This is a genomic window from Brasilonema angustatum (assembly GCF_059505445.1).
Genome location: NZ_JCACKO010000146.1, coordinates 36562 through 137057, shown reverse-complemented (window position 1 = coordinate 137057; position 100496 = coordinate 36562). Strand labels below are relative to the sequence as shown.

82 protein-coding genes and 4 pseudogenes are annotated in these 100496 nt (G+C 42.0%); 36 read left to right on the top strand and 50 right to left on the bottom strand.

What is annotated here, in order from left to right; genetic code table 11:
* Nucleotides 1-228 precede the first annotated feature (228 nt).
* A complete protein-coding gene (locus AC5JM2_RS30565) occupies nucleotides 229-1521 on the bottom strand; it encodes a CheR family methyltransferase (protein WP_495839065.1) in 1293 nt (430 codons plus the stop codon).
* A gap of 363 nt (nucleotides 1522-1884) precedes the next feature.
* Here AC5JM2_RS30565 and AC5JM2_RS30560 point away from each other — a divergent pair.
* Both AC5JM2_RS30560 and AC5JM2_RS30555 read left to right on the top strand, forming a co-directional pair.
* Nucleotides 1885-2640: pseudogene (locus tag AC5JM2_RS30560) on the top strand (IS1 family transposase).
* Nucleotides 2641-2655: 15 nt separating this feature from the next.
* Nucleotides 2656-2877: pseudogene (locus tag AC5JM2_RS30555) on the top strand (nitric oxide synthase oxygenase); the annotation flags it as partial.
* Between the two features lie 149 nt (nucleotides 2878-3026).
* Here the strand turns inward: AC5JM2_RS30555 and AC5JM2_RS30550 are convergent.
* Nucleotides 3027-4736: a glycosyltransferase family 39 protein gene (locus AC5JM2_RS30550; protein ID WP_495839063.1), complete on the bottom strand. Its 1710-nt coding sequence runs from the start codon at nucleotides 4734-4736 to the stop codon at nucleotides 3027-3029.
* Between the two features lie 265 nt (nucleotides 4737-5001).
* Here AC5JM2_RS30550 and AC5JM2_RS30545 point away from each other — a divergent pair, with 265 nt between their 5' ends.
* Together AC5JM2_RS30545 and AC5JM2_RS30540 are read left to right on the top strand one after the other, a co-directional pair.
* Nucleotides 5002-7386 carry an ATP-dependent helicase gene (locus tag AC5JM2_RS30545; protein ID WP_495839061.1) on the top strand — a complete coding sequence of 795 codons (2385 nt, stop codon included), beginning with the start codon at nucleotides 5002-5004 and terminating at the stop codon, nucleotides 7384-7386.
* Between the two features lie 14 nt (nucleotides 7387-7400).
* Nucleotides 7401-7862, top strand: coding sequence for a GNAT family N-acetyltransferase (locus AC5JM2_RS30540; protein ID WP_495839059.1), 462 nt, complete (start codon nucleotides 7401-7403; stop codon nucleotides 7860-7862).
* Here the strand turns inward: AC5JM2_RS30540 and AC5JM2_RS30535 are convergent.
* The 3 genes from AC5JM2_RS30535 to AC5JM2_RS30525 all read right to left on the bottom strand — a co-directional run bounded on the left by AC5JM2_RS30535 (nucleotide 7816) and on the right by AC5JM2_RS30525 (nucleotide 10284).
* Nucleotides 7816-8793 carry a ferredoxin family protein gene (locus AC5JM2_RS30535; RefSeq protein ID WP_495839057.1) on the bottom strand — a complete coding sequence of 326 codons (978 nt, stop codon included), beginning with the start codon at nucleotides 8791-8793 and terminating at the stop codon, nucleotides 7816-7818. The two genes, AC5JM2_RS30540 and AC5JM2_RS30535, sit on opposite strands and share 47 nt — an antisense overlap.
* 40 nt (nucleotides 8794-8833) lie before the next feature.
* Nucleotides 8834-9985: a cupin domain-containing protein gene (locus tag AC5JM2_RS30530; protein ID WP_495839055.1), complete on the bottom strand. Its 1152-nt coding sequence runs from the start codon at nucleotides 9983-9985 to the stop codon at nucleotides 8834-8836.
* Nucleotides 9986-10110: 125 nt separating this feature from the next.
* Nucleotides 10111-10284 carry a hypothetical protein gene (locus tag AC5JM2_RS30525; protein WP_210611966.1) on the bottom strand — a complete coding sequence of 58 codons (174 nt, stop codon included), beginning with the start codon at nucleotides 10282-10284 and terminating at the stop codon, nucleotides 10111-10113.
* A gap of 618 nt (nucleotides 10285-10902) precedes the next feature.
* On the opposite strand from AC5JM2_RS30525, the gene AC5JM2_RS30520 reads away from it, so the two are divergent.
* A complete protein-coding gene (locus AC5JM2_RS30520; RefSeq protein WP_495839053.1) occupies nucleotides 10903-11706 on the top strand; it encodes a DUF8738 domain-containing protein in 804 nt (267 codons plus the stop codon).
* A gap of 313 nt (nucleotides 11707-12019) precedes the next feature.
* On the opposite strand, the gene AC5JM2_RS30515 is transcribed toward AC5JM2_RS30520, so the two are convergent.
* The 3 genes from AC5JM2_RS30515 to AC5JM2_RS30505 form a co-directional block, all read right to left on the bottom strand.
* Nucleotides 12020-13849 carry a PRC-barrel domain-containing protein gene (locus AC5JM2_RS30515; protein WP_495839051.1) on the bottom strand — a complete coding sequence of 610 codons (1830 nt, stop codon included), beginning with the start codon at nucleotides 13847-13849 and terminating at the stop codon, nucleotides 12020-12022.
* Entirely contained in the window at nucleotides 13842-14069 is a 228-nt protein-coding gene (locus AC5JM2_RS30510; RefSeq protein WP_495839049.1) for a hypothetical protein, read from the bottom strand. Before AC5JM2_RS30510 ends, AC5JM2_RS30515 begins: the two co-directional genes overlap by 8 nt.
* 238 nt (nucleotides 14070-14307) lie before the next feature.
* Nucleotides 14308-14511, bottom strand: a complete 204-nt coding sequence (locus AC5JM2_RS30505) for a CsbD family protein (RefSeq protein ID WP_495839047.1) — start codon at nucleotides 14509-14511, stop codon at nucleotides 14308-14310.
* Nucleotides 14512-15607: 1096 nt separating this feature from the next.
* Here AC5JM2_RS30505 and AC5JM2_RS30500 point away from each other — a divergent pair.
* The 5 genes from AC5JM2_RS30500 to AC5JM2_RS30480 all read left to right on the top strand — a co-directional run bounded on the left by AC5JM2_RS30500 (nucleotide 15608) and on the right by AC5JM2_RS30480 (nucleotide 20211).
* Nucleotides 15608-17173: a beta-barrel domain-containing protein gene (locus AC5JM2_RS30500; protein ID WP_495839045.1), complete on the top strand. Its 1566-nt coding sequence runs from the start codon at nucleotides 15608-15610 to the stop codon at nucleotides 17171-17173.
* A gap of 283 nt (nucleotides 17174-17456) precedes the next feature.
* The gene (locus AC5JM2_RS30495; RefSeq protein ID WP_495839043.1) at nucleotides 17457-18239 is read left to right on the top strand and encodes a peptidylprolyl isomerase; all 783 of its coding nucleotides are present in this window, start codon (nucleotides 17457-17459) and stop codon (nucleotides 18237-18239) included.
* Between the two features lie 527 nt (nucleotides 18240-18766).
* Nucleotides 18767-19009: a hypothetical protein gene (locus AC5JM2_RS30490; RefSeq protein WP_495839041.1), complete on the top strand. Its 243-nt coding sequence runs from the start codon at nucleotides 18767-18769 to the stop codon at nucleotides 19007-19009.
* A 192-nt stretch (nucleotides 19010-19201) separates the two neighbouring features.
* Nucleotides 19202-19432: a hypothetical protein gene (locus AC5JM2_RS30485; RefSeq protein ID WP_495839039.1), complete on the top strand. Its 231-nt coding sequence runs from the start codon at nucleotides 19202-19204 to the stop codon at nucleotides 19430-19432.
* Nucleotides 19433-19974: 542 nt separating this feature from the next.
* Nucleotides 19975-20211, top strand: a complete 237-nt coding sequence (locus tag AC5JM2_RS30480; protein ID WP_495839037.1) for a hypothetical protein — start codon at nucleotides 19975-19977, stop codon at nucleotides 20209-20211.
* Nucleotides 20212-20248: 37 nt separating this feature from the next.
* Here the strand turns inward: AC5JM2_RS30480 and AC5JM2_RS30475 are convergent, their stop codons facing one another.
* On the bottom strand, nucleotides 20249-20533 hold the full coding sequence (locus AC5JM2_RS30475; protein WP_495839035.1) for a hypothetical protein: 285 nt from the start codon (nucleotides 20531-20533) through the stop codon (nucleotides 20249-20251).
* Nucleotides 20534-20759: 226 nt separating this feature from the next.
* On the opposite strand from AC5JM2_RS30475, the gene AC5JM2_RS30470 reads away from it, so the two are divergent.
* Together AC5JM2_RS30470 and AC5JM2_RS30465 are read left to right on the top strand one after the other, a co-directional pair.
* Complete coding sequence (locus tag AC5JM2_RS30470; protein ID WP_495839033.1) at nucleotides 20760-21065, top strand: hypothetical protein; 306 nt, start codon at nucleotides 20760-20762, stop codon at nucleotides 21063-21065.
* 138 nt (nucleotides 21066-21203) lie between these two features.
* Entirely contained in the window at nucleotides 21204-21401 is a 198-nt protein-coding gene (locus AC5JM2_RS30465; RefSeq protein WP_495839031.1) for a hypothetical protein, read from the top strand.
* A gap of 140 nt (nucleotides 21402-21541) precedes the next feature.
* On the opposite strand, the gene AC5JM2_RS30460 is transcribed toward AC5JM2_RS30465, so the two are convergent.
* The 3 genes from AC5JM2_RS30460 to AC5JM2_RS30450 all read right to left on the bottom strand — a co-directional run bounded on the left by AC5JM2_RS30460 (nucleotide 21542) and on the right by AC5JM2_RS30450 (nucleotide 24728).
* Nucleotides 21542-21967, bottom strand: coding sequence for a hypothetical protein (locus AC5JM2_RS30460; RefSeq protein ID WP_495839029.1), 426 nt, complete (start codon nucleotides 21965-21967; stop codon nucleotides 21542-21544).
* Between the two features lie 386 nt (nucleotides 21968-22353).
* Nucleotides 22354-23466, bottom strand: a complete 1113-nt coding sequence (locus AC5JM2_RS30455) for an aldo/keto reductase (protein WP_495839027.1) — start codon at nucleotides 23464-23466, stop codon at nucleotides 22354-22356.
* 413 nt (nucleotides 23467-23879) lie between these two features.
* Nucleotides 23880-24728 (bottom strand): helix-turn-helix domain-containing protein, encoded by an 849-nt coding sequence (locus AC5JM2_RS30450; RefSeq protein ID WP_495839025.1) that lies wholly within the window; start codon nucleotides 24726-24728, stop codon nucleotides 23880-23882.
* A gap of 553 nt (nucleotides 24729-25281) precedes the next feature.
* Here AC5JM2_RS30450 and AC5JM2_RS30445 point away from each other — a divergent pair.
* The 8 genes and pseudogenes from AC5JM2_RS30445 to AC5JM2_RS30410 all read left to right on the top strand — a co-directional run.
* Nucleotides 25282-25533: a hypothetical protein gene (locus tag AC5JM2_RS30445; RefSeq protein ID WP_495839023.1), complete on the top strand. Its 252-nt coding sequence runs from the start codon at nucleotides 25282-25284 to the stop codon at nucleotides 25531-25533.
* Nucleotides 25534-25590: 57 nt separating this feature from the next.
* On the top strand, nucleotides 25591-26961 hold the full coding sequence (locus AC5JM2_RS30440; RefSeq protein WP_495839021.1) for an NAD(P)/FAD-dependent oxidoreductase: 1371 nt from the start codon (nucleotides 25591-25593) through the stop codon (nucleotides 26959-26961).
* Nucleotides 26962-27207: 246 nt separating this feature from the next.
* Nucleotides 27208-27444: a hypothetical protein gene (locus AC5JM2_RS30435; RefSeq protein ID WP_495839019.1), complete on the top strand. Its 237-nt coding sequence runs from the start codon at nucleotides 27208-27210 to the stop codon at nucleotides 27442-27444.
* Nucleotides 27445-27675: 231 nt separating this feature from the next.
* Entirely contained in the window at nucleotides 27676-27873 is a 198-nt protein-coding gene (rpmI, locus tag AC5JM2_RS30430; RefSeq protein ID WP_495839073.1) for a 50S ribosomal protein L35, read from the top strand.
* Between the two features lie 22 nt (nucleotides 27874-27895).
* The gene (gene rplT / locus AC5JM2_RS30425; RefSeq protein ID WP_495839018.1) at nucleotides 27896-28252 is read left to right on the top strand and encodes a 50S ribosomal protein L20; all 357 of its coding nucleotides are present in this window, start codon (nucleotides 27896-27898) and stop codon (nucleotides 28250-28252) included.
* 12 nt (nucleotides 28253-28264) lie between these two features.
* Complete coding sequence (locus AC5JM2_RS30420) at nucleotides 28265-29089, top strand: transporter substrate-binding domain-containing protein (protein ID WP_495839016.1); 825 nt, start codon at nucleotides 28265-28267, stop codon at nucleotides 29087-29089.
* Between the two features lie 116 nt (nucleotides 29090-29205).
* Nucleotides 29206-29748 (top strand): tetratricopeptide repeat protein, encoded by a 543-nt coding sequence (locus AC5JM2_RS30415; protein WP_495839014.1) that lies wholly within the window; start codon nucleotides 29206-29208, stop codon nucleotides 29746-29748.
* A gap of 83 nt (nucleotides 29749-29831) precedes the next feature.
* A pseudogene (locus AC5JM2_RS30410) lies at nucleotides 29832-30386 on the top strand (RNA-guided endonuclease InsQ/TnpB family protein); the annotation flags it as partial.
* A gap of 502 nt (nucleotides 30387-30888) precedes the next feature.
* On the opposite strand, the gene AC5JM2_RS30405 reads toward AC5JM2_RS30410, so the two are convergent.
* The gene (locus AC5JM2_RS30405) at nucleotides 30889-31755 is read right to left on the bottom strand and encodes a branched-chain amino acid ABC transporter permease (RefSeq protein WP_495839012.1); all 867 of its coding nucleotides are present in this window, start codon (nucleotides 31753-31755) and stop codon (nucleotides 30889-30891) included.
* 207 nt (nucleotides 31756-31962) lie between these two features.
* On the opposite strand from AC5JM2_RS30405, the gene larE reads away from it, so the two are divergent.
* A complete protein-coding gene (gene larE / locus AC5JM2_RS30400) occupies nucleotides 31963-32790 on the top strand; it encodes an ATP-dependent sacrificial sulfur transferase LarE (protein WP_495839010.1) in 828 nt (275 codons plus the stop codon).
* A 726-nt stretch (nucleotides 32791-33516) separates the two neighbouring features.
* A complete protein-coding gene (locus AC5JM2_RS30395) occupies nucleotides 33517-34545 on the top strand; it encodes a hypothetical protein (RefSeq protein WP_495839008.1) in 1029 nt (342 codons plus the stop codon).
* Nucleotides 34546-34566: 21 nt separating this feature from the next.
* Here the strand turns inward: AC5JM2_RS30395 and AC5JM2_RS30390 are convergent, their stop codons facing one another.
* Nucleotides 34567-35715 (bottom strand): CapA family protein, encoded by a 1149-nt coding sequence (locus AC5JM2_RS30390; RefSeq protein ID WP_495839006.1) that lies wholly within the window; start codon nucleotides 35713-35715, stop codon nucleotides 34567-34569.
* Between the two features lie 293 nt (nucleotides 35716-36008).
* Between AC5JM2_RS30390 and AC5JM2_RS30385 the strand changes: the two genes are divergently transcribed.
* From AC5JM2_RS30385 to AC5JM2_RS30375, 3 genes are all read left to right on the top strand, one after another.
* A complete protein-coding gene (locus AC5JM2_RS30385; protein ID WP_495839005.1) occupies nucleotides 36009-36833 on the top strand; it encodes a CheR family methyltransferase in 825 nt (274 codons plus the stop codon).
* A gap of 54 nt (nucleotides 36834-36887) precedes the next feature.
* The gene (locus tag AC5JM2_RS30380) at nucleotides 36888-37472 is read left to right on the top strand and encodes a chemotaxis protein CheB (RefSeq protein WP_495839003.1); all 585 of its coding nucleotides are present in this window, start codon (nucleotides 36888-36890) and stop codon (nucleotides 37470-37472) included.
* A gap of 165 nt (nucleotides 37473-37637) precedes the next feature.
* Nucleotides 37638-39455: a hybrid sensor histidine kinase/response regulator gene (locus AC5JM2_RS30375; protein WP_495839001.1), complete on the top strand. Its 1818-nt coding sequence runs from the start codon at nucleotides 37638-37640 to the stop codon at nucleotides 39453-39455.
* On the opposite strand, the gene ald is transcribed toward AC5JM2_RS30375, so the two are convergent.
* The gene (ald, locus tag AC5JM2_RS30370) at nucleotides 39413-40504 is read right to left on the bottom strand and encodes an alanine dehydrogenase (protein ID WP_495838999.1); all 1092 of its coding nucleotides are present in this window, start codon (nucleotides 40502-40504) and stop codon (nucleotides 39413-39415) included. The two genes, AC5JM2_RS30375 and ald, sit on opposite strands and share 43 nt — an antisense overlap.
* A gap of 426 nt (nucleotides 40505-40930) precedes the next feature.
* Here ald and AC5JM2_RS30365 point away from each other — a divergent pair, with 426 nt between their 5' ends.
* The 3 genes from AC5JM2_RS30365 (at nucleotide 40931) to AC5JM2_RS30355 (ending at nucleotide 43010) form a co-directional block, all read left to right on the top strand.
* On the top strand, nucleotides 40931-41095 hold the full coding sequence (locus AC5JM2_RS30365; protein ID WP_171978102.1) for a CAB/ELIP/HLIP family chlorophyll-binding protein: 165 nt from the start codon (nucleotides 40931-40933) through the stop codon (nucleotides 41093-41095).
* 346 nt (nucleotides 41096-41441) lie between these two features.
* The gene (locus tag AC5JM2_RS30360) at nucleotides 41442-41738 is read left to right on the top strand and encodes a hypothetical protein (RefSeq protein WP_495839071.1); all 297 of its coding nucleotides are present in this window, start codon (nucleotides 41442-41444) and stop codon (nucleotides 41736-41738) included.
* Nucleotides 41739-42008: 270 nt separating this feature from the next.
* Nucleotides 42009-43010 carry a WD40 repeat domain-containing protein gene (locus AC5JM2_RS30355; protein WP_495839069.1) on the top strand — a complete coding sequence of 334 codons (1002 nt, stop codon included), beginning with the start codon at nucleotides 42009-42011 and terminating at the stop codon, nucleotides 43008-43010.
* Between the two features lie 131 nt (nucleotides 43011-43141).
* Here the strand turns inward: AC5JM2_RS30355 and AC5JM2_RS30350 are convergent, their stop codons facing one another.
* The 10 genes from AC5JM2_RS30350 to eboE form a co-directional block, all read right to left on the bottom strand.
* Nucleotides 43142-45145 carry a hypothetical protein gene (locus AC5JM2_RS30350; protein ID WP_495838997.1) on the bottom strand — a complete coding sequence of 668 codons (2004 nt, stop codon included), beginning with the start codon at nucleotides 45143-45145 and terminating at the stop codon, nucleotides 43142-43144.
* A gap of 193 nt (nucleotides 45146-45338) precedes the next feature.
* On the bottom strand, nucleotides 45339-45869 hold the full coding sequence (locus AC5JM2_RS30345; protein ID WP_495838995.1) for a hypothetical protein: 531 nt from the start codon (nucleotides 45867-45869) through the stop codon (nucleotides 45339-45341).
* A gap of 193 nt (nucleotides 45870-46062) precedes the next feature.
* Entirely contained in the window at nucleotides 46063-46689 is a 627-nt protein-coding gene (locus tag AC5JM2_RS30340; RefSeq protein ID WP_495838993.1) for a hypothetical protein, read from the bottom strand.
* 944 nt (nucleotides 46690-47633) lie between these two features.
* Nucleotides 47634-48875 (bottom strand): tryptophan synthase subunit beta, encoded by a 1242-nt coding sequence (gene trpB, locus AC5JM2_RS30335; protein WP_495838991.1) that lies wholly within the window; start codon nucleotides 48873-48875, stop codon nucleotides 47634-47636.
* 92 nt (nucleotides 48876-48967) lie between these two features.
* Complete coding sequence (gene trpA / locus AC5JM2_RS30330) at nucleotides 48968-49795, bottom strand: tryptophan synthase subunit alpha (protein ID WP_495838989.1); 828 nt, start codon at nucleotides 49793-49795, stop codon at nucleotides 48968-48970.
* 58 nt (nucleotides 49796-49853) lie between these two features.
* Nucleotides 49854-50813, bottom strand: a complete 960-nt coding sequence (locus tag AC5JM2_RS30325) for a zinc-dependent alcohol dehydrogenase family protein (RefSeq protein WP_495838987.1) — start codon at nucleotides 50811-50813, stop codon at nucleotides 49854-49856.
* A gap of 32 nt (nucleotides 50814-50845) precedes the next feature.
* Nucleotides 50846-51682 carry an indole-3-glycerol phosphate synthase TrpC gene (gene trpC / locus AC5JM2_RS30320; protein WP_495838985.1) on the bottom strand — a complete coding sequence of 279 codons (837 nt, stop codon included), beginning with the start codon at nucleotides 51680-51682 and terminating at the stop codon, nucleotides 50846-50848.
* Between the two features lie 28 nt (nucleotides 51683-51710).
* Nucleotides 51711-53909, bottom strand: a complete 2199-nt coding sequence (locus AC5JM2_RS30315; protein ID WP_495838984.1) for an anthranilate synthase — start codon at nucleotides 53907-53909, stop codon at nucleotides 51711-51713.
* A gap of 547 nt (nucleotides 53910-54456) precedes the next feature.
* Nucleotides 54457-55827: an alkaline phosphatase family protein gene (locus tag AC5JM2_RS30310; protein ID WP_495838982.1), complete on the bottom strand. Its 1371-nt coding sequence runs from the start codon at nucleotides 55825-55827 to the stop codon at nucleotides 54457-54459.
* Between the two features lie 37 nt (nucleotides 55828-55864).
* Nucleotides 55865-57118, bottom strand: coding sequence for a metabolite traffic protein EboE (gene eboE / locus AC5JM2_RS30305; protein WP_495838980.1), 1254 nt, complete (start codon nucleotides 57116-57118; stop codon nucleotides 55865-55867).
* A gap of 39 nt (nucleotides 57119-57157) precedes the next feature.
* On the opposite strand from eboE, the gene AC5JM2_RS30300 reads away from it, so the two are divergent.
* A complete protein-coding gene (locus AC5JM2_RS30300; RefSeq protein ID WP_495838978.1) occupies nucleotides 57158-57502 on the top strand; it encodes a hypothetical protein in 345 nt (114 codons plus the stop codon).
* On the opposite strand, the gene AC5JM2_RS30295 is transcribed toward AC5JM2_RS30300, so the two are convergent.
* The 13 genes from AC5JM2_RS30295 to scyA form a co-directional block, all read right to left on the bottom strand.
* A complete protein-coding gene (locus tag AC5JM2_RS30295; protein WP_495838976.1) occupies nucleotides 57463-58701 on the bottom strand; it encodes a 3-dehydroquinate synthase in 1239 nt (412 codons plus the stop codon). The genes AC5JM2_RS30300 and AC5JM2_RS30295 overlap by 40 nt on opposite strands.
* Nucleotides 58695-58910: a hypothetical protein gene (locus AC5JM2_RS30290; RefSeq protein ID WP_495838975.1), complete on the bottom strand. Its 216-nt coding sequence runs from the start codon at nucleotides 58908-58910 to the stop codon at nucleotides 58695-58697. Before AC5JM2_RS30290 ends, AC5JM2_RS30295 begins: the two co-directional genes overlap by 7 nt.
* Nucleotides 58897-60033, bottom strand: coding sequence for a bifunctional chorismate mutase/prephenate dehydrogenase (gene tyrA / locus AC5JM2_RS30285; protein ID WP_495838974.1), 1137 nt, complete (start codon nucleotides 60031-60033; stop codon nucleotides 58897-58899). The genes AC5JM2_RS30290 and tyrA overlap by 14 nt, the downstream gene beginning before the upstream one ends.
* A gap of 218 nt (nucleotides 60034-60251) precedes the next feature.
* A complete protein-coding gene (locus tag AC5JM2_RS30280) occupies nucleotides 60252-61547 on the bottom strand; it encodes a glycosyltransferase family 4 protein (protein WP_495838973.1) in 1296 nt (431 codons plus the stop codon).
* A gap of 169 nt (nucleotides 61548-61716) precedes the next feature.
* Nucleotides 61717-62631, bottom strand: coding sequence for a UbiA-like protein EboC (gene eboC / locus AC5JM2_RS30275; protein WP_495838971.1), 915 nt, complete (start codon nucleotides 62629-62631; stop codon nucleotides 61717-61719).
* A 144-nt stretch (nucleotides 62632-62775) separates the two neighbouring features.
* The gene (locus tag AC5JM2_RS30270) at nucleotides 62776-63702 is read right to left on the bottom strand and encodes a TatD family hydrolase (protein ID WP_495838969.1); all 927 of its coding nucleotides are present in this window, start codon (nucleotides 63700-63702) and stop codon (nucleotides 62776-62778) included.
* 46 nt (nucleotides 63703-63748) lie between these two features.
* Complete coding sequence (locus tag AC5JM2_RS30265; protein WP_495838967.1) at nucleotides 63749-64642, bottom strand: EboA family metabolite traffic protein; 894 nt, start codon at nucleotides 64640-64642, stop codon at nucleotides 63749-63751.
* Nucleotides 64643-64762: 120 nt separating this feature from the next.
* Nucleotides 64763-65965, bottom strand: a complete 1203-nt coding sequence (gene scyF, locus AC5JM2_RS30260; RefSeq protein WP_495838965.1) for a scytonemin biosynthesis PEP-CTERM protein ScyF — start codon at nucleotides 65963-65965, stop codon at nucleotides 64763-64765.
* Between the two features lie 177 nt (nucleotides 65966-66142).
* Nucleotides 66143-67498 carry a ScyD/ScyE family protein gene (locus tag AC5JM2_RS30255; RefSeq protein ID WP_495838963.1) on the bottom strand — a complete coding sequence of 452 codons (1356 nt, stop codon included), beginning with the start codon at nucleotides 67496-67498 and terminating at the stop codon, nucleotides 66143-66145.
* Between the two features lie 260 nt (nucleotides 67499-67758).
* Nucleotides 67759-68871, bottom strand: a complete 1113-nt coding sequence (locus AC5JM2_RS30250; RefSeq protein WP_495838961.1) for a ScyD/ScyE family protein — start codon at nucleotides 68869-68871, stop codon at nucleotides 67759-67761.
* Nucleotides 68872-69034: 163 nt separating this feature from the next.
* Nucleotides 69035-69991, bottom strand: a complete 957-nt coding sequence (gene scyC, locus AC5JM2_RS30245; RefSeq protein ID WP_495838959.1) for a scytonemin biosynthesis cyclase/decarboxylase ScyC — start codon at nucleotides 69989-69991, stop codon at nucleotides 69035-69037.
* A gap of 11 nt (nucleotides 69992-70002) precedes the next feature.
* Nucleotides 70003-71061 carry a tryptophan dehydrogenase ScyB gene (scyB, locus tag AC5JM2_RS30240; protein ID WP_495838957.1) on the bottom strand — a complete coding sequence of 353 codons (1059 nt, stop codon included), beginning with the start codon at nucleotides 71059-71061 and terminating at the stop codon, nucleotides 70003-70005.
* Nucleotides 71062-71135: 74 nt separating this feature from the next.
* Nucleotides 71136-73010 (bottom strand): scytonemin biosynthesis protein ScyA, encoded by a 1875-nt coding sequence (gene scyA, locus AC5JM2_RS30235; RefSeq protein WP_495838955.1) that lies wholly within the window; start codon nucleotides 73008-73010, stop codon nucleotides 71136-71138.
* Nucleotides 73011-74338: 1328 nt separating this feature from the next.
* Here scyA and AC5JM2_RS30230 point away from each other — a divergent pair.
* From AC5JM2_RS30230 to AC5JM2_RS30215, 4 genes are all read left to right on the top strand, one after another.
* Nucleotides 74339-76297: a scytonemin biosynthesis sensor histidine kinase gene (locus tag AC5JM2_RS30230; RefSeq protein WP_495838953.1), complete on the top strand. Its 1959-nt coding sequence runs from the start codon at nucleotides 74339-74341 to the stop codon at nucleotides 76295-76297.
* A gap of 37 nt (nucleotides 76298-76334) precedes the next feature.
* The gene (locus AC5JM2_RS30225; protein ID WP_495838952.1) at nucleotides 76335-77195 is read left to right on the top strand and encodes a response regulator transcription factor; all 861 of its coding nucleotides are present in this window, start codon (nucleotides 76335-76337) and stop codon (nucleotides 77193-77195) included.
* A 332-nt stretch (nucleotides 77196-77527) separates the two neighbouring features.
* A complete protein-coding gene (locus tag AC5JM2_RS30220) occupies nucleotides 77528-80089 on the top strand; it encodes a phytase (protein ID WP_495838950.1) in 2562 nt (853 codons plus the stop codon).
* A 208-nt stretch (nucleotides 80090-80297) separates the two neighbouring features.
* The gene (locus tag AC5JM2_RS30215) at nucleotides 80298-80585 is read left to right on the top strand and encodes a hypothetical protein (protein WP_495838949.1); all 288 of its coding nucleotides are present in this window, start codon (nucleotides 80298-80300) and stop codon (nucleotides 80583-80585) included.
* Between the two features lie 37 nt (nucleotides 80586-80622).
* Here the strand turns inward: AC5JM2_RS30215 and crtR are convergent, their stop codons facing one another.
* Entirely contained in the window at nucleotides 80623-81525 is a 903-nt protein-coding gene (crtR, locus tag AC5JM2_RS30210) for a beta-carotene hydroxylase (protein ID WP_495838948.1), read from the bottom strand.
* A gap of 284 nt (nucleotides 81526-81809) precedes the next feature.
* On the opposite strand from crtR, the gene pyk reads away from it, so the two are divergent.
* Nucleotides 81810-83576 (top strand): pyruvate kinase, encoded by a 1767-nt coding sequence (gene pyk, locus AC5JM2_RS30205; RefSeq protein WP_495838946.1) that lies wholly within the window; start codon nucleotides 81810-81812, stop codon nucleotides 83574-83576.
* Nucleotides 83577-83589: 13 nt separating this feature from the next.
* On the opposite strand, the gene AC5JM2_RS30200 is transcribed toward pyk, so the two are convergent.
* On the bottom strand, nucleotides 83590-87129 hold the full coding sequence (locus AC5JM2_RS30200) for an AAA-like domain-containing protein (protein ID WP_495838944.1): 3540 nt from the start codon (nucleotides 87127-87129) through the stop codon (nucleotides 83590-83592).
* A gap of 358 nt (nucleotides 87130-87487) precedes the next feature.
* On the opposite strand from AC5JM2_RS30200, the gene AC5JM2_RS30195 reads away from it, so the two are divergent.
* Nucleotides 87488-87592 carry a hypothetical protein gene (locus tag AC5JM2_RS30195; RefSeq protein ID WP_495839067.1) on the top strand — a complete coding sequence of 35 codons (105 nt, stop codon included), beginning with the start codon at nucleotides 87488-87490 and terminating at the stop codon, nucleotides 87590-87592.
* 51 nt (nucleotides 87593-87643) lie between these two features.
* Here the strand turns inward: AC5JM2_RS30195 and AC5JM2_RS30190 are convergent, their stop codons facing one another.
* From AC5JM2_RS30190 to AC5JM2_RS30160, 7 genes are all read right to left on the bottom strand, one after another.
* Nucleotides 87644-89071 (bottom strand): AAA-like domain-containing protein, encoded by a 1428-nt coding sequence (locus AC5JM2_RS30190; protein WP_495838942.1) that lies wholly within the window; start codon nucleotides 89069-89071, stop codon nucleotides 87644-87646.
* Between the two features lie 496 nt (nucleotides 89072-89567).
* The gene (locus AC5JM2_RS30185; protein WP_495838940.1) at nucleotides 89568-90662 is read right to left on the bottom strand and encodes a glycosyltransferase family 4 protein; all 1095 of its coding nucleotides are present in this window, start codon (nucleotides 90660-90662) and stop codon (nucleotides 89568-89570) included.
* Nucleotides 90655-91245 (bottom strand): Uma2 family endonuclease, encoded by a 591-nt coding sequence (locus tag AC5JM2_RS30180; RefSeq protein WP_495838938.1) that lies wholly within the window; start codon nucleotides 91243-91245, stop codon nucleotides 90655-90657. The genes AC5JM2_RS30185 and AC5JM2_RS30180 overlap by 8 nt, the downstream gene beginning before the upstream one ends.
* Nucleotides 91246-91391: 146 nt before the next feature.
* Complete coding sequence (locus tag AC5JM2_RS30175; protein WP_495838937.1) at nucleotides 91392-92231, bottom strand: glycosyltransferase; 840 nt, start codon at nucleotides 92229-92231, stop codon at nucleotides 91392-91394.
* 161 nt (nucleotides 92232-92392) lie between these two features.
* Nucleotides 92393-93124 (bottom strand): RadC family protein, encoded by a 732-nt coding sequence (radC, locus tag AC5JM2_RS30170; protein ID WP_495838935.1) that lies wholly within the window; start codon nucleotides 93122-93124, stop codon nucleotides 92393-92395.
* 129 nt (nucleotides 93125-93253) lie between these two features.
* Complete coding sequence (locus AC5JM2_RS30165; protein ID WP_495838932.1) at nucleotides 93254-94192, bottom strand: phosphoribulokinase; 939 nt, start codon at nucleotides 94190-94192, stop codon at nucleotides 93254-93256.
* A 506-nt stretch (nucleotides 94193-94698) separates the two neighbouring features.
* Nucleotides 94699-96414 (bottom strand): alpha-amylase family glycosyl hydrolase, encoded by a 1716-nt coding sequence (locus AC5JM2_RS30160; RefSeq protein ID WP_495838930.1) that lies wholly within the window; start codon nucleotides 96412-96414, stop codon nucleotides 94699-94701.
* A 134-nt stretch (nucleotides 96415-96548) separates the two neighbouring features.
* On the opposite strand from AC5JM2_RS30160, the gene AC5JM2_RS30155 reads away from it, so the two are divergent.
* Nucleotides 96549-97214 carry a class I SAM-dependent methyltransferase gene (locus tag AC5JM2_RS30155; RefSeq protein WP_495838929.1) on the top strand — a complete coding sequence of 222 codons (666 nt, stop codon included), beginning with the start codon at nucleotides 96549-96551 and terminating at the stop codon, nucleotides 97212-97214.
* A gap of 713 nt (nucleotides 97215-97927) precedes the next feature.
* On the opposite strand, the gene AC5JM2_RS30150 is transcribed toward AC5JM2_RS30155, so the two are convergent.
* The 3 genes and pseudogenes from AC5JM2_RS30150 to AC5JM2_RS30140 form a co-directional block, all read right to left on the bottom strand.
* Nucleotides 97928-98338 carry a hypothetical protein gene (locus AC5JM2_RS30150; protein ID WP_495838927.1) on the bottom strand — a complete coding sequence of 137 codons (411 nt, stop codon included), beginning with the start codon at nucleotides 98336-98338 and terminating at the stop codon, nucleotides 97928-97930.
* A 56-nt stretch (nucleotides 98339-98394) separates the two neighbouring features.
* Nucleotides 98395-100074 carry a GUN4 domain-containing protein gene (locus tag AC5JM2_RS30145; protein WP_495838925.1) on the bottom strand — a complete coding sequence of 560 codons (1680 nt, stop codon included), beginning with the start codon at nucleotides 100072-100074 and terminating at the stop codon, nucleotides 98395-98397.
* A gap of 121 nt (nucleotides 100075-100195) precedes the next feature.
* Nucleotides 100196-100496 (bottom strand): annotated as a pseudogene (locus tag AC5JM2_RS30140) (ABC transporter ATP-binding protein/permease); the annotation flags it as partial.

The window sequence follows — 100496 nt, the reverse complement described above, 5'->3', positions numbered from 1 at the left end:
CGTGGAGTTAGCGCTTGCACTTGCTCAATAATTTCGCCGATTTGTATGCTGATATATAGAATAGTTCAGAATTCTGCGGTCTCTAAGTTTCAATTTTTTAAACATTTTCTATTTATACCTAATAACAAAAAAACGACAATCTATAGACAATAACGTGACAATAACCCTCGATTCAACTTCTACCAAAAAATTATTAATAGATTTTTCAGTTGCTAATTGCTCGGGTTTTTATTGATTATGAAACTTTTGCAGTCGTTGGATTCGCTGTCGGATAACTGCTGCACTGGCAAGATCGCCACTACGTTCTTTAAGTAGGGCTAGATTGAGAAGTGCTTCATAATGATTTGGCTCTAGGTAAATCGCTTTTTGGTAGGACGCAAGAGCCTGTTCCTGATTACTTTGTATCTGATACAGTTGTCCCAACAAAAGGTAAGCTTCAGCACTGGTGGGGTTTTGACTTAGGTAAGTTTCGCATAAGCGAAGAGCTTCATCCAACTGTCCTTGTTCAGCCAAGCTTTGTGCAGTTTTGAGCATCGGGGTTGGGGTAGTGGTAGAATCACCCTTGGCTTTGTTCAAAGGTATGGTTTTAACTTCTTTAGACTTATCTAAAAAAGAATGAGAAGTTATTTTTACGTCTGATTTGGAGTTTAATTTTTGTAAAGGTTTTTTTCTTTCTGTAGGCTGACTACTATTGTTTGATTTTTCCTCATGCCTTAACTGCTGGTTTTTATTCTCCTGCTTTTGGTAAGCAAATGCTAGGGGGTGTCGCACACTCACAAACTGAGGACTTAATAACTGTGTTTCAGAGTGTCCCACAAATAGCAGCCCTTTATCTATTAATAAACGTGACAAAACCTGGACAGTTTTCTCTGTGGCTGAGCTATCAAAGTAAATTAATACATTGCGACAAAAAATCACATCATAAGGAACTTTGTTCATTAAAAAAGAAGGATCTAGGAGATTGCCGTGGATGAAATGAACGGTACTCTTAAGAGAGTCGCACAACTGGTATTCTTCCCCAACTTGGGTAAAATAGCGTTTCCGCATAGAGTCGTTGTTACCACGAAAGGAATTTCTGCTGTAGACAGCCCTTTGTGCTTTGAGGAGTGACTTTTTGCTGATATCAACTGCGTCAATAGAAAAATTTTTGGTAGGTAACCCAGCTTCAGTAAGTGCGATCGCGATCGAGTATGGTTCTTCACCGGTTGAACAAGGTATGCTTAATATACGCAGCACCCTACCACGATGGTTTGGAAACCATTCAGACATCACATAGCGGCTTAAAAATACAAAAGGTTCTTTGTCCCGAAAGAACCAAGTCTCTGGTACGACAACCATTTCAATCAATTGTTCTAATTCCTGAGTTGATGTTTGCAATCGTGCCAGGTAATCTGTTATGTTATTCAAACCGCAAATTGCCATGCATTGAGAAATTGCTCTGTTGATGGTGGCAGAACCAAGGGTACTGGCGTCTAAGCCTATCTTTTGTTTCAGTAAATTCTCAATTGATAACTGACTCATTGTTCAACTTGCCTAGAATAGAAATAATAGCGCCACGTTTAGTCAGCTTCTGATTACATTCAAATCAAAGTTTGAATTTACCCTATCTTGGTAAATTACTATTTATAGAGTGACAAATATTAACTGTACATTTCTCACTCTGATCACACCCCTGTTTACTTGCTGATATTTATCATCTACCTTTAGATAGAAATTTTACCAGAAATCTTGATTAAACAAAAGCTTATCTTGAGTACCATCAAAAATCAGTGACTACTAATCAGTGACTACTATAGAATAGATGTAAAAGTTTTACTAAATCTACGTTTTAAACTATTTTTATCTGGCGTTGCATAATGAGAATATAAATTAGGGTGAATCTTCATGCAGTGTCCGCGTTGTGATTCAAACCATATCCGTAAAAATGGGAAACAAAGAGGTAAACAGAATTACATATATGCAGATTGTGGTCGTCAATTCATTGAATATCATAATCCGAAAGGATATAGCGATGAAATGAAACGTGAGTGTTTAGAAATGTACGTTAATGGTTCTGGTTTCCGTGCAATTGAAAGAGTGAAAAAAGTGCATCATACAACAATAATTTTTTGGGTAAAACAAATTGGTCGTCAATTACCTGAGAATCCAGAGACAACAGAAATACCGGAAATAACGGAAATTGATGAATTAGAAACTTTCGTCGGCTCAAAAAAAACAAGATTTGGGTGTGGAGCGTAGTTAATCACAAGATTCCAGGAATTTTGGGATGTGTGTTAGGAGATAGAAGTTCGGACACTTTTAGACATTTGTGGCAGAGAATTAAGGCGTGGAAATCGTATTTTTATGTTACGGATGGTTATCCAGTTTATCCACGTTTTATTAATCAGGAAGACCATATTATTAGTAAAATATAATTGACTTGGGTGGAAGGTGAAAATAGTAGATTAAGACACTACTTGGCGCGATTACACCGTAAAACTTTTTGTTATTCGCGCATCAGTAGAAATGCTTGAACTTTCGGTTAGATTGTTAATTTATTATCTTAAACATCGTGAGATTCCGATGCGGGGGCGAAGCCCCCGCTTTGGCATGGCGATTGCCTACGGCAGAGCTACGCTTAACGCACAATTCATATCGTGATTCAGCAACGCCGATTACTTTATAAAGTTCGTAGATGAAGAGAAGCGTTGCGGTCGTTCCTTGTACGCTGACTGGACTTGGATCATCCCGCCCATTTCTGGCTCAACCTCCAAAGCGTGGGCAATGGGAATGGAAAACCGGATACTCAAACCGAACTATTTCTATGCACCTGAGCCTTGGAAGACGCTAGATCAAACTCAGGGTTGTCCATTCCATCAGGGAACCGCACATAGTTAAAACAATACTCTAATATCTTTTTTAAGAAGTAACCCGAGAAATTAGAAGCCCAGTTTCTTAAAAAAACCGGGCTTCGTTCCCTCCTTTTTAAGGAGGGCTAGGGAGGATCAATCCTTAACAGCAAGCGTATTGATTTTTATCCGAGTTTTTTACAAAGTCTTATCAGGAATTGAAACTGCACAACGATACAACTGATAAGGAACACCAATGCGATAGTGCTGCAAAGAATCTATAGTGCAAGTCATTTGCTGGGAAAGTGTTATCTGCTGCGGATAGTCTTTGCGTTTTCTACCTGGACCAACAAGCCATAAACTAAGATCAGTTGCAGTTGGTGGAGGAAGTTGGGAAAGTTTTTGCAAAACAGGAGCAAAGTCTGGTGATTGCTTGAAGAAAGCAACATTAGAGGAGGAATATTCTTGCGCTTCCCTAAGTGGTTCCAATGCTAAAGCGAAACTTAACCCTAATGCCACATCTTGGTAATCTCTGTATCCCACTACCATCACAAGAGGAATGGAAGGATTTTGATTCATATTTCGCGCCACTTGTTCCGGTTCAAATGGTTTTTGAAAAACTAAGTTGAAAACAAGAAAAACACAACTAAAAAATCCGACGAATAAAATGATCAAACATGAAGACTTCTGATTGAAAATGAAATGTCTTCTTTTTTCTTTCTTGTTGATTTGAGCGAAACTTGCAGCAATTAGGGCACAAAAGCTGGGATAATAAACAAAGTGATAGCGGGGAACAGCAGTAATATCTTTTCCCAAGAAATAGGCGATCGCAAAGAATTCCAATAACACGCACACAGAGAAACTAAGCAGCGTGAGTGTCGCTAAATGCGTTGATTGTTTACACCATAGCTGCCTTAAACCTTTGTAAACTTGCCAACCCACCCAAATACCAAATAAAAGCATTAACAACCCAGATAAAACTGCAATTGCAAGTGGCTGCTTTTCCACAGGAAGAGAAATCACCATCAGCAGCCAGGTAATCAGAGTTTGATAAACTGGGGAAATATTTTGCGGAGGATCAAGCCAACTGGTTTCAGAACGGTTATAGTTATTCAAAACAACTGGTAACCAGGGCAGAAAGCTAACTGCAACAAAACTCACACATACAATGAGTGCTAGCCAAATTGGGCGCTTGTTGAGAATACTTCCTCTTCGCCAACACATCAGTACTAGTAGCGTTGCAATTTGAGCAATAAAAGCAAGAATACAAAAGTAATGAACATAAAAACCAATACTGTTAATGATTGCCCATCCCAGCAAAACCCACAATCTCACTTTTTGCCGCTTTTCAATATCTTTGACAATTTGCACCAGCCCAAGTATTGCTAAAGTGATCACGAACATCGGCAATGTGTAATGTCTTGCTTCTTGGGAAAGGTAAACAGCCAGAGGGGAAACAGCCATAAAAACTGCTGCGATTATCCCGGCAGACGGAAAGAAAGCAATACGATTGAGATAGTAAATTGTGACAATTTCAGCGACACCAAAAAATGCTGCAGGCGATCGCAACTTCGCAACCCACTCACTTGCCAAAGGACTCAACCACTGCAACCAACTGTACATCCCACAAAAAAACAGCGGCGGATGAGTAGACTGGCTAGCAATATTCTTAGCAATTTCAGAACAACTCACCCCTGATTGAAGAGTAAAAATCTCGCTGACGCGTTTTAGAGGTAACACCACTTCCATTGGCAAATCGTTGTAGCTTTTGCCCAAGCTGAAAATTGCAGTAATCACCTCATCCATCCACAGAGGTTTAACATCCAAATTCCAAAAACGTAAAATTGCACCGAGGGCGATCGCCCCAACCAAAGCGAGATAATGTAGAGAAAATTTACGATTTGCCATTCCTTCTATAGCAGGGAACAGGGAAACTGATAACTGATAACTGGTAACTGATAACTGCTGATGGTTTGATGGATGCAGATAAAAATCTAAACATTATCTGCGTCCGTCTGCGTCCATCTGCGGTTCAAAATCTAAAATCTTATTAGTAGGACTTACGCACGAGTTACGAAAGAACAAGACTGTAGTTACGACTTACGTCGCAATGACACAACTACGTTTCCCTTGCGTAAGTCCTGATTAGATAAGACGCTTATACTAAAAATCAGTGCCTAAAGAATCTCAATCTATAGAATCTACATTATCTGTCTCTTCCCTGCGAGAGACAACCATAGCGAATATCCGTAATACTCTGCGTCAAGGACAGCAGCGTATGGCTGACTGGAACTCCGGTTCACTAGCTGTGTCAGCAGTTCCCGGTGCAGGCAAATCTACTGGAATGGCTGCAGCAGCTGCAATTGCGATCGCCCGTCAGTATGAACAATCTGCCCAATCACGTCGAAACATCCGTCGTCAACTGATTGTTGTTACTTTTACTCGCTCAGCTGCTGCTAATATTAAAATCAAAATCCGCGAATACTTAAAAAAATTATCATTACCCCAAACTGGCTTTAGTGTCAATACATTACATGGTCTGGCGTTGAACATAGCCAGCCGTTATCCCGATTTATCAGGTTTAGAATTAGATAACGTCACTTTAATTACACCAAATCAAAGTCATAGATTTATTCGGACTGCTGTAGAGCAATGGATTGCCACCGCTCCGGGGCGGTATTATCGGTTATTAGAAGGTATTCAATTTGACGGCGAAGAAACAGAAAGACTGCGGCGACAGTCGGTGTTGCGGACAGAAGTCTTACCAGAACTAGCAACTATAGTTATTCATGAAGCAAAGAGTTCTGGTTTATTACCAGAAGATTTGCGTGAATTTGGCAAACAAACCACTGGCAAACAAACCACAGACGAATATAACATCTTAAGTATCGCGGCTGGGTTGTACGAGCAATATCAAAAGTTAATGCGATCGCGTGACTTCATCGACTACGACGACATGATTTTAGCCGCCCTGCGTGTTTTGGAAAACGAAAACGCTCGCAGAATTGAGCAAAATCAAGTTTTCGCTGTTTTTGAAGACGAAGCCCAAGATTCGAGTCCCTTGCAAACAAAGCTATTAACAATTCTCGCCACTAACCCCAACAATCTTGACGAACCACCAAATATGATTCGCGTTGGTGATCCAAACCAAGCGATTAACTCAACCTTCACCCCAGCCGATCCGATTTATTTTCGGCAATTTTGCAAAGATTGCGACGCCCAGCAACGATTAGTAACAATGGATCAAGCTGGTCGTAGCACGAAAATTATCATCGACGCCGCCAACTTTGTCTTAGAGTGGGTAAATAGTCTTTATGTGAAAACCACACAACAAGAGGATAATAACAGGGAAACACAGATCAACAAAGAATTTTCCCTGACTCCTCCCACTCCTTTTCGTTTCCAAAGAATTCGCCCCGTTGAACCTAATCACCGTGAAGCTGATGTCAATCCCCAAGCTGTGGGACTAGGATTGGAACTGTACACACCACGCGACATTCATCACACAGTCGAGTTGCTGTCTCAGAGGATTGTAGAGTTATTTTCTCAAGAACCCAACAATATTAGTGCAGCGATTTTAGTACGGGAACATCGTCAGGGACGGTGGTTGGCACAAGCGCTGAGTTCTGTGTGTAAAGAGCATAACATTCCTGTGTATGATGTGGGGGAGCGCGATCGCCATTCTCATGTACCAGAAGAAGTTTTGGCAATTTTACAATTTTGCGATCGCCCCCACTCTCCTGACTACCTCAAAAGAACATTAGAAGTTTTTGTACAACGACGTTTGATAGAAACCCAGGATCTTAACGCCCTTGCAACTTTACCGGAAGAATTTTTGTATCCTACTCCTATAGCTTCGCCTCAGTCACAACCAGTCCAAAAAGCTGCTCACCTATGTCGCAGTTTACTTCGTGCGCGTTTAGAACTACCCCTCTACCATTTAATTTCATTCATAGCCCTAACACTCAAATATGAGCAAGCAGAACTCGCAACAGCCGACAAACTAGCAGAAAGAGTCATCCAGCAAATAGCTGGCAATACTTCAATGGGTTCAATGCTGAATGCATTGAGTGAAATCGTCAGTTCCGAACGCTTTGAACCAGTGGAAACAGAAGACTTAGAAAAACGATACACCCGTAACGGTCAACTGACAATCATCACCATGCATAAAGCAAAAGGGCTAGATTGGGACTACGTTTTCATGCCCTTTCTACATGAGAATTTGATTCCCGGTAGATTTTGGGTTCCTCCCCAAAGCCAGTTTTTGGGTAACTTTACTTTATCAGAAGTTGCCCGCGCCCAAATTCGGGCTGCTCTCCACAATCAATCTACCTTACCCAGCATCACCGTAGCTTGGGAACAAGCAAAACACCTCAAAACAGCTGAAGAATACCGCTTACTTTATGTTGCTATGACACGAGCAAAGCGTTTGTTATGGATGTCTGCTGCAAAAAAAGCCCCATTTACCTGGAGTAAACCAGAAAATTTACAAGAGCAAACACCTTGTCCTGTTTTTCCAGCACTCAAACGCCAGTTTCCTAAAAGTGTACGAAACTAACCCCTTTTATTTCAATGCAAAACATCGAGATACGTCCCGTCAAAGATAAACAAGAACTAGATGATATGTTCCACCAAAGGTGGCTTGTTTTGAGAGCACCTTTAGGAATGGACAAAGGAACAGAAAAAGACAAGCATGAAGATAGCGCTTTTCATCTAGTTGCTGTTTGTGATCACAAAGTCATTGGTTCAGCGAGACTGCGCTTACTGTCAAAAGAATTGGGAAGTATTGCTTATCTCGCTGTGTTACCTGAGTTTCGCCGTCAAGGCATTGGTACAAAACTCATGGAAAAATTGATAGAAATAGCTCATGACAAAAATCTCAAGACTTTGAGATTAATGTCACGAATTGATGCTATCAACTTTTACAAGCGACTATGCTTCTACGAAGCAGGGGAGCCATTTGATTATCTGGACATGAGTCATATTTTTATGCAATACAAGCTGCAACAGTCTCAGAGAAAACCGAGAGATTAGCTACAGAATATTTAACGAACAATGACTCTTTCTTGGCATTGCAAGAACCCCGCAGCACAACACTCTCACTCTCATTTTTCACAAGCTTAGCTTGGTAAGTGTCAAGAGAACAATCAGGTTTTTCAACAGTTAGTTCAGCTAGAATTGTAGTGTTATCTGAACTTTGCTCAATGATTCTGCCAGCAACTTTGTAATCAAACCAATCCCATCCATGCTGGAGAATGAGTTCTCTTTCCAAAACCTGAATAGAAGTTGGCAGAATTCCCCAACCTCGATAAACTTTATTCAAGCAGTTGATATCACCAGTTCGCGTTAAAATCGAGCGAAATGAATCTTGATCGAGGGCACCATAGAATCTTCCTTCTGGCAAGTCTATTATTGTTGGTGCAAATCGATGTCCACCAAAGTGACTTGATTTCCAAATCCGAACATTGTCCAAGCACAAGTTATCACACATCGCTACAGCTTGGCAATAAAAGGGATTACCATACCTAGCACAGCAAAGATCATGACTACCGTGGGTACACACTAAAATATCTCTGGTTGCACTGCTTTTCACTTCATAATTACTAGAGTGACCAGATAACCATTTTCTCACAACTCCTGCTGCTTGCTCAATATGTGCTAGATGAAACTCTTGTTTGTGGTATCCGTTACTAAGTCCTTCTTCTTTCTGATAAATTAATACAGTTGTACTGTCTACTTTATGTGATAAGTTATTAGCAATCAAAAGGAATCTTACCGGAATTTTAGCCGACTTACACTTTTCAATTAAAAGCTTCAAATTCTCTGGAACCCATTTAGAATTGAAGGCTTCTGATGTCCAGGGAGTCGGGCACTCAACCAATATGTAAGTTTGGTTATTGGTGCCGCTGCCAATAATATCTTCTCCTATTCGGCGTGAATTATCAGAACAAAACAAAGTATTCATTTATGTCGTAGTAAGTGTTGTTTTAAGATTAATGAGGATATTACGTAGAGGGAGCAACAAAAATGATGCCTTCAGTTACCAGGCGAGATAAAAGAGGAACAATATCAATTTCCCAATCATAATCTGGTAACCAATTGAGCACATCATTCCCTGTAAATATTTCTCCAGTGAATAAATTATCCACAAGAGAGAGAGGTACCCCTTTTAGAGATACTTCTTTTCCAGCTACAACAATTTTGTAGCCACTGCCATCTGGCAGTTCGGTAATTCTAAATCGCTGAAACTTGGCGCTTTTGAACTTAGTTTGTGTCCCTTGTTCAAAGATATTAAATCCAGCTTGATAAGGTAAAGAGTAGCGAGCGATCGCTTTGTCGAAGCTCTCGATATAACTGATATAATCATCAGAAAGATTGCTATGAGCAATATGTTTACTTAATTTTTCAATTAAGCTATCTACATACCTCTGTGCAGCCGCTGTCTCTACACGTAATGCCAGACTTTTGCGCCACTCTTCCTGCTGACGCAGTTCGTTCACTAACCATTCCAGAAAATCAATACCTGTTTTGCAATGCACCCCTAAAGTCAAATGCAGTGATGGTTGATCAACAGCAACTGCATAGTGCCAATGACCGCGAGGAATATAAAGAACATCTCCCGGTTTGAGAGTGCAAATTAAATAAGCTTCTTCTTCTGGAGGCGAGAAAGAAGATGATTTCTGTTCCGCTAAAGGATACTTTATAGTGTCACGAAATACATACCATTGCTTTGTACCATCTATTTGTAAAATAAAGACTTCATGGGTGTCATAGTGAGAAGAAAAACCCTGTCTTTTGGGCCAGGAACAATAGGCATTTACTTGTACGCCACACCCCAAATCATATTTGATTTGCGAGGCGAAAGTAGCCAGTTCTGGAATTAGCTTATGTACTCCGTTGAGGATTAGAGTTGCACCTTCTTGGCATCGCTGGATGATATTAGCATTTGCACTTTCATCCAAGACTTTTTCATCTAATGCTAAACGGAGATCAGGGTATTTGAACTGATGAAAGTTCAAAAGATATGTGAGTTTTTCCCAAGAAAACAAGTTAGCAAATTTCGTTTGGTCTCCACTAGAGATAAACACTGCTTCGCTTGTCCAATTCTTTTTGAAAAACTCTTCAACTGTATATGGCTTTAGTATATCTCTAAACATGATTAATTTATAATCTTTCTCAATAAATTTACAAAAAAATAATGAAAACCAATTATAAATTGGAGTAGGAGGTATCATAGCACCTACTCCTTAGCGTTTAAATGTAATGGGATAATTAGCAACTATTAGCTGCTCAAATCACTTCCATCAGCATCAGTATTTAAGTCACTGCCATCAGCATCAGTATTTAACTGAGCAGTAGTATTTTTACTGAGTGGCTGAGCCAATTCTTTGATTTCAACTTGAATTTTGCTGGAACGGAAATGCTTTTGAGCATTTTTTTCAAATTGATTTAACATGTTTCCTCTCCGAATGTCTTACTCAGGTATTCACCAAGTTTCAGTTCTTGATCGTTTCATTAAGAACTGAAACTTGGTGTTCATCTTGAATGTAACTGAACTTAACAGCAAATGCAAGTTATTACCAAGTAATATAGATAATACTAATACTTTCAAGCCCATACACCAGTAATTTTAAGCTTAACTGGTAGCTTAACTGGTATTTTACTAGGAAAATGTCGTCATAGCGACGATTCGCTTATATCTAGTTGTACAACTTAGGATAATAGATAATTTTCTCATTTGTTTTACAAAATACTAAAATTGTCAAGGGCTTGCTTTGTTATAAATTATACAATAAAAAATAGAATACGACAGAGACTTCGGTTGGGTACAGCACAATTGCTTCCTAGACAAACCTGCTTTTGTGGCTACTGTCTTAATACGGTTCGGATAAGAATTTAGCCCAAGTTGATAGGGAATTTGATGACAACCAGTTGCTAATCCGGCACATAAGCCGAAACTTTGAAACTTGAGTTTGTAGTCTGTGATTATAGAGCGAAAGCAAAACAGACAAAAACCGCGCTTGGGGCATTAGCCTCAGTCGCGATTTGATTGATTCAATCTTCAAGGTGTTCTATGAAATATATAAACAAACTATATCCTGCACTTAGCAAAACTCTCAAGTCCCCCAAAGGAATTTTGTTGACTCTAACCTTAACGAGTCTGTTCTCAAGTGGACTCGGAGTAGTTGGAAACTATCCTGCTGCTGCTTCTGGGGAAAACGAGCAGATACAGAGCAGTTATAGCAGCGTTCAAATATCCCAAACTACAAACCAGAACTCAAGCTACAGTACCATTCAAATATCCCAAACCACAAACCAGAACTCAAACGATCTGCCAAAACGGATAGAAAATCGAATTCTGCAGGATGCTTCCAAACGTTCCGGCGTACCAATTCGTGAATTACAAATTACCGAAGCTACAGCAAAAACCTTCAGCAATCCTTGCATCTTCAAATTTGGAGAAGTTTGTACCAGGGAATTCAACCCTATTAAAGGTTGGGAAGTGGTTGTTCGCGTGGGAGAGAATTCTTGGACTTACCACGTTAACGAATCCGGCTCACAACTGGTATTAGATCCAAAAGTGAGTACATCACAATCAAGCGCACTCTCAAAAGAAATCGAAGATAGAATTTTACGGGATGCCTACAAGCGTTCGAGAATACCAACTTCTAACCTAAAAGTTAGCAAAGCCACACCGAAAACCTTTGGTAATCCCTGCGAATTCAAATTTGGCGAAATTTGCACCAAAGAATATAACCCCATTAAAGGCTGGGAAGTTGTTATCCAAGTTGGCAGACAATCTTGGACATACCATGTCAACGAATCAGGTTCACAACTGGTATTAGATCCCAAAATCAATGGAAGGCTTAAAAATTAAATAAAAGTGTAGGGTGGGCATAATGCCCACCCTACTCAATCAGGACTTAGGCAACGAGACCCTGAGTTGTGGGAGGGTGTAAGGGAAGCCAGTGCCGGGGTGAGGCAGTGCGGTCTTGGGGGTTTCCCCCATGAGCGACTGCCGAAAGGGTTTCCCTCCTTCAGTACTGGCTCCCCTATACCCCTATACCCCTTGCCCAAACCCTTGATTTCTCGTTTCCATGCGTAAGTCCTATCAATATTTCAAGCCCCCAAATGGATGGGGATTCTTAATTTTGAACTTTGAGAGAAGTTTGAGCGGAGGTTTCCTCCGATCAAATCTTCGGTGATTTGGAATTTTGAATTGTTTTGACCTCAGCCTTTGGCGATGAGTTCAATAGTACGGTAGCTGGAAGTTCCGGAGTCTTCCATACAGAACTAAATAAGATATCAAGTACATCAGCTTGACGAGCAAGTTCAATCGCACGATGAGTGATGACATCACCAGGACTGAGAATGATGTTATCCTTGTAATCAAGGATAATTCGATTCACTGGACGTCCCAAGGCTTGCTTCATCCGTTGTTCTTCTAGGACTTGAAGTGCATGTTTACGTAAATATTCAAACCTTTCTTTGAGCACTACTAACAGAGTACTTGCATTGTCCCGTATTTGAATGACACCATCCACGACGAGATCACTCGCCTCTGCAAATGTTTTGTTGGCATTGGCATAAGCTGCTTCAGTTGAGGTTAAACCAACAGCATTGAGTAAAGCCTGCTCAAGTTGATAAGTCTGCGCCCGTTTTATCACTTCCGGCGTGACAATTTGTCCCGGTGCAGCCACGACTAATGCTTCATTACTCTGAACGATATGATGTACACGCCGACCTAACGCTTGTTCAACCGCATGACCAGCAAGGAAGTTATTTGCTAAGTTGCTCAACTCGGTTGATAAACTACCTCCTGCTGCCCGAAACAGTTGATCCAGCACACCTAGACGCTCAGCTTCATCGGCAATCTCTAATGTGACTAACTGACTTTGAGGAATGAGCAATGTTCCATCTGGTGCAATAACATCGCACTCAACTACTCTGTCAATGATCAGTGCCTTCTGCTCTTCTGGATCAACCACTGCATTTGTTAACTTAGCAGCGGCGGTACGAGTCATTTCTCGTAGTTTTTCATTCGCAACGCCAGCACCCTGTTGCAACTTTTCACTGGTAGTGTCTACAATTTCTTGGAATTGTGCGCTGGTTGTGTTGGCTGTCTGTTGTATCTTGCGGTTTAGCTCCCCGACAACAGGACCTCCTGTTGCCCGGTAGAGTTGATCAAGCATACCAAGGCGCTCAGCCTCATATGCAATTAACAAAGTAACTGCCTGTCCCTGCATAACTAATAGTGTTCCATCCGCAGCGACCACATTCTGCTCTGCAACTTTACCAATCACGAAGGCTTTCTGTGCAGCCGGATCAATGATCGCATTCGTAATAGAGGTAACAGTTGCCTGATTAACATCTTGTAGTCGCTTTCCAACAGCCTCTGTTGTTTCTTGCAATTTTTCTGTTGCAGTCTGAGTCACTTCCTGAAGCTTCTGACCAGCCATAGCAGTCGTGACTTGCAAGCTATCACCAGCAGCCTGAACAGCCCCCTTAATACCGCCAACTTGCTCCTGCATCGATTCGGCTGTTTCTACTGGTACGAATGCCACATCTTCACCGATTTTCAGGGTTTGAGGAGCAGGAACAAACGAGCGACCAGAGTAGGCATCGGCAAACAAACCGCCAGATACTTCGTAGCCTTCAACAGAGCCTGTCTGCTCGTCAAAGTAAAGGTCAACCATAGTACCTAGGTCGCGCCCATTGACTGTGAAAATCCGGGTTGCCTTAAGCACGTTATTGCGCTTCATTATCGCCCTGATTTCAGGCACAGCCCTGAGTTTCACAATCGCCTTTTTGGATGGTACAACGACTGCATTCGGACCAATTGCCTGTATACTGGAAAATGGAATAACGCGGGTAGCACGAAAGAACCCTCCCTCATCCACAACTAGTCCCAGAAGCGAATGGCTGTCTTGATCGAAAATTAGATCTTGAACCCGCTCAATTTGTTCTCCGGTGTCGTATGTAATGACGACCTTACCGATTAAATCGCTTCCTTTACGCATCTTCAAACCTCTTGGCACTTATTTGTTTATCATGTAAATTAGCAATACCAAACGCATTCGGCAGGCTACTCTTGTGAAACCTGACTTTCGTCTGCTCAACTAAGTTCTGAATATTAATGACACCAGAGTACTGAAGTACTCCTACTATTGCGATCGCAACAATAAAAATAGATAGGACGTATAAACTACCGTTAGAACGCCGACCGACTAGTCTTGGCATGACATCGCTCCTTTGCTCCAAAATTCAAATGACAAGATAACTATCCACATAAGAAAAACTCAGTGAGTTATGAGAACTCAAATTTAACCGACTCAAAGCATCGAATGGTCTGTATAAAAAATCAACCATAATATTTCTCACCAACAGATGCATCCGTTGATGAGAGTGTATTTTATAACAGCAATTGATTATGGCTGGAACACTCTTAAGCTCTACTCTTTTAGCCCGAGTATTTTAATTATTCAAACCCTTTCTTGAATTGATTTTTCATCTGTTCAAGTTTATCTTTTGCGTTTTCAACCACGTGACGAGCACGCGCCTCAGCTTGCTTTGCTTTCCCCTCCACTTGGTCTTGTGTATTGCCAGTGATGTCACCTACAACTTCTTGAATTTTGCCCTCAATGTTCTTAGCTGTTGCTTTGATTCGGTTTTCTAAACCCATAACATTATTCCTTGCTCAAATACCAGACTCAAAACAGTTTGTTGTTCCGTCTGTTACTTAATCAAATCCTTAAGTGTTAGAATTTTACTGAGATTTCATTCGTAACAGTAACGACACTATATGATAGTAATAGTAACTACAACTCCCTCCCAGGAAGGAGGTTTTGTTACATGCAGCCTATCTAGAGTCAAAGCCTGATTACAGCCATTTTCAGGTAAATAGACCACAGTCGTAGGAGCGCAAAGCATTGCGCCCTTACAAACCCTGTGGTTCATTTAGGTGAAAACTGCTGTAAACTAAAGAAGTTGTGGTTTTTTAATGAAGTATTATATTTTTTTATTAAGATAAAAGTTCTTCTGAGAATTTCCTGGAATTTTCTCTTTAAAATAATTTTTACTAAAGTAAAATTGAAAACAACCATGTGCGGCCAGAAAATGCTATTTTACACCGGACAATTCAACGGCAAGCTTTAGCAAGCTTACATAACAGATTTATAGCGCGCATATATTGGGATGAGCAACCAGTTCTTTAATCAGACTGTACTTTAGGCTCAACCGAATCTAGTACTCGACCAACCTAAAATTACCAGATTAAGGCAAGCAAGGCAAGCGTAGGAAGCTGAGTCATGAGCTCTATGCCCAGACGGCACGGCGAAGCCGAACCGACACGCTGGTTTGAACCAAAGCAGAGAATTAAGATTTTTTCTGCAAGCAACACGCCAAAGTTCGTGGTTGTGAACCACTAGTTCACACCAAAGACTAATTTTTGTGGTGGAGGAAAGGAAATGTCATCAGAATTTTCGCACCGACTCAGCTAGTGTCAACAAATAGCCCCAGCTTTCGGCTAAAATATTTCATAATAAAACTAAAATTCGGGTGCTTTGCATAGGCATAAATCCTGAAACCAGCATTCACAAAGTGTTTTTGCTAAACAACAGACACTATTGCAGCATATCAATATATATAGTTCTTCGTGGCAAACTCAGACTATGTAGATAGCGCCAAGAACTTAACCACAACCCTACATACAGGCTTCTGCAAACCAGAAGCCAACTTGTTTGCACAACATTGATTTGACGAACTTAAAGCCGAAAACTATGGCAAATACACCTCGTCATTGTCCATCTCCATTTACCAAACTGGAGTCGGATAAGCATAAAAGCTACATTCCTTCGGAAGAAGTATCCGAATCTATTGAGTCAACAGATCAAACAGAATCAATAGATGAGGCACAAGAAAATTGGTATTTCGGAACAGAAGAACTGTTAGATGCTTTACCTAGAGCCTGGACACGTTCTTCGCTGTACTTGTTATTAGTCTTTGCAATTACTGTTTTACCTTGGGCGATGTTCTCAAAGGTGGATGAGACAGAAAGTGCTAGAGGACGTCTTGAACCCAAAGGTGCAACCCAAAAATTAGATAGTCCAGTTGGTGGAAGTGTGACTGCTGTCAACGTCAAAGAAGGCGACACCGTAAAATCAGGTCAGGTTCTACTGGAACTGGACTCACAGGTTCTCAAAACTGAATTCAAGCAGGTTCAAACAAAGTTGGACGGACTAAAAAATAGCCGAGAAAGCTTACAGCTAGTCAAAAATCAATTGACGCTTTCAGTGCAAACTCAGCAACAACAAAACCAAGCTCAACTCTTAGCAAAGCAGTCCCAAGTGGATCAGGCGCGACAAAATGTAGATGCTCTCAAAGCCGTCTATAACTTACAGAATGAGGAAAAACTGGCGAAAGTAGACCAGGTGCAACAAGCTCTCGATTCTAGTAAGGTAGCTTATAAATTAGCAGAAGTTCGTTTTCAAGCCTCTCAAGAAAAAGTCCCACGCTATAAAAAAGCCTATCAAGATGGTGTTATGCCACAAGAGCGTTTTGAGGAAATCCAACAGTCTGCCAAGGAAAACTACGAACACCTTGTACAAGCTCAGTCTGATATTGCTCAAGCTCAGTCCAGTTTAAAAGAGCAACAAAGCAGTTATCAAAAGACTATTCAGCAAGGGAAATCACAAATCCAGCAAGCTGAACTCCGTTTCCATGAAGAACAACGCAATTATCAAAGCCAGGTTCATACAGGTGAACTTGCACAACTCAAAACTGAAGAAGAACTTAAACAACTGCAATCACAAATCAACTCCCTACACTCTGAAATTGCCCAAACAGGAAGCCAGATGATATCTTACAAGATTCAACTGCAGCAACGAGTGGTGCGATCGCCCGTTGATGGTGTGATTTTTGAATTCCCGACTACCAAGCCTGGGGCAGTACTACAACCAGGTCAGAAAGTTGCTCAAATTGCACAATTAAATCGTGGTTTAGTACTCAAGGCTCAGATGCCTAATCAGCATAGTGGCTTCTTAAAATTAGGTATGCCTGTGAAAGCCAAGTTTGATGCTTATCCTTTTCAGGAGTATGGCATCGTGTCAGGAAAAGTCAATTGGATTTCTCCAGACTCCAAAGTTAACCAAACACCTCAAGGGAGTGTAGAAAACTTTGAGTTAGAAATAACTTTGGATAAGCAGTATATCCAGAATGGCAACAAACGTATTCAACTCACTCCTGGACAGAGTGCAACCGCTGAGGTGGTTATCCGCCGCCGACGTGTCATCGACTTTATCTTAGATCCATTTCAGAAATTGCACAAAGGTGGTTTAGACGTTTAGTCAAAAGTCAACCTTAACAGTGAACAGTGAACAAGGGGTGGACCAGTCCGTTTCCTACCTGATAACTGGTAACTGGTAACTGATAACTGTTTTAACGTTACCAGTCTCAAATTTTGGCATTGCTGAGTTGGGGGATGATGTAAAGAAACGTATATTTCTTTGACAAGCTGCGTAAATCCTCAGCTAACCTCTGATAAATCAACAAGGCGTCAAATCAGAACTACCCTATTTCATACTTCCATTCTCCAATGCCAAAATTTAAAATTTTTAGGAGAATCGTGTCGTGTCAAAACGTTTGATCATTTGCGGTGCAGACTTAGTTCGCAATTTAAAACTTTCTTGCCAAATCCCTGATGTTGTCTGTGCTATAGCAAGCCAAAAAATTATTGCATCGGCGGCCCAAGAAGCAGGTATTCAAGTCTCGGAAGAAGAACTTCAACAGGAAGGAGATAAATTACGCTTTGCAAAAAAACTTGTCAAAGCTCAAGACACTTGGGACTGGCTAAAAAAACATCATCTGTGTCTGGCTGAGTTTGAAGAATTGATTCATAACAACGTACTTGCTACTAAGTTAGCTAATCACCTGTTTGCTACGCAGGTGGAACGATTCTTTTATGAAAACCAACTCAATTACGTTGCTGCTGTCACCTATGAAGTCATCTTGGATGACAGAGATTTAGCTCTAGAACTGTTTTATTCTCTGCAGTCAGGCGAAATTACTTTCCAAGAAATTACTCGTGAATATATTCAACAGCCTGAACTTCGACGTGCTGGAGGATATCAAGGAATGCGACGTCGTACAGATTTTCGACCAGAGATTGCAGCCGCTGTATTTGCTGCCGCTCCGCCGTCTGTTATCAAGCCGATATCAACCTCCAAGGGAGTTTATTTGATTTGGGTAGAAGAAATTGTTCAACCTATTTTGGATCAGCACTTACGTGACCAAATTCAGCAAGAATTGTTTGATCATTGGTTGAAACAACAAATTCAATCAATAGAAATCTTGACCATGTTAGATTCTGACGCTCATCTTCAAGTATCAGAGGATGTATTGATGCAGGCTTGACTCTAGCTATCAGTTCTTCACCCCAAAATTAGGAGATATTGGAGGTTATTTACCGCCAATCAAACTTTGCGAACTATTCATGCAAGGATTTTCAAAACTATAACAGAAACAAAAAGAGGTTATTTCGGATACAAAATTTATTATTTACAGCGGTTTTCATCTATTTGAACCACTATTTTTTATAGGGGTACAAGGTATTGCGTCCCGGAGAGTGTGGTCTATTTACCCGAAAACTGCTGTAATTTTGTTATTTACTAATGTTTTTTTGTTTATTTTATAGTCATTAACCTAAGTATCTGGTTTTTTTCTCAAAGAAACCAGAATTTTGTCTTGCCTATTTTTGTATAATTTATTAATAGAGAAAAGTTGATGTTTTTACTATTTTTTTTGATCAAAAATAATCGAACTTCATCGTTACTTTATTTTTTTACTATTATGGAAGTGTTAGGTTGATACATGTAATCAAAAAGAGAGTTTTGGTTACAAAAAAGTTTCCAATCAAAACTAGTAAAATCTAGGAGAATCATATGATTATCGCAGACCTTTCTCACCTCGAAATCACTACAGAAAATCATCAAATTCAAGGTGGATTTGCATCATCTAGTGCATCATCTGGTGCTAATGCTAACGGTAGCAATTTCGCTGCTACAAGTACCAACACTTATACAAGTGCGACTTCTGGCTACCCTTACTACTACTACCCTTACCCCTACTACTCCTACCCCAATAGTGCTAGCTCAAGCTCATCTTCAAGCTCCACTGCTTCATAGCTAAGCTGTTACGCATTGAACTTGCATATTGACTCGTTCGAGTTGTCCTTAGCGATTAGTCCTTTATCTGACTAATCACTAATGACGAGTGATGCGCTGACAGTGATCACGAAAAAATATGCAAGTTATATGCGCATTGGCTTAGAACTTTGCTCAGAGGCATTCTAAATAAATAGTAAATATCGCTGAAAGTTGTTTAACAACTTTCAGCGATATGTCTGCGACAAAAAGCCGACAAAAAGCATATTAAGGAATCTGACGTCGTACAAATTTCGACAAGAGATTGCAGCAGCTGTATTTGCTGCCACTCCACCATCTCTTATCAAGACGATATCAACCTCCAAGGGAGTTTATTTGATTTGGGTAGAAGAAACGATTCAACCTATCTTGGATCAGCACTTACTTGACCAAATTCAGCAATAATTGTTTGATCATTGGTTGAAGCAACAAATTGAATTAATGGAAACATTGACCATGTTAGATTCCGACACTTATCTTCAAGCATCAGAGGATGTGTTGATGCAGCCTTGACTTTAGTTATCAGTTCTTCACTCCAAAATTAGGAGATATTAGAGGTTATTTAGCGCAAATCAAACTTTGCGTTGCGAACTATTCATGCAAGGATTTTCAAAACTATCACAAAAACAAAAAAGAGGTTTTTTATGAAAAAAATCAATTATTGATTTTTTAACTTATAGTTTTTGCTTTAATTTCTAGTTTAAAACCGAAATTTCTGGTTTAAAAAATTTCAAAAAACCAGATTCATTGTCTTGCCTATTTTAGTATTATTTTAATAGAAAAAAATCTATGTAAGAACAGATCTTCTTGCTCAAAAAAAATCCATCTTCATCGTTACTTTATATTTTTTATTTTATGGAAGTGTTAGGTTTATACATGTAACCGAAAAGAGAGTTTTGGTTACAAAAAAGTTTCCCATCAAAACTAGTAAAGTCTAGGAGAATCATATGATTATCGCAGATCTTTCTCACCTCGAAATCACTGCAGAAAATCATCAAGTTCAAGGTGGATTTGCATCATCTAGTGCATCTGCTAATGCTTATGCTAACGGTAGCTATTTCGCTACTACATCTACCAGCACATATACAAGTGCGACTTCTGGCTACCCTTACTACTACCCCTACTACTACTCCTACCCCAATAGTGCTAGCTCAGGCTCATACTCTAGCTCCACTGCTTCATAGGTAAGCTGTTACGCATTGAATTTGCACACTGACTCGTTCAGGTCGTCCTTAGTGAGCCAGCGCGGACGCCATATGCCTCTGTCGGGAAACCCTCCTGCAGCAGTGGCTCCCCAAGACGAGCCACTGCGAAGGGATACGCTCTGCCGACTTGTAGCATGTGGCGTGGTTTCCAACGCCAGATACCTCTGTCGGGAAACCCTCCTATGGCACAAAGTGCCACGCTACGCGCTTCAGTACTGGCTCCCCATGTTAGCGGAGCGAGCCGTAGGCTGCGACTGGCGGAGCGCGCAGCGAGACCGGAGGTCTTCCCCGTAAGGGTCATTAGTCATTAGTCCTTTGTCTGAGTAATGAACGCCACTTGCACTCAATGAGAGAACCCGCGCAGTGGCTTCTAATGACTAGTGATGCGCTGACAGTCCGAAGAAATATGCAAGTTGTTGGCGCATTGGCTGAAAACTTTGCTCAGAGGCATTTTAAACAAATACTAAAAATCGCTGAAAGTTATTAAACAACTTTCAGCGATATGTCTGCGAAGAAAAGGAGAGATTATGAGTCGATTAAAAATAGTTGACCTAAGCTTTTGTGAAACTGAACTTACGAGTGATACTCAAGTGCATGGGGGACTTCAAGTAGTTCAACAGAGTTTCAGCACACCTACAAGCAGTGTATCAACCTATGCTGTCTCTGATTCAGGTTCAGGTTACAACGTATCTTATTCATTTAACCCTGCAACTGGTAAGTATAGCTATAGCATTGACTATGGATATAAATACGCTGTTGCTGGTGCTGCTGCTGGTGCTGCTGCTAATGGACCTACTTACACCACTTCCTATGCGAGTGCACGTACTTCATGAAGCTTGTTTTACTGAGTTTTTGTTCAAGAAGCTATTGAATAGAAGCCCCATAAAACAGGTGGTTTTCTTCAATAGCTTTTTTGTTATGTTGACACCAACTTAGACGAATGAACTAGCAATTTTCAGGAGAGCAATATCATGATTATCAAAGATCTATCTCACATAGAAATGGTTGCTCAACAAGCAAAAGAAGTTCAAGGTGGATTTCAATATTCTCCTTCCCAGGCAAACGCGGGTGCATTTGCATTTGCACAGGGTAGTAACTTTGCTTACACCATTACCACAACTTATACCAACGCAGGCTTCTACTCAAACCGTATCTCTTCCTCTAATTGAGATACCTTAGGGGGGTGAGGAAGCGTTAGCTGACGGCTACCGCTTCCTTTTTAAAAGAACCCATCAAAAGTGGTAGCGAGGTAAATGATGTTGTTGGAATTCGCCAACAACATCTGTTATTTCTGGCTTCTCCACTAAAGTCACAATTGCTGCAAGCAATGCGTTGTGAGAATAGTGACAATCGAACAAATAAACTGTTGACTCAGGGGTTTTGGAGTTTCCATTTCGGCTCGTAGCAGGTGTGCTAAATGAAGAATCGAGGGGTCAGTAATCTCCTTCACAAGGATGGGCAGCTGATTGGGAGAAAGGATTTTTTGGTCAACAATTTGCTCAAATCGCGACAGGCTGAGTATAATTTGCAGATAGTCTGGAAGTGGGGTTTTCTGGGCCTCGCTCAACCAATCGGATTCAAATTGTTCTATGCTTGCAGCAACGACTCCCTTTGGGAGTATGGCAACACGCATCATTAAAGTATTGCCTGAGCAAAGAGGTAGTTTATCTGAAACAACGTACTTGACACTAAGTCCATCCCAAGAGGCTTTGAGGATGCAAATATCAGGCTGCATAATACAATTAATCAAGCAATTAACCGGGGCAAGTACCGTCTTCCCAAGTCCAGGTCATTTTAATTAGACTTCGTGGCAGAAGTTAGGAACGCTTAACAGAACCTCGTAAAACCTCACTTTTGCAATCTTGTCTATTTTTGAACTTTAGGGCGATAGCGTTTGCGTAGCGCCCCCTTCGGGGCTAGCGCTGCTGCTTTCAGCAGATCGCACTCCGTGGGTTAGCTCATGATTGTAGAACCCACGGAGTTCCTAGTTTTTCCCGTTCCCACTGTCAAGCTTTATCTACGAAAGCTGTGCAACATGTTTTCGAGTCTCGATAGTGTTCACGGCATCAATAATTTCGGCGCGGTTCGTTAATTTTTTCGGATTTTAGTACATTAGAAAAACTAAGACATGTCTGCCCCCTTTGATTGAATCAACACATCGGGATCGTATCCAGAATGCTTATATTCAACCGTTGCGCCGCCGTGAATCATTGCCTGAATTTCTGAACCAAAAAAGCTGTAGGGAAACTGTAGTTCAGGACGGCTGATAGCTTCGAGACGATTAGCCAGTTCGGTAGGAATCTCAAAATCCAGTGTTTTGAGATTGTCCTTTAGTTGCGATAGCTTGCTCGCTCCCAGAATCACCGATGCGACGCCAGGGCGATTTAGTATCCAGTTAAGCGCAACTTGAGCCATACTGTGCCCAAGTTCTTTTGCAACAGTTTCGAGTTCTGCGACAATTTTCCAGGTGCGTTCGCTAAACTTCGGAAATGTCGGATTTTGGATCTTGCAAGTTGTATCTAGTCGTCCAACTCCTGTAAATCCATCTTTACTGGGCTTGTACTTACCAGTGAGAAGACCATTTGCTAACGGACTGCACACCATGGTCCCCATCCCCAGTTCCAGACCGAGGGGAATAAATTCCCGCTCGATGTTACGCTCAATCAGTGAGTATTGTAGCTGAAGAGTACACAGTGGTTCGTAGTTGCGCCACTCGGCTATGGTTTGCGCTCGTGCTGCATACCAACTTGGTGTATTACTCAGTCCAATGTGCCGCACCTTACCCGAACGAACTAAATCATCTAACGTTCGCATCACTTCCTCTGCTGGAGTAATCGTATCCCAAGTGTGGAGAATGTAGAGGTCGATGTAGTCAGTCCCCAGTCGCCGCAGCGAACCTTCCACCGCCCGCATAATATTTTTGCGTCCGTTTCCGCCTGCATTGGGATTTCCTGGTTCAGCATTGTAGCTAAACTTGGTTGCCACAACAACACGGTCACGTAAGTTACGCTCGGCAATAAATTTACCTAACCAAGTTTCACTGGTACTGTTTGTGTATAAATCTGCCGTGTCGATAAAGTTACCACCTGCATCAACGTAGGTATTAAACATTTGGCGTGCGATCGCTTCATTGGCTCCCCAACCCCATTCAGTGCCGAAAGTCATCGCACCGAGAGCCAGACGGCTGACGCGCAGTCCAGAACGTCCGAGAGTGTAGTAAATGTTGAGAGACATATTAGTAACTTCTGAATACGTATAAAAGTCTGAAGGCATTGGTTTGGGAGGTTGTTTGCCATAGTAGTTGCACCTGTCTCGGTTGCTTAGCGTTGATTTTCCCTTATTTTTTGTTAAATCCAATTTAGAGATTTTGCCCTTTGCATTCACGCTGGATTCTTGCGTGCTTATATCAAATTCTTGCTCAGTTCAATTTAGTTAGGACTTACGCAAAAATAACGTAGTTGTGTCATTGCGACGTAAGGAAGCAATCTCACAAGTCTTGTTCATTAGTAACTCGTGTGTAAGTCCTATTAGTGCTTAAGGACTTTCAAATAAAAAATATTCCAAACTAAATTGTTGACTGTTAACAGTTAACAGTCAACAGTCAACAACTTCTAGGGGTTGTTTTATTTCTTGGAGTTCCCTTAAATTTAAGCACTGTCGCGAAACTGCTTCGGTGTTATCCCTACAAGTTTGCTAAATTGTGCACTAAAGTGACTTGGATTGGAAAAGCCTACTTGATAGGAAATTTCTGCTGACGAAAACCGCGTTACCTTTAGCAAGACTTTTGCCCGTTCTATTCGCCGTTGCAGAACGTAGCGGTGTGGCGCTTCTCCTACCTGCATCTTGAAGGCACGCGCAAAATGAAACTGACTCATTGGCACAAGTACGGCTAGATTGGCGATCGCCAATTTTTCAGCTAAATTCTCTTCAATAAAATCTTTAATTTGCTTGAGCTTGAGCACACCAAGAACACCGACTTGGGGGGTAGAGTCACTCAATACTCCACTGTAATTTCGCAGCAGATGCACTGCTAGTAAGTTTCGCAACGACTCGACATACAAATTGCCTGCTAAACCGCCACTGATGACCTCTGATTTCAATAACTGTGCAATATGCATGATAGTTGGATCTGGAAAAAGCACGCGGTATTCCAGCTCGACGGGAGTAGAAAGTCCGTTTTCGGCTGCCAGTTGGTTGAGCAAGCGCTGATCTAGCATGATATTCACATATTTGCCCTCCTTTTCCCGGCTATGCCATACAAACTCACAAGATGAATATATAAAGACGCTTCCAGAAGGCAAGGCTGTGGTTTGTGTTTGACCCCCATCCACCGACCAAGCAACACGCTCATGGGGATAAAATGCTACACTGATAGCGTCTTTGGGCATCGCAAAGTCAAAATCTCCGACCATTTCCAAACAAGCATACTCGACAATCAAGTCATTCCACTCGGCTTTAAGAATACTAGCCGTTGGTTGAAGCTTGGATGGTTGCATAGGAGAGTCAAATATTTAAATATACTAAACAATCCCAATTTTACTTGAGATCGCAGTACGCAAGTCTCTGAATTTTGTAAAAAAACCTTACTACAGGCGTTACCCGCCGCACTTGTGTTCTGAATCTGATTGTTTAACACTTGGTAAAGAGTGTTTCAATCTATGAATTTTATATGGCAAATATGTGACTTTTCTGCGGCGATAGGAATAAATCAAAATATATTATACTGTAAGATAATCAATTTTACTTTTTCATGTATTCCAAAAATCACTCTTTAGATAGTATTTTTCTGCCCTATTTTCAATAATAAATAAACATTATATGTGGTCTTCAAAAAATATAAAAAACAAAAAAGTGAATTGTGTAGTACTAATATACGAGTGTTAAAAAAAAATTGTGTTGTCTAATCATACCTTTGTGTTCTTAAGTGTCTTGACGATTCGGTTCATATGGGGCTCTTATAGTCAGCCATCATGGAATTCACAGGATGCGGGTAAAGTAGCACTATTGAAAGAATGGCAAGTTGGTTAGTTTGTTGTAGGAAATAATTTTATGGCTTTACCAACGCAAGAGTTGCAACCCAAAAATCAGTATGAAGGCAGAATTCAAGAAACTCCGCCACCAGGTACTCAAAATGACCCTTTGATTGCTAAAGGGTTGCAAAAGGGACAATATCTAGGCATTTTCGGTTTTGTGATCGCCCTGATTGCTGTGATTGGATATTTTAGTCGCAGAGTCGAATACGCTATCTTATTCGCTGTTACCCTCAGTGTGATTTTGATTGTTTTCTTTTTAACGTTATAGCAGAGCAGTTTATCAATAAACGTATCTGCGAACAAAATAATGGAGAAAAATTGTTTTATGAATAATCCAGTTTATCAAACAGTTATTTTAGGCGGTGGCTTTACTGGGCTTTATACAGCGTTGCAGCTTGCTCACGAACACTATCCTCGCTCTGTGATCTTAATTGATAGCAACGAACGCTTTTGTTTTAAGCCATTACTTTATGAGTATTTTAGTGGTGAGATGGATGCCTTTCAGGTATTACCGCGTTTTACAGAATTGCTCAAAGGAAGCGGTGTGATTTTTGTTCAAGATACAGTGGAATCGATTGACTTGCATCAACGACAAGTTAAGTTAACTTCAGGAACCCGCTACGATTACAGCAATTTGGTATTAGCTTTAGGTAGTGTAAGCGGCTACTTTGGCGTCGAGGGAGCAAAAGAGTATGCTCTACCTTTTTGGACGGAAAAAGATGCGATCGCTATCGACCAACATTTGCATGACTGTTTGCGAAAAGCCGCGCAAACCGAAGATCCAGAACAACGTCGAAAATTACTTACATTTGCAGTCATTGGTGGTGGTGCTTCAGGTGTGGAAATGGCAGCCACTTTAGGCGATTTGTTACCGAATTGGTATGCAGCACTCAAAGGTAACCCTCAAGAAGTGCGAGTTGCACTCATTAACCACGGCAAGGAAATCCTTAAGGGCGATGTCAACAGCAAATTACGTGAAACTGCTGAAAAACAATTGCAAAAACGAACCGTACCTGTGGAGATGCTGTTGGGGGCAGAAGTCACAGGTGTTAGTGCCAACACAGTCGAGTATAAGCGCGATGGCAAGTCTGTTACGCTGCCAACATACACTACAATTTGGACAGCTGGCACTGCGACTCATCCGCTGATCAAAAACTTGCCAATCCCAGATGAACACCGAGACAAGCACGGTCGATTAAAAGTCACCAAAACCTTACAATTGTTTGATTTTCCAGAAGTTTTTGCAGGTGGAGATTGTGCTTTTGTAGAAGATACATCAATGCCCGCTACTGCACAAGTTGCATATCAGCTAGGATCTACAATTGCCCACAACCTCAAAGCCATTGCTTTAGAAAAGGAACCGAAAACTCCTAAGGTTAGCTTACGCGGTACTCTGCTAAAACTTGGATTAAATGAAGCTGCAGCTAACATTTACGACGCTTTTGAAGTAACGGGCGAAGCCGCTCACTTAATTCGTCAAGGAACTTATCTAGAGCTACTGCCGACGCCAATTCATAACTTTAAAGCCACCACAGAATGGCTAAATGAAGAGATTTTTCGCCACCACGTTGATCCCAAAACTGTGAACAAGAAAGTAGTGCAGACAGCGGAGTTAGTTGGTGGTGCAGTCGTAGGTGTTTTAGTTGCAAGAAAATTACTCAAAATGTTAGGAGATGAGGACAAAAACAAGAAATAATAATTTCATCTGTGAGACGCATTTTAGGGTTTGAGATCACAACTACACAAACCCCATAATATATAGTTTGCACGATGGTTGGGAATGTGGCTGGGTTTGTGGCTGCGGCTGTGACTTGGGCTGTTTACGATTTAAAGGTAGGGGATTGAGAGGATTGCTCGACTATCTCGAATCCAGCCCAGGCTGACGGATAATTGGCGTGAATAGGAGCGGACAGAACGCCCGTGAATTGGCTTGAGAATTCAAATGGGTCACGTCAACTTAACCCAGATGTTTAACGAGCAGTTTATCACGTTGCGTTATCAGCAGCGATCGCTCCTCGCTGCTATTTTCGCGCTCGTTCTGTTCTACAACTATAGCGCTTCTCAGTTGCGTACAATACACAGCTGTAGAGACGTAGCATTTACGTGCTCTACATTATTCGTGGTGGTGTATGTGATTCAAATGAGAACCGCTATAACTCAATATCTTCTTTTAGCTTGACAGACCACTAGTTTTAAATCACTAGAAGCATTTTACTGGTTTGGTTGCATTTTTTGAGTGGCGAATGGCTGATAAGGCTTGTGGAAAACTTTTTGATCTACTCAATGTGTAAGTCCTAGCTAGATTCAAAGTTGCTTGGATTGGACAAACTCTTATTTCCCAGCGCCTGATGCCGTTTGTTTCTAAATTCTTAGTTTATAATGATGGATTGTGTCCAATCAAAGCCAGTCCATGCCTAAACTCAAAACCCGTAAAGCAGCGGCAAAGAGATTCCGCGCCACAGGTAGCGGCAAAATTGTACGTCGCAAAGCCTTCAAAAACCACTTGCTAGAGCACAAATCTTCCGCTAAGAAACGCAGCATGTCGAAAATGGCAGTTGTCGATGAGCGCGATGCAGAAAACGTGCGGCTCATGCTCCCTTATTTGTAATTTGTTCAGGAACTAAAACAATATGACACGGGTAAAACGCGGTAACGTTGCTCGCAAACGCCGCAAAAAAATTCTCAAACTCGCTAAAGGTTTTCGCGGTTCTCACTCAACTCTGTTTAGAACGGCGAATCAAAGAGTCATGAAGGCGCTGCGGAACGCCTATAGCGATCGCAAAAAACGTAAGCGCGATTTCCGCCGCCTCTGGATCACCCGCATCAACGCTGCTGCACGCCAACATGGTTTGAGTTACAGCCAGTTTATCGGGAATCTCAAAAAAGCTGATGTCCAACTCAATCGCAAAATTTTGGCACAATTAGCAGTCCTCGATCCAGCAAGCTTCAGCAAAGTCGCTGAATTGGCAACCCAACCTAAAGGATAAAGGTGGAAACAGATGGACATCGGATGTAACAGATGGAAAGCAGGTTGTCGGTTACATCTGCTGATATCCGCTGCCATTTTTTTCCTCTTGACTTTTTCCATTGTCACAGTCGCAGATACACAACTATCAGCATCTGCCGCAGAAATGTCCGAAATTCAGCGGCGGGGCTACATCAGGATTGCCGTTAAAGATAACTTGCCTCCGTTAGGATTTAGAGATACAAACGGTAACTTACAAGGCTTAGAAATTGATTTAGCTAAGGCATTGGCAGCAGACTTACTAGGCAAAGCAGATGCAGTGAAATTACAACCAGTTACCAATAGCGATCGCCTATCCGCAGTTTTGGATCATAAAGTTGATCTGGCGATCGCCAGAGTTACAGCAACTGCCTCACGTTCTCGCTTAGTCAGCTTCAGTGTTCCTTACTACTTCGATGGCACTGTATTAGTCACAAAAAACACATTATTTCAAAGACTAAGTGATTTGGGAAAACGGAAAGTTGCCGTCCTCAACAATTCCAGCACTATTGCCGATGTGCGCTATTATATACCAAAAGCTGAGTTAGTGGGAGTAGATTCTTATCAAGCAGCCTTCGCACTGTTAGAAAATAACGCAGCCGATGCCTTTGCCGCAGATGCTAGTGTTTTAAGTAGTTGGGTGCAACAATATCCCCAATATCGCTTACTTTCAGCTAAGCTCTCAACCCAACCGTTATCTGTGGTCATGCCCAAGGGATTGCAGTACGATCCATTACGAAGACAGGTTAACCAAGCCATTGCCCGTTATATTAATTCTGGGTGGCTTAAGCAACGCGCTACATATTGGGGATTACGCTAAATTAGGAACCTCTCAGTTAGAAATTATAAATGAAATTTTTTAGTATTCATAATTCATAATTTTCATTGTTTCATATAAGCTGATATATAGATAAGAAGAAACTTTTACTAAATACAATGGATAGCAATCTAGCAACTATTTATCTGTCAGTTTTAGTCGGTCTGCTCTTAATTGCAGTTGTCAGTATTTTCCGCCAGGTCTTCAAAAGTCGTAGAGTTGAAGGTTCCATGTCAAGGTTGCGAAAAAAACTGACCAAAGAAAACGGTACCACTCAAGAATATTACGAGTTAGCCAGTATTTATTCTGAGAAAAAACTATTTTCCCAAGCGATAACTCTCTTTCAAAAAGCTCTCAAAGCTGCTGAAGAAGAAAGGGAAGAAGGCGAAAAAGAAGAAGAAAATATAGCCTATATTTACAATGGGTTAGGCTATGCTTACTTTGCTCAAGAACAGTATGACTTAGCTATTCGCCAGTATAAAGAAGCTCTGAAAATCAAACCTGATTATGTGGTAGGAATGAATAATCTTGGTCATGCATACGAGCGGAAAAAATTAAATGCTCAAGCCCTGCAAGCTTATGAAGACGCCCTGAAAATTCAGCCAAATAATGCCACAGCAAAACGCCGTTCTGAATCTTTGCGACGCTTGGTATCTGCATGATTGGTGAATATTTCTCGTTCCCACGCTTTGCCCGGGAATAGCTTGGGGAGGCTAAGCCTCTCCAAAATTACCTTTCCAATAATCCCCAGAGCGTAAAACAAGTCGATAACTGTTTGAAGTTTCCTGGGACATTGGGCATTGTAAGAGCAAAAATACATCGCTCAGTTGATGGGACTATAAAGACTGTCACTATCAGCAAATGTCCATCGGGTAAATACTATGCTTCTATGTTGATGGAATATGAGGGTGACTACCCAACATCAAATTCAGAGGGAAAGGTAGTCAGTATTGATTTAGGAATAAAGGATTTTGCAATTACCTATGATGGCGAAAAAGTTTCCAAATATCCGAATCCTAAACACTTAGCTAAATATGAGAAAAAGCTAGCCAAAAAACAACGTATTACTGCACGCAAAGTAAAAGGTAGTAATAATCGCTGTAGAAAAGCAACAAAGATTGTAGCTAGGGTATACGAACAAGTTAGCAATATCCGCCAAGATTACTTACACAAACTATCGAAAAAGATAGTTGATAATAATCAAGTCGTAGTAGTTGAAAACCTGAATGTCAAGGGCATGGTACGTAACCCTCACGGGTTCGCCACTTGCCACAACGGGGGGAACCCTCCGAAGCTTTGATGCCTGCGGCAAGCCGCAAAGCGTCTACGGAGGAAACCTCCCTCCGGGTTCGCCAGTCCCCCAATCTCCTGCACCAGACGCTACGCGCTCCGTGACGGAAACCGCCAAGACGGGGGCTGGACTCACCGCTCAAACTTCTCTCCGCAAGGCGCTGCTCTCCGCAACGCAGTGGCGAACCACAAACTAGCAAAGGCGATATCTGATACAGGATGGGGAACATTCGTCAACTTTTTGTCCTACAAGTTAGAACGCCTACATCAATGTTTCGGTTCGATACACATCTACTTCTCCATGTCAACTCCTCCAACTGGACTCTTCCTTTACAACTCTACTCCCGCCTGCTTTCGGTGAAATGTTAAGAAAGATCCGGGTAATGGATAGCCTTATTAAGGAGAGGGGAGGTTTTGGCTTACGCCAAAACCGGGGTGAGGTAACACGCGCGCTGGATTCATGGGTATTAAGTAGCCGTCATCAACTGTGTTCATGATCGCTACTTAATTTCTCAAATCGTACCTTTGAACAAACCTTTGGGACGAATGAGCAACACTAAAATCATGAGTAACAACGCTACGCCTTGTTTATACTGAGCACCCAGCAATACAGTACTCGTTTCTTGGGCAATACCAATGATAAAAGCTCCTGCGATCGCACCGTAGGGGTTGCCAATTCCTCCTAAAATAACTGAGGCAAATAAAGGTAAAATCAAATACCATCCCATATTTGGTCGCACGGCTCCAATCAAGCCGTACATACTTCCACCCAAGGATGTCAGAGTGCCAGCAATCACCCAAGTCCATAAAATAATTTTGTCTACATTAATACCAGAAACCCGAGCTAAATCTAAATCGTCGGCAACTGCTCGCATTCCCTTGCCAATTTTGGTGTTTTGTAAAATGTAGTGTAATGCAACAATTGCTGCAATAGCTAGGAACAAAACCAACAATTGATTTTGGGGTACTCTCACACCCAGAATATCCATAGCCGGAACCACGGGCAAATCGTAAGTTTTGTTACTACCGCCCCAGATAAGGATAATGCCATTACGAAGAAATAAGGCAAGCCCGATAGAGATAATAATAAGAGTGGTGGAAGTGGCACGGATAGAACGCATATGGGACCATAGCAACTTTTCCGACAACAGCATTGCTGCTACTGTGCCAATTGCAGCTATTACCATAGACAGCCAAATATTAACACCAAAGCTATTAACAAGCAGCGTCAGATAAGCTCCCAACGTTAAAAAGTCACCGTGAGCAAAGTTAGATAACCGTAAAATCCCGTAAGTGAGAGTAAGTCCAACAGATGCTAAAGCGATAATGCTACCCAAAGCAATACCGTTAACAATTAATTGAGCGAATTGTGCATTCATAGTCCTGACATCTAAAATTTATAACTTGTATAGCAGGAAATAGGGAACAGGGAACAGGGAACAGTGAACAGGGACTGATAACTGGTAACTGATAACTGATCGCTGGTAACTGGTAACTGGTAACTGCTGTATCTTTTTCCCTCAATCCTTTATTGCCCACCTAAAATGGAATTGATGGGGCGCGATACCGTTTAGACAAGATTGGAAATGATGCTAACAGAAAAACTTGAAAAATTAAAAGCATTATTTGTAGAAATGGAGCAGGCTTTGATAGCTTACTCTGGCGGAGTGGATAGCACTTTGGTAGCCAAGGTGGCTTATGATGTTTTAGGCGATCGCGCTTTGGCTGTCACAGCTATGTCTCCCTCACTGTTACCAGAAGAGTTAGAAGACGCCTCTTTGCAAGCAGCGACGATTGGGATTCGTCATCAAATTATTTCAACACACGAGATGGAAAATCCCAATTACACCTCCAACCCTGTGAACCGCTGTTACTTTTGCAAAAGTGAACTGCACGACACCCTCAAACCTTTAGCGATTGAGTTGGGTTATCCGTATGTGGTGGATGGAGTCAACGCGGATGACTTACATGATTATCGCCCAGGAATTCAAGCAGCAAAAGAAAGAGGTGCGCGATCGCCCTTAGCAGAAATCGGTATCACCAAAGCGCAAGTCCGCCAAATTTCCCAAGAACTCGGTTTACCTTGGTGGGAGAAACCTGCGCAACCATGTCTGAGTTCACGCTTTCCCTACGGTGAAGAGATTACCGTAACTAAGTTACAACGAGTCGGTAGGGCAGAAATTTATTTACGCAAGTTGGGTTATCAGAATTTGCGAGTGCGTTCTGAGGGAGATACAGCACGAATTGAATTACCGCCAGAACAAATCAAAGATTTTGTTTTAAAAACTGATTTGCAATCAATTATTTCTGCTTTTCAGGAGTTTGGTTTTATTTACGTCACATTAGATTTGGAAGGTTTTCGTAGTGGGAAGTTAAATCAAGTTTTGAATCGAGAAGTTGCGAGTGTGAAATAATAATTTGTTGAGATCTTCGAGCAATCTCATCCGCCCATAACTCAAGTTATGGGCTAATAGTATAAGTCTACTTAAGTAGACTGAAAACTAAATCACCGAAAGAATTTAGTCCTCTTGAGAGAACTTTTGCTATTAGGCTGGGGTTTCTAACCCTAGGCGATCGCACAAAACCTCCTAATCGATATTGGCAACAAAATCCTCTCAAAGCAGTCGAGGGGTGTTTTTTACCTCATCAACGCCTGAAACCCTGCTTGTACGAAATGCTGATCAAAAGTCAAAGCTTGACTTACTCCCGCTTCCTTCATGACTACGAAAGAAATGCGATCGATCAAGCCCCATCCTTTTACCCCTATGCGCCATAAGGAGTTTAACTTCTATACACATCTCTAGCGAAACCTCACCCTCGCTTTTAGCGTAGCTAAAATCTTTCCCTCTCCTTGCCAAGGAGAGGGATGCCCAATAGGGCAGGGTGAGGTTCTAAGGAAATTTTGAGTCATAGGATGACTTGTGTGTACACCGTAGTTGCTAAGCGGAGGGTGCCCGATAGGGTGGGTGGGGTTATTTGTCGCAAACATTTTTTGAATTGATATATAGCAGTTACCAGTTACCAGCGATCAGTTATCAGTTATCAGTCCCTGTTCACTGTTCCCTGATCTAAATAATATTACTGACAAACATAGTTAAAAAAAGTAAGATAAAGTATTGCTACTTAGAGAATAACTGTGTATGAAAAATTTCTTCATGGCTGCTGCTGGAGGAATGTTCCTTGCGTTTGCAGTAATAAGTCAAGCGTTGGGAGCAACAGTGACACCAAAACTGGCATCAGATTTCTCAAATTTTTATTCAATAACAGATCTCGGTTCAATCGAACAAATTCCACCTGCTTATGGTGGAATAACATTTCAGCCAGGAGAACCTAATACGCTGTTAATCAGCGGTTTAGCTGATACCCCAGATGCAGGAATTTATGCAGTTGAAGTCAGCCGTGATAGTAACAATCACATCACTGATTTTGGTATCCCATCCTTTTTGACACAAGCCCCCGGAATCAGCACAGGAGGAATTGATGCTGGTTTAGCTTATAGTCCCAAAGCTGATGTGTTGTTCTATACGTCCTATCCTGACAACAGCATTGGTCAAATAAAGCCTGGTAGCAGTAGTCCTAATAAACAAATTGATTTAAACACTCTTGGCTTTGCTGCTTCCACAGGTGCATTGAACTTTGTCCCTGAAGGATTTGCTGGAGCAGGTCGGCTTAAAATAACTTCTTATACAAGTAATATTTTTTATGACACAACTATCACTCCAGATAGCTCAGGTACATATGATATTGCAACGCCCACCAGAAGTGTTCAGCTTGATGGTGGACTGGATGGTTTTTTCTATGTAAAAGCAGGAAATCCTGGCTTTTTTGAAGACAGTCTGTTAATTGAAGAATATGATAACAGCAGCGTTTCTGCTTATACAATAGATGCAAATGGAGATGTGATCGCCAATACCCGTCGAGATTTTATCACCGGACTTGGCTTTCACTCACCAACATCTCTGACTGGAGTGATGGGAGCAACTATTGATCCGGTGACGGGAGACTTTCTGTTCTCTACATTTTTTGAAGGAGAGCCTTCAGCAAGTAAAATATATGCGGTGACAAGAGGGACGAAATCAACTTCAGTCCCTGAACCTCAAGGTGTAACTTTATTGGTGAGTATGTTCGTTTTAAGTTTAGGCTTACTCCGGAATCAAATAAAAAATTAAAATTATTGCATCCGTTGCAACCTATTTCTTATCAGCCAATACAATTTCACCCTTTTTATTAATCTTCACTAAATCATCAGGGAAATCTTTATTATTCAAATAACGCAACAGTCCCACTGTCCTGAAATGCTGGTCAATATGAGGAATTCCTTGAGCATCAAGGTGAACAGGGATAATTTTCCCGAACACCAAATCTCCTTTTGAATTTAGTTTCACTTCTAATATCATTGAATACCCAGTTTCAGCAGTTGTGGATAAAGTTCGGTATCCTAAAAAGTTTCCCAAAGAATAAGCGATGAGTTTTCCATTATAAATTTCAATAGCTCTTGGAACATGAGGACCATGTCCGATAACTAAATCTGCACCTGCATCAATCATTGTCCGGGCAAACTCAATAGAATTTCCTCGGTTTTCTCCATAAAAAAACTCAGTTTTATTGTGAACGCGCAGTGCATCAGTTCCTTCTGCTCCTGCATGCATTGATACAATCACAACACTTGCTTGTGTCTTCGCTTTTTGTACCAGTGCTTTGGCTGCTTCTAAATCGAGAATAGAATTATAAGATTCATAGGGAGCAAACCCAATCATGCCAACAACAATATTATTCACTTCTAGCAAGAGAATTTGGTTTTTGTGACCTAATGTTTCAATACCAGCAGCTTTAAGATTCTTAACTGTGTCTTTAAATCCCACTGAACCAAAATCTAAAGCATGGTTATTTGCTATATTCATCACATCAAACCCAACATCAGCTAAAAGCTGAGCATAAGTGGGTGGAGAGCGAAAAGCAAAAACTGCTCCTTGAGTGATATCCTTGGTGCTATAAGGGTAGTTTGTTAAACTGCTTTCAAAATTGCCAAACAAAATATCGCTTCTTTGTAAATATGCTCTGACTGAGTTTGGGAAAAGCAGATTGCGGTTACGTGGAAGTTTGTAGTTAGGGTAATTTGTGCCAGGAATAACATCTCCCACAGCTTGAATTGTGATCGTGTCTGGAGATGTATACTCTGGTATAGAAAACGGAATTGGTTCTGTCTCAGTAGATGTCGTAGAGGCGTTTGTTCGCTGCAATTGTCCGAAGCGGATGAATAATCCTATACCAAGACCCAAGCAAAAGCAAAAACTTATAAAACTGAACGAGACTAATTTTCTAAGGTTTTGATGTAGCATATTTTGATTCTTCATATTATGGTGCAAGTATATCCCATAAGTTTGAAAGAACGATGTATACTGGACATTATTTATAACTGAAATTTACATGTTTTTTTATACACTAATTTAATAATTGATATTTTGCGGTTTTCCTATGATCTTAACCATCCTTTTAAAGAAAACACCTTATATAAAAATCCTATTTTATTTTTGCTCAACTAGGTATAGTTTACATTAAGCGATCGGGTGTTCCCTGTTAAGCATTCCCTCTCTTCACGAGTATGTTCATAAACAAAACTGGATTCCTATATATGCTGAAAGAACAGCTTGAAGATATTGAAATTCAATTGTTATTAGAAGGCATACATCGTTATTACGGATTTGATTTTAGAAATTATGCCTTAGCTTCACTCAAACGACGAATTTGGAAAATTATTCGAGCCGAAAGTTTAACCACTATTTCTGGACTGCAAGAAAAAGTTCTCCATGATCCCGAATGTATGGAGAGATTTCTATGTAGCCTCTCGGTTAATGTAACGACTATGTTTCGTGATCCTAACTTTTTTTTGATGTTTCGGAAAAAAGTTGTACCAATATTACGAACTTATCCTTTCATTCGCATTTGGCATGCGGGATGTTCTAGCGGTGAAGAAGTTTATTCTCTGGCAATTTTACTCCAGGAAGAGAGACTTTATCATCGTTGTAGATTGTATGCTACTGATATCAATGAGATGGTTTTAAAAAAAGCAAAAGCTGGAATTTATCCATTAGATGCAATGCAAGATTATACTCAAAATTATTTGCAAGCAGGTGGAAAAAAAGCTTTTTCAGAATATTATACATCAGCTTATGAACATGCTATTTTTTCTTCCTCTCTTAAAGAAAATATAATTTTTTCACAACATAATTTAGTAATCGATAATTCTTTCAACGAATTTAACATTATTTTATGTCGTAATGTTTTAATTTACTTTAATAAAGTTTTACAAGAGCGAGTATTTAATCTTTTTCATGAAAGCCTTGTTCCGTTCGGAATTTTGGGTTTGGGACGTCAAGAAACAATGAAGTTCACTCCGCATGAACAAGACTATGAGCAATTAGAAGGTGGGGAAAAGTTTTACCGTAAAATTCGATAGTTGTTGATAATTACCATAAACTACTAAGTATTAACGACTTATCACTCACTACTCATGACAATTCAATTCATTGCTATTGGTACATCCTTGGGAGGGTTAGAAGCCCTTGAAGTTTTACTCGCTGGATTGCCAAAAAACTTCCCAGTACCTATAGCAATTGTTCAGCATCGCTACAAATCTTCAGATCAAAAATTGAAAGTCGCGTTACAGGAGTACAGTGCTTTAGTTGTCACCGAGCCGCAAGATAAAGAAGAAATTGTGCCTGGCTATATATATTTAGCTCCAGCAGATTATCATTTGATGATAGAAGTAACAAGCGATACGGTTTCTTATCCAACTTTTTCCTTATGCGTTGATGCTCCTGTAACTTATGCACGCCCGTCAATAGATGTGCTATTTGAAACCGCTGCCGATACTTATGCCGAAAGGTTGATTGCAGTCCTCTTGACAGGTGCAAATTATGATGGTACTGAAGGGATGAAAAAAATCAAAGCACGGGGCGGCAAAACTGTGGTACAGGAACCTTCAACAGCAGCTTGTCCAATAATGCCTGAAGCGGCGATCGCCGCTGGAGTCGCAGATAAAGTCCTACCTTTGGCAGATATTGCACCTTACTTAGTGAAGATTTGTAATTTATGATGTAGTTGTTCCCTAATTCTTCATACAAAAAAGCTGTTAGCTGCAGTCAGAAAGAATAACTAAATTTCTAACTTAAGATAGTGTGAATAAAATAAGCGCAAACGTCAAAGTCAATAGGAAGACGTGAAAACGTTTTTATCTATTTCCTAAAGCATACAGATAGAAATGCCATTTGAACCAAAAGTTAACGTTCTGTTGGTAGATGACCATCCAGAAAATTTATTAGCCTTAGAGGCGATTTTAGATAGTCAGCGTCAAAATGTGGTGAGGGCTACATCCGGCGCGGAAGCACTGCGATGTTTGCTCAATCAGGACTTTGCGGTGATTCTGCTGGATGTGCAAATGCCCGACATGGACGGCTTCGAGACAGCAGCCCTGATTCGACAGCGAGAGCGATCGCGCCATACACCAATTATTTTTCTCACAGCATTTAGCACGAGTGATAACATGGTGTTTAAAGGATATTCTGTTGGTGCTGTAGACTACCTCTTCAAACCCATTCATGCAGAAATTTTAAAATCCAAGGTAGCCGCATTTGTTGATCTGTTTCAAAAAACTGTCGAAGTCAAGCGACAAGCGGCACAATTAACACAGATGAATACCGAGCTGAGAAAGCGCGAAGAGATGTTTCGCTCTTTGAGTGCTTGCTCGCCTGTAGGCATTTTTCTCACAGATACATTAGGTAAATGCACTTATATTAATCCACGATATCAAGCTATCTATGGGATGACACTGGAGGAGAGTTTAGGCGACGGTTGGACACAAACAATTCATCCTGAAGATAGAGGGCGAGTGATTACTGATTGGTATGCTATATCAGCTCAAGGACAGGAATACACAGGAGAGTTTCGCATACTCACCTCGACAGGAATTGAGCGTTGGGTTCATATGTCCTCGTCGGCTATGCTTTCGGATCAAAGCGAAGTTATTGGATATATCGGCACTATAGAAGATATTACAGAGCGTAAACAAGCAGAAGAAGAACACATTAAGTTAATCCGCGAACAAGCAGCACGACAAGAAGCTGAAACAGCAAACCGCCTTAAAGATGAGTTTTTAGCCACTCTTTCCCATGAACTTCGTACACCTTTAACTTCAATACTAGGTTGGTCTAAACTGCTACGCCAGCGAAAGATGGATGAAAAAGCCATTATACGCGCTCTAGAAACGATTGAACGCAACGCTACTTTGCAGGCACAACTTATAGACGATATTCTTGATGTCTCGCGGATTATGCGTGGCAAACTAAAGCTCAATCTCTGTCAACTTAATTTAACATCTGTGATTGCAACCGTTGTAGATAGCGTACGCTTAGAAGCTGAGAAAAAAAATATTCAACTTGAGTACATTATTGAACACACTAACACGCAGAACGAGGGAACAAGGGAGACAATAGGAGGGAGGGAGAATTTTCCCTCACTCTCTTCATCCCCAGAGGGGACTTTGAACTCCTCCACCTCTTTTGTCGTTTGTGGTGATCCAAACCGCTTACAGCAAATAGTTTGGAATTTACTGAGTAATGCGCTCAAGTTCACACCCAAAGATGGAAGGGTAGAGGTACGATTGTTACTCAGTGCTGAGTCTTCCTCAGAAACACTTCAACCTCAGCAACACCAGTCATCTGCCGCTAAAAGCTCCTTAGCACTTATTCGGGTGAGCGATACAGGTAGTGGTATCCGCCCAGATTTTCTTCCCTATGTTTTTGAGCGCTTTCGTCAAGCTGATGGTAGCATCACCAGACACCAAGGTGGACTAGGACTAGGACTAGCAATTGTACGTTCTCTGGTGGAAATGCATCGGGGAAGCGTTCATGCCGAAAGTCCAGGAGTAGGACAAGGAGCTACTTTTACTGTGAAGCTGCCGCTGATGGGTACAGGGAAAACGCCAGAACAACAGGAGGAAAAAGAAGACGAAGAGCGGACTACTAAATTTATAACCAACTACACGACTAAGTCAGAAAATACCTCCTGTAGTGCAGGGTGAACTAAGCGATGATCTTGTACGTTCACACCTTTGGCTAATGCTTGGTTGTTCGTCAGTGCTTTTATCCCCGAGTTTGCTAACTGCAAGACATAGGGTAGAGTACTATTGTTCAATGCTTGGCTTGAAGTCCAAGGTACTGCCCCCGGCATATTAGGAACGCCATAATGCACCACACCCTCTTCAAGATACACAGGATGAGTATGGGATGTGGGGTGTACAGTTTCCACGCAACCGCCTTGATCAACAGCAACATCGACTATGACAGAACCAGGATGCATTTGTTTAACCAAGTTGCGGGACACAAGGATGGGTGCTCTACGTCCTGGGATTAAAACAGCACCGATGAGTAAGTCAGCATTTTTGACTCCAGCTTCAATATGGGCGGAGTTGCTGTAAAGCAGTTCGACTCTGGAACCAAACAAGGTTTCCAGATACGCGAGGCGCTCAACATTAACATCAATAATCTGGACAGCAGCGCCCATACCCACAGCAATTTTCGCCGCTTCTGTACCGACGACACCGCCGCCTAAAATCACGACTTTGCCCGGTTTAACTCCAGGTACACCCCCCAGCAAAACTCCTCTACCACCTTGCTGACGCTCTAGAAATCTTGCCCCAAATTGTACGGATAACCGACCTGCAATAATGCTCATGGGAGTCAGCAAAGGTAATTTGTTGTTCCCTGGTTGTTCTACAGTTTCATAGGCGATCGCCGTTACACCGCAATCAATCAGATGTTCGGTTAACTTCCGGTCGGCGGCTAAATGCAGATATGTAAACAAAATTTGCCCCTTCTGCAAAAACTTATACTCCGCAGACAGTGGCTCTTTGACTTTGACAACAAGTTCGCACTTCCAAGCTTCGTCAGTGGTGGTGACTATCTTCGCGCCAGCGCTTATGTAGTCATCATCTGTAAATCCTGCCCCGATACCTGCTTGAGTTTCTACGAAAACTCTATGACCATTTTCTTGTAAGACTCGCACACTAGAAGGACTTAACCCAACTCGAAACTCTTGATCTTTTGTTTCTTTAGGAATACCAATTTCCATTTATTGCCTCTTATGAATTTTTGTATAGCTATAGTTTGTCAGTCTCATCTATATTCTGTTGAATCAGAAACTACGAATTTTAGAACTCGTATTGAAGTCGAAAGTATAGAAGTGCAAAGACTACACTCAGCTTTGAGAACACAGCGCTGTTTCACCCTCGAACAGAGGATACCTTTATGGGGGATTAACCTTTGGGACTCTACACTTGACTACTCCGGACGACTGAACTTTCTTTGATACCACCACTGTAGTTCAAACTTTTACTCTTGACGATTACCAAAGTACTTCTACAATAAACTAAGATAAGAATCGTAAAGAAATGTAAACAGTGACAATCCTGCAAAATAGCTCAGGTGTGTTGTCACTTAAATATCCATTTACAAATATCCACTTAAAAGTTCATTTGCCAAAAAGAGGTTTTCAATGATGATACAGCCAAGCGTAACTCCTAAGTTGGAAGAGCCAAAGTTCGGGTTTAATGAATATGCTGAGCGTCTGAATGGTCGAGCTGCAATGATTGGCTTCCTAATCATGGTGGTAATAGAGTATGTTACCAACCAAGGAGTCTTATCATGGCTCGGTCTTAAGTAGCATTTTTACTAAGTACAAGAGTGATTGTTGTACTTAGTAAATGACCAAAAGCTCAAACCAGCTGAATATCCCAGCTGGTTTTGACCAAGACACTTGGGTGTAGGTGAGTAGGAGATATAAAAACAGAAACCGTGAACCAGATATTTATCCCTTACACCCTTACACCCTTACACCCCTAACCTAATTGTTGACTTTATCAAACCTTTGCTTGAGCGTTAATGGTAGTAGAACTGAACCGAACTATAATGAAATTGAGGCTCTATCACAAAAGCGTCAATTGCTCTTGAGGTGGTCTCAGAAAATATAAATATACATATAAAGGTGAACAGGAACAAAAAAGCTTGTGATGAATGCTGTATTTCCTCGTTTTTTGAAGTCAACCTACCGTAAAGAACCAATTATCAGTGTATTGATTACAATGGGAGTCATAGATGCATTGATTGGTGGATTAGACGATAGCTGGTCGTTGTTTGCTTTTGGCTTAGGGACAACAGGAATAGCGCTAGCTTACAAATGGTGGCGGATTCAGCAACGGCCACCCTTGCCTGAGGAACCTGTGGTGCAACATTATCTGCCTTCGCGATCGTCAAGTGCTGCTTTACCGATGCTGAGCGTTTCTAAGAAAAAGCCACCATACCAGTAGATTTTGACTCTGAAATTTGAGTCATCATATTTATTATTGATTGTTGCTAAAAAAAATCAAATATGGTATGCTTTGCTACCTATAGCGCCAGTATGATCATTGATGGGCGGAGGTTTACCGCCTGTCAATATGGTACAGGCTATCTTGAGATATTTTAAATATATGAATAATCACAATAAATTCCTCTTACTTATCCAAAATGCGAAGCTTTCTGGGCGTAGAAAGGAATTTCAGTCTCAAATAACCAGTACCAAGAATTTTGTGATACTCATGAGCGTAGCAGGTGCTGTTGCCATCACTTCGCTTATCCAAATACCATCTGCAATCCCTGTTGAGTTTCAAGTGACACCAGTGGCTCAACCCACCACGAGTGTTGCTAATCCACAACTTCTTTACACATTCATACAGCATACCGGAACTATTAAATCTCTCGCCTTCACTCCAGATAGCCGAATTCTTGTGAGTGGTGGCTATGATAATGAAGGCATCATTCGCTTATGGGATACAACAACTGGCAGAAGGATTGGAATTATTAATAGAGCACAAAAAAGCGCAGTAGAATCTATCGTGATTTCGCCAGATGGTCAAACTCTTGCCAGTTGCAGTGATGACAACACTATTAACCTTTGGAATCTCAAAAGCCGCAAATTTACTCGCTCCTTTGTGGAACATACAAGCAATGTACTATCTTTAGCCGTAACTCCAAATGGTAAAGTTCTTGTGAGTGGCGCATTAGATGGTATTCGGATGTGGGATTTGCTACAACAGCGCCCACTTGGGATTTTGACACGTTTTGATAACTCGATTAATACAGTGGCGATTAGTCCTGATGGTCAGACGCTGGCGAGTGGTGATAATATTGGCGTGATTAAGCTATGGGATTTGAGTAGTGGAAGATTAATCCGCACAATTGCAGGGGCGCATTATAATACAGTCACTAAAATAGTTTTTACCCCAGATGGAAGGACGTTTGTCAGTGCGAGTCGCGATCGCACAATTAAAGTCTGGAATGTTACCACTGGACAATCAGTTCGCACCCTGACAGGAGACAACAACTGGGTAAATGATATCGCCATCAACCCAAACGGACAAACCCTTGCCAGTGCTGCTAGAGATGGAATTAAGCTGTGGAATTTAACAACAGGCGAGTTAATAACCACACTTTATGGACATTCCGACTGGGCGAGCGTTGTAGCCTTTAGTCCTGATGGAACAAAGCTTGCTACTGGTGGATTTGATACAAGAGTTAATGTTTGGTTAGTTGGTCAGTAAATCACATAATGGTTCAACCATCAAAACTTTTTTGGGTTTTGATGGTTGAACTTCGGGGCTACTTGTTGGCGATAGATTCGCTTGCCTCACGCGCAAAGCGCTCAGCATGAGCGTGAGGCAGATCGCGTTACTTAGGTGTTATTGCCACCGGAGTAGAACAGTTGATTATATGTCTTGAGGCCAGATTCTCCAAGGTTACCTGTTAAGGGTTGGAAAGCATCAGCGAATTTGCTGAACAGGGAATTAACTAGATTATCACCAGCGTCTTTGATTCCCATCGACAAGACCAAATTATCCAACTTACCGAGAAACTCACCAGCAGCAGTGTTGGATTTGTCAATAATCACAGACCAATTGCCATCACCAATAACTACGCTGTTGCTGGTAAAGACATGGTTACCAGTACCAATGATTGTGTTATTACTACCGAAGTCCCAGTTACCATTACCAATGGTTGTGTTGTTATTTCCAAAATCCCAGTTACCATTACCGAGAGTTACGTTGTCACTGGTTGACTCCCAGTACCAGTTGCCATTACCAATGGTTCTGTTGTTTTGACTAGACTCTAAATTCCAGTTGCCATTACCAATGGTTGCGTTGTTCTTAGTGGAGTCCCAATTCCAGTTAGCATTACCTACGCTTACATTGGATTGTCCGTAGTTCCAGTTGGCATTACCAATGACAGCGTTGTTACCACCAAAGTCCTTATTGCCATAACCAATGGGTATGCCGCCTTCAGCAGTGTTAAAAATGTTGTCAGCGCCACTGAAGGGTAACAGACCACCAAGGACAGTGGACAAGATATCGGTGGGTGGTTGAACAGCCTGAGATCCACCTTGAGTCCCACTACCAGCAAATACGTTGCTGTACGGATCACCATTACTAATGTTTTGAATACCAGTATTAATACTAGTATTTGCGCTCAGTATGTCATTTTTATAGAGCGTCAACAAATCGGAAGGTGATTTCAAAGGCGTATTGTTAGCACTGAACAGTTTTTTACCTGTAGCAGAGTTGACTGTTTTGGTGAAGTTTAACAGGTCATCTTGGACAATCCTTAAGATGTCGGAGGGTGAGCTACTTCCGCCAGCGCCTTTTAAGTCCTGACCAAACAGGACTTGCACAATATCTACAGATGGTTGCTGAGGTATACTGCCAGGAGCAATACTCGTGTTATTAGTAGGTACAAGCAGGTTGCCACCACTTGCACCTTGGATACCAGTACCAGCAACCAAGGTATTAGCACCAGCAACCGAAGTACCAGCACCAGCAACCGAGGTACCAGACGCACTTGGCAAGGTTTGACTATAGACGGATGTCAGCAAACTCTCAGTTGATTTAGGTATAGCGAAATTTGTACCATATGCCTGTTTGAAGTTATTGAGATCTGACGCACTGGTAGTACCGAACGGGTTGTTTCCACCAGCAAATGGGTTTCCACCACTGGAAGAAATAGTAATGCCACTCTGAGATATTTTGTAACTCAGTTTGTCCATGACTGAGTCAACCAACTGCTCGACAGTAAAATTTATCGCTTTTGAAAATCTTTCCGGTGTATTTTCTTTACCGATGATCCATTGACTCTCACCAACAACTACGTTGCCAAGACTAGCGAAAGGTTGACCGCCACCACCAGCATACGGATTGTTTGCAGCACCAGCAAAGGTGTTGGTGCTGCCAGATCCTAAGCCGGTACTACTTAAGTCGCTAGCACCTAAGATGCTAGAAAACGTGTTGCTGCTACCACCAACAGCGCTAGTACCTGAGCTGCTAGCAAACAAGTTGCTGCTGCTGGCTAAGGTGTTAGTACCACTTGCAGATGAGTTGGTGTTACTGATTGGAGCCAGACTGCTAGCAGTAGGAGCAGAGGTGCTAGCTGTAGGCACAAAGGTGCTAGCTGTAGGCACAAAGGTGCTATCAGTAGGCAAAGAGGTGCTATCAGTAGGCAAAGAGGTGCTATCAGTAGGCACAAAGGTGCTAGCAGAATAAGTGTCAACCGGTAGGGAACTGCCACCAGTAGTTAGGGGATCTGAAACTGGTGCTACACTACCAGCCGAGTAGTTGCTAACACCAGCTAGATCAGTAGCTGGGGGAAAAACTGAATTGGTGTCAGGATTAACGGTAGAAGTTGTCATATAAAAATAATCCTCCTAATTTTTAGGACTCAAACCTCGTAAAATGTGGGAAATTAAATACATAAAGCCTGCCTTATTGCTTTAGTCTTTGGTTTTTTAAGTGCAGGCTATTTATTGGCTAGTAGATCTTGGAATGTTGTTGGGTTGATCCTTTTACCGGTCAACCCAACATTTTTGACTTCAAACTGGGACGTTAAATAATCGGAGTGCTAGTACTAGCGATCGCATTGTTCCCAGAGTGCAATGAATCAATAGCTTGACTCAAAGTTGTGATGTCATTCACGAACAGTTGCAAGACTTCAGTTGATGATTGCGGAAGCTGACTGCCGACACCAGAATTCTGATTAGCAAGGTTGTCAGAGCTTAAGATATCAGCTTTTACTTGCTTCCAAATCTCAGAACGCAAAGGAAACACACTGCTACTATCAGTCACTGGACTGCTACCACTTAACACACTGTCATTACCAACAACTGTGTCCTTACCACTAGATGCACTGGCATTGCCATTTAAGAAGGGTGAATCGCTGCCATAGACTGCATTCACCAAATCAACCACAGGTGCCAGAGGCTGATCGTCACTTGCATCGGCGTTGTCACTTCTATATTGGTTGACAATGTCAGTAAAGGTTGAAATGTCTGTCCGCATGTTCTCCAAAAAATTGGATGATAACTGCGGAAAAACACTGTCACTACTAGCAGCAGAGTTAGTGTTAGAAGTTGCCATGACTAAAAATCCTCCTATTGTTAGAACAAAAATGTTGTTGAACTAGGGAAACTAAAGAAAGCAAGCTAGATCGGTCTCTAAGTTTCTTCTTTGGTTTCCTCACAGGAGACTAGTTTGGCTAGTAGGTCTTGGAATGATGTAGGGTTGCCTTAGGTATTGGTTAACCCAACAATTTTTCTTTCAAGGTGAAACTTTAAGCAAACGGGATGCCACCACCAAACTGGTTGCCACCACCAAACTGGTTGCCACCACCAAAGCTGCCGATGCTGTTAGGATCAAAGCCGCCGCTGCTGCTGTCACCATTTACAGCTGATGTGCTACCCAGGCTGGAAACCCCGTTGACAACATTATTCGTCAGTTGCCATGACAACACATCTGTACTTTCGGCAGTAGGACCAGCAGCTAGGTATTGATCAATCAGTATTCTGTTCTGAAACGACAACGAATCGGTTGCGCTTCCAAAATCGATGCCACCTTGGCTGCCGCCACTGAACCCGCCAGCACTGCCATCAGAGGAAGCGCCAGTCAACACGTCAGTGCTACCGCCACCAGAGGGAGCACTGCCACTACTAGTGCCAATAGCAGCCCAAGGGTTGATACCACCAGTAAGCGGGCTACCAGCAGCATTCGGGTTACCAAAGTTAGTAAAGGGGCTACCGCTACCAGCACCACTGGGAGCGCCACCGATCGTACCACCACCAGTAGCATTGCTAAAGCCTTCTAATACGTTCTCAGTAGAAGTAACTTCACTCAAGCGACCCCAGGGAGATTGTTGCAGTACACTCCCGAGATCACCACTACTATTGTTGTCAGTTGCCATTAGAGAGAATCCTCCTATTTCCAGGTGAAAAGTTACGAAAGCACAGGCATATAATCTAGGCAAAAAATAAGCCTGTCTTTTTAATTTTTTCTTGCTCTGTTATTGCCAAAACTAGTAATTATTTATCTGGGCATTACAAATCAATAATGGCTTTGTTTCGGAAATTCTCCAATGAATGTAGAGAGCACTTAATGAAAACTGTAATTAACGCTACTATCTCTAAAAAATAAGCAATTTTCAGAAAATTATCAATCAAAATTCTTTTGATTTATTTGTCATTTTTTTAGATTTTTTTATGTTATTTTTCTATTAGTTAAATATAAAAAATATAAGTGTAAAAATATATCGTTGGAAAGATGTTGAACATCGACAATTATAGTTTTTTCTGCTCAATTTATAGCAGTACCTCTGGCTATACTTTTCGGATAAGCACTACTCATTTTCCTTGCTACTTGGGAAAACGTTAAAGCGAAAGAGGCAAAGGATGAATTTTTCCCTTTCCCCCTAACTCAAAAGTATTAATATAGGACTCCTATTTGATTTTTGAAAAAAACTCAGTATACCTGTATTGCTTTTTCCCTGTTCCCTGTTCCCTGTTCCCTGCCCTGACGAGCTGTTCAGAAATCAAACCGGATTCCTATATCTCTGTTAAAAACACAAAATACTACACTTTACTTCCTACACCTGTCCTGAAGCTACTAAACTACGTTGATCGGGTGTGGATCTGCGATCAACGACTTTACCCAAAACTGACAATTCCTGAACCAAACTGACTAGCTACTGAATAGATATAGCAATCCTAAATCATTTATAAACAATTCCTGTTCCCTGTTAAGCGTTCCCTGTTCCCTGTTAAGCGCCCTCATGAGACAATTTACAATCTCATTTAGGACTGCTATAACTGCGTTTCAAATAGTCAATAGTCCCTAATATTTGGACAAAGATTAAGAATTGAGGATTTTAGCAACAGTTTGCACATCCTTGTCGCCTCTGCCTGAGCAGTTTATGACAATCCGAGGACTACCATTTAACTGAGGACACAGCTTTGCTAAATAGGCGATCGCATGAGCGGTTTCCAAAGCTGGAATAATTCCTTCTAGTTGAGACAAAAGCTGCAACGCCTCCAAAGCTTCAGAATCGCTGACGCTGTAGTACTCCGCGCGACCAAGTTCCTTGAGATAGCTATGCTCAGGACCAACCCCTGGATAGTCCAAACCAGCACTAATCGAATGTGCTTCGATAACCTGACCATCATCATCTTGCAGTACATAGCTCATAGCCCCGTGCAACACGCCGATTCGTCCCAGTGTTAAAGTTGCTGCGTGCTTCTGGGTGTCAACACCTTCACCCGCTGCTTCAACTCCAATCAGGCGCACAGATGGTTCATCCACAAACTCATGGAACAGTCCAATCGCATTGGAACCACCGCCAACACAAGCCAAGAGAATATCAGGTATTCCTCCCCATTTTTCTTGAGACTGAGCGCGAGTTTCTTTACCAATCACAGCGTGGAAATCGCGTACTATCATCGGGTACGGATGGGGACCTGCAACAGAACCGAGGATGTAGTGAGTCGTTTCCACGTTTGTCACCCAGTCCCGAATCGCCTCGGAGGTTGCATCTTTGAGTGTTCCAGTACCCGCCTCTACTGGACGGACTTCTGCCCCCATCAGTTTCATCCGAAACACATTCAGGGCTTGGCGTTGCATATCCTGGATGCCCATGTAAATCACGCATTGTAGACCAAAGCGAGCGCACACGGTCGCAGTTGCGACCCCATGTTGACCGGCTCCGGTTTCAGCGATAATGCGTTGCTTACCCATGCGCTTTGCCAACAACACCTGACCTAAAGCATTATTAATTTTGTGAGCACCTGTATGATTTAAATCTTCCCGCTTGAGATAGATTTGTGGTTCTGTGCCATCACTGTGAGCGTAGTGTGTAGTGAGACGCTCGGCAAAATATAAGGGAGTGGAGCGTCCCACATAGTCTTTTAGTAAATTTTGTAACTCTGCTTGGAAGCTTGGCTCGTTGCGGTATTGCTCATATGCTGTTTCCAATTCACTTAATGCGGGCATTAAGGTTTCAGGAACATACTTACCGCCGAACTTTCCGAATCTCCCCAAGGAGTCGGGTCTTGCAGTCGCCAATTCAACTTTATTATTGATATCTGAGATGCTAACCACTAGATATAACCTCTTAGCTTCTAGTAACTTTTCAGGAGTCTTAATAATAGTTAACAGTCAACAGTTGTTTTTGACTGATAACTGATAACTGTTCACTGTATTGAACCTACCGTTTGAAGAGACGGTTGGGCAATTGCGGCTTTCAATTCTTGAGAAAGTTGTTCAACAGCTTGCAGTCCTTCTGTGGGACTACCATTTGCTAATCTTTGAACAAAGGCACTGCCAACAATAACACCATCTGCGCCCCAATCGCTTACCTGACGTGCCTGTTCTGGTCCAGAGATGCCAAAGCCAACACCAATCGGTTTATCAGTTATGCTTCGCATCTGGGTTAGTAAGGTTTTGACGCGATCTTGTAGTTGGGAGCGAACACCAGTCACACCAGTCACACTTACAAGGTAGATAAATCCTTGGGATTGCTTGGCGATCGCCTCAATTCGCTCTTTGGAACTGGTAGGAGCGACAAGTAAAATGACTTCTATTCCAAATTCTGCAGCCGTGTTAATTAGATATTCTGCTTCTTCTAACGGCAAGTCTGGTACGACTAATCCCCGTACTCCAACCTTGGCGAGTTGCGCCAGAAACGACTCAACACCCCGATTGAGAATTGGATTGTAGTAAGTAAATAAAATGATCGGCGCTTGCAAGTTTGGACTCACATCGGCAACAATCTCTAACACATGCTCTAACTTAGTTCCCTTGTGCAACGCACGAGTAGCAGCCGCTTGGATCACAGGACCATCTGCTAGTGGATCAGAGTAAGGAACACCGAGTTCAATAAAGTCAGCACCATTGCTGTCTAAGATGCGTAAAGCTTCTTTTGTGGTTTGTAAGTCAGGATCTCCAGCTGTGATGAAGGGAATTAAAGCGCGCTGATTGCGATCTCTTAAAGATTGAAAACGTTGGGAAATGGAACTCATCAGAATAATGCACCTAAGTAATGAGTATTGGTTTAGTAGTCAGTGTTGCAATCGCCTACTACGAGTCAGCAACTTGCACAACAATCTTACCGCGTACACCTTTGCCCCCTTTCTCAAGTTTTTGATGGGCTTGGGCAATTTGACTTAGAGGAAACGTCATTCCAACCACAGGTTTGATTTGACCCCGTTCAATGAGCTTTCTCAAAGCTTCGAGTTTCGGGCGGGCATTTTCTAAGTGTACAAAGTGAACTGTAATATTTTTGAAAATAGCTGGGTTAAGGTCACCCTGTACGCCTGTGACTGTCACAGCGCGACCCTCAACTTTCGTTACTGTTAGGCTTTGGGCTAAAACTTCGCCTGGTACGGTAGAAAAAGTCACATCAACTCCTTCACCACCCGTTTCTTTCAAGATAATGTCGATAAAGTTTTCGTTACGGTAGTCTATCACTCTATCTGCACCGATAGACTTCACCAAATCAAAATCATAACTGCCGCAGGTTGTGTAAACATAAGCACCTGCTGCTTTGGCAATTTGGATAGCGAAGCAGCCTACACCCCCTGCACCACCATGAATCAGTATGGTCTCGCCTACTTTAAGACTTGCTCTATCGAACAAAGCAGCCCATGCTGTACCGCCCGCCACCGGCACACTAGCCGCTTCTGTATGCGATAAATTGGCGGGTTTTTTGGTAAGAATTGACTCATTAATGACATGATATTCAGTATTTGCACCCTGACCATCCATAAGTCCTATGGCGTAATAGACTTCGTCACCGACCTGAAAATCTCTGACGTTTTCTCCAATCGCCTCAACGACTCCTGAAACGTCGTAGCCGAGAATTGCAGGTAGTTTTATCCTAGATCCAAACAGTCCTTGGCGTACTCCACAATCAGCAGGATTAACTGATGTTGCATAAACCTTGACCAAAACTTCGTTTTTACCTGGTATCGGCTTATCCACCTCGCGCTGAGCAAAAACTTCTGGACTTCCGAAGCCTGTTATCACCATAGCTTTCATGCCCGTTTTTCCTTTGTCACTACTGTGAGGTGCTAGGAGTTGAGCAGACTACGCACAGCCTGCTGTAGATCAGCTTGTTTGACTAACGACTCTCCTACCAAAACGGCACGAACACCCGCTTGGGCGACAAATGATAAATCAGCAGGAGTATATAAACCAGACTCACTGACTATGGTAATACCAAAGCTTTGCAACTTTGAGCGTCGCTCTTCTACAAGTTGCTGAGTGAGTCTGATATCCACAGTAAAATCTTCTAGATTGCGATTATTGATCCCCACTAAGCGCAGGTCATCAAGTTTTAGCACTCGATCCAGTTCAGCTAAGGTATGAACTTCTACCAAAGCTTTCATTCCCAAATCGTGAATCACGCGCAAAAAGTCTTGAAGTGCTTCATCGCTAAGGATGGCAGCAATCAGCAGTACAGCGTCTGCGCCTGCTACCCGTGCATAATAGATTTGGTAGATATCGATGATAAACTCTTTACACAGTAGTGGAAGTGCAACTTGCTGTCTGATATTACGCAGGTTATCAAAACTGCCTTGAAAGAACTTAGTGTCAGTCAAAACAGATAGACAAGCTGTACCACCTTGCTCATAAGCTTGGGCGATCGCCACTGGATCAAAGTCAGCCCGGAGAACTCCACGACTCGGCGAAGCTTTCTTAACCTCTGCAATCAAGCTTGGTTGATGAGGATTTTGCTTTAAAGTCGTTAGAAAATCTCGTACACTTGGAGCAGCATTTAACTGCTGTTGCAAAGTCGCTAGTGGCAGTTCTTGCCGCATTTGTGCGACCTCTTGCTTCTTGTACCACACAATCTCTTCGAGAATGTGGCGTGGACGGACATTAGCAGTAGCGACTGAGTTACTCATATGCTGCTTACCAGATGAGGGAGTGATTTTAACGAATGACTATTGACTCTTGAGTTTGGGTGTATGCACGCACTACGTTTTTAATAATTGCCAGACCAAGTTCTCCTGCCAGAGTCATAATGGATTCTGGATGAAATTGCACAGCTGCTATAGGAAGTGTTTGATGCTCAATTGCCATGATCACATGGTCATGAGAAATGGCTGTTACGTTCAGTTGTGCTGGCAATTTTTCCGGTAAGGCAAACAAGGAATGATATCTACCCACAGAAAACGATTCTGGCAAACCCTTGAACAGGACAGAATTTGAATCGTTGACAAAAATCCGTGAAGACTTGCCATGTTGAGGATAGTTGAGAACTCCCAGTTCTCCACCAAACGATTCAACAATGCCTTGAAGTCCTAGACAGACTCCAAAAAGTGGAATTTGCCGACGTAAGCAAGCCTGGACAGTTTCTGGAACACGAAAATCATTCGGTCTACCAGGACCAGGAGATAGAACAACTAAGTCTGGACGTTCTGTGTCAAACAGCGATTCTGAGAAACCATGACGTAGTGTTGTGACTGTAGCACCGGTTTGGCGGATGTAATTTGCGAGTGTGTGAACAAATGAATCTTCGTAGTCGATGAGTAAGATGCGCTTACTAGGTTCAACATCTTGGATGCAGGCGCTCAATTTTGTTAGCTGAGATTCTTCTGATTTTTTTTCCTGCTTCGCGCGACGAATTGTCTCAAATAAAGCCGCAGCTTTAGTCATTGTCTCTTGTTCTTCTGCTGATGGCAAGGAGTCATAAAGAATTGTAGCGCCAACTCTCACCTCGGCGATTGAGTCTTTTAACCGAATTGTCCGCAAAATCAATCCGGTGTTAAAATCGCCGTTGAAGTTTAAGTAACCAACAGCGCCACCATACCAACGTCGAGCACTCCGCTCATGGTTTTCGATAAACTGGATTGCTGAGCGTTTGGGTGCGCCTGTGACTGTGACTGCCCAAGTATGGCTCAAAAAGGCATCCAAAGCATCAAATTCTGGTCTTAATAATCCTTCTACATGATCCACTGTGTGAATCAAGTGGCTATACAATTCTATTTGACGACGACCAATCACTTGTACCGAGCCTGGTTCGCAAATCCGTGATTTGTCATTACGATCCACGTCTGTACACATGGTCAGTTCAGCTTCTTCCTTTCCAGAGTTGAGGAGTTGACGAATCTGCTCAGCATCATCTAGAGCATCTTGTCCTCGGGTAATTGTCCCACTGATTGGGCAAGTCTCTACACGCCTACCTTCGACTCGCACAAACATTTCTGGAGATGCACCGATCAGATACTCTCCACCTAAGTTAAATATAAACCCATAGGGACTGGGATTGATTTGCTGTAGTGTTTGGAATAGTTTGCTCGGTGGTTGTTCACAGGATTCAAAAAAGCTTTGACTGGGAACAACTTCAAATAAGTCTCCCCGACGAAAGTAATCTAGTGCGACTTTTACTTGATTTGCATACTCTCCTGATTTATGGTCAGAAGCTAGAACGGGAACATGGCGCTCTCCTTTATAATCAACCGAGTCACCTGTTCGTGGAAGATTTTTGGTACTACCATGCCCTGTTTCAAACTCGTACTGTATACGGTATGATCGTTGCGAGTAGTAGTCAACAATCAGTAGTTCATCTGGTAGATACAGTACTAAATCCCGTTGATCTGTGGGACGCTCTAAACGCCTGGGAATGGGTTCAAACTGGAATACCAAGTCATATCCAAATGCTCCATACAGTCCTAAATGCTCGTCTTCATTACTAGAGAAAGTATGGAGGATATCGCGGATAAGTGTGAATGCAGAAGGTTGCTTACTGCGCTCTTCTTCTACAAATAGTTGCACAGCTGGCTTGACAAAACCCTTGATGTCATGATTCTCTAATTCAACCTCTTGAAGTTGAGAATGCGCCGACAATCGCGTCAAAAGAACTGGTAGAAGCACTTTGCCTCTATTGTTGAGCGCTCTTAGCGTGAAAGTGTTCTCACGTGTTGTCACCTCCAGTGGTGGATTAACAAATCCAATCGCCCACCTTTTATATCTCCCTGGATACTCGTAGCTACTTTTGAGTAAACCTCCACGCTGAGAGTTCAGGTGAAACAAAATTTCGTCGAGAGCTGTGTCCGTCTGTACTTCACTGATTGAGCGAAATATATTTATACCGCCAACAGTTGTGTAGGAATGAGAATCAACAATCATGCGCTATTTCTCTGAAGTAGTCATCAGTCATTGGGAACCACTTGATTTTTGGGCGTTAGGCGCGTTGTAGCAAGTGGTGAAATGACTAATTATTCTAAATTATTGTGTATCTAAACTATGTAACTATATATTCACACTAAAAAAATCATACAAGCTGTGATCAGCAAGAAATCACACATAGAACTTGTCCAAAACTGGGTGTCATTCTAGTTGTCTATTCAAATAAGAATTTTATTGCCTAAATAAAACGAACTAATAAACCTGTTGGAATATGATGTTACATTCAATCAGGTAACAAGCTTATACTTTCAACTTTTGAATGCTAACTATTTAGTGTCAACAGTCAAAACCTCAAGCAAAGTTTTAGATTTGAATGCTACTTGGTATGAGATTAGCGTATCTAAATGTTAAGCAATGAGATATGAACAATTTTTTGATAGATGTGTCAAATCTTTGGCTCATACTATTGTGACTAGATACAATTCCTAAAAGTATATGAGTGTATTGTGTCGCTTCTACCCAAAGTTATAATTTTTTTTAAAAATTTTTATTCAAGGTGTTTAAGAATTAAGTGACAAACATCTCTGGCGGCTATTGATTCAGACTCAAGTAAGTGAGTTTGGCGAGTCATAAATAATGGTCTATTGGCAGGAGGAGCAGTGACACAACCATGAGAGCCACGCACTAAAGTAGGATCTAAGGGAATAACATCCATTAAGTAGCGAAAACCAAGCTGTTTTTTCAGCAGTTTTAAACCAATTTTGAACTGGGGAAATTTGATATCCGGCTCGATGAATAATTCCACAGGATCATAACCAGGCTTACGATGAATATCAACTGTTCTGGCAAAATCAGGGGCACGATTGTCATCAAGCCAATAGTAGTATGTAAACCAAGCATCTGAATTTGCGATCGCCACTAATTCTCCTGACCTTGAGTGATTCAGACCGTAAGCTGGCTTTTCGTCTTCGCCTAAAACTTGAGCAACACCGTGGGTGTCTTCTAAGAGCGATCGCACTTTAGGAATATAAAACGGGTCATTCACATAAACATGAGCAATTTGATGGTCAGCGACAGCAAAAGCCTGACTTGCACCGGGATCAAGCAGTTCTCGCCCCAATTCCTCACGCACGGTTAGCAAACCATTTTCCCGCAGTTTCCGATTGAGGTGGACGGGTTGGGATACGGGTGTAATACCGTATTCTGACAAAACAATAACTTGAGCACCTCGATTTTCGTAGTACTGAATCAAATCGCCGCAAACAGCGTCAATTTCTTGTAAATTCTTGGTGACTCGCTTGTCCTCAGGAGCAAACTTTTGCAAGCAATAGTCCAGATGAGGCAGGTAAATTAAAGTCAGCGTTGGATCGCAGCTTTCTTCTACCCACTTGGCGCTCTTAGCGATCCACTTAGTAGAAGCAATGGATGTGTTAGGACCCCAGAAATTAAACAGAGGAAACTGACCTAGTTCAGCTTGGAGTTGGGATCGCCATTCATGAGGCTGTGTATAAATGTCGGGAATTTTTCTCCCATCAGCCGGATACATTGGTCGGGGAGTCACTGTATAGTCCGCTGACGAGTACATGTTGTACCACCAAAACAAATTGGCGCAGGTAAAAGATGGATCTAACGAGCGTGCTATGTCCCACACTTTAGGAGCCTGAACGAGTTTGTTAGATTGTCGCCAAAATTTTACTTCACACTCGTCGCGAAAGTACCACCCATTAGCAACAATGCCATGTTCATTCGGCATTTTGCCTGTGAGATAGGTTGCTTGAGCGGTGCAGGTGACAGCAGGTAACACGGGGGTGATCGCACTCACTTTCCCAGAAGCCGCCCAACGTGACAGCGACGGTGTATTCTCTCCCAGTAGACTAGGCGTTAATCCTACTACGTTGAGAACAACAGTTTTATTCATAGTCTGATGTAAATAACTTTATAATTCAGTAGGAAGCTTAACAGCTGATCAAATCTAAAGGACTGCTATTCACTAACATTTTTGATAACACCCACTCATACTCTCGTTGGATTGATGCTAGTAAATCTAGTTTCATCTCAGTCGGCAGCACTTCCCAAGTATAAGTTTCAATTTCCAGGTGGCTACAGGCATGATTGATTTGCAGCAAGTCTAACACGGTAGAAATGTCGTCTTGAGTAGATTGGAACAGTTGGTAATCATGGATAAAAATCGGGACATGAAAGTGAATCCGCCATTCACGATCTGTGGTATTATCCAAATCTGGTAAAGCCTTTTCCAAATCTGTATAATGACGTAAGCGTCCTGTACTTTCGCGGGCTATGACTTGATGTAAGTACGTAGACTCAGCAAAAGGAAGTAACCGCTTTTTCACTAAAGAGCGCTGTTCTATATCGTTGGGTATGTTCACTTGCAACGCAGCACTGATTTGAATTTTACCAACTTGAATTCCTGCTGCTTGAAATTGCTTGAAAACCGAAACTGGGTTTTCATACTCCACAGCAAAGTGGCACGTATCATAACAAACACGGACGTGTTCTAGTATTAGAGCTTCAGCTGCTTCTAAAGAAATCCCCAGATGCTTTGTTAAATATTCTCCCCCAATCGGCAACAACTGCGTCTGGAAATAATCAACCACTTCAGCCGCATTTTCTATCAATCCATCTGGTTCTGGTTCTAAATCTATGTGCAGGAGTTTTCCTGTTTCGCTTCGGATGCGTGCCATTTGTGCCACGACCTGTGCTAAGTTGAGGCTGGCACTACTTGTTAATGACGTCAGGAAAAGTTGATTTCCTTTGAACCAAGGTTTATATGACAACGGTAGTGTAGAAATGCTACCCTCCATATCGGCGGGCAAGAGTTGTGCCAGGATATTTACCAGTCGTAGGGTATACTCCAATCGCTCCTGCTTAGACCAGTCTGGTGCATAAACTTGGTCTTTGACAACCTGCCAATGAAATCCACCGAAGGGAAAACCATTTAAGGTAAACACGTATAAGTCAAGTTCTGTTAACCATGACTGAAACTCGGCTAAGGCGTTTCCTTGTAGCAGTTCTCTGGTTGCGACATCTGCTAAACGCAATCCAATACCATAGGGTTTTTCTGGGGCTAGCTGTGCTTTGAGTGCAGGAATGTATTGCTTTAAGTTGGCAAAGACTTTGCTCCATTCTTCACCAGGATGAATATTCGTGCAGTAGGTTAGGTGAAAGTTGTGATTTGTTTCTATTTTCATCTGTATTTTTAATCGTGCCTGTTATCGTTGACTCAACTTGTGATGAAAGCCTACTTAGAGGTTTGGAACTACAGATGGACACAGATAGACGAGGCAGTGCGTTGGGGAGGACAGTGCCGTGCGCGGGTTAAGCGCGTTGAGGCATGTGGCGTGAGCCAGTACTTGATGAGGGTTTCCCGACAGAGGTATCTAGCGTCCGGCAACGCCCGACTTGTAGACGCCGGAGGCGGCTTCCCGATAGCCGTAAGGCGTGGCGTCAGCCATAGGGTAGCACCTGCCGTGCAGATAGTTTATCTGTGTCATTTGTGTCCATCTGTGGTATTTTTCAAAATTTTTCAACCGTTTCACATCACACATTCCCAACCTGAGGCTGGTAAGGAATAATTGTAAAACTCGCCCAACAACCAAGTTGCTTGCCGAAATAGAGATATATCTACCTCGTGAACCTCTATACCTTTACCAAGACTTTGCAATAGTGTGAGAGTTAATTCACCGCCCAGGTGTTCGCGAAACTCATTCAGCCCCCGGAACAAGCAACGAGGATGTTCCAGTTCTGTTATTTTTTCAGACAGTTCAGGTACGTACAATTCAAAGTTTAATGACAACAAAGTATTTAATATCCGCTGCCACTCTAACCGAGACAGCAGCCCTATCAGGTAGGAATAGGTACTGTCTAAGGCAATGCCGATCGCCACTGCTTCCCCATGACGTAATCTATGGTTTGTCAGCTGCTCAAGTTTATGTGCTGCCCAGTGACCAAAATCCAATGGACGAGATGAACCCACTTCAAAGGGATCACCATTGTTAGCAATATGATCCATATGCAATTGAGCACAACGGTAGATGACTTCTTGCATGGAGTTCATGTCTCGACAGATGAGCGCGTCAGCGTGGGTACTGATGTACTCAAAGAAGTCAGCATCCTTGATCAGCGCGACTTTTACTGCTTCTGCGATTCCACAACGCCAGTCACGGTCATTTAGGGAAGTTAAGAAGCTAAAATCATTTAAAACTGCATAGGGTGGAGCGAAAGTACCAAGAAAATTCTTTTTGCCAAAGGCGTTAATTCCGTTTTTTACGCCAACAGCAGAATCATTTTGTGCCAACACTGTTGTCGGAATACGAATCAGACGAATTCCTCGATGTGCTGTTGCTGCTGCATATCCAACTAAGTCTAATACAGCACCACCACCAATTCCTAATATGTAGGAGTGGCGGCAAAGCCCCACTTCATCTATGATTTTGTGAATTTTTGAGAGTTCATTTGGATCGTTTTTGGCTGCTTCTCCTGCTGTGATGATGATTGGATCGGCAAGAAGTTTAAGTGTATCTGGATGGCGATCGCAATAAGCAGCAATTTGCTTGAGTAGCGTCCGTCGAGACTCCAACAATCCTGAATCTACAACTGCTAAAACTTTTTTTGGTCCTACTTCCCCATCGGCAGCAATCACTTGTGCCAGCAGGGAATTTTTCAGATCAAACACATTATTGGTGAAGTGCACCTTGTACTGGAAGGTGAGTGAGAAACTTTGCCGGATGGGTTGCAAATTAAGTGTAGCCTTTTGCTTGATGTCAATTACCATATTTTTGCGGATATTTCTAGAAGCGCGGCACGATTTAAAGCTTGAAGGAACACCTCGCTTGAGTGTGAACCGTTAACCTTGACTTTGTTGTTGATAACGTAAAAAGGTACGCTAGTGATGCCATTCAATCGAGCAAATGTTGACTTAGCTAGAACTCTATCGGCAAGAGCGTTATCGTTCAATTGCAGTCGTAACTTAGTAGAATCCATGCGTAGGCGACTGCGAACCCGAAGGGTATCTTGATAGATGTCGATCAGCATACTTTTCGTGACTCAGGTTGGCAGAAGTAATGCTTTCCTTACCAAAAAAGCTTTGAGCAGTTTCAAATTCCTGGATGATTGCAGCTCGATCTTTGTGTGCGACTAAGCTTGCCAAACGCTCATAAGTATCGGCTAATTTAGCAATGGCATGACATCTATCTTGTGTAGCCAGCATAATGTCTACACATAAGTCTGGGCTTTGAGTAAACAAACGCTTGATGATGTCTATTTCTTGACGGTAGCTGGCAGTTGAGACGCACAAACTGCGCTCTATGTCAATTTCTTCTTGTGCTAAGAAAACACCAACGCTAAATCGGGAGAAGTGCCTTGTTGCCTGAATAATCACCATCATGTAGTCATGTTCTTCAGGTGTTGAGACTATGACTTCCCCACCCTGACTTTTGATAAAGTCTAATAACCACTCAAATGAATCGTCGTTCCGACCTGAACAGGCTATTACCTTGTGTCCTGCAAAGGATTTGACATTTGGGCCAAACATGGGATGTAATCCCATAACCGGACCACGATGGTATTCAAGCATCGCTGACATCGGCTCAGTTTTGAGACTTGTGATGTCACAAAGTGCTGTGGTTGGTGCAAGATATTGGGCCGCACGCTTTATAACATCTGTTGTCCATTGAATTGGAACACAGATGATCACAAATTCAGCACAACTGAGGAGCTTATCTGCATATTCCCAGTCTTCATTTTCGAGAATACTGACATTGTGACCAGCAGCTGTCAGTTGCTGGGTAAAGAATCTACCCATTCTGCCACGCCCACCTATGATGGTGATTTTCCGGGGTGTTATCTGTGTAGACGAATATGAGGCAACAGTGGAAAGGGCTGCATAACAACTGTTAACTAAATTTACCCAAACTGATTCAGGAACACCAGCTTGAGCAAGTGAGGAGGCGAGAGTTGCCAGTTGTTCTTGTATAGGTGAAATTTGTGATGCTGTTAAAAGTGTATGGCGATCGCCATCGCTCCCAAGGGCAAGGCTTGCTGTGTGAGTATCGCGCAGCAGATCATACAGGTTTTGATCTGTTTGCTTAAACAATTCTTGGGTCATAGGTTTTTAGAACAAATCAACAGATGCAAACCACATAAAGACGCTCTAACGTCAAGACTGACTGATGACTAATCAAAAGTAGGTGCTACCACGGGAAAGACCCCCTTCCGGGTATGCGCAAAGCGCACGCCAGAAGCCTAACACCAGTCGCCTAGTAACAACAAAGCCGTCATTCGCGCCCTTATACCTAGGGCACACTGCCTCGGAATGAGAATAAGTTAAATATCAATAATCGATTCACTAGCGGTCAATTTTGGTAACATACCTAAAGAAGGTGATTCGGAGCTTGTAGCAACAACTTCGCTAAATAGGGCTTTGTACTCAGCTAAGGCTTGCTCAAACGAATAGTGTTCTACAGCAAACAGCCTTGCAAAGTAACCCAGCTTTGCAGCTTTTGCTGGATTGTTATACAAATCCACGATTCCTTCTGCTAGCGCTTCTGGTGATTCTGGTGCGACAACTATGCCGCCGCCACTGTTACGCACTGCCCGTGCTGCTGTACCAGAGACGGGAACAGAAGCGACAATCGGACGACCGCTAGCCAACAACAGTGGGATTTTGGAAGGCATATTGAAGGAGATGACATTGCGCTTTTGCACCACCAAACCCACATCGGCCGCTGCAAGCATTTCGGGTAGTTTTTCTCGCGGCATCAAAGGTACAAGCAACACGTTGTCAGCCCCACATTTTTGACAAAATGCCTCCAATCTTTTCAATGCTTTTTCTTCTCCAGCAATAACAAAGACGATTTGTGGTATGTGACGCAGCCTAGATGCAGCTTCGATGACTGTTTCCAATCCTTGTGTTAAGGCAATGTTGCCGGAGTAAAGCACAACAAATTTATCTTGGAGTTGATTGGCTATGCGAAATGGGTTGCCCTTTTTTGGTAAGGGGCGGATAAAATTCACATTCACCCAATTGGGAATGCAAACAATTTTTTGAGCTGGGACTCCCTTGTCAACTAAATTCTCAACAAATCCATCGGCAATCACGCTAATAGTGTGTGCGCTACGATATGCAAATTGTTCGATCGCCCTCAATGCACGAATCATCAATTTGTTTTTAATTAGCCCCATCCGCACAGCGGCTTCTGGTAATATATCTTGTACATTTAGTATGACTGGACAGTTGTGTAACCAACCAAGTAGCGTTGCTGGTAAGGAGACCAATAGTGGTGGTACTGTCAGGAGAATAACATCAGCTTGCCAACCGTTGAGAGCTTGTGGCAAGCTTGTAAACACAAAGCTCAACTCCAAGAGCAATCTATCTATCAGGTTTGGTTTAGATTTAATCCGTAAATAACTACGCTGGATGGTCACGCCGTTTTTTTGTTCGGTCATGTACCACTTGCCTCGATACTCTTGGTAGATCTCCCGTTGGGGATAGTTAGGCATTCCTGTAATCACTCGCACTTGGTGACCTTGCTTTACCAGTCCTTCTGCCAGTTCGGTCATTAAAGGGGCAATTCCGATTGGCTCTGGATGATAGTTGTAAGAATAAATGAGAATCCGCATTATCCGTTTCTTTGTTGGGTAAGGTCAAATCGAAGGTGTGAGTTTTGTCGTTTTCTTACAAGATGCACGGTGAGTAGCGGTATGAGGCTAAGCTGGGTAGTATAAATCCAGCATATTCTCTAATGTTTACTCCTGATATAAGCTCTAAGATAGAATTTTAACGTGTGCCTCAAGTAACAGCAAATATTTGTGACAAAGCCATTGAAATTGGTAACAGACTCAGAACCAGTAATCCATATGGCAAGCTAGCAAAACCAGCAGCGACTGCGGCGTCTAAAACAATGAGTGACAAGACTCCTGCACCCACGGCTGTGCGGATGTTTTCTGGAGATGGTTTGCTCACTGCCTTAATAAAAGGTAGTAACACTCGCACAGCTAGCAACAAAATGAATGGCAAAACTGCAAGCAGGTGATAATTCTTTAACAAACTTAATCCTAACAGTCCAGCTATGACTGTGCCAATTAGCACAAGTGTGAACACACCAGTAGTACTCTTACCCCCATGAACTTCACCTCGGCTAAGGGTTGTTATGGCAGCAATGTAAACAATGGGAATCAGCGCTAAAAACCAATAGTTTGATACCATTGGTGAAACTGCGCTCACACCAAGCATGAGGTTGCCACCGCGACAAACCCCCATATTGAGCGGGCCAAAAATAGGGTGATGTTTGCTATATGCATCGTAGAGAATCGCAGCAGCAGCAATCCCACAAGCGAGAGTGGCACTCAACCAGGTCACTTGACAGGCTGCTAGTATGCCAATACTCAAAAGTAAACTTCCTAGAATAGATGCTGTCAATTGAGATGCTCTACCACTGGGAATAGGTCGTTCAGGTCTTTCAACAGCGTCTATTTCCGCATCAAAGACATCATTAAAAACAATACCACCGCCATATAAACCTGTTGTTGCTAAAACCAACCATGCAAGTGATATCAAATCAGAAGAAGATGGGGTAATAAAGACAATGCATCCTGAGGCAGCGAAACCAGCGAGAATATCTGCCCACGCGGTAACAATGTTAGCAGGTCGGAGTAACTGGAGATATGCCCAAAAGCGAGAAGAATTTAAGGTTGCAGCGTTCATAGCAAGGAGGGAGAAAGGGAGAAAGTGTTAGCGGAGCGTTAACGTTTGCGCAGCGCCCCTTTTAGGGGCTAGTGGACCGTAGGTCGCCGTAGGCTGGGAGAAATAGTTGCTGGTGGGCAAATGTCCATGAGGACTGTTAACTTTTTACTCGATCAATGCATATTCACGAGTGGGAGACTCAATAACGGGTTTTTGTCCCCGGAGTACCGAGTTACCGTTAAATAGTTGTCGCTGGTCGATGGGTGATGGGTTAAGCCAGTCTGACTCCTGCATTTGACCACTTTGGCTATAAGCAGCAAGTGCATTTTCGTAACAGACAGCTCGTATATGCGCTTCTGGAATTCCCCTTTCTCGCATGAGTTGAGCAGTTTTAGGAACTGCGAGTGGATCGCTCACACCCCAATCAGCACTGCTGTCTACGATGATCTGATCGCATCCGTACTGGCGTACAACCTCAACCATGCGGGCATTCCCCATTTTGGTATTGGGGTAAATTGTAAAAGCTGCCCAAAAGCCCCGATCTAAAACTTCTTGCACAGTTTCTTCGTTGTTGTGATCTACAATCACTTTTGATGGATCTAAGCCATGCTCGATACAAACATCCATACTGTGACTGGTGCCTGCTTTTTTATTCCGGTGAGGTGTGTGAATCATCACCAGCATATCCAGTTCTCTTGCGAGTTCTAGCTGCAAGCGAAAGTATTTGTCTTCTTGTGGAGTCATGTCATCGTAACCAATTTCACCAATGGCTACAACTCCTTCTTTGCAAGCGTATAAAGGCAAAAGTTCCATGACTTGCTCTGCCAATAATTCATTATTGGCTTCTTTGGAGTTCAAGCCGATTGTACAGTAGTGTTTGATACCAAATTGATCCGCACGGAATCGCTCCCATCCCACTAAGCTGCTAAAGTAATCTTGGAATGATCCAACGCTCGTACGAGGTTGTCCAAACCAGAAAGCAGGTTCAATCACAGCGACAATGCCAGAGTCCCGCATCTTTTGGTAATCGTCGGTTGTGCGGGAACTCATGTGAATGTGAGGATCTATATACATCATAGGAGTAGTGTTCATTTTTACAAAAATAGTTATAAACTTGTAGTCAGCGCTTGAGCGGTGACTACGAAATAATTAAGCTATTCCAAGTCAAATGCCCTGCTTGAATTTCGGCTTGTATGTTTGGATAACGGGCAAGGAGTGTTTGAGCCTGTGGTAAAGGACACTCAGAAGTGGCGATCGCCGCCGCTGCTTGTTGAACCGGATCGGGGTCTTGTATTGCTCGCTCCAAATCAGCGAACATCGCATCATTAGCAAATCGCCCTACCAGTCGCCAGAGTTCCGGAGATACTGTACGCTTTGCTGCCCAACGTTCATGGGCATAATCAACTAGCATTCTAGCTAGTTCTGGATTTGCACGCTGGTCAAGCCCTTGAACCAGATGTAAAGGGCTGCCCACAAATAGGGCTTTCAATACCATCTGATTCCAAGCAAGATCACCCAGATACTCTGCTGAATAGGAATTTTCCAAAGCCACAGCGTTGAAGACTGCGGTCATATTACTGCGAACTCCCTCAGCTGCACGATCACGAAACTTTTCTGGGTAAGGCAAAAGTGGTAATGCTTGGTAAAGTGCGACTAACTCTCCTACATCAGCGGCTGTAAAAACTCGCTCTAAGGTTTGTAAATACTTCTGTTCATTATCCTGTGGTAAAGCCAGTACCAGTAAGGTGCGAGCAGCTTGATCTACACTCCAATGACTAGGAAACCAAGCTGTCCGGGCAGAACAGGCTGCTTCTAGTTCCGCTTTTGTCAGTTGCAAATCGTTTTTGCCTGTATGACGAGGCACAGCGCTAAAAGCACTAAAAAATACTAGCGTATTGACAGCGGTTTTGATTTGCTCTATCTTCTGTTCTAGCCAGGTAAGAGCTTGACTATTAAGGCGTTGCTTCAACCAATTATGCAGTAAGTCACTAGCACTAATTGTTGTTTTTTCTAAATAACTTGCAGAAACCATTACTTTATAAGCATTTAGTTATCTAAGAGAGCTAATATCTCTAGGAATACGTTCCCAGGCTACAGCCTGGGAACGAGGCAAAACAAAATTAAGGTTGAGGAAGTACAAAATTACGAGTGTCTAAACAGCAGCTTTTTCTGGTTCTGCCTGTATACTGAAGGTTGCCTTTTGCTGCTTTTTCCGCAATGTGCTGGCAGTAGCGCCAATTCCTAACAAGCCTAAACCTAATAGTGAAGCAGGTTCAGGTACTTTGGTTGCCCCATCCTTAACGACGTCCAATACTTGAACGCGACCTTGGAAGAAATCGCCTACATACAGCTTGTTATCTTTGAGTGCTGTGCCACCTGTCCAGTTAAATCTGCCTGGAGTCAGGTCGAGGGGGTTGCCGAATGGAGGATCGGTTAATCCTGGAGGCGGGACTGGGTTGCCTGATGCATCGAGGGCTGGTTGACCGTAGGAAGTCAGGAACTTACCGTTTTTATCGAATACCTGAACACGGCTGTTGATAGAATCAGCTACATAGACATTCTCTTGGTCGTCCACTTCGATGCCAATTGGCTGAAGAAGCTGTCCTGGTCCGCTACCTGCTGAACCAAATGTGAACAGAGGTTTACCATTTGGATCGAGTACTTGAACGCGGTTGTTATACTGGTCAGCTACATAGATATTTCCACTAACTGGGGAAATTCTTGTACCGGCTACACCTTGGAATTCTCCAAGTGCAGTGCCAGTGGTGCCACCAATGACACCAATTTGCTGTCCGTCTGGTGTGAATTTAAGAATCCTTTCACCGTTAAAATCACCAACGTACACGTTGCCAGCTTTGTCAAATGTCACACCAGATGGTCCAAAGAAAAGCCTACCTGGTACCAGAGGGGTAAATTCTCCATTTGCAAAGGATCTAATAAAGTTACCTTGAGAATCGAATTGATTGATGCGGTTGTTGTAAACATCACCTGCATACAGATCCCCTGTTACTGGATTAAAGTCTACAGTTGTTGGCTCGTCAAACTGTCCGGGTCCTGTGCCGCCGGAGCCAATTGCTCCAATATACTCACCGCTAGGACTAAATTTTTCGATTTTGTCACCGAGGTTGTAATTAGGAGTGCCATCCGGGTTAACACCGCGACCGTTACTTACAAGGATATTTCCTGAGCCATCCACCGCTATACCTTGGGGAACAAACAGCTGCCCAGGACCGAAACCAGGACTACCAATAGAGCGATCGTACTGTAAGCTTAACGCCATAGCTTGGGCTGCTGCAGCCGCTACCAGAAACCCCGCACCGATAAAGGCAAGTGACAAATTCTTGACTAATCCCATAATGAATTTTCTGTGTGATGAGTTACACTTTTACTTAGGTTTATGTCGTTCCCGGATCTAGTCTGGGAACTTCATTCAATATTGCGTTGCTGTCTTTTTGAAAGACAGCTTTCTATTTGAGGTAGCAGCCTATTTCTTGGGGATTCTTTGGTTTAATCCCAAGAAACAAACAAGGAATTAGATAGTTTCTACCTTATCCAACAGCTCTTCTTGGCGCTTGCGCTTCATTGCTTTTACACCTACAGCAGTAGCCAATAATAAACCAATAACAGAAGCGGGTTCAGGAACTTTTGTCGCGCCACCAGAAGATCTAGGATCAATCTTGATGACTTGTGATGTTCCTGCGAGTCTGGCTCTGTTAGAAATATACAAATCACCATCAGGACCGAAAGTCAATTCAGAAGCTGCCTCTAGTCCATCACCACTCCAAATAGTTTTGCGAGTTCCATCCTTGGCTATTTCGATCACAGAACCACTGATATCACCAGTGATCACACCGCCCTGTTGAATTGCCTTCCATTCTGACTGGTTGATGTGTTGCAACGCATACAAATTGCCATCAGAGTCGTATGTGACGCCAGTCAGCTGTGTAAAGCCGTCAGCAAGGACTTGTGTTTGCAAAGTATCGGGGTCAACTTTAAGGATACGTGCTTCCTTTTCTGGATAAGGAAAATAAGTGTATTCGCTTAGGGTTAAGCTGCCATCAGGAGCAACAGCGATACCTGTAGGCACTGATTGGTTTGATACCGGAAGACCATTGGAAGCACGAGTATAACCTGGGGGTAGTGGTGCGCCTCCTGTTGGGTCTGTTGTCCCCTCAGGAAGAGTTGGGAATTGGTCTGTACTTAGTGATATTATTTTTTGAGGTATGGCTGCTACATTCTTAATACCGCTGCCGTCTAGTCCTACAGAATAGATCGAGTTGCCACCCCCATCAACGACGTAAGCAGTATCACCCTTAATTGCAAAAGCATAGGGGTTGCTAATCAAATCAGTGCCATCGGGATTATTTTTAGCTTCGTAGCTTGCAAAATCGGCAAGACTTGTCAACGAACCGGTGTTTAAATCTACTTTGTATAATTGTCCAAGTAAAGGGCTTGCTAACTTGGTGTCGCGCGAGTTCGGATCGCCAGCTAAGCCATACAAAAGATAAGCGTCGCCTTTGGAATCAAATTTAATGTCCGCAGGACCAGCAGCTTGTTCTCCAGAGGGCGTTAATGCTATGGATGGAAGATTTGTGAGTAAAGGTACTTTCTGACCATCAGCAGTAATTTTGGTAACGGCACCAGTATTACCAGAACATAAAGGAATGTATTGCGCGCTGGGTGATGGTATGCAGTTTACTCCGCCGTTTCCGTCGCCCCCTTTACCACTCTGTGTCACATAAATACTGCCGTCAGGAGCAAAGCTAATACCACGTGCATTATCAAGACCGTCAGCTACTACTGACAGCGATGCTGCTCGCGCAGCTTGTGTTCCACAAGTAGCAGTGACACAAACAGAGAAAAGAAGAGCAAATGACTTGAATTTCATAGTTATTTAGATTGAGATCGAGCGTTGGTAGTTGTGGAGTGTTGTACGGTGTTAGAGATAAACAGTCCCAGTGACTGAGATGTAAAAATCAAGCATCTAGCGCAATAGTCCTTGCCGATAGAGAGGAACTGGCATTGGTTTAGCTTGAAATTTTTTACCAAAGTGGCAGGAGTCTGGCTCTTGTTTTGTGTAGAGGCTCTTATCGGTTGGTTATGACTCTAGAACTGGTTCATTCAACAGACTTTGAATGAACACAAAGATCAATGATGATCAATTCTTATGACTTGCCCTTTTTTTGGGAGACCGCCTCGATTAATGACATAAAGCGCACCATCAGGACCAATAGTCAATGCACTAGGAGCCTCTAATCCATCACCACTGAGAATAGTTGTGCGAGTGCCATCAGGAGTGATTTTGATCAGACTTCCATCCAGCTTTCCTTTCCAGCCTGACTGATTCATGTGTTGCAATGCATACAAGTTGCCTTGGGCATCGAAAGTCAGATCAATCAGTTGTGTAAAGCCATCAGCATAGACAGATAGTTGACCATCAGCATCCACTCGGTAGATTTTTGCTTCACCTTCTGGGAAAGGAAAACCAGTGAATGTACTGACGTAATAAGCACCATCTGAACCTTTGGCGATTCCTGTAGGTACAGATTGAATCGTTATTTGCGATGGTGTTGCATTACGGTAAGCACTGGGAGGTGGCACGTGTCCCCGGTCAAAATTTTGCGAGTTAGAACCAGGAAAGATTGGATTAGTAACAGGTTGCTGGGGAAGTACAGCTATTGCGTCCAAATGACTTCCATCGGTGCCTACACTCAGCAAATCGTTTGCACCCGGATCAACAACTACAATCTTGTCGCCATCTATTAAAAAAGCCAGGGGATTACTGACGACATCACCTCCATCAGGGTTATGAGTCAGTTCGTAGTTGGCTATATCGGCAACAGTAGTCCACGAATTCGTATCGAAATCGGGAGTGATAATTTTTCCTAAGTCAGTGTTACCGAATGTGCTGTCGCGTAAAGCTGGATTTGCAGCGTACCCAACGAGAACATAAGGCTTGCCTGTAGTATCAAACTTTATATCGTGAGGCCCGGCGGCTCCAGTGCCATCTGGAAATGCCAAGGAAGGGAGTCCGGTTAGTATACATTTTATTGTATCATTCTCTACTCTTGATATAGCACCTGTTGTGCCATAAAGTAAAGAACCTTGACCACTAGGTGATGGAACGCTAGCTCCATCTCCCCCTCTACCAGCCTCTGTAATATAGAGACTACCGTCGGGATCAAAGCTTAGACCTTTCGGATTATCAAGACCGTCGGCAAGCACCGTAAAAGACGTAACAGTAAGTTGTTCCAGTTTCATATGTCACAACAGAGGTCGGCTTTAAATTTTCTGTATAGAAGGTGTCATTGCTAACAACAAGCAATGACAGCGTTTTCACCCTGACTATATAAATTTATTTTTTTATTAATTATTCATTGTTAGTAGTTAGTTGTTTTATTAACCACTAACTACTAACAAGTCACTACTTAGCTTGTGGCATATAGCTCAAACCTTGAGCCAATGTATCAAGGTTGCCAGCTTTGGCTTCCAACAGACGTTTGATGTTCAAACTCTCAGAGCCAAAGTCTTCAATCTGGAGTTTGCCGTGAGGCAATTGCTCACCTGTTTTCCAGAACGTAATCCGATGCTGGATGAAACCAGGCGCTTCCGGATCACCGAAAGCATAGGATGCTGGGATAAGTAGCACCGGAGAGCGTTGATAAAATCCGTAGTCTGGATAGAAGAATTCGTGTTCCAGCAAGTACCATTTGCCTGCAGGTTGCACTCGCTGAGTCACTTTTACCTTTTGGCCATATTCATCGCGAAACTCGCCCGCAGAGGGAGTAATTTCGCCATCTGCTCGCAGCAGGTGTGCCCAATCATCCATGTTCTGGAGTTCCGACAAGAACTCGACCCCCATCTCGATTGGAGCATTTACATAAACAGTGTCAGTATCGATATAATAACGCCCTTTTGCTGCAGCGCTAAGACCAGCCTTGCGTTCCAAATTACCTTTGAGAGAACGGCACTCGGAAGTGTGTACCGTGTGAATTCCCTCCATAATCAACGGACTGCGCCGCTTAGGATCGACAAAGCTGATCCAGTGTAAGTATAGACCCTTTTCATCCGTTCCCGGCTCAATGTAGTCGGCAGGAAAGAGCAGGACAGGATAAACCTGATAATATTTCTGATACTCTAACCCGCAGTGCCACTCAATGCCGTAAAAATGCGGGTGATCCAGTCTTTTGACGTGATAGTAGAGCTTTTTCTGATAACCAGACGCAGTTCCTAGCCAGGTATCTTCGTCAACTTGCTCTTCCATGCGGCTATACAGCGTCCACTCATTTAGGTTTTTGAGACTGCAAAGATATTCATAGGCAGTCTCTGGAGTGGTTGCAATATATGCCGATGTTGCAAATGTATTTCTTTCCGTTACCATTTGTCACTCCTTTACGCCACAGCCATAGTTTTGAAATGTCGGGCTTTCAGGATTCTGTCTTCTGCCAACTGCTTAGAAGCATCGTTGGTAGTGATACCCTGCTTTTGCGCTATGTCAAAAATTTCAGTTAGTGTATCGTAAATATTACGTACTTGTTGTAAGGCTCTTTGTTCGTTGTAGCCAATCATTTCGTTGTAGACGTTGATTAGCCCGCCAGCATTAATAACATAATCTGGACAATAAAGAATTTGTTTTGCTGCAAGCATTTGACCGTGCTGTACTTCAACTCCTAGCTGATTGTTGGCAGCACCAGCAACAATTAAAGCCTTGATGCGAGGAATAGTTTCACTATTAAGAATTCCGCCTAAAGCACAAGGAGAAAAGACATCCACATCTAGAGAGTAAATTTTGTCTGGCTCTACAACAGTGGCACCAAAAAGATGTTTGACTTGCTCTGTTTTATCTCTACTTATATCGCTAACAAATAGTTTTGCCCCATGTTCATGCAAGTGTTGGCAAAGATTTTGACCGACATTTCCCAGACCTTGAACTGCGACCTTTAATCCTTTTAAGTTTTGAGTTTGCAAACGAAACTCAACAGCAGATCTTATTCCCAGGAAAACTCCCCATGCCGTCACTGGAGCAGGTCCTCCAGACCTTTCTTCTACCCCCACGACATATTGAGTTTCTTGGTTGATGATTCTGACATCTTCGGGTGTCAAATTCACATCTTGACCTGTAATAAATCGTCCTTTGAGACTTTCTATAAAACGTCCGTAGGCTCTAAACAGATCTTCTGTCTTATTTTCTGGATTAGCAATAATAACAGCTTTGCCTCCACCAACCGGAATGTTAGCACAAGCAGCCTTATAAGTCATACCACGGCTTAGACGAAGAGCGTCATTTAACGCAGCAGCCTCACTCGCATAAGGCCACAATCGTGTCGCCCCCATTGCAGGTCCTAGACTCGTATCATGAATGGCAATAATTGCCTTAATATCTGGGTCTTTTCCATGACAGAACAAAATCTGCTCATGACCCATCTGTGTAACAGTTTCAAAAAGATTCAACACTATCTCCTCGCTCACCTATATATCACCTATCGTGTTTGTAGTAAACAGTCTTTGCGCTTACCACAAATTGATTAGGCATTGGGAAATGATACTTGTGGAAATGACACGTGCAATTCTGTCTTTTGGGCTGGAGTTGATTTGATTCCTTGTAATGCCAGACCGGCGTTGCGTCCTTTGGAGGGTGCGCGTCTATCTGGGTTAATCACGACATCGACAACGATTGGACCAGTGGCTGCCATTGCTTGCTCTAGCGCACAGAAAACATCCATTTCTTTGCTGATGCGGATTCCTTCGGCTCCCATACCGCGAGCTATCACCGCAAAATTTGCTTGTGGAATTGATGCATCTGCACCTTTGAGTCCCAACATTTCCATGCCTTGGTAGCTCATGTTGTAGCGAGCATCGTTGAGAACAATCCAGACGGCAGGAATTTGGTATTTCACAGCTGTGTTGATTTCATTATTCATCAGCATTGCCCCATCCCCAACGATGGCGACTGCTTTGCCATTGCGCGCGGCTGCTGCTCCGATAACTCCCGCCGCAGCATGACCCATAGCTCCAACTCCGGTACTGATCCGGTAACGATTTGCGCTTGCAAATCGCAGTAAATGTGTTGACCAAAGGAACGAGTTACCACACTCCGCCATGATTATGGCATCGCTGTTATCGATGATTACCTTTTGAATAGCTTCCATCAACACCTCTGGTCTGACTGGAGAGTCTGAACCTGGTTGAATTGTCTGACCTTCAGGACGAGGTAACCATAAAGATGTAACTGCTGTACTGGCTACAAAGTCATCGTCAAATTGCAACAGCGCTTGTAAAAATGCTTTGATGTCTGATTGGACAGCAAAAGTTTCCGCTTCTGGATACGCGACTCCTGGGACTGTTGGGTCGATATCGACATGCACAAATCCTCCTGGGGGAACCAATGCTTGATTCCAGAAGGAAGTTGGTTCGCTCAGGCGCGTTCCCAGCACAAGTGTTCGTAAAGGTGTTTGCTGTTGCATGTAGGTCATAACGGAACCATGACCTCCCAAACCTGTCACCCCGACAAATTGAGGATGATCCTCGGGAAAAATACCTTTACCACGGGGTGAACACATCACTGCTGCCCCAGTTCTCTCGGCGAATTGAAGAATTTCTTCTGCTGCGCCACGGGCACCAAAGCCTACCCAAATGGCAAACGGTCCTTCTGATAGCAACTGTGTACATTTAACAATTGTTTCTTGATGTGGCACTACCAAAGAACAATTAATTCCTTGGAACAAAAGCGTCCTATCAAGCGGACTTGTTTGCACAGCGGTGGGAATGCTCAAATGGGCGACAAAGCCTCCTGGTTGCGAGAAACCCAGAGCCAGTTTGCGAAAAATCTGTGGCAGTTGTGCAGCACTCTCCACAGTGGTGGCATAGTTAAACAGCGCTCCTGAGGTAAAAATTCCCTCAATTGGCAGAGTGTCGCTGCTGGTTTCTTGTATTGCCCACCGTCCGCGCTGTGGTGAGGAAGTGCAAGCTGACAGCAAAATCACTTTTGCACCCTCACCTCTAGCAGCAAATAATCCAGTCAGAGCATTGGTTATGCCTGGTCCTGCAGTAGTAAATACTACGGTGGGACGACCAGTTGCGAAGTATGCTTCAGTTGCTGCAAAAGCAGCTCCGGCTTCATGACGACAGTTCATCACTTGTAAGAGGCTATTCGATAGCGATCCCCAAAGACCTGCCATCGCACCCCCATTGACGCCAAAAGCGCAGCTGACTCCTAAATCTTCCATCATGTTGGCGATCGCATCTGCAACCGTTGGCGATCGCTTTTGTAAAACTCCTGCACTTTCCGAGTGACCATTGGAATTACCATTTGTCTGGTCTTTGGAAGAGTCAGTTGGTTGGTACACGTCGTATGGCTGAGTGCCGGCTTGAGAGTTTGTCTGAGTATAATTTTGGCTCATTGCGTCTACATGTTCCCTGATTGTTGGAGAGGCTACCAGTTTGCTTTCTCAGGCTGCACTTGCACACACAGCCTTAAGTATCCCTCATGTCCCCATTTTTCTACATTTTTATGACCCAGTTTGACGAACACTGGCAAAGGCGAGTCATCGCTTTTTCGTCAGTAAAAAACTTGTTGCGAAGAAGTTAAACAATTGAGGCTGTGCTTATGGAAACAAGACTACAAAAGCTAGATACTCTACTGCAATGAAAAATCTTTTGATTAGGTTGTCAGATTTTTTGTTTGTACTAAATATGATATGTAGAACTATTTAAACAACTTTTCTCTACCTTTTGGTACTTTACAGTATGTTATTTTGTTGGTTTTTTACATGTCTTAATTGTTACCTAAAAATAAAGTTATCTGAGAAAAACTCAGGACAAGCGGTGGACAAAATCACCACAAAAAAGAGTTGCTGTTATTCTTAATAAAAATTTAATGTTTTGCTTGTCCCTACTCGATATTTGAAACAAATTGTAGTCATTTTGCTGCAAAACTCCCTTTCAATAGAAATTCACTTATTAAAAACACTCACTTCGGTTCTACTATAATCTGTCTCAAGATAGATGAGTATTGGCAGATACATAGTGATGAGGTCTTATGGTATATCTTTTGACAGATGAACTTGTCAAATCTTTTGTAGTTGAATTCATAAAAGAGTAAATCAAAAGAAATTAAGTTGACTAAAAGCAATTCAGCCATGAAAATTTAGAAATTTGTTTGATCTCTATTCTGATGAACCAATTTAGGCAGTTTCTGAGAAAGAATTTACAACTTTAAGGGAGGTATCGCACTTCTCTATCGGAGGTTCAGCCAACTTTGCTGGTAATTTATTAGCTGAATATCACTTAATGTTAACGCGTGTTTGTAATAACTATACAAAACAATACTACTTAGAATTGATAGACTTATTTGTGCAATTAATAAGCCAACATAAATCTTTAAGCTAATACTACTTTTGGCTAGTAACAATATTAAGAAGCAAATGTTCAACAGAAAATCAAAGGTAATAATTCATACCTAAGATTGAGCCAGTCAGTTTTGCGATTATTAATAACACATAGTTGATGTAGTGTCAAGTCATTAATTCCATTTTGTTGCGACAAAAATTAATAATCGTAGCTTTATTGTAAATTTATATTAATTTTTCCAAAGATTTGATAAAGTTATGTAGTCCAGAAAATAAAACGTAACAGCAAATTTACGAGATTTCGATTTAAAAGTCTACAAACCCTTAGAGTCTAAAATTATACAGTGGGGTAGCAAAGGGTGATCAGTTGTGGTGAGTCTATGTTATTTCAAATAAATTCTGAATTAGTCTTGGAACCTGAAGAGGAATTGAAGTTAGCACAATTTCTTATTAACCAAGTTGCAGATGCTGCTTTTTGCGTGGGGTTGAACGCACAAATTATCTACGTCAATGATTCCATGTGCCGTATGAGTGAGTATTCCCGTGAGGAATTACTCCGGATGAGAGTGGAAGATATAGATGTAGATTTTTCGGCACAGGATTGGTCAGAAAAATGGACAGCACTCAAGCAACAAGGTTCCCTCACGTTTAAATCTAGATATCAAACAAAAACAAGTCGAGTTTTTCTAGTAGAAATCAATCTTACTTATATAGAGTATCAAGGCAAAGAATTTGGCTGTGGCTTTGCTCGTAATATTAGTGATGATTTAGTAAACTTGAGCGTACAGCAGTATGTTGACAGAAACTCTGACTCAAAACAAGAGTTCGAGCAAGAAGTTATTGAATATCAAAGAACACAAACCGAGCTAGAAATATCTCTTTCCCTACTTCGATCAACGTTGGAATCCACTGCAAATGGAATACTTGCAGTCAACATTGAAGGAGAAATCCTTTGCTACAATCAGAAATTTATGGAGATGTGGCAACTTCCTTTAAACTCAGTTAGTCTTTCTAAAAAATGTCAGCGAGCAAAAAGCTTTTTTGAGAACAAAGTTAAATATCCAGAGATTTTTCTTCAGGCTGTTTGGGAAATGCCTAGTCAATCAGATAAAGAAAGCTATGACTTGGTGGAATTGAAGGATGGGAGAGTCTTTGCACATTACTCTCAGCCACAACGGCTTGGAGACAAAATTATCGGTAGAGTATGGAGTATCTGGGACGTTACTGAGTCCAGAAAAACAGAAGAAGCACTTAAGATCAATGAAGCCAGATTTCGTACTTTGGCAGAAACTACAGAAGCCAGTATTTTCCTGATTCAGAATGAGTATATTTGCTATGCCAATCCTGCTGCACAGGAACTGACTGGTTATCCAACAAAAGAATTGCTCAATAACTTTAAGATAGACCGACTTATAAAAGACAAAAAGCTCAGGCAGGTTGACAAGCACGATGGAACAGGTTGCTATGAATATCAGGAGATGCAGATTCTGACAAAAAACGGTGTGGTGCGCTGGCTAGCTTGTACAGTGGGAGTATTGGATGGAGTGCTGGATTTTGCAAGTCAGTCAGTTGAATTAGTAACAGCGATTGATATTACAGATTATAAGCAGGCAGAATCAGAGGTTCGTCAAGCTCTTGAGCAGGCAAAACGACTAAGCGAACTCAGAGAACGCTTTGTCTCTATGTTTTGCCATCAATTCCGCACTCCGCTCAACATTGTCTCATTCTCTGCTGATTTACTCAGGCGTCATCTTCACCAATGGACTGAAGAAAAAAATCGTTCGTATCTGGATTTGATTCAAGTTGCTGTTCAGCAAATTAGTGAATTATTAGATGAAATTCTATTATACGGTCAGGCAGAATCTGCAAGACTAGAGTGTGACCCTAGACAACTCAACCTGGAGAGGTTTTGCACAGATATCGTAGCACAGCTACAGATAGCAAACGGTAACCAAAAAGCTATCAACTTTCTTAGCCAAGGTAACTGCTGTACTGCTTATTTAGATCCAAAACTCCTACAGCATATATTAACTAACTTACTCTCGAATGCTATCAAGTATTCACCAAGTAGTAGCGCGGTGACTTTTAAACTTTGCTGTGAAAAAGAAAAAGCAATTTTTCAAATTAAAGATTCAGGTATTGGTATTCCGGTAGTCGATCAACAACAAATATTCGAGCCATTTTATCGTGGCAGCAATATTGACAGTATACCAGGAACTGGATTGGGTCTATCGATTGTAAAAACTCTCGTAGATCTACATGGCGGTGAAATCACCGTGGAAAGTGTGGTTGGTTTTGGCACTACTTTTACTGTCAATCTACCATCGGTTAGCTCTTAACTCTTAGCTAAAAGACATCAAAATCTACCAATTGGACATGATAAACAAATCGCCAAAAAAAATACTGATTATTGAAGATAATGCCATGAGCCGTAAAATGTTTTTAGACGGTCTTGAGGCGGAAGGTTTCGACACCATAGATGCTGAAAATGGTACTACTGGCATCCAAAAAGCACAAGAGCATCTACCTGATTTAGTGATTTGCGATATTATGATGCCCGATATGGATGGCTTTGGGGTTCTCAGAACGCTGCGTCAAGATCCTGTGACTGCAATTATACCCTTTATTTTTCTCACTGGTAGCGCTGGTAACGAATCTCTTCGCAAAGGCATGGAATTGGGAGCAGATGACTATATTACCAAGCCTTGTACAGTACAGCAGTTACTGAAAGCCATAGCAGTCAGATTAGAAAAGCAGACGAAACTTATGGAGCACTGGTACACTGTTTGCTGGCAGAATTTTTCAGCACCAGTCGCAACAGACACAACTTCATCAGTGGACTCAGAATCTATCTTTCCTTCCATACCGCAACTCAAAGAAGTTTTCGACTATATAGAGGCAAATTATGACCAAGGTATCACTCTGTGTGACGTAGCTGAAGCAGTTGGTTACTCTTCGGCTTACTTGACTAACAGAGTTGGAAAAATCACAGGAGAAACAGTTAACAACTGGATTGTCAAGCGCCGGATGTCAGCAGCACGTTCTTTACTCCAAGATACTAACCAAACAATCGAGCAAATTGCTTTAGGACTCGGCTATCAAAATGCGTGTCATTTTTCCCGCCAGTTTCGTCAACATAACGGTGTCCCTCCTCAAACCTGGAGAAAAGAGCATCAACTGATTCGCAATAGCAAAGTCCAAGATTATAAAACTTCACTCAATCTATCGCAGTTTTAAATCGTTCGTGAAAAACCAAACAAGATCCCCGACATCTTATAGAAGTCGGGATGTATCTTTTATCTCGGGAACCCACATCCCGCAAATTAATTCACAAAAGAGGTAAAGACCGTTACAAGTTTACTGATGTCTTAACCTTTTGCTATCTACTTCTTAATGTAACTAAGATAATTTGATGATGCTGAATAGAAATTAATACAAATAGCGATGGTAATCATTTGAGAATCTGCGCTTCTTCATAGAAGGAATGCGCAATTTTGTTGTTTGTACATCGCTTATTGTCCCAAATCTAAAGCTTGTCTTTGCAGTTGATGCTTATTCAGACGAATATTATGGTAACCACTAACACAGTCCCCTTTTCACAGTTCAATGCTTCTCTAAACCCCAGCGCCGAAGGTGAGTTAGTCACCGATCCACTGTTCCCACTGGTGGGTACTTACGACTCTAGCTTACCTGGTGGTTTACCAAGTTCTGACCATCGCTTGGTATGGGCTGATTTACAGGTACCACCCACAGAACCAGGTAAGACAATTCCTGATGTAGACTTTTTCGGACAAACAATCTTCCCCACCAGCTTTGTCCCCAATGGTACTGCTGGAACCGTGGATGGAAAAGAAACTCCCGTTGGCGGACTGTCGGGAGTTACATACGATGCAGCAAATAATCGCTTCTATACTATCTCAGATGACCGCTCCCAAATTGCTCCCGCCCGCTTTTACACATTTACCCTAGAAACTCCGTCTCCTCAAAAAACTGACTTGAGTGCCACATTTACAGATGTAACTACCCTCAAGGATGAGAATGGAAAAGAGTTCTTACTCAACAGTCTCGACCCTGAGGGCATTGCTTTAACCAAAAATAATACGGTATTCATTTCTTCTGAAGGAGAGGTTAACGTCAGTGCAGGTCGAGTGACAAATCCTTTTGTCAATGAATTTTCTCTAACCACAGGACAGCAAGTACGTTCTCTACCTGTTCCCAGCAAGTTTCTTCCCGTTGTACAAGATACTAATGGAAATGGTGTTATCGATGCTGGCGATACTCAACTATCAGGTGTTCGCAACAACTTGGCATTTGAAAGTCTCACCATTACGCCTAACCAAAAGACCTTATACATAGCAACAGAAAACGCTCTGTTCCAAGATGGTTCTATTGCTACACTCACCGATGGAAGCCGTTCTCGTATTCTGCAATATAACTTAGTAAGCGGACAACCAGAGAAGGAATATCTTTATAATACTGATGCAGTTGCCGCAACACCAAACCCTACCACTGGCTCAGGTGATAATGGCTTAGTAGATTTACTCGCACTTGATAACCGAGGTACACTACTAGCATTAGAGCGCTCTTTCTCCGCAGGGGTTGGAAATACCATCAAAATCTACGAAGTCAGCTTGCAAGGAGCAACTGACATCAAGTCTTACGATTCTCTGAATAATCTCAGTGCTGAACAACTAGCAGATATTAAACCTGCCGAGAAGCGTTTACTGTTAAACCTGAACTCACTCAACTTACCTACAGGTACTGATAATATTGAAGGCATTGCCTTTGGTCCAAAACTGGATGATGGTCGTCAGTCGATCGTTTTAGTGAGTGACAACAACTTTAGCCAGACTCAATTTACTCAAATTCTCGGTTTGGGTGCAGATTTAGTTCCTACTGTAGCACCTACAGTAGAAACCCGTCCTGACTTGTTGAATGACCCAAATTTACCACGTGATCAACGCGCCGATGCGGATGACCCCGCTATCTACGTAAATTCCTCTAATCCAGAACAAAGCTTAGTACTCACAGCAGTCAAAAATGCAGGCTTACGAGTTTATGACTTGTCTGGTAATCTGTTACAAGAATTTAACCCAGGTAATATCCGTTACAACAATATTGACCTGCAATATGGCTTTAAGTTAGGCGGTGATTCTGTTGATATTGCCGTCGCCACAGACCGGAACAACGATAAACTGGCTATCTTCAAAATCAATCCCTCTGCCAATGTCTCCGGTCAATACCTGGAAGATATCACAGATAGTAGCATTGGTACTTTATTCCAATCCTTACCCTTTGAACCTCCCTACTCACCATCATCGCGGAGTGCTTATGGTATTGCTTTGTACCATAGTCCAGTAACAGATGATTACTACGTCTTTGCCAATCGTAGAGAAACTGGAGATGTCGCACAGTACAAATTGATTGACGCAGGTAATGGTAAGATTGGTGCTGAAAGAGTACGTAATTTTACAGTACCGACGACGGCTGGACGTGATGCCCAACTTGAGGGAACAGTGGCAGACCAAGAACTTGGCTTCCTCTACATCGGTCAGGAAGATGTAGGAATTTGGAAGTATCAAGCAGAACCAAACGGTGGGACAACTGGTACGTTGATTGATAAAGTTAAAGACTTAGGCGGCAGCTATGTGGAAGACGATGTGGAAGGACTTTCCATCTATTATGCTAAAGATGGTACAGGTTACCTGCTAGCTTCTAGCCAAGGTGACAGCACCTTTGCAGTTTATAATCGTCAGGGTCAAAATGACTTCGTGGGTCGTTTTGGTGTTGGTAACAATGGAGCAATTGACAGCGTTCAAGAATCAGATGGTGCGGATGTTACCAACGTACCATTGGGTGCCAACTTCCCCTATGGTGTGTTTATTACTCAGGATGGCAGAAATCTCCCTGCGAAGATTGTCGATGGTGAAAACGTCAACACAAACTTTAAGTTTGTGCCTTGGGAGAACATTGCTTACGCCTTCCCCAACCCATTGACAATTGACACCAGTAGCTACAATCCCCGCACTCCTAATACTAACCTCTTTAATGGAAGTGCTGGCGGCGATATTACTCAATCATCTTCTGTTGTTGGGGTAGGTAACAACAAGACTTGCGATGTGACTTTGTGAGTACTTTATTACTGTAGTTTAGCTTGATGGCTATTTATTCCACGCTCCCTTTGCCTGTCAGACGTGGGATAATAGCCTAACACAAAAAACGCGATTCCCGACTATCATCAACTTTTAGTTGATGAGCGAGTAGAATCAGCGTGATGATAGCCGTTTTCACTTGAGTGAAATATAGTGTGAGAGAATCCACTGTATAAATATGTATCAAATGAAAACTTACTCCACCGAGCTACGCCAAAAAATTATTGATGCTTACAACAATGAAGAAGGCTCTCAACGACAACTGGCGAAACGGTTTAGTGTAAGTTTAAGTTTCGTTCAGAGCGTACTGAGGCGATTTCGCTTTTGTGACACAGTTGAAGCAAAGCTGCACTCAGGAGGTCACGGTGATTCACGCGGGAGCATGGAAGCCCCGAAGCCATCTGTCAAGAAATTTAATGAATTAACAGATAGGCGGCATTTATATCGGGGTGGAAATGCGACACGGCAGTTTTAACTGCCGTCATAATATTTAATTAAGTTGACCTACTTAATTACTCCTTTTTTGTTGATTTGTGCTGATGAAACCGAATTCCTAAAAAAATGTCATAAACAAATTCAAAAAAGTCCTTCTTTTGTAGAAGACCTATAGATTGATAGCAGCCTTTTTGATCTAAAAGAGGCTTCATGAGATAATATGTGGGCTGGTAATTATACCAAGGAATGGAAGGCCATAAATGGTGAATTAAATGGTAATTCTGACCCATAATCAGGAGATTGAGAATTGGATGGGGATAGACGCGAGCATTTTTCCAGCGATCGCGTTCAGCAAAGGGACGATGCGGAAAATAATCAAAAAATAAACCGAGTGCTATCCCCACGATAAATGCTGGAATGAACCAAAAATTGAGAATATAACCCAAAAAGTGATACTGAACTGAGATATAAACGATTGAAATCACAATCAAGCGACTGATAAACCATTCCAGTAGCTCATATTTACGCCAAAGTTGCCGTTTAAAGAAAAAGACTTCGTGGTATAAAAAGCGAACCGCAATCAGCCAAAGTGGACCACCTGTTGAAACATAATGATCTGGGTCGTCTTCTGGATGGTTGACATGGGCATGATGCTGCAAATGTACCCGTGTAAATACGGGAAAAGCAAAAGCTAGCATTAAAGCACTGCCATGTCCTAACATGGCGTTAATGACTCGGTTACGATGGGCAGATTGGTGGCAGGCGTCGTGAATCACAGTTCCTGCAAGGTGCAAAGCAATGGTATTTGCACCAAAACATAACCAGTGTGACCATTGCCAGACCCAGTAACCAAAATTGGATAATACAAGAATTGCCACAGCTGCTAAAAACATCAGCAGCGTCGGATTAAAATCACCCGGAGGCGCTAAAAATTCCTTTGGCGGAACTGTCAGTGGCTTCTTTGCCTCCGACGTCAGCATTATGAACTCCTTGTTACTTTAACGAGATATAGTATTTAGATGATGCCACTTTTTTATAAGGAAAGTGAAGTTTTGCAATGCAAAATGACGAAAAACAAACTTGCGTGTAGTGGGAAACAATGGAGTACTACGCTCGTAAGTATCGAGTATTGATGAAATCAACTGCAACCCACAGTCCCCGACAGGTGAGTGTGCGACAATGATTGATTGACTCACCAACAACAGACAACTGGTGCTTCCTGATTTAGGATAATTCCCAGAGTAGCTCCCTTGATTTAGCTTTTATGCAATTAAAAGATTCTGTACGCCGAACAAAAATTGTTGCTACGATTGGACCTGCCACCAGCAGCCCAGAAATGCTCAAAGCTATTATTGAAGCTGGTGCGACAACGTTGCGGCTAAACTTCTCTCACGGTACTCATGCTGACCATCAGCGTAATATTCGTCTCATTCGGCAAACCGCCTTTGAACTGAATCAACCGGTAGCTATCCTTCAAGACTTGCAAGGACCAAAAATTCGCCTGGGAAAGTTTGAAAACGGATCTATAGTCGTGATGAAGGGCGATCGCTTCACCTTAACCAATCGTCCGGTTGTTGGTACACAAGATATTAGCTGCGTCACGTACGATTATTTAGCAGACGAAGTCCCCGCAGGAGCAAGAATTCTCCTTGATGATGGGCGTGTAGAAATGGTAGTAGAGGAGATTAACCGCGAAAAAGGAGATTTGCACTGTCGCGTTACCGTAGGAGGAACGCTTTCAAATAATAAAGGGGTGAACTTTCCCGGAGTTTATCTATCTGTTAAAGCAATGACCGAAAAAGACCGAGAAGATCTCATGTTCGGTTTGGATCAGGGTGTGGACTGGATCGCACTTTCCTTTGTCCGCAATCCCCTAGACATGATAGAAATTAAAGAACTCATTTCCAGTACGGGTAAACAAGTACCAGTCATTGCCAAAATTGAGAAGCACGAAGCCATAGAACAAATGGAAGCTGTTCTGAGTTTGTGCGATGGCGTTATGGTGGCAAGAGGTGACTTGGGCGTAGAATTACCAGCAGAGGATGTTCCTGTACTACAAAAGCGGCTGATTGCAACCGCTAATCGCTTGGGAATTCCCATCATCACCGCCACCCAGATGTTAGACAGCATGGTTAACAACCCCCGTCCGACTCGTGCAGAAGTGTCCGATGTCGCAAATGCGATTTTAGACGGTACAGATGCGGTGATGCTCTCGAACGAAACAGCTGTAGGTAATTACCCAGTGGAAGCTGTAGCAACGATGGCACGAATTGCCGAACGTATGGAACAAGAGGTGTGGCTGAACACAAACGCCAGTCAGGCGAGAGACACCAAACATTCCATTCCTAATGCCATCAGCCAAGCTGTCGGTCAAATTGCAGAACAGCTAGGAGCCGCAGCAATTATGACTCTGACGCAATCAGGAGCAACAGCACGCAATGTCTCCAAGTTTCGTCCTAAAACACCGATTCTAGCAGTAACACCTCATGTGAATGTCGCTCGACAGTTACAACTTGTCTGGGGAGTCAAGCCGTTGTTGATGTTAGAACTGCCTTCCACAGGTCAGACATTCCAAGCAGCTATTAACGTCGCTCAAGAAAGAGAATTCTTATCTCAGGGCGATTTAGTTGTGATGACTGCTGGCACTCTCCAAGGGATTTCCGGCTCAACAGATTTAATTAAAGTAGAAGTTGTGACGGCGGTACTCGGTCAGGGAATTGGACTGGGACAAGGTTCTGTCAGTGGTCGCGCACGGGTCGTGTACACTGGTGTTGATGCTAGTAACTTTCATCACGGAGAAATTTTGGTTGCTTCTGGTACCAGTGCTGATTTTGTTGAGGCAATTCGCAAAGCTAGCGGTATTATTACTGAAGAAGAAAGTCTCACCAGTCACGCAGCAGTCATTGGTTTACGTCTAGGTGTGCCAGTTATCGTCGGTGTGAAGAAGGCAACTCAAGTGATTCGGGATGGTACAATTTTAACAATGGATATGCAACGCGGTTTGGTTTACTCGGGTGCGGTGGGACCATAAGGAATATCAAGTATCATTTGCACAGAAAGCAATCCTTCTGGATCGCAACTTTGCTAAGGGCGTCCTCCACTGCTGCATTAGTTTTCAAATAATCCCGCACCCACTCACAGCCATATTTCAGTAAATCGACATGGAGAATCTGTTGTAAATCCCACACAATCGCTGTCTGGTCATAGCTGCCAGATACCAAGGTTTTGCCATCCGGACTGAAACCAACAGATACCACACCTCCGTTGTGCCCACTGAGGGTTGCAAGCAAAGTGCCCTTTAGTGTCCAAATCTTGATCGTGTTGTCCAAAATGCCTGCGGCAATTGTTTGCCCATCCGGACTGAAGGCAACTTGCGTTAAGCCAATGCTTGCCCCTTCAAAAGCTTGAACGAGTTTACCGTTGCGATTCCACAGCACCAGTTGACCATCGCGTCCGGCAGAGACGATGTGTTGGCTATCGGGGCTGATAGCAAGCCCCCAAATGGCACTCTTGTGTCTTTTGAGGGTTTTGTTAAGCTGGAGGGCTTGGTGGTTAACATCTTTCCAAGTCCATAGCTTGACTGTACCGTCAGCGCTGGTGGAGGCCATGAACTGACCATCGGGACTAAAAACAAGATCCCAAATGCGCGCAGAATGTGCCTGGATTGTTTGACTCAGTTGAAAGTTAAAAGAAGCGTTACTTTTCCAGAGTTTGATGGTACGGTCGTCACCTCCCGACACTAGAAATTGCCCATTAGGGCTATACGCTAGTGCTAAGATTGCACCATTGTGACCGCGCAGAATCGCAGTTTTGTTATTCGCAAGGTTGAGGAGTTTTATATCGCTACTGGCACTTGCTAATGCAAGAGTCTGCCGATCTGGACTAAAGGCAGCATAATACAACTGACTCGTATCTAACACAACGGTCTTAACTAAAGATCCATCTGCTCGCCATAACTTAATTTCTTGCCCCGCAACACTAGCAAGGAGAGACTCATTGGATCGGGTGCCCGGAGCATAGACAACTCCCCAAACCACATCTTGATGACCGTACAGGGGATGTAAAAAAGGCGAGTCTTTCCAGAGCTTGACTGTACCGTCATAGCTGCCAGAGGCAATCATCTGACCATCAGAACTGAGTGCAATTGCTTGAACCGGCGAGCGATGCCCGAGTAAGGTTCTTCGCAGAGTGCCGTCTGGCCACCAAAGTTTCACGGTTTTATCAGCACTTGCTGAGGCAATAGTCTGCTCCTGAGGGCTAAACACTACTTGATAAACCTCTGCTGTGTGCCCCACAAAAGTTTTGAGTAACTTTCCTTCCCGGCTCCACAGCCTGACAAGCTTGTCAGCGCTGCCAGTGACCAGGGTTTGCCCATCGGGGCTGAAGGCTATCGCCCAAACTGCTGTCTTGCCTACTGGTATGGTTCGGATCAGGTTACCCTCTCGGCTCCAGAACTTAATGGTACCATCCACACTACAAGATGCCATAATCTCTCCATCGGGACTAAACGCTAATCTCCAAGCGGCTGCCTTATGTCCCTTTAGCGTTTTGATCAAGGTGCCATCTAACTTCCACAACTTTATTGTCTGATCCCCACTGGCAGATGCAATTATCTGTCCATCCGGGCTAAATGATACTTTCCAAACAGCAGCCGTGTGTCCTTTCATTGTTGCCAATGGGGTACCATCCACTGACCAAAGTCTCACCAAGCCATCTACCCCAGCCGTAGCAACCCGTTGGCTATCCGGGCTGAATTGAACACCATATATGGTACTATTGTGGCGTAAGATGTGAACTAGGGTTCCATCACGTTTCCAAAGCCGAACGGTTCGGTCCATACCACCGCTAGCAATCCACTTTCCATCCTTGCTCAGGTCAAGGGCTAAGGCTCCTCCCTGGTGCGCTACTATACTATTTACCTCATCTGCGCCATAGATTGCTTGTTCTAGCACCTTGTGCGTTTGCTGATCTAACACCGATTTCGTTGATGGATCGAGTAGCCAGAGCCGTTGAAATTTTGTGCGTGCTTGAATCGCTTGCACCAACGCATCAAGATGCTGGTTTGAGGCAAAGTTTGCGTTGGAGGCAACAGCTGTTACCCGAACTTCATTTAAAGTAGATTCACGGTAGGCAATAAGCGTCACTACTCCTAACACCGTAGAAACTATCAGAGCTAGACTCACTACTGCCAGTAATTGCCTCTGACGACGGGCACTTTTTCGCTCACTCGCTAATCGTGCTTCTGTTTCTCTCAACCGCTCAGCTTTCAGTCTTTGCTCAGTTTCCCCACGTTCCAGTTCCTGGCTGGCGGCTAAAAATCGATAATCCAAATCGCTGAGACTTTTGCGCCCACTCCAGTCTAAAACTTCTTGTAACGCTTGCCCCCGCAGCAGACGTGATTCATCTTGATATCCTGATATGACCCATGCATTGAATGCTTGAGAGTAAGGACGCAGATTGTCTAACTGTTTTAGTACCCATTCAGAATTGAAGACACTGCGGTAGATGGGATTTTTAATTTTGAGATAGCCGTTGTGTTTCTCAACTAATCCGGATAATAAAAGTTCTGTCTGTTCTCGACTATCATCGGTAGCTACGCCAGATGTTTGATTCTCTTCTGCTTGCAACACTTGCTGATATAAACCCAATAACCTTCCTGCGCGTTGTTCGTTGAAAAGGAGGCGATCGCGAATCGTGCGCAGGTGTTCAGGTTCGTCTTTTGCTTCCCAGTGTTGGATGATGTCCTGTAGCACTAATTCTTCTACCCAATATGCTGTAGTTTTTGGCGCTAAATCAATTGTGCGGTTTGGTGTCTTTAAGGCAGTATGGATAATTAACTGACAAAGTTTTTGAGTCAGAAATGGCTGTCCCCCACTCCAGTAAATTATTTCCTGCAGCACGTCTTCGCTTTGGCTGACGACTTCCTCTAACCCTTTGAGCAATGGTGTTGCTTCATGTAGTTGAAAGCCATACAATTCAATCGCTGTCCCAATGTTAAACGGTGTCCGCCGTTTGTCGGCAATCAGATCTGATGGACTGGCTACTCCAAACAGTGTAAATCCCAAGCGTTGGAATTTGGGGTCATGTGCCTGCTGATTATAGCAATGACGAATCCACGCAAAAAAGTCACTGACAGGAAAACTCAAACTCAAGAAACTGTCAATTTCATCAATAAAGATGAAAATCCGTTCGCTTTGAACATTTGGCAGCAAAACTCCTTCAACAAATTGGTCTAGTTTTTGCACTGGGGAAATACCCGCTTGCATATCCCACCATTGCTTAAAGTTGACGTGTTCTGCCAGATTTAAGTCGTAAAACAAGCCGACAATGATACCTTTGTACCATTGTTCCAGTGTGGTATTTTCGCTACCCAATCGGGTGACATCCAAGTAAGCACAGCGATGCCCTTCTTGTCTGAGACGATAACTTATGCGCTGTAATAAGGATGACTTGCCCATCTGGCGAGAATTTAAGACATAACAAAAATCACCAGCTTTCAGACTGGCATAAAGTTTTTCGTCTGCCTGACGCACGACATATGTGGGATCGTTACTGTGAAGGCTGCCACCAACTTGATATCTCATCTCAAAGTGCTATTAAAATTAGCTTTTTCAAAGTGAAGCGTAAGCACAAGCTGTATAAAAGGAGCCCAAAACTGAGTATTTTCGTGTGGTGTCTGCAACTATTATCTCACCATTTCTGAAATTTGCTCCTGTATTCTCTTAACTGTCTTAACTGTCTAATTGTAGGTTATTAAATTCTTTTTAACTGTCTACTTAACTGTCTTATCTGTCCTTGTGTTTCCACCATAAAAGCGAGAGTATGTATTGTCGGACAGCAATCTTTGGTAATTCTAAACATCTAAAGGCAGGCAACATTATCCCACAATCAAGGAGATTTGTAAGCGTGAAAATCTCCTTGATTCTTGAATTTTGTTAAACAATTGTCGTTGCCCCTCCCCAGAGGAAGGATTTTGCTTGGATTGGCGGCTCAATGTTAGGATCTTTAACGACGTTTGAAACCATGTGGTTCACCAAGGAAGAGTAATCATCCATTAGGATGCTCCCTGATAACTGATAATTGATAACTATTAATTGGTTAAATTCGAGTTGTCGCTGCCGCTAATTGTTTTTCAAAGTAAGCCCGGTAGAGTTCGCAACGCGGGAGAATGCGATCGCCCTCAAAGCGAATTAATCCCAAACTTTCAAGTTTATAAGCTTCAATAGGATTAACATAAATAGCTTGCTTTGCCGTTACTAGTTCAGCATAAGTCTTAGCCAACTCAGGATTTTCTTGTAGTTTTATCCAGTGTCGCCATAAATGATAACGGTAAATGCCACCGTTGGCTAGAGCTTCCTCTATCAGTTCTTCTAAAGTCATTTCCTGACAACGAATATAATACAGAGTAAGCTGAATCAGTGCCGGATGACCTCCCACAAGTGATATTAGTGAGCCAGATTCTTTTCCAGTACTCCAGTCTAGCCCATATTGCTTAGCTAAGTCTATTACCTGCGGGTGAGTAAATTCCACAAGACGAATAGGTAGTCCAATATTAAATGGAGAGCGGTTGATATCCAGGGTGACATACTCTTGTGTAGAGTAAACCACTACTAACCTCAACTTTTGCCAATTGGGATTTTGTCGTGCTTCCTCGCACCACGAACGCAACAAGGCAAAAAACTCGTCACAAATCTGAGGATGTTCAAAAAAGCGGTCAACTTCGTTAAATACCAAAACCACTGGACTTTGACTCTGGTTGAGCAAATAATTCTGGAAGTAAAAGCTGCTATTCAACTTACAACCAACTTCCTCATCCCATTTGTCATTGAGTTGGGGGTCAATGTCTAATTGTATTGCAACTCGCCAGCAAAGACAACGTAACAGCTTATTTAAATCAGTCAGACACTGGGAATCAATCTGGTTGCAATTCAGATTCACTGTGCGATACCCACGCTTGTGTGCAAAGGCTAATAACCGCAGTACGAGAGAACTTTTACCCATTTGTCTGGCGGCGCGAATCCGAATCACGCAGCCCGGTTGAGTGATTTCCTGATAAACTAGTTCCTCTATTGGGGGACGTTCGATATATAAAGGAGAATCCAGAGGTACCGGTCCATCCGGGTATGACCAAAGATTTTCAGGTTGGTCATCGTGTTCGTCAACAAATGAGTTTACAGATAAAGACTGGGACGAACTTACTTTTTTTGTATCTAAGCTCAGCGAGAGCGCTTGCGAAGTTTCAGTATTATCATGTTCATTGAGAATTATATAATCTGAGCGGCGTAATTCCAGGTTAAAAGTGCTAAAGCACAGTTTCAGAGTTTTTTGGTCTACACCTGTATCCAAAGACCACAATCGGCTCAGTGTTTTGGTAGAAACATTTGTGCGATCGCTCAGTTCGTCTAGAGTCAGGCGATCGCCGTGATTCTCCACCTTTTCTACAGCTATAATCGCTTCTTGTAGTCTCTTCAATCCTGTAGGAGTCAGGATAATTCCGCGTTTTCTATGAATCTTGAATTGCTTCATGTCAGTAATTCTCCCCCTTTTTTATATTTTCGGAGAATATTCTCATACCTATCCTGAACCTTAAGCAGAATCATAATATTAGGGGAAGACACACTGTATAGTTGTTATTTTTATGCTCTTATAGCAAAATTATCTCAAAATGAGGGTTAGAAATTATTTTCTGACCAAAATTCAAAAACAGGCTTATTAACTGGCTATTTTTTCTCTTGAGTATCTTCTCATTTTTTTACCAGTTATTTTAATGTTACTAAACTATTTTTTTATGTCACTTCTTATACATTAATTAATCTTTTATTAAGTAGCTATTAAACTCTTGATGAAGTGATTTCATAGGACTTTGTAAAAAATAGGCTCATAATCAGCCAAAACGTATGTCTGGTAAAGGTTTTCAATGGGCTGATGATTCGCTTGTCCTGCAAGTACTGAATTTAAGGCGTTTTTATCGATATCGATGTATTTAGGATTTACGCATTAACAAAAAGTTGACCAATGGATCTCAAACGTAGCCTGATAAAACTTCGACAGTAGCAAGTCCTGTTTTTTCCCAACTGAATTGACTAGCCCTGTTTATGCTTTGAGTCGAAAGATGTTGACGCAATGCTGAATCAGTTGCAATAGTTTGCATCGCTTGAGTCATTTCATCAACATTATAAGGATTGATGAGAAGAGCTGCCTCACCAACCACTTCTGGTAAAGATGAGAGATTGGAGGTGATCACGGGAGTGCCGCAAGCCATTGCTTCGAGAACTGGGAAACCAAAACCCTCCCAAAGACTGGGGAAGACGAGGGCGATCGCACTACTAATAATTTTGGGCAATTCGTTGTAAGGAACATAGTTAAGGAATTTCACTTTATCGGTGATTCCCAATTCCTGAACTTGCCTTTGCAACAAAGGAGTAAAGCGTTTATCTTGTGGTCCTGCTAACCACAATTCATAATCTCGATTGTGAGATGATACTGCAAAGGCGCTAATGAGTCTGTGCAGGTTCTTATAGGGATCGTGTCGCCCAATGTAGAGAAAATAGGGTGTTGTTGGTTGGCTATCTAGTCCGCTATGATCTAAATGAATTGGGCGAAAATGATTGGCGTCGTGTGCCAGGGGAATAGCAGTGATTTTGCTGGCGCTGATGTGATAGAAGTCGATGATATCTTTTGCTGTAGCGTGAGAGTTGCAGATGATATGTTTGGCTTGGGCAAGAACTTGAGGAATGTAGTACCGCGAGTATTGTGTTAGCGGTGACAAAAGTTTGGGAAAGCGCAACGGTATTAAGTCGTGAACCATCACGACAAAACGACAGTTGCTATAAAGTGGGGCTTCTGGAAGTGGAGAAAAGATAAGTTGGGATTTCAGCTTTTTATAGATTTTTGGCAGTTTAAATTGTGTCCACACAAGGCGATCAAAATGTCCTTTGGTTCCTTGTGCAGGAGTTAGATTATCTGGTATAGAATAACAGTTAAATTGCGGGTAATTTTGAGCAGTTAAGAGGGTGGGGTTAAGAGTTTTTAAAAAAGGAAAAAGATGTTTTGCATAGTTGCTTATACCTGTAGGTTGAGAAAAAACAATGGATAGGTTAAATAATATATTAGTCATTTATACTAAAATTAACCCGCTCATAAATCTGACGGTGTGAAATTTGACAATTAGCCGAAGTTAAAGTCAAAACTCCATCCTCAGCATCAGACTCACTAAATAGCCAGTTATTTTCTGGGGTTTTACTAAACTGCTCAAGATGGGCTTGATATTGATTAATAAGAATGTATTCTTGAAAATGAGGAATAGAACGATAGTATGTGAATTTATCACCCCGATCCCGGCTACTACTAGATTTAGAGAAAACTTCAAAGATAATGCAGGGATTAAGTATAGTGTCAGTACGTCCTTCCTCAAAAATAGGTTCACCTTTGATAATTAAGATATCTGGATACACATATTGGCGATAACGAGGAATCCACAAGCCTAGGTCATTAGCATAAATGTGGTAATTTTGCTCTTTGAGTGTCAGGCTAAGGGCAAGAGTCACTATTAAGTTAACAACGATTTGATTATGGTTAATCGAACCACCTGTCATGGGAACAATTTCTCCATCACGGTATTCGGTGCGGTAATTGGTGTTTTCCTCAAGTGCAAAATACTCCTCTATCGAGTAAAGACGGGGTGTAATCTGTACAACCATAACACGAGTCTGTGGGTTTTTGAATTTTACGCTATGACCTTAGCCTAGCATTAGAGAAAGAGCTTTAAGCAAGCGATTATCTAGCCCCTAAAAGGGGCGCTGCGCAAACGGTAGAGCTAGCCCCTAAGGGGGCGCTACGCAAACGCTTAACGCCTCCAATACATTAACACACCAGCAAATTTGCCAAAAGCTACTTGAGGTTTGACAAACATTAAAACCAGAGCATAAGAAATCAAGCGAAGCAACCTAATTTTGACAATCCATTCATTGGTATATCTATCTAAAGATAACAAATAACCATAAGTACTATTTTTAATTTTTCTAAAAACATATTTATTTGTAATTGAAGAGGGCTGATGTATGACACCAAACTGCTTAGTTACTGCTATCAAATGTCCCTGATTGGCATAACGTCGGCAAAAGTCAAAATCTTCATAGTAGAGAAAGTAAGCAGGATCAAACTGAGGACACTCATCAAAATTCCGAAGATTAACAATCAAGCTACAACCTGTAATCCAATCGCAAGCCACGTAATCTGTATCTGTATGAGTCAACAAATCTTGAGTGACAATTGCTCCTGTTGAGAGAATAAAGCTACCACCTGCAAACCAAACTTCACCTGTAGGAGTATGAACAATTGTTCCAAGCAGAGAAATATTGGGATGACTTTCAAAGAATAACGGAACTTTATCTATAATATTTTCTACAAAATAAGCATCTGGATTAATTATCCAGACAATTCCTTGAGAATCTTGGGTATAAACCCATTTCAGCCCTAAATTGCAACCACCACCAAAGCCGAGATTACCCTCAGCATTAAAGACAAGTACATATTGTTGATTTTTCAGATTATATATAGAGTAGTCATCGGGAGAGTTATTAACGATAACCACTTTATACTCATGACTGTCATAACTCGGGAGAGAACTAATCAGTTTAGTAATGAGATTAGTAGAATAATAATTAACGACTACAAAATAAATCACGTTAGCTTAATTGATAATTACCAACAATCAGATAATTGTTCTCTAATTATGAAACCATAAATAAAGACAGATACACGCAGATAAATGATCTGTACTCATCTGCGTGAGGGTGTGTGCATCTGCCGTTCTAAAGAACCCTAAACCAAATTTTTCCAAAAAATCTAATCTCCCTGCGGATAATCCTCCCATAATGTTGTGATCTCTCGCAAACTTTGATGATTACCATCGCCTAAAATCAGATGATCCAAAACAGGAATAGCTAAAAATTGCCCTCCCATTAACAACTGTCGTGTCAATTCAATATCTTCTTGACTCGGTTCCACATTTCCGGACGGATGATTATGTGCCACTATAACTCGTGTTGCTCCTTGGCGAATCACTTCACGGAAAATTTCCCGAGGAGGGGCTAAGGTTTCCGTAGCTGTACCAATGGTAATCACTTGCGTTCCAAGCAGGCGATTCTTCACATCTAACAATAACACCGCGAAACGCTCCTGATTTTGCCACATTAAATCTTGACTCAAAGCCGCCGCCGCAGCTGCGGGACTATCAATTAACGTGCGTTCTCCTGGACGGGATTGAAAGGCTCGTTTCCCTAGTTCAATCGCCGCCAAGACAGTCGTCGCTTTTGCTGGACCTACACCTGGAATTTGCATCAACTCAGCGGCGCTGACATCTCGCAAAACTGCTAAGGGGTCTCGCTGGTATTTGCTCAGTTGCTGTAAAATATATTGCCCTAGACCCACGGCAGAAAGTTTTCCGTGTCCTTGACCAGTACCTAGCAGAATTGCTATTAACTCGGCTGTGGCTAAAATTTTTGGACCATGAGTTAACAGCCGCTCACGCGGACGCTCAGTCACAGGTATATCGGCAATTCTCAGGCTATAAGTCATAGACTATATACAAGGGAAAAATCATCATATATAGACTTATTCCTAGTTATTCCCTGTAATTCTGAAAACATCTAAAGATTTGACAGAATATTTAATTTTATGGTTTTTTTTTGCAAAAACTACGAAATATTACTGAAAACTTTGTGTTGCTTTGAGCATATGATACGTTATTAAGAGTTGGGTGAGGGCAAGCGGGTAACTTTGGATTGTTTCTCCTGTTGTACCAGCGACTTTGCCCAGTTCTGGGTTTCCTTCGCGATCGCATATACTCTTAAGATGAGGCATATCACCACAAATAATATGTTCTAACTTATTGACCTGTTCCAAAGTGGCATGACCATCTACTTCCAGAACATCAACTGGTTTGCTCATATCCCGATCTAATCCCAAGCGGATTGCTGGCTCTAAATTACCATTGCCGTAGTTAATAATCTGGAGAAAATCTGGATGAGGAATTGTCGGACGCAGTACCAAACGTACATTTAGGTGTCCATTAATTTGCTCCACTTCGTCATTTGGAGGGTAAAAACTCACCACAATATCTGACCATTGCCGTTGTGGACGGATAAATTGGTCAGAATCTGGTTCACGTTTTCTAAGTTCTTCAAGCACTTGTTCTTCTGTGTACCCTCGTTTTTGCGTATCCCGCTTGACTTTCCACTGAGCACGCACAGATTCAGGGGGAGCAAGATAAACTTTCACATCATAGGAGTCACGAGCACCACGGGTAGAATAACCCAGTAATCCCTCGACAATCACAAATTTATTTGGCTTTATATAAACTGGTGGCTCAAAGCTACCAGTTTTGTGGCTGTATACAGGTTTGAGAATTGGCTGTCCTGTCCTAAGTTGCGACAGGTGTTGCTGCATAATATCGAGATAGTTGCAGTCAGGATGAAGAGCAGTGATACCAATTTCAGCACGTTGCTTACGGTCGTACTTATGATAATCATCTGTACAAATAACCGTAACATTCTCCGGTCCAAGAACCTGAGCAATCCCCCTAGTCAGTGTTGTTTTCCCAGCAGCACTATCGCCAACAATACCAAGAATTATAGGACGGCTCATGATTCCCCCTTATGGGATATACAGTAAAGTTTATTTTGAAATTGTATGTTATTTTACTATTTTTCTAAAAAAAATAGAAGAAAGCTTAATCAAGAAAGTGATGAATTTTTAACATAATTACTAAAAATGAAGATTTTTATCTTTAAGAAATCTCTGCATTGCTTTTTGTAAAAAAATACTTTTATAAGTATTATATGCTGTTTTCCTGCACACTTTACTTAGTCAAATCCTGGGAATAACGTCATGCACCCAGTTGCTAAGCTATATCGTAACAGTAGCAAATTATACTAACAATTATATTTATAGCAACGGACAGGACGTTTAGGACAATTATCAATATATAAATCGTGCTGTTGTGGCCCCCTACAATCAACTTGTTTTAACAGCCTTGGCGACTGCTATAATTATAAAAATTATGATGTCTAAAATTTTTGATAAATAGTTTTCAGGTGCGTTAGCTTAAGCTAACGCACCTGAGGGTAAGTACCTTATCGAAGATACATTTTCTACCTAGTTTGTTGCAGAATCACAAACTGCATCGGTTCAAGATCTATGTGTACAAATAAGGATGGATTACCCGGATCTGGGTGTTTTTCTACAGTAACGCTTCCCTCCTTACCGTAAAGAAACTTCATTGTGCCACCATTTTTTTGGATGGTACTGTCTACAATCACGAAATCACTGCGTCGTTCTTTGGTGGAGGTGTTGTAGACAATCAGAATCTCTTCACTATCCAAAATGCGAGAAAAAGCTAAGGTACAAGGTTGACCTTGAGGTAAGCCAAAATCACGTCCATTACCTGAGATTTCTCGGAAGTACATCCGACCAAAGCGCAGAGCTTCTATTGTTTTGAAGAGATTGGCGATTTTGCTGATTTCTTGGTATACTTTACCCTTTTGATTGAGATAGTTTTTCTGGGAATCCTTAAGGTCAAACATTGCCTCTCGGATAAACTCATCTCCATTACCTTTGCCAGAAAATCCTTGTTCCGTACCGTAATAAATGCAAGGTGTTCCTATCGCACACAGCAAATAGCCGATACCTGCAATCACTTGTTCATCTGGACTATCTGCAGCAAATCTGCGCTTTTCATTTTGTCCAATTTGGTCATGGTTATCAACGAATGTAACGAGGTAGCGACCCAATTCTCCACGACTTAAGGCATGACCCCTGAAAGCATCGTAGCGATTGATTAAATCTCCAGGAGCACCAAAACCTTTGATTGTACCAGGCAAAGTCCAGTAGAGAGGAAAATCTAAGACTGAGTTCAATCCAAAATAGATTGTTTTGCTATCAACTTGGGTAGGTGTGTTTGGACCTGTATAGCGATGGATAGCGTCATCCGCACCAACTAACTCGCCATACAAGAAAAACCAGCGTTTACCCAAGCGGTAAGCATATTCACGAATAGCTGAGCAAAAGCGGGAAATTGTTAACTCTCCCATATGTTTGACCGCATCCAAGCGAAAGCCGTCAATATCAGCCTCACGCATCCAGTAACAATGGGCTTTGATGAGAACATCCTGAAGCTTCAGTCCATCTACATCGTCATCGTTATTGAAGTCTTTGAGGGAGAAGAAATCGCCATGTTGAGTTTCTGGATAACCATCCCAATTGTTAATCTGACCTCGGCGATGATAGTAATTTTCGTTTCTTAGTTCTTTGGGAATTGGTCTGTCTTCTCGCCGCCATCCACCAAAAGGAAACTGCTGGTCATTGGAATAATTGTATGAGTCCTTATTTGGGTAAAACCAGTTGTCTCCGGAATGATTAGCGACGACATCAAGAAATACTCGCATTTCCCTATGATGGGCTGCGTCTACTAGGTCGATCAGGTCTTGTTTTGTACCGAAGCGCGGATCTATATCCAGATAATTTTGAATGGAGTAGCCGTGGTATTTGTCAGAGTTAGGATCTGGAGCGTCGTTATTTTCAAATATCGGACTTAGCCACAATGCAGTACAGCCTAAGTTTGCAATGTAATCCAAATTGTCGAGAATACCTTTGAGAGTACCGCCACAAAATTTCTTGAGTTGTTCTTGGGTACCGCTACCTGTGGATCTTTCAGATGTATTGATTGGTGTGCGCAAGCTGTTATCGTGAAAACGATCTACCATCAAGAAGTAAATGAACTCTTCTCGCCACTCGCGATCGCAGTTCCAATATTTCTTCCCTGGAATAGGGTTGAAGTCGATTTCAGCAATTGAAGTTGGGCTAGTCATGGAAAATACTCTTTTCTAGATACATCTTGCTTTACTACAGTAGTGAGAACTACTAAACAAAGCTTTTCTAGCTTTTATAGAGTTGCGAAAATTTAACTTATGCAGTTTCAGTTCTCCTTAGCAATTAGGAAAATATGTCAAATAAAACTTTAGGACTCGATGAAAATCTTTATGAGTACTTGCACTCAGTCTCATTGCGAGAGCCAGAAGTATTAGCACAATTGAGGCAAGAAACAGCACAGCATCCAATGAGCAGAATGCAGATTGCTCCAGAACAAGGACAATTTATGGCACTGCTGGTGCAGTTGATGGGAGCAAAGAAAACTTTAGATATAGGTGTTTTTACAGGTTATAGCTCTTTGGTAGTGGCGTTGGCATTGCCAGCTGAGGGTAAGGTTGTAGCTTGTGATGTCAGTGAGGAGTATACGGCGATCGCCCGGAGTTATTGGCACAAAGCAGGAGTGGCGGAAAAAATTGAACTACATATAGCCCCAGCACTGGAGAGTTTGGATCGTTTCATAACTGCTGGAGAAGCAGGCACGTTTGATTTTGCCTTTATTGATGCAGATAAAAACAACTACGATAACTACTACGAGCGAGCTCTACAACTTCTACGTCCAGGTGGGTTGATTGCGATTGATAATGTCTTACAGTCTGGACGAGTCGCAGACCCCCAAGAGCAAGATAAAATAACCAATAGTATACGCGCCTTTAATCAGAAACTGCATCATGATTCACGGATCGCGATAAGCATGGTGCCAATTGCAGATGGCTTAACATTGGCGCTGAAACTTCATTAATTGATAGACTGTCTGGACGGCAGCTGCGTCAAATTACGGTAATTCTAAGATCTTGATCACCAAAACCTCATCTCTGGTTTGCTACACTTGTATAAGCAAACATTTAGTTTGCTCCTCACACCACACTTTAGCTCTCTTGTTCGTTAATGACAAGAGAGTTTTTTCTTTACTGGCAAAAAGTTTAGTTATGCATTCGCTCTCCTGAAAAAGAATAGTTTCAGCCAAAGCATAATTAACGCTAACCCTTTCATCTCAATTAAGCCAAAACTAATCGCATTAAGTAAGTCGGCACAATAAAACCAAACTGTGTTAATAAAAGTAAACAAGGCTCAAACCTTTTCTCTCCCTGCTCCCTGCCTTATTTCAACGATAATTATTTACGCCGATCTACTTATACCAATTCTCCATGAAGATGATTTTAATTTAGCCCGCGCAGGCGGGCTACCCTCCGGGAAGCCGCCTCCGGCGTCTATGTTCGTATAGCCCCACACTTCTAGTGTGAGGGAATATTAAGCGCAAGTTTACAGAGAAATGGTATTACTTTGCCTTTACTGCCTACCTTATAGCTGACTGGGCATATTTTCAAACTCAACTTCCATTACCACCTGATTGGGGTAAGGCGGCACAAAATTTGAACAGTGCTTCACTTAAGTCTCATTTGTGGAGCATATCTTGACATTTTTGGTTACTTTATAGTGAAAGTCACACAATTATTATTTTATTTTTGTGCCAATAATTGATTCCTCTTTATCCATTATTAAAAATTTAGAACTATTAATTCTCATAACTTCATAACTTTCTGGCACAAACACAGAACCTAAAGTGGCTACTATATCTGCTATAGAAATTTTAAAAGCTAGTGGTATCCTTAAATTCAAATATGATTTTGGCATGCTTCTAACATTTAAATACAATTTTTTTTGACTCACGTACCATACCCCAGTAAATTTATTACCTGTTAGAAGTTCTTTAGGTTTCGAGAAAAGCAATGTTTGAATCTTGGTTTGTTCATAAGTCATATCATCTTTAAATTCAATAGTGACTTTTTCCGAAGACGTATTAAAACGCCATTTTCCCAAAAGTAAAATTTCTATTTCTACATCAGAATGCTTACTATTATTCATGTCTATCCTCAAATTAGTTTTGGTTTTACTTATCGGTATTATTAAGAAATGTGCGATTAACGGATAGGAACAGTTCTGTTACAAATTTTGACACGAGAAAAAAATAAATGCATCTGCCAAACTAACCAAGATCCGACTCGCCATGCTCCCATAGAAAGGTGTTCTACAGATGACTTTGGGGATAAATTTAAGGTATCTTGCTCATAGTGCAACCATTGCGCTGGTAGATGTCCTATGGGTGTTGTGGGGGATAATTCAAAAGTTAGTTGCTCATAATCTAACCAGTTTCCCTGTTTTCGCCAACCAAGGCGATCGCCGAGTCTCTTTTCTGTTTCATAGTCTACTTGACTACCCATTTCGCTCCAAATACTTTGCTGAACACTGAAGCCGAAATAACCATGACTGTATTCTTCCCACAGTTGATCAATAGTCTGGAGGTCTTTACAAGAAAAGTTATCAATATCTTCCTTATAAACTTCATTCCAATAACTCTTACCTATAATTTTTAGCATTAATTTAGTGGTTTCAATATCAGCTTCTTTCCACTGATGCTGGGCAAGAAGACTTTGTAGTTTAGTATAATCAATTTTATTTTGAACTTGTTTTGTTAAAGTAGTATCGTCATTAGTAGGTCTTGTCAATCCAATGTCTTGAACTGTAGGAAAAGGCGTCATAGGAAAAAAATTTATTTCTGCTATTCCTATCTCTTTTCTCCGTTCAGTAAGTTGATCGGAGATATAGTTAGAGATTGAATTAATGTCTTTGTTTAAAGAGAAAAAATTATCGGCTGAATCAAAATTCTGAATTTGCCAATCTAATAATTTACATTTAAGAAAAGCATCTTTTAATCTTTCTTTTTTTTCATAACTTGATACCATAAAGTCTAAAAACGTTTCAGAAATTGCGTCAGTTTCTTTTAAAATTAATAAATTAGACTGAGACTCTAAAATATTATTCGCCAATTTTTTTATTTCTCCAACAGTTGAGTAAAAATCTTCATCTACTTTTACTACTTCATCTATTAACGATTGAAAGGGATTAAAGTAATCTTGTAAATATTTTTCAAAATTGATTGCAGTCTCGGCTATTTCTACTATTTCTTTACGAACTTTCTGGGCTTTTCTTTGATATTCGTAAATTTCTTGATAAACTTCCAAATCTTTGGCTACTTGTTGGACAATTTGCTTTTGGTTTTTAGTATCTTCTGTCAGATTTTTCAGTCCTTCACTAAGCAATTTTATTTTTTCTAACATCAAAAAACAAGCATTACTCAATAGCAAAAGTGCTTGAAAATTCTCTTGCCTTTCCCATTTTAATTCATCGAGTATTTTTTGATTGTTATAATTTTTAATTTCTAGTTTTTTTCTTTCATCATCTAAACTTTCTATTTCAAGATATTTTTGTATAAACAATTGTTTAAAATCATCAGTTAGCGTCAGCAAAAAAGACTGATAACTGTTTTTGTAATTTTCTAAAAAATTAATAAGGTGAGTATAATCTTTTATCAAAAGTTGGGTTTCTTGAAAAACTCTATCCTGACTAATTTGTTCTTTCCGCTTAATTATCCCCCAAAGTAGATGATGCCGAGCGCCTTCTTTAATTAATCTTCGACGTTCTTTAATTTTTTTTTGAACATATTTTAAGCTGCTATTTTTTAAAACTGGTAATTTGTAGACTTTTTCATAAATCGTAATCTTTTTGTAAGTAACTAGTTGTCTTTGCTGTTTAGTAAGCATGACCTTGATTCTAAAAAAGGTTCTGTTGCAAAAATTTGAAGTTCATTTATAAGCTTGCCATTCAACATGATTATCACCAGTTTTACTTCTAACAGATTGCAAAGACTTTTTGCAACAGAACCTAAACTCTGACCCATTTCAACACCTTGGGGTCTTTGTTATAGCGGTAGGTAAAGCCATCCTTAGTTGTGATGGACTTGCCAAGGCTTGCTTTGCTTCTAATGGTGTTAATGGAAGTACCTGTTAATCTCTGCATTTCCTGATGAGAAAGCCCTGCGCTGATTTCTGATTGATTTAGGGATTGATTCTGTAATGAAACATCTATTGTAATTTGGGGGTTTTCAGGAGGATTTGTAACTTGGACTTCTGTAATTTGGGGGTTTTCAGGAGGATTTGTAACTTGGACTTCTGTAATTTGGGGG

What these genes read in the sequence shown, in the direction of transcription:
- AC5JM2_RS30440 (WP_495839021.1), top strand. Translation starts at nt 25,591, where the DNA reads ATGAATAATCCAGTTTATCAAACAGTTATTTTAGGCGGTGGCTTTACT.
- AC5JM2_RS30465 (WP_495839031.1), top strand. Translation starts at nt 21,204, where the DNA reads ATGATTATCAAAGATCTATCTCACATAGAAATGGTTGCTCAACAAGCA.
- AC5JM2_RS30265 (WP_495838967.1), bottom strand. Translation starts at nt 64,642, where the DNA reads ATGGTTTCTGCAAGTTATTTAGAAAAAACAACAATTAGTGCTAGTGAC.
- AC5JM2_RS30315 (WP_495838984.1), bottom strand. Translation starts at nt 53,909, where the DNA reads ATGATTGTTGATTCTCATTCCTACACAACTGTTGGCGGTATAAATATA.
- AC5JM2_RS30360 (WP_495839071.1), top strand. Translation starts at nt 41,442, where the DNA reads ATGAATGCTGTATTTCCTCGTTTTTTGAAGTCAACCTACCGTAAAGAA.
- AC5JM2_RS30450 (WP_495839025.1), bottom strand. Translation starts at nt 24,728, where the DNA reads ATGCAACCATCCAAGCTTCAACCAACGGCTAGTATTCTTAAAGCCGAG.
- AC5JM2_RS30435 (WP_495839019.1), top strand. Translation starts at nt 27,208, where the DNA reads ATGGGTCACGTCAACTTAACCCAGATGTTTAACGAGCAGTTTATCACG.
- AC5JM2_RS30525 (WP_210611966.1), bottom strand. Translation starts at nt 10,284, where the DNA reads ATGTTAAATCAATTTGAAAAAAATGCTCAAAAGCATTTCCGTTCCAGC.
- AC5JM2_RS30165 (WP_495838932.1), bottom strand. Translation starts at nt 94,192, where the DNA reads ATGAGCCGTCCTATAATTCTTGGTATTGTTGGCGATAGTGCTGCTGGG.
- rplT (WP_495839018.1), top strand. Translation starts at nt 27,896, where the DNA reads ATGACACGGGTAAAACGCGGTAACGTTGCTCGCAAACGCCGCAAAAAA.
- eboE (WP_495838980.1), bottom strand. Translation starts at nt 57,118, where the DNA reads ATGAAAATAGAAACAAATCACAACTTTCACCTAACCTACTGCACGAAT.
- AC5JM2_RS30475 (WP_495839035.1), bottom strand. Translation starts at nt 20,533, where the DNA reads ATGACCCTTACGGGGAAGACCTCCGGTCTCGCTGCGCGCTCCGCCAGT.
- crtR (WP_495838948.1), bottom strand. Translation starts at nt 81,525, where the DNA reads ATGCTGACGTCGGAGGCAAAGAAGCCACTGACAGTTCCGCCAAAGGAA.
- AC5JM2_RS30185 (WP_495838940.1), bottom strand. Translation starts at nt 90,662, where the DNA reads ATGACTAATATATTATTTAACCTATCCATTGTTTTTTCTCAACCTACA.
- AC5JM2_RS30415 (WP_495839014.1), top strand. Translation starts at nt 29,206, where the DNA reads ATGGATAGCAATCTAGCAACTATTTATCTGTCAGTTTTAGTCGGTCTG.
- AC5JM2_RS30445 (WP_495839023.1), top strand. Translation starts at nt 25,282, where the DNA reads ATGGCTTTACCAACGCAAGAGTTGCAACCCAAAAATCAGTATGAAGGC.
- AC5JM2_RS30385 (WP_495839005.1), top strand. Translation starts at nt 36,009, where the DNA reads ATGCTGAAAGAACAGCTTGAAGATATTGAAATTCAATTGTTATTAGAA.
- scyC (WP_495838959.1), bottom strand. Translation starts at nt 69,991, where the DNA reads ATGGTAACGGAAAGAAATACATTTGCAACATCGGCATATATTGCAACC.
- AC5JM2_RS30145 (WP_495838925.1), bottom strand. Translation starts at nt 100,074, where the DNA reads ATGCTTACTAAACAGCAAAGACAACTAGTTACTTACAAAAAGATTACG.
- AC5JM2_RS30365 (WP_171978102.1), top strand. Translation starts at nt 40,931, where the DNA reads ATGATACAGCCAAGCGTAACTCCTAAGTTGGAAGAGCCAAAGTTCGGG.
- AC5JM2_RS30225 (WP_495838952.1), top strand. Translation starts at nt 76,335, where the DNA reads ATGATAAACAAATCGCCAAAAAAAATACTGATTATTGAAGATAATGCC.
- AC5JM2_RS30290 (WP_495838975.1), bottom strand. Translation starts at nt 58,910, where the DNA reads ATGGATTCTACTAAGTTACGACTGCAATTGAACGATAACGCTCTTGCC.
- AC5JM2_RS30180 (WP_495838938.1), bottom strand. Translation starts at nt 91,245, where the DNA reads ATGGTTGTACAGATTACACCCCGTCTTTACTCGATAGAGGAGTATTTT.
- AC5JM2_RS30530 (WP_495839055.1), bottom strand. Translation starts at nt 9,985, where the DNA reads ATGTTTAGAGATATACTAAAGCCATATACAGTTGAAGAGTTTTTCAAA.
- AC5JM2_RS30270 (WP_495838969.1), bottom strand. Translation starts at nt 63,702, where the DNA reads ATGAACACTACTCCTATGATGTATATAGATCCTCACATTCACATGAGT.
- AC5JM2_RS30155 (WP_495838929.1), top strand. Translation starts at nt 96,549, where the DNA reads ATGTCAAATAAAACTTTAGGACTCGATGAAAATCTTTATGAGTACTTG.
- AC5JM2_RS30150 (WP_495838927.1), bottom strand. Translation starts at nt 98,338, where the DNA reads ATGAATAATAGTAAGCATTCTGATGTAGAAATAGAAATTTTACTTTTG.
- trpA (WP_495838989.1), bottom strand. Translation starts at nt 49,795, where the DNA reads ATGAGTTCCATTTCCCAACGTTTTCAATCTTTAAGAGATCGCAATCAG.
- AC5JM2_RS30540 (WP_495839059.1), top strand. Translation starts at nt 7,401, where the DNA reads ATGCAAAACATCGAGATACGTCCCGTCAAAGATAAACAAGAACTAGAT.
- AC5JM2_RS30565 (WP_495839065.1), bottom strand. Translation starts at nt 1,521, where the DNA reads ATGAGTCAGTTATCAATTGAGAATTTACTGAAACAAAAGATAGGCTTA.
- AC5JM2_RS30325 (WP_495838987.1), bottom strand. Translation starts at nt 50,813, where the DNA reads ATGAAAGCTATGGTGATAACAGGCTTCGGAAGTCCAGAAGTTTTTGCT.
- AC5JM2_RS30345 (WP_495838995.1), bottom strand. Translation starts at nt 45,869, where the DNA reads ATGGCAACTTCTAACACTAACTCTGCTGCTAGTAGTGACAGTGTTTTT.
- AC5JM2_RS30470 (WP_495839033.1), top strand. Translation starts at nt 20,760, where the DNA reads ATGAGTCGATTAAAAATAGTTGACCTAAGCTTTTGTGAAACTGAACTT.
- AC5JM2_RS30520 (WP_495839053.1), top strand. Translation starts at nt 10,903, where the DNA reads ATGAAATATATAAACAAACTATATCCTGCACTTAGCAAAACTCTCAAG.
- pyk (WP_495838946.1), top strand. Translation starts at nt 81,810, where the DNA reads ATGCAATTAAAAGATTCTGTACGCCGAACAAAAATTGTTGCTACGATT.
- radC (WP_495838935.1), bottom strand. Translation starts at nt 93,124, where the DNA reads ATGACTTATAGCCTGAGAATTGCCGATATACCTGTGACTGAGCGTCCG.
- larE (WP_495839010.1), top strand. Translation starts at nt 31,963, where the DNA reads ATGATGCTAACAGAAAAACTTGAAAAATTAAAAGCATTATTTGTAGAA.
- AC5JM2_RS30505 (WP_495839047.1), bottom strand. Translation starts at nt 14,511, where the DNA reads ATGGGTTTAGAAAACCGAATCAAAGCAACAGCTAAGAACATTGAGGGC.
- AC5JM2_RS30515 (WP_495839051.1), bottom strand. Translation starts at nt 13,849, where the DNA reads ATGCGTAAAGGAAGCGATTTAATCGGTAAGGTCGTCATTACATACGAC.
- AC5JM2_RS30380 (WP_495839003.1), top strand. Translation starts at nt 36,888, where the DNA reads ATGACAATTCAATTCATTGCTATTGGTACATCCTTGGGAGGGTTAGAA.
- AC5JM2_RS30340 (WP_495838993.1), bottom strand. Translation starts at nt 46,689, where the DNA reads ATGGCAACTGACAACAATAGTAGTGGTGATCTCGGGAGTGTACTGCAA.
- AC5JM2_RS30295 (WP_495838976.1), bottom strand. Translation starts at nt 58,701, where the DNA reads ATGGTAATTGACATCAAGCAAAAGGCTACACTTAATTTGCAACCCATC.
- AC5JM2_RS30220 (WP_495838950.1), top strand. Translation starts at nt 77,528, where the DNA reads ATGGTAACCACTAACACAGTCCCCTTTTCACAGTTCAATGCTTCTCTA.
- scyA (WP_495838955.1), bottom strand. Translation starts at nt 73,010, where the DNA reads ATGAGCCAAAATTATACTCAGACAAACTCTCAAGCCGGCACTCAGCCA.
- rpmI (WP_495839073.1), top strand. Translation starts at nt 27,676, where the DNA reads ATGCCTAAACTCAAAACCCGTAAAGCAGCGGCAAAGAGATTCCGCGCC.
- AC5JM2_RS30550 (WP_495839063.1), bottom strand. Translation starts at nt 4,736, where the DNA reads ATGGCAAATCGTAAATTTTCTCTACATTATCTCGCTTTGGTTGGGGCG.
- AC5JM2_RS30310 (WP_495838982.1), bottom strand. Translation starts at nt 55,827, where the DNA reads ATGAATAAAACTGTTGTTCTCAACGTAGTAGGATTAACGCCTAGTCTA.
- AC5JM2_RS30215 (WP_495838949.1), top strand. Translation starts at nt 80,298, where the DNA reads ATGAAAACTTACTCCACCGAGCTACGCCAAAAAATTATTGATGCTTAC.
- AC5JM2_RS30480 (WP_495839037.1), top strand. Translation starts at nt 19,975, where the DNA reads ATGATTATCGCAGATCTTTCTCACCTCGAAATCACTGCAGAAAATCAT.
- AC5JM2_RS30535 (WP_495839057.1), bottom strand. Translation starts at nt 8,793, where the DNA reads ATGAATACTTTGTTTTGTTCTGATAATTCACGCCGAATAGGAGAAGAT.
- AC5JM2_RS30390 (WP_495839006.1), bottom strand. Translation starts at nt 35,715, where the DNA reads ATGCTACATCAAAACCTTAGAAAATTAGTCTCGTTCAGTTTTATAAGT.
- AC5JM2_RS30200 (WP_495838944.1), bottom strand. Translation starts at nt 87,129, where the DNA reads ATGAGATATCAAGTTGGTGGCAGCCTTCACAGTAACGATCCCACATAT.
- tyrA (WP_495838974.1), bottom strand. Translation starts at nt 60,033, where the DNA reads ATGACCCAAGAATTGTTTAAGCAAACAGATCAAAACCTGTATGATCTG.
- AC5JM2_RS30375 (WP_495839001.1), top strand. Translation starts at nt 37,638, where the DNA reads ATGCCATTTGAACCAAAAGTTAACGTTCTGTTGGTAGATGACCATCCA.
- AC5JM2_RS30510 (WP_495839049.1), bottom strand. Translation starts at nt 14,069, where the DNA reads ATGCCAAGACTAGTCGGTCGGCGTTCTAACGGTAGTTTATACGTCCTA.
- AC5JM2_RS30350 (WP_495838997.1), bottom strand. Translation starts at nt 45,145, where the DNA reads ATGACAACTTCTACCGTTAATCCTGACACCAATTCAGTTTTTCCCCCA.
- AC5JM2_RS30250 (WP_495838961.1), bottom strand. Translation starts at nt 68,871, where the DNA reads ATGAAACTGGAACAACTTACTGTTACGTCTTTTACGGTGCTTGCCGAC.
- AC5JM2_RS30190 (WP_495838942.1), bottom strand. Translation starts at nt 89,071, where the DNA reads ATGAAGCAATTCAAGATTCATAGAAAACGCGGAATTATCCTGACTCCT.
- AC5JM2_RS30230 (WP_495838953.1), top strand. Translation starts at nt 74,339, where the DNA reads ATGTTATTTCAAATAAATTCTGAATTAGTCTTGGAACCTGAAGAGGAA.
- AC5JM2_RS30255 (WP_495838963.1), bottom strand. Translation starts at nt 67,498, where the DNA reads ATGAAATTCAAGTCATTTGCTCTTCTTTTCTCTGTTTGTGTCACTGCT.
- AC5JM2_RS30355 (WP_495839069.1), top strand. Translation starts at nt 42,009, where the DNA reads ATGAGCGTAGCAGGTGCTGTTGCCATCACTTCGCTTATCCAAATACCA.
- AC5JM2_RS30460 (WP_495839029.1), bottom strand. Translation starts at nt 21,967, where the DNA reads ATGCAGCCTGATATTTGCATCCTCAAAGCCTCTTGGGATGGACTTAGT.
- scyF (WP_495838965.1), bottom strand. Translation starts at nt 65,965, where the DNA reads ATGGGATTAGTCAAGAATTTGTCACTTGCCTTTATCGGTGCGGGGTTT.
- AC5JM2_RS30405 (WP_495839012.1), bottom strand. Translation starts at nt 31,755, where the DNA reads ATGAATGCACAATTCGCTCAATTAATTGTTAACGGTATTGCTTTGGGT.
- trpC (WP_495838985.1), bottom strand. Translation starts at nt 51,682, where the DNA reads ATGAGTAACTCAGTCGCTACTGCTAATGTCCGTCCACGCCACATTCTC.
- eboC (WP_495838971.1), bottom strand. Translation starts at nt 62,631, where the DNA reads ATGAACGCTGCAACCTTAAATTCTTCTCGCTTTTGGGCATATCTCCAG.
- AC5JM2_RS30500 (WP_495839045.1), top strand. Translation starts at nt 15,608, where the DNA reads ATGGCAAATACACCTCGTCATTGTCCATCTCCATTTACCAAACTGGAG.
- AC5JM2_RS30455 (WP_495839027.1), bottom strand. Translation starts at nt 23,466, where the DNA reads ATGTCTCTCAACATTTACTACACTCTCGGACGTTCTGGACTGCGCGTC.
- AC5JM2_RS30395 (WP_495839008.1), top strand. Translation starts at nt 33,517, where the DNA reads ATGAAAAATTTCTTCATGGCTGCTGCTGGAGGAATGTTCCTTGCGTTT.
- AC5JM2_RS30160 (WP_495838930.1), bottom strand. Translation starts at nt 96,414, where the DNA reads ATGACTAGCCCAACTTCAATTGCTGAAATCGACTTCAACCCTATTCCA.
- AC5JM2_RS30420 (WP_495839016.1), top strand. Translation starts at nt 28,265, where the DNA reads ATGGACATCGGATGTAACAGATGGAAAGCAGGTTGTCGGTTACATCTG.
- AC5JM2_RS30490 (WP_495839041.1), top strand. Translation starts at nt 18,767, where the DNA reads ATGATTATCGCAGACCTTTCTCACCTCGAAATCACTACAGAAAATCAT.
- AC5JM2_RS30280 (WP_495838973.1), bottom strand. Translation starts at nt 61,547, where the DNA reads ATGCGGATTCTCATTTATTCTTACAACTATCATCCAGAGCCAATCGGA.
- ald (WP_495838999.1), bottom strand. Translation starts at nt 40,504, where the DNA reads ATGGAAATTGGTATTCCTAAAGAAACAAAAGATCAAGAGTTTCGAGTT.